Source organism: Caminibacter profundus (genome assembly GCF_054657155.1).
Map to the genome: position 1 here is coordinate 230,686 of NZ_BAAHXC010000001.1, position 115,343 is coordinate 346,028.

Annotated in this window: 115 protein-coding genes and 1 pseudogene (2 of these 116 only partly in view); 91 read left to right on the plus strand and 25 right to left on the minus strand. The window is 27.0% G+C overall.

Annotation, left to right across the window (positions count from 1 at the left end; translation table 11 throughout):
• The 10 genes in view from ACYQ1U_RS01225 to ACYQ1U_RS01270 are tightly spaced (at most 42 nt apart) and all read left to right on the plus strand, a layout consistent with a single transcriptional unit that may run on beyond the window.
• Positions 1-946 carry the 3' portion of a prepilin-type N-terminal cleavage/methylation domain-containing protein gene (locus ACYQ1U_RS01225; RefSeq protein ID WP_459883403.1) on the plus strand. Its footprint begins 77 nt before the window's first position, so the window shows 946 of its 1,023 coding nt (coding positions 78-1,023); its start codon lies beyond the left edge, outside the window; the stop codon is at positions 944-946.
• On the plus strand, positions 943-1,347 hold the full coding sequence (locus tag ACYQ1U_RS01230) for a hypothetical protein (RefSeq protein WP_459883405.1): 405 nt from the start codon (positions 943-945) through the stop codon (positions 1,345-1,347). The genes ACYQ1U_RS01225 and ACYQ1U_RS01230 overlap by 4 nt, the downstream gene beginning before the upstream one ends.
• A gap of 42 nt (positions 1,348-1,389) precedes the next feature.
• The gene (gene hpf, locus ACYQ1U_RS01235) at positions 1,390-1,890 is read left to right on the plus strand and encodes a ribosome hibernation-promoting factor, HPF/YfiA family (protein ID WP_459883407.1); all 501 of its coding nucleotides are present in this window, start codon (positions 1,390-1,392) and stop codon (positions 1,888-1,890) included.
• Positions 1,891-1,932: 42 nt separating this feature from the next.
• Positions 1,933-2,067 carry a 50S ribosomal protein L34 gene (gene rpmH, locus ACYQ1U_RS01240; protein ID WP_007472994.1) on the plus strand — a complete coding sequence of 45 codons (135 nt, stop codon included), beginning with the start codon at positions 1,933-1,935 and terminating at the stop codon, positions 2,065-2,067.
• Positions 2,068-2,108: 41 nt separating this feature from the next.
• A complete protein-coding gene (rnpA, locus tag ACYQ1U_RS01245; RefSeq protein ID WP_459886354.1) occupies positions 2,109-2,363 on the plus strand; it encodes a ribonuclease P protein component in 255 nt (84 codons plus the stop codon).
• Positions 2,320-2,640, plus strand: coding sequence for a membrane protein insertion efficiency factor YidD (yidD, locus tag ACYQ1U_RS01250; protein ID WP_459883410.1), 321 nt, complete (start codon positions 2,320-2,322; stop codon positions 2,638-2,640). The genes rnpA and yidD overlap by 44 nt, the downstream gene beginning before the upstream one ends.
• Positions 2,624-4,144 (plus strand): membrane protein insertase YidC, encoded by a 1,521-nt coding sequence (yidC, locus tag ACYQ1U_RS01255; RefSeq protein ID WP_459883412.1) that lies wholly within the window; start codon positions 2,624-2,626, stop codon positions 4,142-4,144. The genes yidD and yidC overlap by 17 nt, the downstream gene beginning before the upstream one ends.
• A complete protein-coding gene (locus ACYQ1U_RS01260) occupies positions 4,141-4,791 on the plus strand; it encodes a Jag N-terminal domain-containing protein (RefSeq protein WP_459883414.1) in 651 nt (216 codons plus the stop codon). Before yidC ends, ACYQ1U_RS01260 begins: the two co-directional genes overlap by 4 nt.
• A complete protein-coding gene (gene mnmE / locus ACYQ1U_RS01265) occupies positions 4,760-6,088 on the plus strand; it encodes a tRNA uridine-5-carboxymethylaminomethyl(34) synthesis GTPase MnmE (RefSeq protein ID WP_459883416.1) in 1,329 nt (442 codons plus the stop codon). The genes ACYQ1U_RS01260 and mnmE overlap by 32 nt, the downstream gene beginning before the upstream one ends.
• Positions 6,089-6,108: 20 nt before the next feature.
• On the plus strand, positions 6,109-6,501 hold the full coding sequence (locus ACYQ1U_RS01270; RefSeq protein ID WP_459883418.1) for a GatB/YqeY domain-containing protein: 393 nt from the start codon (positions 6,109-6,111) through the stop codon (positions 6,499-6,501).
• Here the strand turns inward: ACYQ1U_RS01270 and ACYQ1U_RS01275 are convergent.
• The 4 genes from ACYQ1U_RS01275 to ACYQ1U_RS01290 form a co-directional block, all read right to left on the minus strand.
• Positions 6,493-9,324, minus strand: a complete 2,832-nt coding sequence (locus tag ACYQ1U_RS01275) for an NAD-glutamate dehydrogenase domain-containing protein (protein ID WP_459883420.1) — start codon at positions 9,322-9,324, stop codon at positions 6,493-6,495. The two genes, ACYQ1U_RS01270 and ACYQ1U_RS01275, sit on opposite strands and share 9 nt — an antisense overlap.
• Before the next feature lie 135 nt (positions 9,325-9,459).
• A complete protein-coding gene (gene amrB / locus ACYQ1U_RS01280) occupies positions 9,460-10,251 on the minus strand; it encodes an AmmeMemoRadiSam system protein B (protein WP_459883422.1) in 792 nt (263 codons plus the stop codon).
• A 169-nt stretch (positions 10,252-10,420) separates the two neighbouring features.
• On the minus strand, positions 10,421-11,422 hold the full coding sequence (amrS, locus tag ACYQ1U_RS01285) for an AmmeMemoRadiSam system radical SAM enzyme (protein WP_459883424.1): 1,002 nt from the start codon (positions 11,420-11,422) through the stop codon (positions 10,421-10,423).
• An 87-nt stretch (positions 11,423-11,509) separates the two neighbouring features.
• Positions 11,510-12,496 (minus strand): amidohydrolase family protein, encoded by a 987-nt coding sequence (locus ACYQ1U_RS01290; RefSeq protein WP_459883426.1) that lies wholly within the window; start codon positions 12,494-12,496, stop codon positions 11,510-11,512.
• Between the two features lie 44 nt (positions 12,497-12,540).
• On the opposite strand from ACYQ1U_RS01290, the gene ACYQ1U_RS01295 reads away from it, so the two are divergent.
• The 12 genes from ACYQ1U_RS01295 to murC all read left to right on the plus strand — a co-directional run bounded on the left by ACYQ1U_RS01295 (position 12,541) and on the right by murC (position 24,428).
• On the plus strand, positions 12,541-12,720 hold the full coding sequence (locus tag ACYQ1U_RS01295) for a hypothetical protein (protein ID WP_459883428.1): 180 nt from the start codon (positions 12,541-12,543) through the stop codon (positions 12,718-12,720).
• Positions 12,720-13,208, plus strand: coding sequence for a DUF2628 domain-containing protein (locus ACYQ1U_RS01300; RefSeq protein ID WP_459883430.1), 489 nt, complete (start codon positions 12,720-12,722; stop codon positions 13,206-13,208). Before ACYQ1U_RS01295 ends, ACYQ1U_RS01300 begins: the two co-directional genes overlap by 1 nt.
• Before the next feature lie 211 nt (positions 13,209-13,419).
• A complete protein-coding gene (purD, locus tag ACYQ1U_RS01305) occupies positions 13,420-14,673 on the plus strand; it encodes a phosphoribosylamine--glycine ligase (protein WP_459883432.1) in 1,254 nt (417 codons plus the stop codon).
• 79 nt (positions 14,674-14,752) lie between these two features.
• Positions 14,753-15,202, plus strand: coding sequence for an RDD family protein (locus tag ACYQ1U_RS01310; RefSeq protein ID WP_459883434.1), 450 nt, complete (start codon positions 14,753-14,755; stop codon positions 15,200-15,202).
• Positions 15,186-17,165: an LPS-assembly protein LptD gene (locus ACYQ1U_RS01315; protein ID WP_459883436.1), complete on the plus strand. Its 1,980-nt coding sequence runs from the start codon at positions 15,186-15,188 to the stop codon at positions 17,163-17,165. Before ACYQ1U_RS01310 ends, ACYQ1U_RS01315 begins: the two co-directional genes overlap by 17 nt.
• Positions 17,166-17,174: 9 nt before the next feature.
• On the plus strand, positions 17,175-18,566 hold the full coding sequence (locus ACYQ1U_RS01320) for an MlaD family protein (protein WP_459883438.1): 1,392 nt from the start codon (positions 17,175-17,177) through the stop codon (positions 18,564-18,566).
• Positions 18,567-18,598: 32 nt separating this feature from the next.
• Complete coding sequence (locus ACYQ1U_RS01325) at positions 18,599-18,817, plus strand: molecular chaperone DnaJ (protein ID WP_459886357.1); 219 nt, start codon at positions 18,599-18,601, stop codon at positions 18,815-18,817.
• Position 18,818: 1 nt separating this feature from the next.
• Positions 18,819-19,412 carry a phosphoribosyltransferase gene (locus ACYQ1U_RS01330; protein ID WP_459883440.1) on the plus strand — a complete coding sequence of 198 codons (594 nt, stop codon included), beginning with the start codon at positions 18,819-18,821 and terminating at the stop codon, positions 19,410-19,412.
• The gene (locus ACYQ1U_RS01335) at positions 19,409-21,574 is read left to right on the plus strand and encodes a polyribonucleotide nucleotidyltransferase (RefSeq protein WP_459883442.1); all 2,166 of its coding nucleotides are present in this window, start codon (positions 19,409-19,411) and stop codon (positions 21,572-21,574) included. The genes ACYQ1U_RS01330 and ACYQ1U_RS01335 overlap by 4 nt, the downstream gene beginning before the upstream one ends.
• 1 nt (position 21,575) lies before the next feature.
• The gene (locus ACYQ1U_RS01340; RefSeq protein WP_459883444.1) at positions 21,576-22,670 is read left to right on the plus strand and encodes a succinyldiaminopimelate transaminase; all 1,095 of its coding nucleotides are present in this window, start codon (positions 21,576-21,578) and stop codon (positions 22,668-22,670) included.
• Positions 22,664-23,128: a hypothetical protein gene (locus tag ACYQ1U_RS01345; RefSeq protein WP_459883446.1), complete on the plus strand. Its 465-nt coding sequence runs from the start codon at positions 22,664-22,666 to the stop codon at positions 23,126-23,128. Before ACYQ1U_RS01340 ends, ACYQ1U_RS01345 begins: the two co-directional genes overlap by 7 nt.
• On the plus strand, positions 23,121-24,428 hold the full coding sequence (murC, locus tag ACYQ1U_RS01350) for a UDP-N-acetylmuramate--L-alanine ligase (protein WP_459883448.1): 1,308 nt from the start codon (positions 23,121-23,123) through the stop codon (positions 24,426-24,428). Before ACYQ1U_RS01345 ends, murC begins: the two co-directional genes overlap by 8 nt.
• Before the next feature lie 473 nt (positions 24,429-24,901).
• On the opposite strand, the gene recG is transcribed toward murC, so the two are convergent.
• From recG to ACYQ1U_RS01365, 3 genes are all read right to left on the minus strand, one after another.
• Positions 24,902-26,674 carry an ATP-dependent DNA helicase RecG gene (gene recG / locus ACYQ1U_RS01355; protein WP_459883450.1) on the minus strand — a complete coding sequence of 591 codons (1,773 nt, stop codon included), beginning with the start codon at positions 26,672-26,674 and terminating at the stop codon, positions 24,902-24,904.
• A gap of 148 nt (positions 26,675-26,822) precedes the next feature.
• Complete coding sequence (locus ACYQ1U_RS01360) at positions 26,823-27,971, minus strand: M16 family metallopeptidase (RefSeq protein ID WP_459883452.1); 1,149 nt, start codon at positions 27,969-27,971, stop codon at positions 26,823-26,825.
• 9 nt (positions 27,972-27,980) lie between these two features.
• On the minus strand, positions 27,981-28,541 hold the full coding sequence (locus tag ACYQ1U_RS01365) for a class II aldolase/adducin family protein (protein ID WP_459883454.1): 561 nt from the start codon (positions 28,539-28,541) through the stop codon (positions 27,981-27,983).
• 61 nt (positions 28,542-28,602) lie between these two features.
• On the opposite strand from ACYQ1U_RS01365, the gene rsmH reads away from it, so the two are divergent.
• The 8 genes from rsmH (at position 28,603) to ACYQ1U_RS01405 (ending at position 38,810) form a co-directional block, all read left to right on the plus strand.
• Positions 28,603-29,523: a 16S rRNA (cytosine(1402)-N(4))-methyltransferase RsmH gene (gene rsmH, locus ACYQ1U_RS01370; RefSeq protein ID WP_459883456.1), complete on the plus strand. Its 921-nt coding sequence runs from the start codon at positions 28,603-28,605 to the stop codon at positions 29,521-29,523.
• 3 nt (positions 29,524-29,526) lie between these two features.
• A complete protein-coding gene (locus tag ACYQ1U_RS01375; protein WP_459883458.1) occupies positions 29,527-29,802 on the plus strand; it encodes a hypothetical protein in 276 nt (91 codons plus the stop codon).
• A 17-nt stretch (positions 29,803-29,819) separates the two neighbouring features.
• A complete protein-coding gene (locus ACYQ1U_RS01380) occupies positions 29,820-32,927 on the plus strand; it encodes an efflux RND transporter permease subunit (RefSeq protein WP_459883460.1) in 3,108 nt (1,035 codons plus the stop codon).
• Complete coding sequence (gene mtaB, locus ACYQ1U_RS01385; protein WP_459883462.1) at positions 32,928-34,142, plus strand: tRNA (N(6)-L-threonylcarbamoyladenosine(37)-C(2))-methylthiotransferase MtaB; 1,215 nt, start codon at positions 32,928-32,930, stop codon at positions 34,140-34,142.
• Complete coding sequence (locus ACYQ1U_RS01390; protein ID WP_459883464.1) at positions 34,129-35,610, plus strand: AAA family ATPase; 1,482 nt, start codon at positions 34,129-34,131, stop codon at positions 35,608-35,610. The genes mtaB and ACYQ1U_RS01390 overlap by 14 nt, the downstream gene beginning before the upstream one ends.
• Positions 35,597-36,121 (plus strand): pimelyl-ACP methyl ester esterase BioV, encoded by a 525-nt coding sequence (bioV, locus tag ACYQ1U_RS01395; RefSeq protein WP_459883466.1) that lies wholly within the window; start codon positions 35,597-35,599, stop codon positions 36,119-36,121. Before ACYQ1U_RS01390 ends, bioV begins: the two co-directional genes overlap by 14 nt.
• Position 36,122: 1 nt before the next feature.
• Positions 36,123-37,247 carry a calcium:cation antiporter gene (locus tag ACYQ1U_RS01400; RefSeq protein WP_459883468.1) on the plus strand — a complete coding sequence of 375 codons (1,125 nt, stop codon included), beginning with the start codon at positions 36,123-36,125 and terminating at the stop codon, positions 37,245-37,247.
• Between the two features lie 489 nt (positions 37,248-37,736).
• Positions 37,737-38,810 carry a TRAP transporter substrate-binding protein gene (locus ACYQ1U_RS01405; protein WP_459883470.1) on the plus strand — a complete coding sequence of 358 codons (1,074 nt, stop codon included), beginning with the start codon at positions 37,737-37,739 and terminating at the stop codon, positions 38,808-38,810.
• A gap of 229 nt (positions 38,811-39,039) precedes the next feature.
• Here ACYQ1U_RS01405 and ACYQ1U_RS01410 read toward each other — a convergent pair whose 3' ends face one another.
• From ACYQ1U_RS01410 to surE, 3 genes are read right to left on the minus strand one after another with little or no spacing between them, the layout of a single operon-like run.
• On the minus strand, positions 39,040-39,666 hold the full coding sequence (locus tag ACYQ1U_RS01410) for a ThiF family adenylyltransferase (RefSeq protein ID WP_459883472.1): 627 nt from the start codon (positions 39,664-39,666) through the stop codon (positions 39,040-39,042).
• Positions 39,663-40,865, minus strand: coding sequence for a YcaO-like family protein (locus ACYQ1U_RS01415; RefSeq protein WP_459883474.1), 1,203 nt, complete (start codon positions 40,863-40,865; stop codon positions 39,663-39,665). The genes ACYQ1U_RS01410 and ACYQ1U_RS01415 overlap by 4 nt, the downstream gene beginning before the upstream one ends.
• On the minus strand, positions 40,858-41,643 hold the full coding sequence (gene surE, locus ACYQ1U_RS01420) for a 5'/3'-nucleotidase SurE (protein WP_459883475.1): 786 nt from the start codon (positions 41,641-41,643) through the stop codon (positions 40,858-40,860). The genes ACYQ1U_RS01415 and surE overlap by 8 nt, the downstream gene beginning before the upstream one ends.
• Positions 41,644-41,681: 38 nt before the next feature.
• Between surE and ACYQ1U_RS01425 the strand changes: the two genes are divergently transcribed.
• Positions 41,682-42,194, plus strand: a complete 513-nt coding sequence (locus ACYQ1U_RS01425; protein WP_459883476.1) for a stationary phase survival protein SurE — start codon at positions 41,682-41,684, stop codon at positions 42,192-42,194.
• Positions 42,195-42,213: 19 nt separating this feature from the next.
• Positions 42,214-42,903, plus strand: coding sequence for a 2,3-diphosphoglycerate-dependent phosphoglycerate mutase (gpmA, locus tag ACYQ1U_RS01430; protein ID WP_459883478.1), 690 nt, complete (start codon positions 42,214-42,216; stop codon positions 42,901-42,903).
• On the opposite strand, the gene ACYQ1U_RS01435 is transcribed toward gpmA, so the two are convergent.
• From ACYQ1U_RS01435 to ACYQ1U_RS01455, 5 genes are all read right to left on the minus strand, one after another.
• On the minus strand, positions 42,895-43,632 hold the full coding sequence (locus ACYQ1U_RS01435; protein WP_459883479.1) for an ABC transporter permease: 738 nt from the start codon (positions 43,630-43,632) through the stop codon (positions 42,895-42,897). The two genes, gpmA and ACYQ1U_RS01435, sit on opposite strands and share 9 nt — an antisense overlap.
• Positions 43,633-43,775: 143 nt before the next feature.
• Complete coding sequence (locus ACYQ1U_RS01440) at positions 43,776-44,537, minus strand: thrombospondin type 3 repeat-containing protein (RefSeq protein WP_459883480.1); 762 nt, start codon at positions 44,535-44,537, stop codon at positions 43,776-43,778.
• An 18-nt stretch (positions 44,538-44,555) separates the two neighbouring features.
• Positions 44,556-45,035 (minus strand): hypothetical protein, encoded by a 480-nt coding sequence (locus ACYQ1U_RS01445; RefSeq protein WP_459883481.1) that lies wholly within the window; start codon positions 45,033-45,035, stop codon positions 44,556-44,558.
• 72 nt (positions 45,036-45,107) lie between these two features.
• Positions 45,108-46,148, minus strand: a complete 1,041-nt coding sequence (locus ACYQ1U_RS01450) for a sensor histidine kinase (RefSeq protein WP_459883482.1) — start codon at positions 46,146-46,148, stop codon at positions 45,108-45,110.
• On the minus strand, positions 46,138-46,764 hold the full coding sequence (locus ACYQ1U_RS01455; protein ID WP_459883483.1) for a response regulator transcription factor: 627 nt from the start codon (positions 46,762-46,764) through the stop codon (positions 46,138-46,140). The genes ACYQ1U_RS01450 and ACYQ1U_RS01455 overlap by 11 nt, the downstream gene beginning before the upstream one ends.
• Positions 46,765-46,825: 61 nt before the next feature.
• On the opposite strand from ACYQ1U_RS01455, the gene hisD reads away from it, so the two are divergent.
• Entirely contained in the window at positions 46,826-48,115 is a 1,290-nt protein-coding gene (gene hisD, locus ACYQ1U_RS01460; protein WP_459883484.1) for a histidinol dehydrogenase, read from the plus strand.
• A complete protein-coding gene (locus tag ACYQ1U_RS01465) occupies positions 48,112-48,531 on the plus strand; it encodes a hypothetical protein (protein ID WP_459883485.1) in 420 nt (139 codons plus the stop codon). The genes hisD and ACYQ1U_RS01465 overlap by 4 nt, the downstream gene beginning before the upstream one ends.
• Positions 48,532-48,628: 97 nt before the next feature.
• Here the strand turns inward: ACYQ1U_RS01465 and rpsO are convergent, their stop codons facing one another.
• Positions 48,629-48,904: a 30S ribosomal protein S15 gene (gene rpsO, locus ACYQ1U_RS01470; protein ID WP_459883486.1), complete on the minus strand. Its 276-nt coding sequence runs from the start codon at positions 48,902-48,904 to the stop codon at positions 48,629-48,631.
• A 103-nt stretch (positions 48,905-49,007) separates the two neighbouring features.
• Between rpsO and ACYQ1U_RS01475 the strand changes: the two genes are divergently transcribed.
• From ACYQ1U_RS01475 to flhA, 3 genes are read left to right on the plus strand one after another with little or no spacing between them, the layout of a single operon-like run.
• Positions 49,008-50,798 (plus strand): hypothetical protein, encoded by a 1,791-nt coding sequence (locus tag ACYQ1U_RS01475; RefSeq protein ID WP_459883487.1) that lies wholly within the window; start codon positions 49,008-49,010, stop codon positions 50,796-50,798.
• Between the two features lie 42 nt (positions 50,799-50,840).
• A complete protein-coding gene (locus tag ACYQ1U_RS01480) occupies positions 50,841-51,257 on the plus strand; it encodes an RrF2 family transcriptional regulator (RefSeq protein ID WP_459883489.1) in 417 nt (138 codons plus the stop codon).
• Positions 51,247-53,433 (plus strand): flagellar biosynthesis protein FlhA, encoded by a 2,187-nt coding sequence (gene flhA / locus ACYQ1U_RS01485; RefSeq protein WP_459886359.1) that lies wholly within the window; start codon positions 51,247-51,249, stop codon positions 53,431-53,433. Before ACYQ1U_RS01480 ends, flhA begins: the two co-directional genes overlap by 11 nt.
• Position 53,434: 1 nt before the next feature.
• On the opposite strand, the gene cmoA is transcribed toward flhA, so the two are convergent.
• A complete protein-coding gene (cmoA, locus tag ACYQ1U_RS01490) occupies positions 53,435-54,145 on the minus strand; it encodes a carboxy-S-adenosyl-L-methionine synthase CmoA (protein WP_459883490.1) in 711 nt (236 codons plus the stop codon).
• A 54-nt stretch (positions 54,146-54,199) separates the two neighbouring features.
• On the opposite strand from cmoA, the gene ACYQ1U_RS01495 reads away from it, so the two are divergent.
• Genes ACYQ1U_RS01495 through ACYQ1U_RS01515 form a run of 5 tightly spaced genes read left to right on the plus strand, consistent with a single transcriptional unit; the run spans position 54,200 to position 59,730 of the window.
• Positions 54,200-55,462, plus strand: coding sequence for an O-acetylhomoserine aminocarboxypropyltransferase/cysteine synthase family protein (locus ACYQ1U_RS01495; RefSeq protein WP_459883491.1), 1,263 nt, complete (start codon positions 54,200-54,202; stop codon positions 55,460-55,462).
• Positions 55,446-57,680, plus strand: coding sequence for an EAL domain-containing protein (locus ACYQ1U_RS01500; protein ID WP_459883492.1), 2,235 nt, complete (start codon positions 55,446-55,448; stop codon positions 57,678-57,680). The genes ACYQ1U_RS01495 and ACYQ1U_RS01500 overlap by 17 nt, the downstream gene beginning before the upstream one ends.
• Before the next feature lies 1 nt (position 57,681).
• Positions 57,682-58,800 carry a homoserine O-acetyltransferase MetX gene (gene metX, locus ACYQ1U_RS01505; RefSeq protein ID WP_459883493.1) on the plus strand — a complete coding sequence of 373 codons (1,119 nt, stop codon included), beginning with the start codon at positions 57,682-57,684 and terminating at the stop codon, positions 58,798-58,800.
• Positions 58,787-58,960: an exodeoxyribonuclease VII small subunit gene (gene xseB / locus ACYQ1U_RS01510; RefSeq protein ID WP_459883494.1), complete on the plus strand. Its 174-nt coding sequence runs from the start codon at positions 58,787-58,789 to the stop codon at positions 58,958-58,960. Before metX ends, xseB begins: the two co-directional genes overlap by 14 nt.
• Complete coding sequence (locus tag ACYQ1U_RS01515; RefSeq protein ID WP_459883495.1) at positions 58,957-59,730, plus strand: carbon-nitrogen hydrolase family protein; 774 nt, start codon at positions 58,957-58,959, stop codon at positions 59,728-59,730. Before xseB ends, ACYQ1U_RS01515 begins: the two co-directional genes overlap by 4 nt.
• Positions 59,731-59,909: 179 nt before the next feature.
• Here the strand turns inward: ACYQ1U_RS01515 and ACYQ1U_RS01520 are convergent, their stop codons facing one another.
• The gene (locus tag ACYQ1U_RS01520) at positions 59,910-60,956 is read right to left on the minus strand and encodes a dehypoxanthine futalosine cyclase (protein WP_459883496.1); all 1,047 of its coding nucleotides are present in this window, start codon (positions 60,954-60,956) and stop codon (positions 59,910-59,912) included.
• 66 nt (positions 60,957-61,022) lie between these two features.
• Between ACYQ1U_RS01520 and ACYQ1U_RS01525 the strand changes: the two genes are divergently transcribed.
• From ACYQ1U_RS01525 to ACYQ1U_RS01565, 9 genes are all read left to right on the plus strand, one after another.
• Positions 61,023-61,904 (plus strand): GGDEF domain-containing protein, encoded by an 882-nt coding sequence (locus ACYQ1U_RS01525; protein WP_459883497.1) that lies wholly within the window; start codon positions 61,023-61,025, stop codon positions 61,902-61,904.
• Between the two features lie 12 nt (positions 61,905-61,916).
• On the plus strand, positions 61,917-62,441 hold the full coding sequence (locus tag ACYQ1U_RS01530; protein ID WP_459883498.1) for a CvpA family protein: 525 nt from the start codon (positions 61,917-61,919) through the stop codon (positions 62,439-62,441).
• Between the two features lie 15 nt (positions 62,442-62,456).
• Positions 62,457-63,965 (plus strand): lysine--tRNA ligase, encoded by a 1,509-nt coding sequence (gene lysS / locus ACYQ1U_RS01535; protein WP_459883499.1) that lies wholly within the window; start codon positions 62,457-62,459, stop codon positions 63,963-63,965.
• A gap of 15 nt (positions 63,966-63,980) precedes the next feature.
• Complete coding sequence (locus ACYQ1U_RS01540; RefSeq protein WP_459883500.1) at positions 63,981-65,231, plus strand: serine hydroxymethyltransferase; 1,251 nt, start codon at positions 63,981-63,983, stop codon at positions 65,229-65,231.
• Positions 65,232-65,273: 42 nt separating this feature from the next.
• Positions 65,274-65,822 carry a DUF1882 domain-containing protein gene (locus ACYQ1U_RS01545; protein ID WP_459883501.1) on the plus strand — a complete coding sequence of 183 codons (549 nt, stop codon included), beginning with the start codon at positions 65,274-65,276 and terminating at the stop codon, positions 65,820-65,822.
• Between the two features lie 9 nt (positions 65,823-65,831).
• Positions 65,832-66,479, plus strand: coding sequence for an SPOR domain-containing protein (locus tag ACYQ1U_RS01550; RefSeq protein WP_459883503.1), 648 nt, complete (start codon positions 65,832-65,834; stop codon positions 66,477-66,479).
• Positions 66,479-67,888, plus strand: coding sequence for an anthranilate synthase component I family protein (locus ACYQ1U_RS01555; RefSeq protein WP_459883504.1), 1,410 nt, complete (start codon positions 66,479-66,481; stop codon positions 67,886-67,888). Before ACYQ1U_RS01550 ends, ACYQ1U_RS01555 begins: the two co-directional genes overlap by 1 nt.
• A complete protein-coding gene (locus ACYQ1U_RS01560; protein ID WP_459883505.1) occupies positions 67,875-69,251 on the plus strand; it encodes a chemotaxis protein CheX in 1,377 nt (458 codons plus the stop codon). The genes ACYQ1U_RS01555 and ACYQ1U_RS01560 overlap by 14 nt, the downstream gene beginning before the upstream one ends.
• Positions 69,252-69,378: 127 nt before the next feature.
• Positions 69,379-70,146 (plus strand): shikimate dehydrogenase, encoded by a 768-nt coding sequence (locus ACYQ1U_RS01565; RefSeq protein WP_459883506.1) that lies wholly within the window; start codon positions 69,379-69,381, stop codon positions 70,144-70,146.
• Here ACYQ1U_RS01565 and murA read toward each other — a convergent pair.
• The 3 genes from murA to ACYQ1U_RS01580 all read right to left on the minus strand — a co-directional run bounded on the left by murA (position 70,138) and on the right by ACYQ1U_RS01580 (position 72,713).
• Complete coding sequence (murA, locus tag ACYQ1U_RS01570) at positions 70,138-71,403, minus strand: UDP-N-acetylglucosamine 1-carboxyvinyltransferase (RefSeq protein ID WP_459883507.1); 1,266 nt, start codon at positions 71,401-71,403, stop codon at positions 70,138-70,140. The two genes, ACYQ1U_RS01565 and murA, sit on opposite strands and share 9 nt — an antisense overlap.
• A 36-nt stretch (positions 71,404-71,439) precedes the next feature.
• On the minus strand, positions 71,440-72,294 hold the full coding sequence (nfo, locus tag ACYQ1U_RS01575; RefSeq protein ID WP_459883508.1) for a deoxyribonuclease IV: 855 nt from the start codon (positions 72,292-72,294) through the stop codon (positions 71,440-71,442).
• Between the two features lie 83 nt (positions 72,295-72,377).
• Positions 72,378-72,713, minus strand: coding sequence for a histidine triad nucleotide-binding protein (locus tag ACYQ1U_RS01580; RefSeq protein WP_459883509.1), 336 nt, complete (start codon positions 72,711-72,713; stop codon positions 72,378-72,380).
• Positions 72,714-72,762: 49 nt separating this feature from the next.
• Between ACYQ1U_RS01580 and pheS the strand changes: the two genes are divergently transcribed.
• The 10 genes from pheS (at position 72,763) to trpB (ending at position 83,782) form a co-directional block, all read left to right on the plus strand.
• Positions 72,763-73,749, plus strand: a complete 987-nt coding sequence (gene pheS / locus ACYQ1U_RS01585; protein ID WP_459883510.1) for a phenylalanine--tRNA ligase subunit alpha — start codon at positions 72,763-72,765, stop codon at positions 73,747-73,749.
• On the plus strand, positions 73,746-75,992 hold the full coding sequence (gene ytpR / locus ACYQ1U_RS01590) for a YtpR family tRNA-binding protein (protein ID WP_459883511.1): 2,247 nt from the start codon (positions 73,746-73,748) through the stop codon (positions 75,990-75,992). The genes pheS and ytpR overlap by 4 nt, the downstream gene beginning before the upstream one ends.
• Complete coding sequence (gene aroA, locus ACYQ1U_RS01595) at positions 75,989-77,284, plus strand: 3-phosphoshikimate 1-carboxyvinyltransferase (RefSeq protein WP_459883512.1); 1,296 nt, start codon at positions 75,989-75,991, stop codon at positions 77,282-77,284. The genes ytpR and aroA overlap by 4 nt, the downstream gene beginning before the upstream one ends.
• Positions 77,274-78,104, plus strand: a complete 831-nt coding sequence (locus ACYQ1U_RS01600; RefSeq protein ID WP_459883513.1) for a 4-hydroxy-3-methylbut-2-enyl diphosphate reductase — start codon at positions 77,274-77,276, stop codon at positions 78,102-78,104. The genes aroA and ACYQ1U_RS01600 overlap by 11 nt, the downstream gene beginning before the upstream one ends.
• Positions 78,101-79,261 carry a S1 RNA-binding domain-containing protein gene (locus tag ACYQ1U_RS01605; RefSeq protein WP_459883514.1) on the plus strand — a complete coding sequence of 387 codons (1,161 nt, stop codon included), beginning with the start codon at positions 78,101-78,103 and terminating at the stop codon, positions 79,259-79,261. The genes ACYQ1U_RS01600 and ACYQ1U_RS01605 overlap by 4 nt, the downstream gene beginning before the upstream one ends.
• Positions 79,258-79,692 (plus strand): hypothetical protein, encoded by a 435-nt coding sequence (locus tag ACYQ1U_RS01610; protein ID WP_459883515.1) that lies wholly within the window; start codon positions 79,258-79,260, stop codon positions 79,690-79,692. Before ACYQ1U_RS01605 ends, ACYQ1U_RS01610 begins: the two co-directional genes overlap by 4 nt.
• A complete protein-coding gene (gene serA / locus ACYQ1U_RS01615; RefSeq protein WP_459883516.1) occupies positions 79,693-81,261 on the plus strand; it encodes a phosphoglycerate dehydrogenase in 1,569 nt (522 codons plus the stop codon).
• A 97-nt stretch (positions 81,262-81,358) separates the two neighbouring features.
• Positions 81,359-81,922, plus strand: coding sequence for an elongation factor P (efp, locus tag ACYQ1U_RS01620; RefSeq protein ID WP_459883518.1), 564 nt, complete (start codon positions 81,359-81,361; stop codon positions 81,920-81,922).
• Between the two features lie 55 nt (positions 81,923-81,977).
• A complete protein-coding gene (locus ACYQ1U_RS01625; RefSeq protein ID WP_459883519.1) occupies positions 81,978-82,505 on the plus strand; it encodes an adenine phosphoribosyltransferase in 528 nt (175 codons plus the stop codon).
• Positions 82,506-82,588: 83 nt separating this feature from the next.
• On the plus strand, positions 82,589-83,782 hold the full coding sequence (trpB, locus tag ACYQ1U_RS01630) for a tryptophan synthase subunit beta (RefSeq protein ID WP_459883522.1): 1,194 nt from the start codon (positions 82,589-82,591) through the stop codon (positions 83,780-83,782).
• Between the two features lie 194 nt (positions 83,783-83,976).
• On the opposite strand, the gene ACYQ1U_RS01635 is transcribed toward trpB, so the two are convergent.
• Positions 83,977-84,252 (minus strand): hypothetical protein, encoded by a 276-nt coding sequence (locus tag ACYQ1U_RS01635; protein ID WP_459883524.1) that lies wholly within the window; start codon positions 84,250-84,252, stop codon positions 83,977-83,979.
• 236 nt (positions 84,253-84,488) lie between these two features.
• Here ACYQ1U_RS01635 and ACYQ1U_RS01640 point away from each other — a divergent pair, with 236 nt between their 5' ends.
• From ACYQ1U_RS01640 to ACYQ1U_RS01725, 18 genes are all read left to right on the plus strand, one after another.
• On the plus strand, positions 84,489-84,731 hold the full coding sequence (locus tag ACYQ1U_RS01640; RefSeq protein ID WP_459883526.1) for a hypothetical protein: 243 nt from the start codon (positions 84,489-84,491) through the stop codon (positions 84,729-84,731).
• A complete protein-coding gene (locus ACYQ1U_RS01645; protein ID WP_459883528.1) occupies positions 84,719-85,348 on the plus strand; it encodes a nucleotidyl transferase AbiEii/AbiGii toxin family protein in 630 nt (209 codons plus the stop codon). Before ACYQ1U_RS01640 ends, ACYQ1U_RS01645 begins: the two co-directional genes overlap by 13 nt.
• Entirely contained in the window at positions 85,345-85,983 is a 639-nt protein-coding gene (locus ACYQ1U_RS01650) for a DedA family protein (RefSeq protein WP_459883530.1), read from the plus strand. Before ACYQ1U_RS01645 ends, ACYQ1U_RS01650 begins: the two co-directional genes overlap by 4 nt.
• Entirely contained in the window at positions 85,984-87,354 is a 1,371-nt protein-coding gene (locus ACYQ1U_RS01655; protein WP_459883532.1) for a leucyl aminopeptidase, read from the plus strand.
• Positions 87,355-87,717: 363 nt separating this feature from the next.
• Positions 87,718-88,716, plus strand: coding sequence for an IS630 family transposase (locus ACYQ1U_RS01660; protein WP_459883535.1), 999 nt, complete (start codon positions 87,718-87,720; stop codon positions 88,714-88,716).
• A 13-nt stretch (positions 88,717-88,729) separates the two neighbouring features.
• A complete protein-coding gene (locus ACYQ1U_RS01665; RefSeq protein ID WP_459883538.1) occupies positions 88,730-89,446 on the plus strand; it encodes a PD-(D/E)XK nuclease family protein in 717 nt (238 codons plus the stop codon).
• Positions 89,439-92,375: a UvrD-helicase domain-containing protein gene (locus ACYQ1U_RS01670; RefSeq protein WP_459883541.1), complete on the plus strand. Its 2,937-nt coding sequence runs from the start codon at positions 89,439-89,441 to the stop codon at positions 92,373-92,375. The genes ACYQ1U_RS01665 and ACYQ1U_RS01670 overlap by 8 nt, the downstream gene beginning before the upstream one ends.
• A gap of 10 nt (positions 92,376-92,385) precedes the next feature.
• Entirely contained in the window at positions 92,386-95,079 is a 2,694-nt protein-coding gene (locus ACYQ1U_RS01675) for a DNA methyltransferase (RefSeq protein WP_459883544.1), read from the plus strand.
• A gap of 2 nt (positions 95,080-95,081) precedes the next feature.
• Positions 95,082-96,398, plus strand: coding sequence for a DEAD/DEAH box helicase family protein (locus ACYQ1U_RS01680; RefSeq protein ID WP_459883546.1), 1,317 nt, complete (start codon positions 95,082-95,084; stop codon positions 96,396-96,398).
• 67 nt (positions 96,399-96,465) lie between these two features.
• Positions 96,466-97,872: a hypothetical protein gene (locus ACYQ1U_RS01685; RefSeq protein ID WP_459883549.1), complete on the plus strand. Its 1,407-nt coding sequence runs from the start codon at positions 96,466-96,468 to the stop codon at positions 97,870-97,872.
• A 74-nt stretch (positions 97,873-97,946) separates the two neighbouring features.
• Positions 97,947-98,252: a hypothetical protein gene (locus tag ACYQ1U_RS01690; RefSeq protein WP_459883552.1), complete on the plus strand. Its 306-nt coding sequence runs from the start codon at positions 97,947-97,949 to the stop codon at positions 98,250-98,252.
• A 60-nt stretch (positions 98,253-98,312) separates the two neighbouring features.
• Complete coding sequence (locus tag ACYQ1U_RS01695) at positions 98,313-99,821, plus strand: AAA family ATPase (RefSeq protein WP_459883555.1); 1,509 nt, start codon at positions 98,313-98,315, stop codon at positions 99,819-99,821.
• A gap of 312 nt (positions 99,822-100,133) precedes the next feature.
• A complete protein-coding gene (locus ACYQ1U_RS01700; RefSeq protein ID WP_459883557.1) occupies positions 100,134-100,973 on the plus strand; it encodes a 5-methylcytosine restriction system specificity protein McrC in 840 nt (279 codons plus the stop codon).
• Between the two features lie 35 nt (positions 100,974-101,008).
• The gene (locus tag ACYQ1U_RS01705; RefSeq protein ID WP_459886361.1) at positions 101,009-101,467 is read left to right on the plus strand and encodes a 5-methylcytosine restriction system specificity protein McrC; all 459 of its coding nucleotides are present in this window, start codon (positions 101,009-101,011) and stop codon (positions 101,465-101,467) included.
• Positions 101,468-102,086: 619 nt separating this feature from the next.
• Positions 102,087-103,181: a redox-regulated ATPase YchF gene (ychF, locus tag ACYQ1U_RS01710; RefSeq protein ID WP_459883560.1), complete on the plus strand. Its 1,095-nt coding sequence runs from the start codon at positions 102,087-102,089 to the stop codon at positions 103,179-103,181.
• An 8-nt stretch (positions 103,182-103,189) separates the two neighbouring features.
• Positions 103,190-103,414: a ribbon-helix-helix domain-containing protein gene (locus ACYQ1U_RS01715; protein WP_459883562.1), complete on the plus strand. Its 225-nt coding sequence runs from the start codon at positions 103,190-103,192 to the stop codon at positions 103,412-103,414.
• Entirely contained in the window at positions 103,407-103,658 is a 252-nt protein-coding gene (locus ACYQ1U_RS01720; RefSeq protein WP_459883565.1) for a type II toxin-antitoxin system RelE family toxin, read from the plus strand. The genes ACYQ1U_RS01715 and ACYQ1U_RS01720 overlap by 8 nt, the downstream gene beginning before the upstream one ends.
• Positions 103,658-105,328 carry a molybdopterin-dependent oxidoreductase gene (locus ACYQ1U_RS01725; protein ID WP_459883567.1) on the plus strand — a complete coding sequence of 557 codons (1,671 nt, stop codon included), beginning with the start codon at positions 103,658-103,660 and terminating at the stop codon, positions 105,326-105,328. Before ACYQ1U_RS01720 ends, ACYQ1U_RS01725 begins: the two co-directional genes overlap by 1 nt.
• A gap of 59 nt (positions 105,329-105,387) precedes the next feature.
• Here the strand turns inward: ACYQ1U_RS01725 and ACYQ1U_RS01730 are convergent, their stop codons facing one another.
• A complete protein-coding gene (locus tag ACYQ1U_RS01730; protein WP_459883569.1) occupies positions 105,388-105,738 on the minus strand; it encodes a hypothetical protein in 351 nt (116 codons plus the stop codon).
• Between the two features lie 308 nt (positions 105,739-106,046).
• On the opposite strand from ACYQ1U_RS01730, the gene ACYQ1U_RS01735 reads away from it, so the two are divergent.
• The 3 genes from ACYQ1U_RS01735 to ACYQ1U_RS01745 are packed head-to-tail and all read left to right on the plus strand — an operon-like array spanning position 106,047 to position 107,333.
• Positions 106,047-106,250 (plus strand): hypothetical protein, encoded by a 204-nt coding sequence (locus tag ACYQ1U_RS01735; RefSeq protein WP_459883571.1) that lies wholly within the window; start codon positions 106,047-106,049, stop codon positions 106,248-106,250.
• Positions 106,250-106,906, plus strand: a complete 657-nt coding sequence (locus ACYQ1U_RS01740; RefSeq protein ID WP_459883574.1) for a prolyl hydroxylase family protein — start codon at positions 106,250-106,252, stop codon at positions 106,904-106,906. Before ACYQ1U_RS01735 ends, ACYQ1U_RS01740 begins: the two co-directional genes overlap by 1 nt.
• A 25-nt stretch (positions 106,907-106,931) precedes the next feature.
• Entirely contained in the window at positions 106,932-107,333 is a 402-nt protein-coding gene (locus ACYQ1U_RS01745; RefSeq protein ID WP_459883576.1) for a YchJ family protein, read from the plus strand.
• Here ACYQ1U_RS01745 and recR read toward each other — a convergent pair.
• The gene (gene recR, locus ACYQ1U_RS01750) at positions 107,317-107,886 is read right to left on the minus strand and encodes a recombination mediator RecR (protein WP_459883578.1); all 570 of its coding nucleotides are present in this window, start codon (positions 107,884-107,886) and stop codon (positions 107,317-107,319) included. The two genes, ACYQ1U_RS01745 and recR, sit on opposite strands and share 17 nt — an antisense overlap.
• 65 nt (positions 107,887-107,951) lie before the next feature.
• On the opposite strand from recR, the gene msrB reads away from it, so the two are divergent.
• Positions 107,952-108,323: a peptide-methionine (R)-S-oxide reductase MsrB gene (gene msrB, locus ACYQ1U_RS01755; RefSeq protein WP_459883580.1), complete on the plus strand. Its 372-nt coding sequence runs from the start codon at positions 107,952-107,954 to the stop codon at positions 108,321-108,323.
• 417 nt (positions 108,324-108,740) lie between these two features.
• Here msrB and ACYQ1U_RS01760 read toward each other — a convergent pair whose 3' ends face one another.
• Positions 108,741-110,057, minus strand: a complete 1,317-nt coding sequence (locus tag ACYQ1U_RS01760; protein ID WP_459883582.1) for a malic enzyme-like NAD(P)-binding protein — start codon at positions 110,055-110,057, stop codon at positions 108,741-108,743.
• Between the two features lie 176 nt (positions 110,058-110,233).
• On the opposite strand from ACYQ1U_RS01760, the gene ACYQ1U_RS01765 reads away from it, so the two are divergent.
• The 8 genes and pseudogenes from ACYQ1U_RS01765 to yihA all read left to right on the plus strand — a co-directional run.
• Positions 110,234-110,983 carry a TatD family hydrolase gene (locus ACYQ1U_RS01765; protein ID WP_459883584.1) on the plus strand — a complete coding sequence of 250 codons (750 nt, stop codon included), beginning with the start codon at positions 110,234-110,236 and terminating at the stop codon, positions 110,981-110,983.
• A pseudogene (locus tag ACYQ1U_RS09195) lies at positions 110,980-111,981 on the plus strand (lytic transglycosylase domain-containing protein); the annotation flags it as partial. The gene ACYQ1U_RS01765 and the pseudogene ACYQ1U_RS09195, both read left to right, overlap by 4 nt.
• A gap of 355 nt (positions 111,982-112,336) precedes the next feature.
• The gene (locus tag ACYQ1U_RS01775; protein WP_459883586.1) at positions 112,337-113,029 is read left to right on the plus strand and encodes a septal ring lytic transglycosylase RlpA family protein; all 693 of its coding nucleotides are present in this window, start codon (positions 112,337-112,339) and stop codon (positions 113,027-113,029) included.
• A complete protein-coding gene (gene hisB, locus ACYQ1U_RS01780) occupies positions 113,030-113,599 on the plus strand; it encodes an imidazoleglycerol-phosphate dehydratase HisB (protein WP_459883588.1) in 570 nt (189 codons plus the stop codon).
• Between the two features lie 159 nt (positions 113,600-113,758).
• Entirely contained in the window at positions 113,759-114,259 is a 501-nt protein-coding gene (locus ACYQ1U_RS01785; RefSeq protein ID WP_459883590.1) for a KdsC family phosphatase, read from the plus strand.
• A 29-nt stretch (positions 114,260-114,288) separates the two neighbouring features.
• On the plus strand, positions 114,289-114,738 hold the full coding sequence (locus ACYQ1U_RS01790) for a hypothetical protein (protein WP_459883593.1): 450 nt from the start codon (positions 114,289-114,291) through the stop codon (positions 114,736-114,738).
• The gene (gene lptA / locus ACYQ1U_RS01795) at positions 114,738-115,184 is read left to right on the plus strand and encodes a lipopolysaccharide transport periplasmic protein LptA (protein ID WP_459883595.1); all 447 of its coding nucleotides are present in this window, start codon (positions 114,738-114,740) and stop codon (positions 115,182-115,184) included. Before ACYQ1U_RS01790 ends, lptA begins: the two co-directional genes overlap by 1 nt.
• On the plus strand, positions 115,184-115,343 hold the beginning of the coding sequence (gene yihA / locus ACYQ1U_RS01800; RefSeq protein WP_459883597.1) for a ribosome biogenesis GTP-binding protein YihA/YsxC. It continues 425 nt past the right edge of the window; 160 of the gene's 585 nt are visible here — the first part of the coding sequence; its start codon is at positions 115,184-115,186; the stop codon falls past the right edge of the window. Before lptA ends, yihA begins: the two co-directional genes overlap by 1 nt.

The following is a 115,343-nucleotide window of genomic DNA, read 5'->3' on the forward strand; positions in this document are numbered from 1 at the left end:
GATAATAATAAAAATTTATGAAAATTATTACTATACAAAAGAATTTAATAAACTATCTTTTGAGACAGAGACTGTTTTGAATAAAATAGCTGCAAAATTATCTTTAAGAGTAGCAAATTCATTAATTGCGGTTGAATGTAATATCTCAAGTAATGCTTGTAAAGATGCAAATATAACAAGTTTTAATTTATTATCAGCAATACCTGAAGATGAAATTGACAAATATAAGGTAATTGAGTGGCTAGGAATTGATATATATTCAAAAAGAGGAATGTGGGATAAAAATTTAAATAGAGTTGTCCCAGGCTTTTCAGGATTTGTAGACTTAAAAGATACTGAAGTTTTAGGAGAAGATAAATATAATATTACTACTCCTTATAGTAATTTTAATTATGTAAAACAAATAGATGGTAACTGGACATTAAGCTTTGGAATAAGTGGAGATGTTTTTGCTAATAGATATGAAGTATTAATATTTTCTGGTCCTGATGATAGAGGTGATTTTTTAGATGTTAATCATTCTTACGGATATTATAGAAATAAGTTTTTAACAAACAGTGCTACAAGAGTATTTGAAATAAACGAAAAAGAGAGTAGCTTTAAAGACTCCACTCAAAAAACTATTTTAAATATTAAAGCTATTGATGAATCAAACTCAACTACCGTTTATGAAAAATATTATCTAGTCAATACTGCTTACGCAATTGTTCCTGTATGTAATGATAATGAGTGTAATGATTTTAATTTGACATTAAAATTTAATTATTATCCTTGGAATGGAGATGATTATAGTGATGGTAATAGTTCTTTAATAGCGTCTCATGTTACTCAATTTAAATTTAGAGAAGTAAATGGAATTTTGAGAATTTTTATCTGTATGTCAGCTCCTAAAATAAAAATTGGTAATGAACCTTTAACAGTTTGTAAAGAAAAGGTAGTATTTTGAAAAATGGATTTTCTTATTTTTATACTATAATTTTTTTAATAGTTATGGCACTAATTGGTATTATGATAATGCAAGTTAGTGCCACTTCTACTAAACATACGGCAAGAAGTTTTTTAGATACTAAAGCAGAGCTTATTTTACGTTCAGCCACTGAATATGCAATAATGGCAATTCAAGCACATGATTATACAAAAGGTAGAATTAATGAAATCAATATGACTTACCCAGGGTTTAATGTAAATACAAAATTTCATTATTTTTCTACAAGTTGTAGTGATAATGGATGTTCTAAAATAAATACAGCAGACACTAATATGAGTGTGTTGATATATGTAACTGTGGCTTCTAAAAATCCTTCATTTAGAGTAAGAAAAGTAAAAGTGACGCTACAAAATCCTTAGATTTAGTTATAATTAAGATGAATGTTTATTGAAAGGAGCATCATGAATGTAACAATAGTTGGAAGAGGTGTTAGTTTAACTGAGCCTATGAAAGATCACATTAAAAAAGTAGTAGAAGAAGTAGAAAAATATAATTTAGGAATTATGCATGCAGTTGTAACAATAGATAAAGATAAAAGAGATTTCTTCACAGTTGAAATAATTATGAATATTCCTGAAAAAGGTACAGCAGTAGTTCATTATAAAGATAAAGATATGTATAGTGCGCTTGATAAGTCAAAAGATAAACTAGAAAAACTTCTAAGACGTTATCATGATAAAAAAATAAATCATAGAAAAAAAGATAGAATTGAAGAATTAATAGTAGAAACTGAGGAGAATGAAATAGTTGAAATGCCTCTTGATGTAGAAAAACCATTAAGTATTGAAGAAGCAGTTGAGGAGTATAAAAACTCTGGCCTTTATTTTATGGTATTTAAAGATACAAGTGGTGAAAAAAGAGTAATTTATAGAAGAAAAGATGGTAAGCTTGGATTATATTAGTTTTTTTAGTAAAATTCCACACAAAATTTTAAAGGAGTGTTAATGAAAAGAACTTATCAACCAAGCAAAATTAGAAGAAAAAGAACACACGGATTTAGAGCAAGATTAAAAACTAAAAATGGAAGAAAAGTTCTAAAAAGAAGAAGAGCTAAAGGTAGAAAAAGATTAGCGGTTTAAGTTCAGCTGAAATAAAAAATCTTTATAAGAAAGGAAGGAGAATATATACCAGATATTTTACGGTATATTTTCTCTCTTCTGAAAATTTTAAAGTATCGCCAGTAGTCTCAAAAAAAATATCAAAAAAAGCCGTAGTAAGGAATAAAATAAAAAGAAGAATAAGACATCTTGTAAAGATGAATTTTAATAAAGGTTTGTTTGTAATAGTCGCAAAAATGGATGTATCAGAAATTAAGTTTGAAATGCTAAAAAATGATTTTAAAAAAATTGGCGATCAGATTTATAAAACTGTATAAATATTTTAGCCCCTTATTTGGTAATAAGTGCAGATACTATCCTACATGCAGCACTTATGCTATTTGGGAATTTGAAAACGACAATTTTTTTAAAGCTTTATTTAAAGTTACTTTAAGAATTCTTAAATGTAATCAGCTATTTAAAGGTGGAATAGATTATCCAGTTGTTACTAAAAAAATAGAGCCCGTTTATAAACAAAAGAAAGTTATTTACTGGTATGTTCCTATAAAAAAAAACAAATTTATAGTTATAAAGGCAGATGATGGAAAGAGATAATTTAAGAAGAATTATACTTGCTACTGTAATATCATTTATATTTTTCTTTGTTTATGATTATTTTGTATTACAACCAAGTATGAAACAAAATACACAAAAAGAAGTTACAAAAAAAGAGATTAAAAAACCTGTTAACTCAGAAGACTTAATTAAAACTGAAACATTAGTAAAAGTTGAAGCAAAAGATTATGAAATAAGAGTAGACTCTCTTGGTCGAATTTCATCTTTTACATTAAAACAAAATAAATTTAATACCCAAAAAGGTAAACACTTAGAATTAATTCCACCAAAACTTCCAAAACCACTTGAAATTAGGTTTGAAGATGAAAACTTAAATAAAAAAGCTTTTTCTACTAAGGTAACGGTAGATAAAAATTATATAAAATTAGATAATAAACCTAAAAAATTAACTATTACTCAAAATTTAGGAGAATTAGTAGTTAAGAAAATTATTACATTTTATCCAAATGGAAGATATGATGTAATAGTCAAACTCTCAAAAAATGCTAAGTACTTTATAACTCCAGGACTTAGACCAGAAGTAGCAATAGATCAATTAACAATTCATGGAGCATTAATAAAAAAAGCTGATAATACTTTAGAAATTATTGAAGATGGAGACGCTGAACTAAAAACAATAAATAATGCATTAGTAGTTTCTGGATTTGATAGATATTATACAACTCTTTTATTTTCTAAAAAACCTGTAGCAGTAGAAGTTGTTGCTGATAAAGAAAAAAATCCTTTAATTTTTATTAAAAATGATAAAGATTTAAATTTAATAGGTTATATTGGACCGAAGTATGTAGATACACTAAGAAGTATTGATCCAAATTTAGTTGAGGTAGTTCAATATGGAGTTGGTACATTTTTTGCAAGAAATCTTTTCTTAGTGCTGGATTTTCTATATAAAATTTCAGCAAATTGGGGTGTTGCAATTATTTTATTAGTAATTTTGGTAAGACTAGTGCTATTCCCTCTTACATTTAAGGGAATGGTAAGTATGTACAAACTTAAAGAACTTGCTCCTAAAATGAAAGAAATTCAAGAAAGATATAAAAAAGATCCTCAAAAACTTCAAATGCATATGATGAAACTTTATAAAGAACATGGTGCAAATCCTCTTGGAGGGTGTTTACCACTTCTTTTACAAATTCCAATTTTTTATGGAATATATAAGCTTTTATTATATTCAATTGAACTAAAAGGTGCACACTTTCTATGGATTAAAGACTTAAGTGTTATGGATCCATTCTTTATTTTACCAGTGTTGATGGGTGTGACTATGTATTTACATCAAAAACTAACACCTACAAACTTTCAAGATCCAATGCAAGAGAAAATTTTTAAATTCCTACCGGTTATTTTTACAATTATGATGGCAACATTTCCAGCAGGTTTAGTGCTTTATTGGACAATAAATAATATTTTATCTATTTTACAGCAAGTAATTATCAATAAAGTAATGGAAAGTAAAAAGCTTTTAAAAAAGGCTAAAAAGTGAGAATAGAAGCTAAAACACTCGATGAAGCGTATCTTGAAGCAGCAAAAAGACTTAATTGTTCAGTTGCTGAATTACAAGTAAAAGTAATTCAATATCCTAGTAAGGGTATTTTTGGTCTTTTTTCTAAACCTGCAATTATCGAAGTTGAAGAAAATATTGAGAGGGATATAGAAGATATAATTCCTGAAATAAAAGATGGATTAGATAGACTTTTTAAGAAAAGCTGTTTTGATGTAGAAGTTAAAGAAGTTAAAAAATATGATGAAGAAACAGTTTTTATAAAAATTGATGGAGCTGATGCTGCTCTTTTAATTGGAAAAGAAGGCTATAGATATAATGCTCTAAATTATATGATGTATAACTATGTAAATCAAAAGTTTGGATATAAAGTGAGACTTGAAATTGCTGAATTTTTGAAAAATCAAGAAGAGATGTTAAGAAATTTCTTAGCTCCATTTATTGAAAAAGTTAAGATTAAAGGATATGGTAAGACTAAGCCTTTTGATGGAATTTTAGCGTTTTTAGCACTTGAGATTTTAAGAGAAGCTTTTCCAGATAAATATGTAGCTTTAAGAGGAGAAGACGAAGAGAAATATGTTGTAATTGGAGATAAGCATGGAGACAATAGCAGCAATAGCAACGCCTAATGGCGTTGGTGCGATTTCAATTGTAAGAGTCTCTGGAAATAAAGCTCTTGAAATAGCAAAAAAACTTACAAAAAAAGATAACTTTTCTCCAAGAGTTGCAAAGCTTTGCAAGGTTTATGATTCTAATGATGACCTTATTGATATGGCATTAGTTATTTACTTTAAAGCCCCAAACTCTTTTACAGGAGAAGATATCGTAGAATTCCAGTGTCATGGTGGAATTACTGTTAGCCGTATGATACTTGAAGAAATATTAAAACACGATGTTAGACTTGCTCTTCCTGGGGAATTTAGTAAACGAGCTTTTTTAAATGGAAAAATTGATGCATCTCAGGCTGAAGCTATTGCAAAACTGATTGAAACTAGATCACGTGAAGGTGCTAAGCTTCTTAGCCGTCAACTTGAAGGGGATTTAGCAAAATTTGTAGAAGACATTAGAAATAAACTTATTGAAATAATGGCTTATAGTGAAGTATTTATTGACTATGCGGAAGAAGATTTGCCAGAAACTCTTGGTGAGGATATTAAAAATATGTTAAATCATATTGAAGAGACTTTAACTCATACTCTTGAAGTTTCAAAAAGACGAGAGGGAATGCTTAGTGGATATAAAGTAGCAATAGTTGGTAAACCAAATGTAGGGAAAAGTTCTATTTTAAACGCTTTACTTAATAAAGAGAGGGCAATTATTAGTGATATTGCAGGAACTACTAGAGATACAATAGAAGAAGACATTCAAATAGGAAGTCATTTAATTAGAATTATTGATACAGCTGGTATAAGAGCTGCGAAAGATGAAATAGAAAAAATTGGTATTGAGAGAAGTAAAAAAGCAATAAAAGAAGCTGATATTGTTTTGTGCGTGTTTAGCGCAAATGAGTTTAATGAAGAAGATGAAGAGATTTTTAATTTAATAGACAACGAAAAAGATGTAATTGTAGTTATAAATAAAATTGATAAAGGTATTAAAATAGACCTTGAAAAATTTAAAAAGTTTAAAATTGTTAAAATCTCAGCAAAAGAGGATATTAAACCATTAACTCTTGCATTACAAAGCCTTCTTGATAGCTTTTCAGGTGAAGATGAACATATTTTAATTTCAACTCGTCAAATAAGTGTAGTTGAAAAAGCTTTAAATTCTATTAATGAGTCAAAAGAGTTTTTAACTACAGGAGAGCTTGAGCTATTTAGTTATCAAATTCAAGATGCAATAAAAGCAATTAGTGAAATTACTAAGCCATTTGAATATGATGAAATGCTTGATAAGATGTTTAGTAGTTTTTGTGTTGGAAAATAAATAATACAAAAGGAGCGAAAATGACAATAATTGAACTTAAAAAAATGATGATGAAAGCAAAAAAAGAAGACAAAGTAAAAGCAAATGCTTTAATGATGCTAGTAGACAATGCACAAAAAATAGCTAAAGAAAAAGGTGAAGAAGTAAATGAAAAACATATAATTGAGTCAGCTAAAAGACTTGCAAAAATGGCAAAAGAATCAATTGATGCAGGGATTGAAGAAGCAGCTAAGGAACTTGCAATTTATGAAGAGTTTTTACCAAAAATGTTAAGTGAAGAAGAAACTAAAAAAGTTATAGAGAACATTATTGATGAAATTGGTGGTAAAAATATTGGTGAGATAATGAAAAGACTTAAAGCAAGAGGAGATATTGATTTAGGAATGGCAAATAAAATTATTAAATCACTTTAATGTAAGAATAAGAGAGTTTGATATATGAACTAAATCTAAAATATCTTTTTTGCTTTTTTTTATTTCATTTATTATATCTTTAAATTTTTCTTTTGTTTTCAAAAAGTCATTTACTGACTTTTTAATGTTGTTTTTGTCAAAACTTTTGGAGATAATTATTTCTTTTGCTAAACTAATTACAAAGTGTTCAATCATTTCTTCACTTTCTTCTTTTAAGTTTTTTTGTATTTTGGTTTTAGGAGAAAATTCATTAATTTCTTTAAGAAGTTTATTTATTTTAAATTTTGAAATAATTGCTTCAAATAGTTTTATTATTACATTTAAATCATTACCTTCATATCTGAAGTAAAGTATTACAGGTAAAAATTTTATAAGAGTTTTTTGTTTTTGAAAAGTAGATAAGTTAATTTCAAATAATTCGTCTTTGAATGTTAAAAGGATAAAAGGGTTAAAGTTTGTATTTTGAGTGTCACTTAACCATTTATTTGCAAATTTTACAGTTTTTTGAATATCAATTAATATTTCATATTGTTTATGAGTGTCATTAATGTTTTTTGCTTCTTTAAATAATTTATCAACCTCATATAATTTTATTAAAACCAGATAAGAAAAAATTTTTGATTTAAATGAATTTTTATTAAAATCACTTAAAAAGTCGATACCAAATTTATTAAGGATTTCATTTGTAATTTCAGTTGCAATAATTTCTTTTTTCAATGGATGGGAGCTTTTATATTGAAAACTTTTAGGAAAATAGTTAATAAAAAATTCTTCAAATTGGTCTAAATCTAAGTTTTTTAATATATATCTTTTTAAAAATATTTTTGAATACAATAAAAGTAAGCTTGTTATTGGTCTTATTAATTCATTTTTGTAGTAAATACTTTCAATTTCACTATTTTTTGCAATATCATAATATTCTCTTTTAAACTCAGTATGATTTTCCAAAATTTCTAGAATTTTAATTAGTTTTTCTTTATAAATTGTTTTAGTGTCAAGTGTAATTATTAAAGAGTGATTTTCATTGTTGTTTAAAACTTTTTCAATAACTTCATCAGTAAGTTCTTTTAAAATTGAAACTTTTTTATCTTCAGTTATAACTTTCTTATTAATTAATTCATTTAAAATAATTTTTAAATTTACTTCATAGTCACTTATATTAACTCCAGCAGAGTTATCAATCGCATCCATATTAATTTTTCCACCATTTAAAGCATATTCATATCTAGCTTTTTGAGTTAAAGCTAAGTTTGCACCTTCGACAATGCAAAAGGCATTTAACTCATTAGCATTTACTCTTATATTTTCATTTTGTTTGTCACTTATGTGTATATTCAATTCATCGCTAGCTTTAACATATGTTCCAATTCCTCCAAAATATAGCATATCAACTTTAAGTTTTAGAATTTCTTTAACAAGTTCTTCGCCTGATAAATATTCTGCTTTTGAATTTAAAAGTTTTTTTATTTCAGGAGATAATTTTATTTTTTTATTATCTCTTTTGAAAACTCCTCCGCCTTTGCTTATTTTACTTTTATCATAATTACTCCAACTAAGTTCATTTTCAAAAAGTCTTTTTCTCTCTTTAAAAGCTATTTCAGGGTTAGGATTAGGGTCAATAAATATTTCACTGTGACTAATCGCAGCGATTAGCAAGAAGTTTTTGTTAAGAAGCATTCCATTTCCAAAAACATCTCCTCTCATACTTCCAATACCAACTACACTTATTTTATCTTTATATATGTTTTTTCCTATTTCAATAAAATATCTACTAGCACTTTTTATAGCACCTTTTGCTGTAATTCCAAGTTCTTTATGATTATATCCTGTGCTTCCTCCACTAGCAAAAGCATCTTTTAAAAAATAATTTCTTTTAATTGCTATTTCATTTGCTATATCACTCATATATGAAGTGCCCTTATCAGCTGCAACTACAAAATAAAAATCTTCCTTATCATATTTAATTATGTTTAAATTTGGTAAATCAATTAAATCTAAAAGAGCATCAATAAAAAGAGAATAAATTTTTTTTAAGTCAACTTTTTTGTTGTATATAAAAAAGCCACCTTTTGCACCATCTGGAATAATAAATGCATTTTTTATCATTTGAGTTTTAACTAAATCTCTTACTTCTTCTCTAAAATCTTCTCTACTTGAATATCTAATCCCACCTCTACTAATTTTACTGATTCTCAAGTGGATGCCGCTAAAGTCTTTATGATAAACAAACATTTCAATATTAGGTTGAATTCCAAAAAGCATATTTTTAAAATTTTGAGTATAAATTTTAAAGGAGATAGTTTCTTTATATAAAAAATAATTTGTCCTTACTATATTTTTAACTATTACATAAAAAAATTCAAATATTTTATGATGATTTGAGTTTGTAATATCTTTTAATTTTTCTTCAATTAATTTTTCTTTTGAAAGATCCTTTTTTAATAATTTATCTTTAAAATACTCAATAATTAAAGTTGTAAGGGAAGGATAGGTTATTAGTGTTTTTATAATTAATGTTTCTTCAAACTCAAAAAGAAGTTGCTTTTGATATTTTGCAATTGCACGTGTTAAGTTTATATCTTTTAAAGTAAGATTAAAATTTGCCAAAAGATATAGTTTACATTCAATAGGAAGTTTATTTAAAAGTATATTTTTTATTATTTTTAATGATTCTTTATTTAATTCTTTATCTAGAAAAAAGATATAGTTTTCGTTTTTTTCAATATCAATTATTTCTACATTAAAATTTTTTAATATAGTAGATATAAGAGAAATTGAGTATTCTAAAGGTAGAATTAGTTTTTTATCATTATATTTTATCATTTTTAAACTTTAAAGAAGAAGAGAAAAATTATTTTGAGTATAAAACTCTTCTTCTTTTTCTCTTTAATCTAAATTTTCCTCTTGCCATGGCAACCTCCCATTGTTGGAGTTATGGAATTATAACATAAATGTTACTCATATAAAAATTGCACTCATATATCCTACTACATTAGACTCATCTCCACTCAAATCAGCACTTGTACGGTAATCTACAATAAATGGTGTAAGTCCAAGTTCAGTAGCTGCTATTATCATTGCAATAACTCCAATTTTTCCACATGCTTCACATTTATTTATTTTTTCTAAATCAAGCTCAGTAACTGCTTCTAGGCAGTTATAATCAAGTGTATTTGCTGTGTTTAAATCGTAATAATGACTTAAATCTGTTGAAATTACTACTAAAGAATTATCTTCAATAGAATATTCTATAATATTTTTAAGTTTTAATGGATCATAATCTCCATAAACTAACTCTACTACTGGTAAATTTTTAAAATAGTGATAAATAAAAGGCATTTGAACTTCTGTAGAATGTTCTTGATGAATCATTTCAAGGTTTTGAACTTCAAACTTTTCAATAAGTTCTTTTGCAAAATTTGTATCAATTTGTAAATTTCCGCAAGGAGTTTCATAAAATGAATGCAAAGTTGTTGAAATGTCTTTAAGGGGAAATTTATGACTTGGTCCTATTACTACCGCTCTTTTATAATTTACATTACTTGCTATTCTATAAGCAAAATTTGCAGTAAATCCACTATACATCCATCCTGCATGAGGTACAATTATTGCTTTTGGTTTTAGTGAAAAAACTTCTTTAGCTTTATCTTTATCTACATTTTGATCTATTATATTATTAAAATGCTCTATATAATGTTCAACAGCTTCACAATCCCCTCCATACCATTCTTTTACTACTGCTTTTCTCATAGTTACTCCTTATTATATGTTTTAGAAGTTGTAGAGGTATTAGGGGTATTAAAGGTTAGGGGTATTAGAGGTATTAGGGGGTATTATAACCTTTACTAACCTTTACTAACCCCTACTAACTTCTACAACTTTTACTAACCTCTACAACCTCTACTAACATTTGACTGCTTTATTTCCATACTCCCTCAATAATAGTGTTACATTTTGGACAATGTCCAGTTCCTTTTTCATCAATTTTTAAGATATTTTTTTCTACATTATAAATTGTTCTGACAATAAGCTCTTCATTGCAATTAGGGCAATATGTAATGACAGGCATTGCAATATTTCCAAGATATACATATTTAAGTCCTGCTTTTTTACCAATTTCGTAGGCTCTTAATATGGTTTCTATTGGAGTTGGGTTTTTATCAGTTACTTTAAAATCAGGATGAAATCTTGTAATGTGCCAAGGAATATTAGTATCAACACTTGCTATAAATTCAGCGATTTTAGTTAATTCATAAACACTATCGTTGTCTCCTGGGACTACAAGAGTTGTAATTTCTTGCCAAATATGAGCTTCTTTTAACCTTTTAATAGTATCTAATACATCTTCAAGGTTTCCTTTTAAGACTTTTTTATAATATTCAGGATTGAAGCTTTTTAAATCAACGTTACAAGCATCAACCCAGTTTTTCATATCTTCAATTTCTTCTATACTTTCAAATCCGTTTGTAACAAATACATTTTTAAAACCTTTTTCTTTTGCTTCTAAACCTACATCTCTTGCATAAAGATAAAAAATACTTGGTTCGTTATAAGTGTAAGCAATTGAGAAACAGTTATATTTTAAAGCTAAGTTTACTAACTCTTTTGGGGATACATACATAGATGTGTTTACATTGTTAGTATGAGCAATTTGCCAATTTTGACAAAATGGACATTTAAAGTTACATCCAACTGTACCAAAAGATAATACATTAGTATCTGGCATAAAATGAAAGAGAGGTTTTTTTTCAATTGGATCTACATTTATACTTGATGGATAACCGTATGTTAAATTTATAAGTTCTCCATTTCTATTCATATTAATACCACAAAAACCAACTTGATTAGCCTTAAGTTCGCAGTGATGACGACAAAGAAGGCATTTGATTTTTTCATTTTCTAGTGTTTTGTAATATTTCATAAATTTCCCCTCGTTAACTTTTAGTTAATTATACCACAAAAAGAGAAAAAATAAATAAAATATTATAAATAAGTTGACATAAGAAGACTAAACAATTCTTGCTTTAAGAGTAGTATAAGGACAGTTTTTGCCTTTACTTGCAAAATTTTGGATATTTACTTCAAATTCACCAAATTCTATTTCAATAAATTCATTAATTTCTATATTAAAGAGTTTTGCCGGATTAGTAGAAATTAATTTAGTAATTATTTGAGGGTCGACTTCAAGAGAGTAAGCCAGCTGAGTAAATATATCTAGTTTACTAATTCCAAACTCAGCATCTTCAAATGGAACATCTTTTTGACTAGTTGCAATATGATTTGAAGAAATAAAATCTATTTCTTCATTTTTAACAGCTTCAAGTAATGCAAATCTGTCTTCTTTGCTTCTAAGAGGAGGAAATGTTTTAAAGAGGGTATTAAAATTTTGAAGATTTTCATCAGTAAAATATAAATTATCTATACAAACATCTACGTATGTATGAGGTGGTCTGTTTTTTAAAATTCTAAGAGATTCTTTTGAAGTAATACTTTGAAAAACTACTTTTGCTTTGAAGTTAGAGGCAAGTTCTAATATTTTAGCGACTTCAATACTTTCAGCAAAACTTGCAATACCACTAACGCCCATTGAATAAGCTATTTCACTATCGTTCATTACTCCGGTACTTAAAGATTTATTATTACAATTTACAAAAATTGGAATATCTAAAAATTCAGCATACTCAAATACTCTTTTAATTAAATTCATATCTTCATCAGAATTTATATATATTGCACTAGCTCCCTTTTCTTTTAGGATAGATATTTCTGATAATTTACCTTCATGAATTCCTTCAATAGCTACAAGTAGGTTAAATTTTTCTTCATTTGCCCTTTTTAAATTATATGCAAGGTGAAGTTTGTCAAAAATTGGTTTATGTTTAGGTATCATGAGTACTGCTGCCACTGCAGAATTTTTAGCGGCTTTAGCAATTCTTCCAACACTCTCACTATTTTTTACATTTAAATCAAAACTTTTCGGCACTTTTATGCTCATACTAAGCCTTTTTTAATTATAATTTTAACTAAAAAAGGAAATAAATGGGTTTAATGCTTTTAATAAATCTTATAATTCTCTCAAGTGTTGTAGCATATTTTGCATATAGGCTTGGACACAATACTTGGGTGTTTTTTATAATATCTATTTTACTCTCTCCCATTATTGGTGGACTTACTTTGGCTATATGGGATTATTATAAAACATATATAAAGGCAAGATGATGAAAAATAAATTTTTGGATATTTTAGAAAAGAGTTACTATAAATTAACTGAAAAAGATAAGAAAATTTTTGAAGAAATTATGCAAGATGATGGGCTTGGTAAATGTAAACCAAAATTTAATCTATTTTCATTTCTATTTGGTTGGTTTTATCTTTTGTATAGAAGAATGGCAATTGAATCTATGGCAGTTTTAGTTGTTTCACTGATGGTAGGATATATGATGGCTTACGCAAAACTTCATCCAGTATTGATATTAATATCAATTGTTTTAACAAATTCATTTCTTAGCGGTTTTTGTTATTATTTTCTTTATTTGAATAAATTTAGCAGAGATATTGATTATTGTGGAGAGTTTAATATAGATTTGGAATGTATGAAAAAACGCTCAATTCCAAAAATTACATATGTAGTTATTGCCATTTTAGTTATTTTAATTTTAATCTGGCCTTGGATTTATGCTTTAATTACTGGAACAAAGCTTCATTAAATAGTGGAAAGAGTAGGTGGTAGTAAGGTTAGTAAAGGTTATAGAAGTTAATAGAGGTTAATAGAGGTTAGTAAGGGTTGTAAAAGTTAGTAGGGATTGTAGAGGTTAGTATATAGTAATAAAACCTCTAATACCTTTAAAACCTTTAATACCCCTAATACCTCAAACCTAAAAATTGAATTTGATATAATTTCATAAAAAAAGGCTTAAAATGAAAAGAGTTTTGATTGTTGGAAGTGGAGGTAGAGAGTATTCAATAGGATATTTTTTAAAAGATGAGGCTGAAGTTTTTTATGCGCCGGGAAATGGGGCAACAGAAGAATTTGCTACAAATATTGATATAAAAGATTACGAAGAATTAGCAAAATGGGCAAAAGAGAATAAAATTGACTTAACAATTATTGGACCTGAAGCCCCGCTTGTAAAAGGGATAGTGGACATTTTTAAAGCTCATGGACTTACAATTTTTGGACCAAGTAAAGCTGCTGCAAGGTTAGAAGGTAGTAAAGTTTATATGAAAAATTTTCTAAAAAAATATAATATTCCTACTGCTAAATATATTGAAACATCTGATAAGGAAAAAGCATTTGAGTTTATTGATAATATGCAAAAACTTCCAATTGTTGTAAAAGCTGATGGGCTTTGTGCTGGAAAAGGGGTTATAATAGCACAAAGTAAAGAAGAAGCTAAAAAAACAGTAGAAGAAATGCTAAGTGGCCGTGCATTTGGTGAGGCTGGTAAAAAAGTGATTGTAGAAGAGTTTTTAGATGGATATGAACTTAGTATGTTTGCAATTTGTGATGGAGAAGACTTTGTATTACTTCCAGCTGCGCAAGATCATAAAAGACTTCTTGATGGAGATAAAGGTCCAAATACGGGTGGAATGGGTGCATATGCTCCAACACCTCTTGCTACTCCTGAAATTTATGAAAAAGTAAAAGAAAAAATAATAAAACCAACACTAAAAGGAATGCGTGAAGCTGGTGCTCCTTATGAGGGAGTTTTATTTATTGGACTTATGGTAGTTGATAATGAGCCATATGTACTTGAGTATAATGTAAGATTTGGTGATCCTGAATGTGAAGAGCTTATGGCATTAATTGATAGTAGCGTTTATGATATGTTAAAAAATGCTGCAACTAAACAGCTTGATAAAATAGATGTAAAAATAAAAGATAAAGTAGCTGTAGGGGTTGTGTGTGCTAGTAAAAACTATCCTTATTCAAGTAGTGAACCAGCTGAGATTAAAGTAGATGACTTAAGTGATTGTAATGGATATATTGCGTATGCTGGAGTTCAAAAAATAGATGGCAAATTAATGGCTACTGGTGGAAGAGTTCTTGTGTGTGTAGGGTTTGGAAAGGATGTTAAAGAAGCAAGAGATGAAGCATATAAAATAGTAGATAGAGTTCATTTTGATGGTAAAAAATATAGGAAAGATATAGCTTATCAAGCAATTAAATAATATAGGGTTTATAATTTAGGTTTTAGGTTTTTTCACTCTAAATCATAAATTCTTGTATCAAGTATTTTGAAAGGTAAAAATGCAAGATTTAATTGATAAAATTGATAGAGAAGGATTAAAGCTAGCAAGTATTACAAAAAGAATTATTGCAATGACTATAGATGATTTACTAATTTCTTTAATTATTGTTTTAGCATTTGCTTCTAGTTTTGCAAATGCTAAAACTTATGAACAAATTTTAGTTTTAACAAACGAACTATTTGGATTTATATTTATTGCTTATACACTCTATCATTGGATTTTTATAACAATTTATGGTAAAACTATTGGAAAAATGATTGTTAAGATTAAAGTGATTGATGTACAAACTTTTGATAATCCTTCATGGGGTAAGTCTTTAATCAGAAGTGTTACTAGAAATTTTGATGAAATGTTTTTTTATCTTGGGATGTTATATGCATTAGTTGATCCACTAAATAGAACAATTCACGATATAGCAGGGAACTCAGTTGTTGTTGAAGATAATTAGTTTTTTTTTACTTTTTTTCTCTTTTTTATTTGCAGAAATTAAAATTTATGCAAATGAAGCAAATGAAGTTAATAATACAATATATCTAAAAAAGCCTCTTATTATTTATAAAGATTTTTTTGTTCAAGCAAATAAAGGTATTATAAAAAATAAAAAAATAAGACTTGAAGGGAGTGTGGTAGTTTTTTATCAAAATACTTCTTATCTTGCAACTAGTGCTGATATTATCACAAAGGATAATATAGTAGTTAGAGATATTTTTTTAATAGATAGATCTATAGATATTTGGATAAAAGCAAAATTATCAAAAATAAAAAAAGATAAAATTTCTCTAAATAATGTAATTTTTTCAAGCTGTTGTATAGAAAAACCAGATTGGTTTTTATATTCAAGTAAAGGTGCATATAATAAAAAGACAAAATATTTAAGACTGTATAATATTAGGCTGTATGTTCATAATGTACCTGTATTTTATTTTCCTTTCTTTTTTAATTCTTTAGATAAAAAAAGAAGAAGTGGGTTATTAAGGCCTTATATTGGATATAGCGCAAAAGAAGGTTTTTTATATTCTCAACCAATATATTTAGTTTTAGGAGAAAGGTCTGATTTTGAAATAACTCCAACTATCAGGACTATTAGAGGAAGAGGAGTGTATAATACTTTTAGATTCGTAACATCTCCTTATTCTTATGGTGAAATAAAATTCGGTGAGTTTGTTGATTTTGATAAATATTATAAAAAATATAATCTTGCTAATAAAAAACACTATGGATATCAAATTTATTATAAAGTAGATAAAATATCAAAAAATGATAAACTTTATATGAATTTAAAATATGCAAATGATGTAGATTATTTTTATTTAAATCCATATAACTATACATTTAATACAAAATATTTAGTTGATAAATTAATTACTTCAAAGTTAAATTATATAAAAAACTTCAAAACAAACTATTTTTTTGGAATGTATGCTAAATATTTTATAGATACTACTAAAGTGTCAAATGACGATACTATTCAGATTTTGCCAGAGCTGAATATTCATAAATTTGAAACAAAAAACTTTTTATTAAATTCATTTGATTTAAATATTTATAATTTTACTTCTAAATCTTTAAAATATTATCAATTAGATTTTAATATGCCTTTGAGTATTAACTGGAAATTATTTGATGATTATTTAAATATTAAACTTAGTGAAAATTTTGACTATATTACTGCTAATAATTATAATTCTAAAAAAAAACCAGAGTATTTTTATCAAGTATATTCTAGTTTAAAACTTTATTCATCTTTAACAAAAAAAAGAGATTATATTCATATTGTAAACCCTTCTATAACATTTAATATAAAACAAATCAGTAAATCTTCAGAAGAAAATAATTTATTAAATTATACTACTATCAATAATAGTATAAGTCTATCAATATTTCAAATATATGAAAAATCAGACTTTTATATTGACCATGATTTAAAACAAAATATTGCATTAAATTTAAAAAATAACGGAAGTTTAGAAAACATTATTAACATAAAAAAATCTGTTTTTTCTTTTAGTGATATTAATAAGTATGATTGGGATATAAATAGAGTCTCTTATAATAGTGCAACGTTTCATTTTCCTATAAAGGCATATAAATTTAAATTATCTCATATTTATAGTTATCCAAAAGATTCTGGTATTTCGCAAGCGTATACAATAAGAGTAGAAAAACTTTTAAATAAATATAAAAAAATATATTTTGAGTATAATTATGATATAGAAAACAAATATATGAAATATTTATTAATTGGTGCAAAACTTAATAAAAGATGTTGGCAATATGATTTTAACATAAAAAAAGATAGATTACCTGTTCTTAAAGATGATGGTATTTCTTATTATAATAATTATATGCTTACATTTAATATAAACTTTTATCCAATAGGTGGGGTAAAACAGACTATTCAATTAAAATAAAGGATTTTTATGAAAACCGAAGTAAAAGTAGGGCTTTTTATTTTACTTGGGCTAGCATCATTACTATTTTTGACTTTTCAAATTAAAACGTTAGAAAATTTAAAAGAAAAAGGTTATGTATTATATGCTTATATTGGTGATGCTAGTGGACTTAATAATAAATCAAGGGTAAAACTTAGAGGTGTAAAAATAGGTGTAGTTGATTCTATGAAGCTTGAAACCAAAAGAGTTAAGCTTAAACTTTTAATAAGAAAAGATGTAAAAATTCCAATTGGTTCTAAAGTAACTATTGCACAGGATAATGTATTAGGAGGTAAATATTTAAAAATAATTCCTTCAAATTCTGATGAGTATTATAAAGAAAAAGATACTATTAAATCTTTTGTTGAAATTGCTTCAATGGAAAATGTATTAAATAACCTTAATACTGCAATAAAAGAGGCAAAAGTTTTAATAAAAAAATTAAATACTACATTAGATGATAAAGCAATTAATAATATTCAAACAACTATTAGTAATGTAAAGATTGCGAGTGAAAAGCTTAATTCTATTTTAAATACTACAAATCAAAAATTACCAGTATTGCTTGATAATTCAAATAGATTAGTATTAACTTATAAAAAAAGTGGAGAAATATTAAATAAGAAATTGCCTTTAATTTTAAATAAAGTTGATAGTCTAGCTTCAAATACAAATGAATTAGTTACTGTGTTGAAAGTTAAAATATCCAAATTAGCAGATGAGTATATAAAAGTAGGTAAAAATGTAAATAATGTGTTAAAAGATAATAATGAAACTCTTAAACAAACAATTGTTTCTGCAGAAGAGTTTTTCCAAAGTGGAAGTAATAGTTTTAAAAAAATTGATGATTTCTTAGGTAGTGTAAATAATTCTCAAATTGTTGTAGATATTTCAAATTCTTATATGTTTAAGGATTCAAGTTTCTTAACAACAGCAAATATTGCATACTTACCAAATCCTACTAAATATTATATATTTGGACTTACTTCTAGAAAAAACTATACTGCATTAAATTCAGTTGATAAATCAAAAATATTCATAAATGCTGAGATTGGAAAAAGATATGAAAATGTGCTTTTAAGAGGAGGTATAATTGAAAGTACAGGAGGGGTAGGAATAGATTATTTTACTATGAAAGATAAATTAAAATTTAGTAGTGAAATATATGATTTTAATAGTGAAAATGATATAAGAGGCAATAATCCTCATTTAAATTTTAAAACTACTTATTTATATTTAAAACATATAGAGTTTATGGCAGGAATTGATAATGTGTTAAATGATAAGGCAAGAACATTTTTCTTAGGACTTGGGATTAAGTTCAAAGATAATGACTTGAAACCATTAATAAGTGGAGGTGCTACATCATTTCTAAAATAGATGAGATAAAAAAGGCTTGTAAAATTTTAGATATTTCGCCTCTTAGTACAATAAATGACATAAACAAAAAATATAAAAGTCTTGCGAAAAAAGTGCATAGTGACATAGGAGGAGATGAAGATAAAATGAAAGAGATAAATTGGGCTTATAGAGTTTTAAAAGAGTATGTAGAAAATTATAGGTTTACATTTAGTGAAGATGAAATTTTAAGACAATATCCAGAAGAGTTTCTAAAAAAATTTAAGGTGTGAAATGCTATTTAAAAATAAAGAAGAAGCACTAAATAAGCTTTTAAATGTAATTGATAAAAAAATAATTCAAGATTCAGTTGTTTTAGCTATTAATAAAAGAGCAATTTATTATGCAAAAGAAATTGCCCTTAGAAATGGTATGCTTGAAGGAGACTTTTTATTTATAGAGGAAGTAAAATCTCCTATTAATAAAGACACTTCTCTTGCAAGTGTAAGTGAGACTAAAGATTACATTTTAATTAATGAATTAATAGAAAGTTTTGAAATTACTGATGATTATCTTTTTAATGAAATAGAAAGGGTTTATGAAGAAAAAATTTTAGAAGATATACATAAATTAAGAGCAGGAGAGGGTATAATTACATTGGAAAATAAAAATGTTTTATTAGTTGATGAAGGAGCAAGTACAGGACTAACTTTACTTTGTGCTATAAAGAGTTGTATTAATAAGAAAGTAAATAGTATAAATGTAGCTATTCCAGTAATTGCAAAAGAAACTGCTGAAATGGTAGAAAAGATTGTAGATAATGTATTTTTTGCAAAGGTTGTTGAAGATTATATAGATACGAGATTTTATTTTAAGGAGTATGAATGAGTTGTGAAGTTGATATTAAAATAAATGAAAAGTTTCAAAAGCTAATAGTTCAAAAAGTTGCAAAGCAAGCGGATAGCAGTATTTGGTGGCAAGAGGGCAATACTGTGATGCTTGCTACTCTTACATATAATCCTGATGAGGTTATTGAGGAAGATTTTGTTCCGCTTGTTGTTCAATATGTAGAAAGAGCATATGCAGTCGGAAAAATTCCGGCAGGATTTGTAAAAAGAGAACAAAAACCAGGTGATTTTGAAACTTTAACTGCTAGAATTGTAGATAGAAGCTTAAGACCATTATTTCCTAGAAATTATGGGTATGATACTATAATTACGATTATGGCTTTGAGTGCTGATGAAGATAGTGATTTACAAGTTGCTGCAATGAATGCAGCTTCAGCTGTTATGTATATGAGCTCTCTTCCTTTTGCAAAAATGGTACATGGGGTTAGAGTTACTAGAATTAACGGAGAAATTATTTTTAATCCAACCCTATCTCAGCTTGAAAAAGGTGATTTTAATCTGTTTGTAACTGGAACAAAAGATGAACTTTTAATGATAGAATATGCATCTCAAGGGCAGGAAGAGGTAGAGATTATTCCAGTAGAAGATGTAATGTTAGATGGAATGCCTATTGAAAATACTATACTTAAGTATAAAACTAATGAGATAAGTGAAGATGAGCTTATTGATATTTTAAGTAAAGCACAAGAAAAAATCAAAGAAGGTGCAAAAATTTATGAAGAAGCTCTAAAGAGTTTTGTAAAAGAAAAAATAGATTTTGTTGAGAGAAAAGAAGTTGATTTGACTGATTATATTAAGCTTATAAAAGAAAAATACGCTGATGAACTTAGAGATATTATTAAGCATTTGAGTAAAAGTGAGAGAGATTATCTTTTAAAACAGTTTGCAAGAAAAATTACTTTAGCGTTAGATGAAGAAGAAAATTTTGAAGCAATACTAAAAGCTGTAAAAGAAGTAAAAAGAGAAATAGTAAGAAGTATGATTCTTTTTGAAGGAATTAGAGCTGATGGAAGAAAGCTTGATGAAATCAGACCAATTGATATTGAAACAAATTTACTTCCAAGAGCTCATGGAAGTTGTTTATTTACAAGAGGTCAAACTCAAGCACTTGCAGTTGCGACTCGTGGCGGTGATATGGATGCTCAAGTTTATGCAAATCTAACAGATAAAGAAGAAAAGCTTGAAAAATTTATGCTTCATTATAATTTCCCAGCTTTTGCAGTAGGTGAGGCTGTTAGACTTGGACCTCCTAGTAGAAGGGAACTCGGTCATGGAAACTTGGCTAAAAGAGCAATTGAACCATTACTTGATCCTGAGTTTGATGAGACTGTTAGGGTTGTTAGTGAAATACTTGAGAGTAATGGAAGTAGTTCAATGGCAACTGTTTGTGCAAGTAGTTTAGCACTTAAAGCTGCAAAAGTACCACTACTTAAAATGGTAGCAGGGATTGCAATGGGGCTTGTAAGTGAAGGTGAAAAGTATGCAATTTTAACTGATATTATGGGGCTTGAAGATCACGATGGTGATATGGATTTTAAAGTAGCGGGAACATTTGATGGAATTACTGCAATGCAAATGGATATAAAACTTGGAGGAATTAGTCTTGAAATATTAAAAGAGGCTTTATATCAAGCAAGAGTTGCTAGAGCGTTTATTTTAGAAAAAATGGAAAATGCAGCTGAGAATATCAAGTATAATGAAGATGTTCTTCCAAAAAGTATAAGTTTTAAGGTAGAACCAGATAAAATTATTGATATTATTGGTACTGCTGGTAAGACAGTAAAAGAGATTATTGCTAAATTTGGTATTACTATTGACCTTGATAGAGAGACTGGAAAAGTTAAAATTTATGGTGAAAATTATGATGATATGCATGCAGCAAAAGATTATATTTTAAATGTGATTTGTAAAGAAACACCTAAAATTCCTGAGTATGAAATAGGTAGCATTCTTGAAGGAGTGATAAAAAGAAAAGTACCTTTTGGAATGTTTGTAGAATTAGACCCAGAAATTGAAGGGCTTTTACATATTAGCAAGTTAAACGGGCACTCTTTAGATGAGTTTACTGAGGGAGATAAAGTGAGGGTAAAAGTATTGTCTCAAAGTGGATTTAAAATAGAACTTGCTTTAGTGGAAGAGTAAGATGTTTGAGAAGTATCCTTTTGAAAAACTAAATGAATTACTTGAAAACATTCCTCATCCAGAGGAAGTTATTACTCTTACTATTGGTGAGCCTCAATTTGAAACACCAAAGTTTATTAAAGACAGTTTATGTGAAAATAGTAAACTCTTAAATAAATACCCAAAAACTGCAGGTGAAAAAATTTTAAAAGAAGCTATAATTGGTTTTGTAAAAAGAAGATACGGTATTGAACTTAATGAGAATAACCTTTTACCGACTTTTGGTACAAGAGAGCTTTTATTTAATTTTCCACTTTTTCTGAGACCCAAAAAAATGGCTTTTGTTAATCCTTTTTATCAAATATATGAAGGTGCCGCAATTGTAGCAGGAGCTAAAATAAAATATTTGCCTCTAACAAAAGAAAATAGTTTTAAACCTAAATTATCAGAGCTTAGCGGAGATGAAGATTTTATCATTTTAAATTCACCTAATAATCCAACAGCAAGTGTGATGGATTTGGAAGAACTTTGTGAGTGGGTAGAGTATGCTTTGAGGAAAGATATTGTAATATTGAATGATGAGTGTTATAGTGAAGTTTATTTTGATAAAAAACCGTGTAGCATACTTGAAGCGTCTATTAAAGTAGGAAATAAAGATTTTAAAAACATATTAGCTATTAATTCTATATCAAAAAGAAGCTCAGCGCCAGGACTTAGAAGTGGATATATAGCAGGAGATAGTGAGATTTTAAAAAAATATCTTCAATTTAGAACATATGTTGGATGTGCAAGTCCACTTCCTTTGCAATATGCAGCAGCTAAGGCTTGGAGTGATGATAGTCATGTGGAAATTTTTAGAGAAAAATATAAAAGAAATTTTGAAATAGCAAAAGAAATTTTGGGTGTTGATATTCCAGAAGCCACTTTTTATATATGGCTTGAAGTAGAAGATGATATAGAGTTTACAAAAAAAGCTTTTAAAAAAGGTGTAAAAGTAATGCCTGGAAGGTTTATGGGAAGAAACGGAGCAGGAATTGGATATGTAAGAATTGCCTTAGTTTGTGATGAGGAAAAAACTAAAAAAGCATTAAAAATTTTAAAGGAGCTCTTATGTTAGTTAGTAAATATAATGAACTTGATAGATTAATACATCAAAATCAAGAAGACCAAATCAATGAAGTTTTTAGAGAAATCTTAAAAGAGACATTTGAATTAATTAATAACAAAATTGAAAAAAACACTACTCTTGATATAGAAAATGAAGAAGAAAAAGCAGCGACTAGAGCAATGTTTGAATATATGTTAGAGCTTTGGGATGAAGGAGCGATAGAAGAAGCAAAAGAGGTTGGATATGATATGGTTTATTTAGTTGATGATAAGAAAATAAAAGAGATGTTTTCTATGTTTGTAATAGGAATGTTAGCGGGACTTAGTTTAGATAAGTTTTTTGAAAAATATGTTGATAGCGAAAAAGTTTATAAAGATGTTTTTTTTACTGAATTTAATGATGAAATTGATGAGTTAGTTATAAAATATCAAGATAGATTCAAAAAAGAATTTAGTAAAGATGCATAAGATCCATTTTATTGGAATAGGTGGGATTGGCCTTAGTGCCATTGCAAGATATTTGCACAAAAAAGGGTTTAAAGTAAGTGGTAGTGATATTGCAAATACTACTTTGACTAAGGCTTTAGAAAAAGAAGGTATAAAAGTTTTTGTTCCTCAAGTGGCTGAAAATATAAAAGATTATGATGTAGTTGTATATACTGCTGTAGTAAAAAATGACAATCCTGAACTTATAGAAGCCAAAAAAAAGGGCATAAATACGTATTCTAGAAGAGAGTTTTTACCATTTATTGTCAGAGATAAAAAAGTAATTTCAGTATGTGGTGCTCATGGAAAAAGTACAACTACAGCAATTTTAGCATCTATTTTAAATAATGCAAATGCTCTAATTGGTGCTGAGAGTAAAGAATTTAAAAGCAATGCAAGAGTAGAAAAGAGTAAACTTTTGGTGTTTGAAGCGGATGAGAGTGATGGTAGTTTTGTTGATTCAAATCCTTATATTGCAGTTGTAACTAATACTGAACCAGAACATATGGAATTTTATAACCATGATTTGAATAAATTTTATGCTCATTATGAGAAGTTTTTGAAAAGTGCTAAAGTTAGAGTAGTTAATGGAGATGATGAGTTTATAAAAAAACTTAATTTTCCTATGAAAAAAGTTTTTTTAAAGGATGCAAAACATATAAGATTTGAGTTAAGAGAAAATCAACCAAAAACTGTTTTTGAATATAAAAATTTAGAATTTGAAGTATATGGGTTTGGTGAGCATTTAGTTCTTGATGCTTTACTTGCGATTGAAGCAGCAAGTGAGTTTATCTCTTTAGATGAAATTGCTAAAAATATAAAAAATTATATAGGTATTAAAAAAAGATTTGATATTTTAAAACAAACACAAAGTTTTATACTTATCGATGACTATGGTCACCATCCAACAGAAATAAAAGCCACTTTAGTTTCTACAAGAGAGTTTGCTTTATTAAATGGAATTGATAAAGTTACAGCAATTTGGCAACCACACAAATATAGCAGAACTGTTGATAATTTAGAAGGATTTATTAATTGTTTTGAGGGTGTGGATGAACTTATAATATTACCTGTATGGGCTGCTGGAGAAGAAGAAATTTTTATAGATTTTAAAAAACACTTTGCAAGATATAATCCTATTTTTGCAAAAAAAGTAAAAGTTGATGGAAATAATATTATGTTAATTGATGAAAATGGAAAAATTATTAAAAGCATAAAAAAAGGTCTTGTAATCGGTTTTGGAGCAGGGGATATTACTTATCAGTTGAGAGGAAAAATTTAAGTTAAGAATTGATGTCATGCATATTATAATTAACATTACTAAACTTTAAATTTAGGAACTGACTAAATAAATTCAACAAAAAGGCAAATTTTTTAACGCTCCATAAAGGCTAAAAAGCATTAACTCGCTTCGCTCAAACAGAATGCTTTTTTAAACGCCTTTATTTCGCTAAAATTTGCAATAGTTTTACTTATTTAGTCAATGTCAAAATTTACAATATTTATACAATAGCTGCGGAACATCAGTTATACCAATTCTAATATAGTCATAGTTTTTAAATAGAAGTATATGCTTTAATTGGTTGTATTTGATTAACTAAGTTTTATTATACTGAAGTGTCTAAACATCTTGGAATTGGTATTACTTTAAAAATGTTTAAAACTGCCATTATTTCAATACTTTTCATCATTTTCCATTGTCCATTTTCCATTGTCAATTGGTATAAGAATTAAAAATTAATAGGATTAGTGTTTTTAAGATTTGTTTAAAGACTCTAAATGTTTTTTTACATTTTCTAAAATATCTAAATCTTTACTCTCATCAAAATATTTAAAAGTATCTCCGCTTTGGATTTTACCCTCAATTATATCTCCAGCTTTTCTAAATCTTAAATCAAGCTCTGCTATTTTAAAACCATCAAGAGTTTTTGAAAATTCTATAAGTCTTTTATTATTTTTATCGTGTGTGTATAAAAAACAATATCCTTTATCACCGTATCTTCCAACCCGACCTCTTAGCTGATGAAGAGTAGCAAGACCAAGTCTTTCAGCTCCAACAATAACGATAGTAGTTAAGCGAGGCAGAGAAATTCCAACTTCAATTACTATAGTTGTGATTAAAATATTTCCTTCTTCTCTAAATTTGACCAAGATTTCTTCTTTATTTTTGTCTTTTCCATGTGTTACGTATACCTTGTCGAAATACTTTAGCCAAAAATGTTTTCCTTCTTCTATGCTTTGATATTCAAAGTTTTGAGACTCTTCTACTAAAGGATAGACAATTACTATTTGATGGTTGTTATTTATTTCATTTTGGATATGTGCTATTAGGTCTTTAAAGTCTTCTTTAGAAATTATTTTTGTGTCAATATCTTTTTTAAAAGGGAGGTCTTTTATTAAAGTTACATTTACAAAACTACTCAAAATAAGAGCTTGAGTTCTTGGAATTGGAGTTGCACTAAACTGAAAATAGTGAGGATGGATATTTTGTTTATTTACTAATTTTTCAAGTAATGCTCTTTGGTTTGTTCCAAATCTATGTTGTTCATCTATCATAATTACTTTGACTGCTGGCAAGTTTTGATAAAGTAAAGCATGAGTACCTATAAGTAAATTTGAGGTTTTTAAATCATCTTGTGTATATTTACTTTTTTGAGTAACAAGAGTTATTTTAAAGTTAAAACTACCTAAAAATTTTTTAGCTTCTTCATATATTTGATTAGCAAGTATTGAAGTAGGGCACATAATTATAGATTTTTCGCTCATATAAGCTGTTGCTAACATTACTATTGTTTTGCCACTACCTACATCACCTACTATTACTCTTCTTGATTGAATGGGATTTGAGATGTCATGATGTATTTCATTTATAGCTTTTAATTGGTCATTAGTTAATTTGAATGGTAAACTTTTTATAAATTTATCAGGAGATTTGTTGATTTGAAATGAAGGATAAGTTTTTTTCTTGTGTTGTAGTTTATATAAATAATTAAATACTTCAGCCCATTTTAAAGCATAATTTATTTTTTTTTCATCAATATCTTCAAAACTTCTTGGAAAATGCATATAATAAAGGTTAGTAGCTATTGTTTCAGGTAATATAGAAAGAGCTTTAAGTGTTAGAAATCTTTTAAGAAGAGTTTTAAAACTTCTTTGATTGATTGAAGTTTTGTAAATTGGTGTAATTTCTCCAACTTTATTTATAGGTTTTGGCTGTATTATTTGATTATTTCTAACTTCTCCTCTAATATATAACTTTTTTCCAACATAAAAAGTTGCTTCATGCCATTTTTTAAATACAAAAAATACTCCCCACATTATTGTTTGAATATTTTTAAGATAAAACTTTACCCTTGTAATTTTTGTTGATTTTTGAATATCTAGAACCTCAGCTTCAAAAGCCTGAGGTTTGCCTGTAATATATGTATATAAGTTATTATCTTCCCATTCTTTTGGGCGCATTAAAGCTAACTCTATAACATTTGTTATACCTATTTTGTTTAGTTTTTCATCTACAATTTTAAGCAATTCTCAATCCCTGTGTATTGGTTTATTGGTGTATTTGTGTATTGGTTAGTAGAGGCATTAAAGGTATTAGAGGTATTAGGGGTTTATTATTACTATGTACTAACATTTTTAACTTTTATTAACCTCTATTAACCTCTAATACTTCTACTCACTTCGTGACAATTGAAAAACTTAAATTATTAATTTCACTATGTTTTTTTATAAATTCATTAACCTCATCTAAGGTCACTTTTTCAATAAGTTTTAGCTCTTTTTCATAATAATTAGCGCCTAGTCCTAGATAGTATTCATTGAATTTTCTAAGTAGCCTTTGTGAAAGTGTTTCATTTCTAAGAGGTTCACTTCCAATTAAAAATTTTTTAGCACTATCTAGTTCTTCTTTTGTAATTCCTTTTTCAGTAAACTCATTTATCATTTCTTTTACTAGATTGATTGCATCATTTGTATTTTCAAGTTTTGTTTGAAGATATCCTCTTAATATTTTATAACTTTTTTTAAATTCATTATTAGCATAAGCAGAATATGCATATCCCCTTTTAACTCTTATCTCTTCCATCATTCTACTACCAAATCCACCAGCTCCTAAAATAAATGTTGCTATTTTTGCTAGATGAAAGTTTTCTTTTTTTACGTTAAAAGGGCTTGCAAAATAGATATAACTTTGTTCTACTTCTTTTTTTTCAATTATTTCTCCTGTTTTTGGTTTAAAAAACATATCTTTTTTAATTTCTTTATCTGACAAAACTTCCAAAAACGGTTCAATTTCAATTCTTTTTCCTCCATTAATAAAAACTGCTGTGCTTTTAGAGTAGTATTCATAATGATTTTTAATGTCTTCTAAAGTTATATCATCTAAATTTTCTCCAATTGTTTCTTTTTCAAGAGGAGTGTCTTTAAAAAGGATTTTAAAAAGATTTGCAGCAGCAATATAGTCGTTATTGTTTTTTATGTTTTCTTTTTTAGCTTTTATCTCTTCTTTAGTTTTATTAAAAGCAACTTGTGTCAAGTTTGGACTTTGAAGAAGACTTAAAATATGTTTAATAGCAATATGAGTTTTTTCATTTAAAAAAGTTACTGAAATTGTTGAAAATTCTTTATTTGTAGTTACTTGTAAATTTATAGCTTTTTCTTCAATTTTTGAATAAAATTTTTCTTTTTCTGTAAGTGTCCCTTTTGTATTTAGCATATGTGCAAGAAGGTTAGCAACTCCATCTTTTGCATAAATGCTTCCTGTATTTTTAAAAACAATTTCAAAAATAGTTCTACCAAGAGTGTCTTTTTCATAAATCAAATACATTTTTGTCCTTTAATTAGAATTTAACAAAATATAAGCACTGTTTTCTATAATAGTTGAAAGTTTTATAATTTCTCTAAGATCTCTAGCTTTTATAAAAACTCCAAAGCCTTTGATAATTAAAATATCATTATCTTTTAAATTTTTTGCAATTATAAATTCATTATTTTCTTCCCATTCTTGTACACTTCCTATTTCAATTATTGGAATTTTTGTAAAATTTTTTTTGCCTAAAAAATCGATTGGGTCTAAAGAAAAGTAGTTTTTTTCAGCAAAAGTCATTACATTTTTTGGGAAAATATGGGCTATTGCTTTTATGTTTGAGTTTTGTTTATAGATTTCTGAATGAATCTTTACATCTTCACTTGCTTCTTTCCATGCCATATTTTCTCTTAAAATATAAACTTTTTTTACAAAGTCTTCTTCAATATAGTGTTTATTTTTTTTGTTTATTAACATTTGATCAGTTTTTAACTTAAGAGATAAACTTCCAATACCGATATTTAAGTAGTTTTTATCAAATAACTCTTTTGCAACTAAAAAATATTCATCGATTAATGTTTTAGTGACCAAAAAAACGCCTTTTTTGATACAATTATAACAAAATAATAGACTAAGAATGGAGAGTTGAGAATTGAGAATTGAAAATAAGATACCGCATATTCCTGTATTACTGAATGAAACTATAAATCTTTTTAAAGGTAATTTGCAGGATAATGGATATTTTATAGATTGTACATTAGGCTTTGGTGGTCATAGTGAAGCTATTTTGGAGAGTTTCTCAAATATTAAGTTAATAGGAATTGACCAAGATAAAGATGCTATAGAGTTTGCTAAAAAAAGGTTATCAAAATATGCAAATAGAGTAGAATTTATAAATAAAAGAGCTAGTTTTGCTTTAAAAGAGTTAAATGGGTTTAATATATCAGGAATTTTAGCTGATATTGGGGTTAGTAGCTATCAATTAGATAATCGTGAGAGGGGATTTACTTTTGATAGCGATTGTCTTGATATGAGAATGAATAAGGATCAAAGTTTTAGTGCAAAAGATGTAGTTAATTTTTATGATAAAGCTAGTCTTGAGAGAATTTTTAAAAATTATGCAGAGGAGAGAAGATATAAAAAAATAGCTGATTTTATAATCAAAAATAGACCTATAAATTCTAATAAAGAATTAAGCGAGGTTTTATTAAAAGCGGGTATTAAAAATAAAAAAGACTTAGCTCCTATTTTTCAGGCGATAAGAATTGAAGTAAATAATGAATTAGATGAACTTGAAAGTATTTTAAATGGGGTAGAATTAGTAGCTCAAAATGAAACAGTTTTAGGAATTATTACTTTTCATTCATTAGAAGATAGGATTGTAAAAAATAAATTTAAAGAGTGGGCAAAAAGATGTATATGTCCTCCTTTAGTTTTAAGATGTGAATGTGGAAACAATAATCAAAAAGGAATTATATTAACTAAAAAACCAATAACTGCAAGTAAAGACGAAATTAAATTAAACCCAAGGAGTAGAAGCGCAAAACTTAGGGGATTTAAATTTAAAGGCTAGAAAATGAATGAGAAAGAGGTTCTTTTAGAGAATATAGATGGGGTGATTGAAGAGAGTAAAATTTCTATTGCTATTATAAGAAATATAGTTATTGTTTCGATTTTTGTATTAGTGTTATTAATACCAAAAATTTATATAGCCAATTATATTTATTTTGATTCAATAAAAATCAATAAACTTTTGAATGAATATTACTCTTTACAAGCTGAAAATTTAGTTTTAAAGTCAAAAATAGAAAAACTTAAGTTTAAAAACAGACTAAATTCTTTAGATTTTTAATATTTGAAAGAGGGATGATGAAAAAAATAATAGAATTTTTTATAAAAAAGCCAGCATTTACTCACACATTATTTTTTATTGTTATAATTTCGGCTATTCTTGCATATAGAAATGTTGCTAAAGAGTTATTTCCTCCTGCAACTTTAGATAAAATATTAATTCAAGGAGCCTATTCAGGAGCAAGTCCACAGACTCTAAATAAAATGGCAGTTATTCCTATTGAAGATGAGCTAAAAACTTATCAAGAAGTAGCTTCAATTGAGAGTGTAATAAGCAATGGAAATTTTGTAATTACTGCAAATTTAAAATCTGGTGTTAATAAATTAGAACTTTTGAGTGAATTTAAAACCATTACTGCAAATGTTAAAAAAGATCTTCCAAGTGATATGAATGAGCCTACAGTTACAATTGCTAAAAAAGCATTTCCTTTGATGTTTATTTCAGTGGCAAGTAATACTTTAAATAAAGATGAATTAAAGAAAGTTGCAAATGAAATTAAGAAAAATCTTACTGCTCTTAAAGATTTAACACAAGTAGATATAAGAGGGGATAGCGATAAAAATATCTATTTTATTTTAGATAATCAAAAAATTGAAAGTTTGGGCCTAGATAAAAACCTTCTAATAAATACCCTCTCAGGCATTAATACAATATTTCCTATAGGAAAAATGGAAGAAAATAAACACTATTTTGTTTCTATGTTTCCTCAAGGAATTAAAGACTTTGAAGAAACAATTTTAAAGGTTGGAGATAAAATTGTAAGACTTAAAGATATAGCAAAAATTGTAAAAGAATATGAAAGGCCCACTCAAATTGGAAAATATAATGGTATTCCAAATTTAACAATTGATGTAAGAAAAGGTGAGAGTGGTGATGCTATTGTTTTAAGTAAAAAAATAAGAGAAATTTTAAAAGAGTACCATAAATCTCATCCTGAAGTTACTTTTGGTATATCAACTGATACTAGTAAATGGGTTAGAAATCGTTTTAACACAGTTGTAAGTAATATAATTTTTGGACTTATTTTAGTGTTTTTTGTAATGTGGATTTTTTTAAACTGGAGAATTTCATTAGTGGTTACTATTGGAATTCCAACTTCATTTGCAATTGCTATTATTGCACTTGATTATCTTGATTTTTCACTTAATTTACTTTCAATGCTTGGGGCTCTTATAGCCTTAGGTATGATTGTTGATGAAGCGATAGTAGTAGGTGAGAATATATATCGTCATATGGAAATGGGAAAAAGTAAACTTCAAGCTGCAGTTGATGGTACTATTGAAGTATTTTGGCCAGTAGTGGTAGCAGCTACCACTACAGTTTTGGCTTTTTTGCCTATGCTTCTTATTAAAGGTGAAATAGGAGTATTTATAAAAATCTTGCCTGTTATGATTACTGTTTTAATTTTAAGTTCGCTTTTAGAAGCGTTTGTATTTTTACCACTTCATTCAAAAGAGATATTAAAAATTTTGCCAAGTAAAAAAGAAATTTTTTGGGAGAAGTTTCAATTAATTTATATGAAAATGTTGAGGTTATTTTTTAAGTATAGATTTATATCTCTTGCATTTTTTTTAATTTTTTTGCCTATTTTACTTGGACTTGGATTTAAACATTCGAAGTTTCAGCTTTTTCCTGATTTTGATGCTAGTCAAATATATGTAAATGGGAGTTTAGATAGTAATTATACAATAACACAAACTTCAAAAGCTATAGAGCCTATTGAGAAAGTATTAAGAAAATATTTAGGAGATGATGTTGAAGGATTTACGACAGTTGTTGGTATGAAAATGAATAATAGAGGAGAGGCTAATACAGGTGAGAATTATTTTCATATTTTTGTAGACTTGAATGATAAAAAGCCAACAGATTTTTATAATAAATATATTGCACCTATATTTCAACCAATAAAGGTAGAAACTCAAACAAGAGTACATTCTTCTTGGGAACTTGCTAAACTTATAAAAAAAGACCTAAATTATACAAAAATACAAGGTTTGAAAGAATTAAATGTAATTATTCCACAAGCAGGTGTAGTTAAAAGTGATGTTGTTATAAGTATAGCTGGCAATTCTCAAGAAAAAATATTAAAAGCAATAAAAACACTTGAGAGTAAAATAAAAAATATAAATGGTGTGTATAATATTTATGATGATGCAGAACTTGGTGCATATGAAATTAAAATAAAAGTAAATGAATATGGAGAGAAACTCGGTTTTAATGAAGTTAATATTTATTCAATGCTTAGAGGTTTTTTTGGTGAAAGTGAAGTAGCAAAAACATTTAATAAAGATGGAATAGTTAAAATAATTATAAAAGACAAAAACAAAGATTCATTTAATCAGTTAGTACATTTTAGGTTGAACATTCCAGGAACTAATCAAATGATAGAACTTAATAAAGTTGCAAACTTTGAAATAAAAAGAGAATTTAAAAAAATCCATAAATATGATGGTATTGCAGCAAAAAGTGTGTATGCAAGTTTAGATAAAAAAATTATAACAACTGCTGAGTTTTACAAAAAAATTGCGCCAGTTCTTGAACAAATTAAAAAAGAAGATTTAAAAATTATAATAGGTGGTGCGGCAAAAACTAGTAAAGAGTTTATAAAAGATTTAAAAACGGCTTTAGTTATAGCACTTTTACTTATTTTCTTGATATTAGTATTAATGTTTAATTCAATATTACTACCATTTGTAATAATTTCAGTTATACCATTATCATTTTTAGGAGTGATTATAGGAAATATGATAATGGGAATGAATATGACTATGCTTGGAATGATAGGAATAGTCGGACTAGCAGGAGTTGTTGTGAATGATGGTATTGTAATGATTGATTTTATTAAGAGGGCAAAAAATTTAGATGAACTTTTAAAACTTGCATCATATAGGCTTCGTCCTATACTTCTTACATCTATTACAACATTTTTCGGATTAGCTACTCTTATGTTTTTCCCATATGGTCAAAGTGCTATTCTTCAACCTCTTGCTATTGCACTAGGTTTTGGTATTATGTGGGGAACAGTTCTTAATCTATTTTATTTGCCATTATTTTATTATATACTTAATAAAAGTAAATTATTAAATAAAGAAAGCTTATTTAAAAAAATATTAAAAAGGAGTTAGGTGAAAGTTTTTTTTAAAACATTTGGATGTAGAAGTAATATTTACGATACTGAGCTTATGAAAAATTTAATAGATGCAGAAATTGTAAAAAATGAAAATGAAGCAGATGTAATTGTCATAAACTCGTGTACTGTTACTAATTTTGCTGATAGAGACCTTAGACAGTATATTAATAAATGGCAAGAGAAAAAAATTTTTCTTACTGGTTGTGCTGTTTATACACAAGGAGAAAAATTATTTAAGGAAAATAAAGTTGATGTAGTATTTGGGCATAAATATAAAGAGCAAATAAATAATTTTTTAGATAAAAATAGATATATTGAACTTGGAGATTTTAATTTTATAAATCAAAATAGGCTAAATTACTATGACAAAACAAAAGCATTTATCAAAATTCAAGAAGGATGTGATTTTGAATGTGCTTATTGCATTATTCCAACAGTTCGTGGTCATTCAAGAAGTATGGACGAAAAACTTATTTTAGATGAGATAAAAGCTTTAAAAGATTTAGGAATTAGTGAGTTTGTATTAACTGGTATAAATATGGGTAGTTTCGGAAAAGATACTGGTACAAGTTTAGCAGAGCTTATCGAAAACATTAGTAAAATTAGAGGAGTTAAAAGAATTAGACTAGGAAGTCTTGAACCTAGTCAAATAACAGATGAACTAATAGAACTTACTCAAAATGGTATACTTGAAAAGCATTTACACATTGCACTTCAACATACAAGTGATAAAATGCTTAGAATTATGAAAAGAAGAAATAGGGTATCTAATACTTTATCTCTATTTGAAAAATTAGCAGACAAAGGACTAGCTTTAGGAACTGACTTTATAGTAGGACATCCAGGTGAAAGTGAAGAGATTTGGGAAGAGGGGCTTGAAAATTTTAAAAAGTACCCTTTAACTCATATTCATGTTTTTCGCTATTCTCCAAGAAATGGTACTATTAGTGCTACTATGAAACAAGATGTACTAGGAGATATAGCGAAAAAAAGAGCGAAAATATTAGAAGAAATTGTAAGAAAAAATAATTATAATTTTAGAAAAAGAAAAAAGGAATTACTAGTTCATATTGAAGAGTTTAAAGATGGTTACTCAATAGGATATGATGAGTACTATAATAAAATGAAAATAAAAAAAGAAATTCCAAAAGGAGAGTGGGTGAGAGTAAGTGATTACCAGGTAAAGGAAGATATCAATGTCAAAGAATAACAAAAATATTTTAATAACAGGTGCAGTAGTTACTATTTTAATAGGACTATTGATTGCTGCTGGCATTAAGTCAGGTAATTTAAATTTTGGAGTATTGTTTTCACAAATTTTAGGAGTTATTATAGTTTTTGCATTTTTTATCTTTTTTATACTTTTAATTAAAAAAATGGCACCCGAGCCTCAATCTCCAGGGCGAGTTCAAGTTGAGATGAATACAGGAATTGAAAAAGACTTTTTAATAAAGCCAATTACCTCAAACGTTACTTTTAAAGAAGTAGCAGGTATTAATGAAGTAAAAGAAGAACTTGTAGAAATTGTAGATTTTTTAAAAAATCCTGAGAAATATAGAAATTTTGGCATAAATCTTCCAAAAGGGGTGCTTTTAGTAGGACCTCCTGGTGTTGGTAAAACTTTAATAGCAAAAGCACTAGCAGGGGAGGCAGGAGTTCCTTTTTTTTATCAAAGTGGTAGTAGTTTTGTTCAAATGTACGTAGGAGTTGGAGCAAAGAGAGTAAGAGACCTTTTCTCTCGTGCAAAAGCAATGGCTCCAAGTATTATATTTATTGATGAGATAGATGCAATAGGAAAAGCTAGAGGTAATCTTAGAAATGATGAGAGAGAAGCTACATTAAATCAGCTTTTAACAGAAATGGATGGATTTGAAGGAAGTGAGGGAGTTATTGTAATTGGTGCAACAAATAAGGTAGAACTACTAGATGAAGCATTGCTTAGACCCGGTAGGTTTGATAGAAGAATTTTTGTAGAACTTCCAGGACTGAAAGATAGAATGGAAATTCTTAAAGTTCATTTAAAAAATAAACCTTTTAAAGGAGATTTAGAAAAAATTGCAAAAATGACAGTAGGTTTTTCTGGAGCAGCTCTTGCTAGTTTAGTTAATGAAGCGAGTATTTATGCTTTAAAACAGGGTAAACCTTTTATAGAAGAGAGTGATTTTTATGCAGTAAAAGATAAAGTGTTGATGGGGAAAAAGCGTCTAAATACCTACTCACCAAAAGAGAAAGAGATATTAAGTTATTATCAGGCAAGTAAAGCTGTAATTGCTGATTGGCTAGGAGTTGATTTTGAGAGAATAACTCTAATGAAAGATGATTTTAAAGAGGAAGATAAAGAGATTATATCAAAAACAGAAATCATGAGTAAAATTGAAACATTACTAGTTGGAAGAATTGCAGTAGAAGAAAAATTTAATGAAAAATATTCAAATGCTTATAAAGATATTAAAAAAGCACGTGAGCTTGCTGTTAAAATGATTAAAGATTATGGAATGGGTGAAAGCGTTGTTGGTGATGATAGCGAAATTGCTAAAGTTTTAGATGAAGCATATAAAGAAGCAAAGTTGTTATATGAAAGTAATCTTCCTATAATAGAAAAAGTTTATGAAAAAATTTTAAAAGATGAGATAATTCACAAAGAAGACATAAGAAAAATTAGAGATGAAATATTTTAGTGGGTTTTGTTTATGCGAAGAGAGAGAATTATTTAAATATTATTTAGAAAATAAAGACTTTGTAGTTGCAGGATTTAGTAAAGGTGCGCAGGATGCAGTGAAATATGTCTTAAACACTACTTATAGAATAAATAAGCTACAACTTATATCTCCTGCTTTTTTTGATTATGATGAAAAAATTATTAATTTAAATATTGCTGCTTTTAAAAAAGATAAAAATAGTTATATTAAAAATTTTCTTACAAAAGCAGGAGTTAGTGAATGGAGAATTGAAAATGGAAAATTGAGAATGGAGAATAAAGAATTTAAAATTTGTGATTGTAGTGTTGAAGATCTAGAGAAATTATTAAGATTTGATTGGAGAGAAATAGAGAAAATTAAAAGTATAAAAATAGAAGTTTTTTTAGGGGAGAATGATAAAATTATTAATGTAAAAAAAGCATATGAATTTTTTACAAAATTTGCCGATGTCTATTTTATAAAAAAAGCAAATCATTTTTTAAGGAGTTAGTTTGCACCCCAAAGAGAATAAATATATAGAAGTTTTTAAAGATTATTGGGATATAATTGTAGGATTTTTCAGCTTGCCATTTGCAATTATTTTTCATATACAAGGAATGAGTGTTTTAGCTACTATTTTTGCAGCTATAGGAATAGGTAGTTTAGCAGTTACTATTTCTGAAATTGCTGAAATTTTAGCCGAAAGATTTGGTGAACCATTTGGTAGTATGATATTAACTTTTAGTGCCGTATTAGTTGAGATTTTAATTTTATTTATGGTTGTTTTAGAGGCTAGAGAGCATCCAGAGGTTCTTGAGACTGTAAAAAATGGTATAATAGCTACTGTTATAGTTGATTTGAATGCACTCTTAGGACTTGCTGTATTTGTAGGTGGACTTAGTTTTAAAGAACAAGTTCATAACGAAGATACTTCAGCTAGCTATACAACAGTACTTTTTGTAGCAGCTGCAATGTTACTTGTGCCTACTACTATTTCTCTTCATTCAAGTGAAGATGCACTTTTTAAAGCAAGTTTAATTATATCATTACTTTTAGCAGTATTTTACTTTTTTATTTTTAGGTTTCAAACAGAAACACATGTTCACTTTTTTAAATTCAAAAAAAGAAGTAGAGTTAAAAAATATTTAAAAAATGAAGAAAACGATGATTACTATTTTGATAGAAAAAGTAATTTATTTAATATTTTCTTTTTAGTCTTTTTATTGGTTTTGATAGGATTTCTTTCAGAAATTTTTGCAAATGATGGTGTAGTTGTTTTTGATAATTTTGGCTTGACTGTAGGATTTGTTGGGATTTTAATTGCATTTGTAACAGTTGCACCAGAACTTTTTACAGCAATTAGAGCTGCTAAGAATGATGAAATGCAAAGAGTAATTAATATTGCTATGGGAGCTAGTACTGTTTCAATTCTTTTAACTGTGCCTGCGCTTATTTTCTTATCAATGCTTGCTGGGATAAAGCTCACTTTAGATTTTACACCACTTCAGGTAGGTGCTTTGCTTCTTACAATTTTACTTGTTTGGAAAACAACAGAAAATGGAGAAACAAATTATCTAGAAGGACTTTCTCATTTAATGATTTTTTTAAGTTATGCAGTAATAGCAATATTTTATTAGTTAATTAAAGAGATAAATATAAATGCATAAAGTAAATATTGAATTGTTTTTAATATTTTGTAATCTTCAATATTAAAAATATAATTAGTAATTTTTTTCATTAAGGTTTCCTTTTTTTGAAAAGGAAGCAAAATTTATTCCAAAAATTATTTATAAATAGTTTATTGTAATAATGTATTTTAGTTGATCAAAAAGTCAACTATTTTTTTTATTTTAGTTTAGTCTAATTCTACTGCTAAAAATATTTTTTTTGAAAAAGTCACATTAACTTTTTGTAGTTTAATTTAAGTGGAGAATATTAAATAGAATATTTTTTATAAGTAATATAAAAGTTTTGATTTTTAGTAGTCTTTTTAATTTACTGTTGTTAACATATTTATTTCTTCTGGTGATAGATTTTCTTTTTGAGACAATATAAACTTTTTTTTTTATTAACTATTTGGTATTATTTATTGGTAAATTTAATTATTTTTTAATAAAGGAGAGAAAATGGATAGAAGAAAATTTTTAAAAACTGCAGGAGTTGGAGCAGTAGTAAGTGCAGCTTTTACTACAAATCTTTATGCAAAAACTAGAAAAACATTAAAAGTGTGCTTATCTTGGCCAAAAACACTTCCAATTATGGGAGAGGGTATTTTTTATTTTGCAAAAAGAGTAAAAGAGTTAACTGACGGAGCTTTAAAAATTAAAATTTATGGTGCAAATGAACTGGTACCTGCTCTTGGTGTTTTTGATGCTTGTAGTAAAGGTTTAATAGATGGATTCCACTCAGGTCCATATTATTGGAAAGGTAAAAATCCAGCATTTTCTTTATTTACTGCTTATCCATTTGGTATGGTGGCTGATGAGATGAATGCTTGGCTTGATTTTAGTGGAGGAATGGATATTTGGAGAAAATTGTATGCTAGATATAATCTAATTCCATTTAAAGGTGGAAACACTGGAAATCAAATGGGTGGATGGTTTAGAAAACCAATAAAATCGCTTAATGATCTTAAAGGTCTAAAAATGAGAATCCCAGGACTTGGTGGAGAAGTTATGGCGGCTCTAGGGGTGAAACCTACAAATATTCCTGCAGGAGAACTTTATACTGCTCTTGAGAGAGGTGTAATTGATGCTACTGAATGGGTAGGGCCTGCACTTGATCTTAAAATGGGATTCTATAAAGTAGCAAAATATTATTATTCAGGATGGCATGAACCAGGAACAAACCTTGAGCTTACATTTAATAAGAAAAAATTTGAGCGCCTTCCAAAAGAATTTCAAGCTGCTATTGAAGTTGCTTCGAATGATATGAATGCAAGAATGCTTGCACAGTTCCAATATGAAAATGGAGTTGCTCTAAAACAAATTATGAATGGTAAATATGGAGTACATTTAGGAAAATTCCCTGATGATGTAAATGAAGCTGCTAAGAGGGCAATTAAAAAAATCTTAGAAGAAAATGCAAATAAATCAAAAGACTTTAGAGAAGTTTATGAAAATATTATGAGTTTCTTTGAAACTACAAGAAAATGGACTGATGTTGGAATGAAAGCATATCTTGATATGAGGGATAATTAATTTTCCCTTATATTTTATACTAATATTAATATCAATTGAGAATGGAGAGTTAAAGTGTCATTGGTGTATTTGTTATTGGTTGATTAGTTTTTATATACTAATTACCAATACACAAATATACAAATAACAAACTAAAAATGAAAAGTTGAGAGGGAATATACAATTTACTCAACATATTAAGAAAATATTAAAAAACTCAAGGTTCTAAATTAATCATTATAAATTTGTATTACGCATACTTTTTAAGTATTTCACTACAAATAGCATAACCAAAAGATCCTGTAACTCCAATAAAACTTCCCATATCACATTTTATTGGCTTTTCTGTTGAATAGACTACTTTAAAGTCTTCTAAGAAGTTTTCTTTTTTTAATTTGTCTCTAATTTTTTTAGCAAATGGGTCAGTATGTGTTTTCCAAATACTATCAACTTTAATTTTTGTTGGGTCTATTCTTTTTGCAGCACCCATAGATGAGATAATTTTAGGATAAGCTTTTTTAATTAAAGATATTTTTGCATTTAAATCATCTATTGCATCTATGATAATATCAAACTTTTCAAAGTCTAAATTTTGAATACTTTCAGGTGTTAATTTTATATCAATTGGTTTAATTCCTGGATATAGTCTTGCTAAAACTTCAACTTTTTTTTCTCCTACAAACTCGCTTCCAATTTGGCGGTTTTGATTTGTAATATCAAAAACATCATAATCAATTATAGTTATGTTGCTAACTCCACTGCGATATAGACAATTTAGAACATGTCCACCAACTCCACCAACTCCACAAATTAAGACATTTAATTTTTGTAATTCATTAAATTTACTAAATAACTTTTTGCATCTATCAAATCTCAACTTAATTCCTTTGCAAGATTTTGTATATTTTCAAATGTTTTTGAAATATTATATCCTTCGTATAATTCATCGATCATTTCGATTGTATAAGGTTTGTCAAAAATAACTCCAATAAAATCACCAATATTCCAAACACCATATTCATAAAGCTTATCAATTATTTTATTTTTATTTGAGCGACTTAATATATCTTTTCTTAAAAACTTGCCTCTGTTTATATTGTTGTAGGCCAAATCTTCTATAGGATATACTTCACTAATACTAGGAATTATTAAATGCAAAGCTATATAATTTTTATATCTATAAATTCTAATAAATTCATCTTCTTTAAATACATCAAGACTTTCAAAATTCCATTCAGTTGTATTAAAATATGGTTTTTTAAAAAAGTTTGAGTGAACATCACCGCTTAAGTCTATGAAATGTTGGGTTAGATTAAGAGGACTTTTAATATACTCAATATCATCTAAAATCTTACCTCTTTTTTTAAGTTCTGTTTGTAAAAGTTCTGAATAAGCTTTTTTTATAGCTATTTCTCTATCTAAATCACATCCAAATGCTAAAATAATCTCATCATTTTCTATAAAACTTGCAGCCATTACTGGATATTTTTCATCAAGAGTTGCATCATAAATTTGGAAGTAATCATTATTAAGAGGATGTGAGACCTTTGGAAGGGGAAGTCCATATTTAATAACCTGAAACTTTACAAATCTCTCAATTACTTCACATTTTGCATTATAATAAGCTTTTTTTAGTGTAGTATGAAAAGCCATTCCGTTGCTTGCATAGAGGTTATGAATAATATTTATTGGAAAATAAACAATTTCACCAGTTTTTACATTGCTAAAAGGAATTGAGAGGATATCAAAAATATCAGAGTTAAAGTCAAATAAATCTTCTTTTTCAAGGTTTTGTATTTCATAAAAGTCATATAGCTGTGTATTTAGGAAATTATTTGTAATTATTGCATCAGAATAGAGCCCATTTATATAGTACTCTTCTAAAAAATTTCTAGTTATTATTCTTTCACACATTTCACCATATGCACTATTTAATGCTTCAGTTTCACTAAACCCTTTACCAAAACTTGAAAATGGAAAGTTTGTAGAATGCAAATCTACTTTGTATACTCCATTTGTAGTAGTTTTGTGATGGAGTGTTGTTTGTATATTTAGTTTTTTTAATAAACTATTCATCAATTTCCCATTGTTCATTTTCTTTTTTTAATTTTTCAAGAGCTTCATATCCCGTCATATCAAGTTTTATTGGTGTAATTGATACGTATCCATTTTTTATTGCATCAAAGTCAGTTCCTTTTTCTTCTTTGAATGCTAAAGGATGAAGCCCTATCCAGTAATACTCTTCGCCTCTTGGGTTTAAATGCTTATGCGCATCATTTCCATAAAGTCTATATGCAAGTTTTGTAGCTTTGTAGCCTTTTATTTTTTTTGTATTTGGAATATTAATGTTTAAAATATGACGATGAGGTATTGTGATTTTTCCATAAAGTACTTTTTTTGTAATGTCACGGGCAATTTTTTTTGCAACTTCCCAATCTACTTCTGTTTTTGGTGAATCAAAGCTTTTTAGAACTTGTGAAAACGCAATTGAGGGAATTCCATGGACTGCACCTTCCATTGCACCACCAGCAGTTCCTGAATATGTAACATCTTCTCCTAAATTTGCTCCATGATTTATTCCACTGAGTATCAAATCAGGCTTTTCTCCATTAAAAAACTCTGGAAAAGAGAGATAAATACAATCTGCAGGTGTTCCATCATCAAGCTTATAAAAATTTTCATCTACTTTTATAAATCTAAGAGGCTTTGTAATTGTTAGAGAATGGCTACATGCACTTTTTGGGAAAGCTGGGGCTGCTATGTAAACCTCTCCCAAATCTTTTACAGCTTCAATTAATGTTTGAAGACCTTTTGCTTCAAAAGAATCATCATTTGTTATTAAAATTTTTTTCATTTATTTCCTTTAGTATAATTTCATCAAAAAGGTTTTATATGGATTATAAACAATACCTAAGGGATGATATAGGTTTTAAAATTTTATCAAATTACCCATTTTATTTAGCTGATATTGAGGAAAATTTTGAAAAGTTTAAAAATAGATTAAGTGAATATGATGTGGGAGTATGGATAAAAAATGAAAAATGTAAAATGAAAAGTGAAAAATTAAAGATGGATGATTTGAGGGTTTTTAATGCATTAGGGGAGGAGCTTAGTTGGGAGGATATAGTTTTAAATTACATGAAATCTCTTAACAGCTTTATTAGAGAACAAATTGGAGTTTGTATAAATAAGTCTATTCCTAGGGTTATTGATAATGAATTGACTTATTTAATAATTCAGAGAAAAGATTATAAAGACTTTAATGAAAATTTTTTTATTGCAATTGATGGAGAAGTTATTTTTCCAATGATTACAAAAGAGTTTGATATAAACCTTGCAATTATTAAGCTTGTTGAGTGGAAAAATAGGGCTAGTATTAAAAATTTGGTAAAATTTCAAAATTAATTTTTCATAAAGGGTGAATATGGCTAAACTTGTATTAGTTAGACACGGAAAAAGTGAGTGGAATAAACAAAATAGGTTTACTGGATGGGTAGATGTTGATTTAGCTCCTGAGGGGATTGAAGAAGCAAAAAGAGCTGGGCAAAGACTAAAAGAAGCTGGGTTTAGTTTTGATGTATGTTTTTCTTCATATCTAAAAAGAGCTATTAAAACAGGAATTATTATTTTAGAAGAGTTAGATTTATTATGGATTGATCATATTAAAGACTGGAGATTTAATGAAAGACATTATGGCGCATTAACTGGACTTAACAAAGATGAGATAAAAGCTGAAGTAGGAGAAGAAAAATTTTTACTTTATAGAAGAAGCTATGATGTGCCACCTCCACCACTAAGTGTTGATGATGAAAGACATCCTAGATTTGATCCAAAATACAAAAACTTTCCAGCTGAACTTCTTCCAAGCACTGAAAGCCTCAAAGATAATCAAAAAAGAGCAATGGCGGCATTTCATGAAAGAGTAGCCCCACTTTTAGTAGATGGTAAAGATGTGCTTATTACTGCTCATGGTAATACTATTAGAGGTATGGTAAAAGAGCTTGACGGAATAAGTGATGAGGATATTCCAAAATTTGAAATAGCAACAGGAGTACCAAGAGTATATGAATTTGATGAAGCACTTCATATTAAAAATGTTTATAATTTAGATTAATTCGTCAAAAAATCTTTTGATTTTTTGACGGATAAAAAACAGACTTCCAAATAGTGCACTAAATAAATTTATACTTACTAGCATATAAGTGATTACTATTTGATAAGTTATAGCTTGAAAAGGACTGGCTCCTGCAAGAAGCATACCGGTAGTAATACCAGGTATTGCAACAACTCCAATAGTTTGAAGTGTATTATTAACAGGAATTAAAGCAGCCTTTATTGCTTCACGCTGCATTATTTTAAGAGCATCAGTATATTTTGCTCCAATTGCCACAAAAGCTTCAATTAGTTCTTTTTGAAGAGTGATTTCTCTTTTTAATCTTTCAATTGTTAATGTATAAGTATTTAGTGAATTTCCTATAATCATTCCAGCAATTGGAATAAATTCATTTGGCTTTAGAGAAATTATGTTAAATACTATTAAAATTGAAAGAATTATAATTGAAGATAAACTAAGACTTAAAAAGGCAGCTTTATAAGAATAATTTGTACGTTTTTGAGCTATATATGATGAGTATAAGAGCATAAAAGTTACTACAGGTATATAAAAAAAGGGATTTTTAATTTTAAATAAAAAACCAAGAACAAATCCAAGTGCAGTTAATTGAAGTAATGCTCTTATAGAGTTTTTTAAAATCTCTTTTTCTATACCTATTTTTAATTTGTAAGTAATTATACATGGTATTATAATTAAAATAAAACTTAAAATTATTAAAGAAAAGTTCATTAATTGCCTTTTTATGCATAATTTTATCACAAAAAATGAAAATATTGTTTATAGTAAAAATATTATGTTAAATAAAATAACAAAAATTATACTTTGAATATATAAAACTTAAGGTTCCAAAAAAAAGAAGGAAGCTTGAATTCTTAGAAACTATATCCTAAGCTTCCAGTAAGAGTATAATTTTGTGATTCTTCCATATCAAAAGATGAATCAATAGTTATTCCTATCTTGTTTGTAATAGGATAAAATAGAGTTAGTCCTGCATATTTATACCACTTAGAAGAGTTATATGCTGAATTTTCAGTATATACATATGGAGATACATAAAGTTTTTTATAAAAAGTCCCAATATTTAGAGTAATAGTATCTTTTGGATTTGTACCAGTTTCTCCATAAATTTTGTGTTTCTCACTTAAACTAATATTAAACTTTTTAAAGTAATAAGAACCTTTTATTACAAATGCATAATCTGTTTTTTTATTATAATTAGTTGGTAAATACATTTTTACACCTGCTTTAATTGATGTATTTTTAGTTGAAGAGTTATAATAATAAATAGACCATATTAAGTCATTTGATTTATACCCATTACTATCATCTTTTATAGAATAGAATATACTTGTTTTTATATTGTTTTTTTTAGCAGATATGGAAGTAAAAATTATTTTTGAATCATTATAAGATTTGTACTTATCATATTCATATCCAATATTTAGATTAAATTTTATGTTTTTTTTCTTTAATTTTTTTAGTTGAGTTGTTGAGCATCCATATTTATTTACTGTTTCTAAGAAAGGGGTATTAGGACATTTATCTAAATTATCAGGTACCCCATCTAAGTCACTATCTTTTACTGCACCAAAACATATAAGGGCAGCAGCCCCTAATAAAAGTATTTGCTTCATGTGCTTCCTTTATCAATATTAGTCAATTTCGTTATGTTCAATTTCGTTATGTTCAATTTCGTTATGTTCAATTTCGTTGTGTTCAATTTCGTTGTGTTCAATTTCGTTGTGTTCAATTTCGTTGTGTTCAATTTCGTTGTGTTCAATTTCGTTGTGTTCAATTTCGTTGTGTTCAGCTTCATTATTTTCAATTTCATTATTTTCAACTTCATCTTTTTCTAGTTCTTTATTATTTTTATAAGTTTCTTTTTCTATGTTATTAGTATTTTTTTCATGCTCTATATTATGCTTTTCTGCTAAAGCTTTTATAATTTCAGCTCTCTCTTGTTCTTTTAGTTGTTTTATTTCATTTTTTAATTCGTTCATTTTCTCAATTCTTTGTTCAAGAGGTAACTTTTCTATATTTTGAATTTCTTTTTCTATTTCTTGTGCTGTAAGTGCGAATGATTGAGTAGCAAGTAATCCTAATGTAATTAATGATAACGTTATTTTTTTCATTTTTCACTCCTTAGTAATTTTTTTCTTAATAAAAGTATAAATAAAAAGTGTAAACGTTTTGTTAATGTTTTGTTAGCAATATCTTTTTAAATCAAGTATAACAGTTGTACCTTTTTCTTTTTGAGACTCTATTTTTATATCTATTTTGAGTTCATCACATAATTTTTTTACAATATTCATTCCTATACCTGTGCCTCTTTGAGACTCTTTATAAAATCTGTTAAATATTTTTTTGGGGTTTTTAATTCCAATTCCACTATCTTTTATAAATAGTTTTTTATCTTTTAAAAAAATTTCGATACTTCCGTTTTTTTTGTTATATTTAAATGCATTGCTAATAATATTTTCTAAAATTGAATTAAAAGCATTTTTATTGATAGTTATTTTATAGTCTGCTGTATTTGAATATTTTATATTAGGATAATTGGCTGAGTAAAATTTTAATTTTTCATCAATTAATTCTTTAATATTGAAAGTTTCTATTTGATTAGGATTATTTGACAAAAAGATTTGTAGATTTTGTTGATATTTCAGAATTGTTTTTATGGTTTGTTCTATTTTGTTTATTCTGTCGTGTTCACCAAACTCTTTTTTTAATAAAAATAAATTTAATTTAAGTGTAGTAAGAGGAGTATTTAAATCATGTAAAATGTCTTTTATAAAAGTTTCATTAATTTTATATGCTTCTTTTAATGGGATTAATAAAATATATACAAATATTATTGTAATTAATAAAATGGCTAGAAACTCTATAAAAAACTGTTTTAAAATTTTATTTTTTACTTTTTTTAATTTTTTGTTATATAAATCTTTAGAGATTGATAATTTTAGAAAGTGTTTTTTTAACTGGGGTAACTCAAATAACATATAAAAGGTTTTTTCATTTTTTTCAAGTGTAAAAGGTGTTAAGTTATTAGCTTTTTTTTCAAAGCTTACTTTAATATTTTTACAGTTTAGTTTATAAGAACAAATTTTTAAGCTTTTTTTGATATTATCTATTAAAAAATGCTTTTCTTTTTTATATTCGTTATAGTTTATTATACTAATTAATATTAAAAGTAAACTAAATATAATTAAAAAGCTATAAATTAAAAACTTTTTTTCAAATTTCAATTGTATATCCTTCTCCTCGTATGTTTTTTATATCAATTCCAAGTTTGTTTTTTAATTTTGCGATATTTACTCTAAGGGTTACATCACTTTGAGAATTTGTTAAATTTAAAAGTTTTTCTTTTGGAACAATTTTATTTGTATTTGTGATTAGTTCATGAAAAATATCTTTTAATACGTATCCAAGAGATATTATTTTACCTCTTTTTTTTATTTCTTTATTTATTGGGTCATACTCTATATCTTTTATCTTAATTATTTTTTTATTTTTTAATTTTGCATTTATTCTTATTAGTAATTCTTCTGGTTCAAAAGGTTTTTTTATATAATCTTCAGTACCCACATCAAATGCTTTTGACATAGTATTTAGATCAGTTAGAGCAGTTATACAAATAGTTGAAGTTGAGTCATTTGCTTCTCTTAAATTTTTTAAAACTTCAATTCCATTTTCATCTGGTAAATTAATGTCAAATATATATAAATCATAATTATTATAGAATGTTTTTTCATATGCTTCAGAAGCATTTGAAGCTATATCTACATCATAATTTTCAAGTGATAGAATTTCTTTTAATGTTTGGGCTAGATTAAAATCATCTTCTAATAGTAAAATTTTCATTAACAACCTTTTTATTTAATTATAACATTTTTGATACAATTACTTAAAAAAAAGGCAAGTTATGAAAATACTTGATATAAATAACTCTGAATTTAGAAAAGAGTTTGAGGTAATTTTATCTAGAGGTAAAATGGATATAGCAAATGTAGAAGAGATTGTAAAAAATATAATAAATGAAGTTAAAACAGAAGGAAATCAAGCGCTTTTTAGACATATTGCAAAGTTTGATAAATGGGAACCAAAAACTAACAGTGACTTAGAAATTAGTGATAAAGAAATGAAAAAAGCATATGAAAATCTTAATGATGAATTAAAAAAAGCACTTCATTTAGCATATGAAAGAATAAAAGCATATCACGAAAAACAACTTCCAAAATCTTGGCTTGATTTTGAAGAAAACGGTACAATACTTGGGCAAAAAGTAACACCTGTAGATAGGGCAGGGGTATATGTTCCAGGTGGAAAAGCTTTTTATCCAAGTAGCTTGCTTATGAATGTAGTACCAGCTATTGTAGCAGGTGTAAAAGAGATAGTAGTAACTACTCCTGTTATAGAAAATAAACCAAATGAGTTATTGCTAGGAGCTTTATATATTTGCGGATGTCCTAGGACTTTTAAAGTAGGGGGTGCTAGTGCTGTTGCGTCTTTAGCTTATGGAACGGAAACTATACCTAAAGTTGATGTAATTACAGGACCTGGAAATATTTTTGTAGCAACTGCAAAAAAACTTGTATATGGAGATGTAAACATTGATATGATAGCAGGACCTAGTGAAATTGGAATTATTGCAGATAGTAGTGCAAAACCAAATTATTTAGCTATTGATTTACTCTCTCAAGCAGAACATGATGAGATGGCAAGTAGTATTTTAATAACAAACAGTAAAGAAGTTGCTAAGAGTACAGCAATTGAGGTTGAAAAATTTTTAAAAGAGCTTGAAAGAGAAGAGATCGCTAGAAAGTCAATTGAAGAGAGAGGAGTTATTATTGTTACAAATACAATTGATGAAGCAATTACTCTTATGAATGAAATAGCTCCAGAACATCTTGAAATAATGACAAAAAATCCATTTGAGTTACTTCCAAAAATTAAGCATGCAGGAGCAATTTTCTTAGGTGAATATACTCCAGAACCAATAGGAGATTATATAGCTGGACCAAATCACACTCTTCCAACTGGCGGTACGGCTAAATTTTATTCGCCTTTGAATGTTGAAATTTTTATGAAAAAAAGTTCAATTATTTCGTTTAGTAAACATGCTATTGAAGAGATGGGAAAAGAGTGTGCAATTTTAGCTAATACTGAGGGACTTACAGCACATGAAAAATCAGTACTTGAGAGACTTAAGTGATAGAAAAAATTAGTAACTTTTTTATTTCATTTATTCCTAAAAGTCCTCTTTTTTTTCTTTTGTATCTTTTTTTATTTGTTATAGCTTCGGTTTTGTTTATAATATTATTATCAAAGCCAAAAAAAAATAAGAAACAAGAAAAAGAAAATAAAAAACTTACGATTGAAGATCTATTAAAGATAGCTAAAAATCCAAAATCAACTACTGATGATTTATTAAGAGTTTTTATTCTTTTTAATGAAAATTTTAAAATTGAGGAAAATGAAGATAAAGCATTTGAATTATTTGAGAAAGCTTTAAATCATAAAAGTAGGAATAAAGCACTGTTTGATTTTTTTCATGGGATATTGTTACCAAAAAATATAAAATACAAAGATAAATTAGATGAAATTGAAAGAAAAGCGTTAAATAAATAATAAAAAATTTTTAACTAATAGCAACATATCAGTTTATAAATTGCTGTTTTATAAAAGTGGCAGGCTCTATAAATTAAAAAACAAAAAAGAGAAGAGATTAAACTCTGTCTCTAAGGTTAAGAGCTGTAATAACTTCAAGATACTTGTCGTGGTCTTTTTTCTTTAGATATCTCATAAGTCTTTTTCTTTGACCAACTAGTTTAAGTAAACCTAATCTACTTGAATGGTCATGTTTGTGCTTTTGTAAATGTTCATTAATTTGATTGATTCTTTCAGTCAAAAGTGCAATTTGAACTGCTGGACTTCCAGTATCATTTTCGTTGTTTCCGAATTTAGCGATAATTTCTCTTTTTTTCGCCGAATCCAAAGCCATTTTAGCCTCCTGATTGGTAAATTTCATTTTCATGAAATGAAAGTATATCTGTTTTTTAATAAAAAAGCAAATATTTGATAAAATTGCATAAAAAAGGAAATAATTGAGAGCATTAATTTTTTTAGTTTTTTTTATGATAAATCTTAATGCTTATAAAAATGTATTAATATTAAACTCATATTCAATTAAATTTGCTTGGACTAAAACTGAACTTGAAGGTATTTTAAATCAAATTAATGATAGGAAAGATTTAAAAATATATATTGAGTTTATGGATACTAAAGTATTTAGACCAACAGTTATTAGACTAGCAAATTTTTATGATTATTTAAAAAATAAATATCAAAATAAAAAATTTGATATTGTAATAACAACTGATGATAATGCATTAAATTTTATACGAAAATATAAAGAGACTTATCTTTTTAATAAGTCAAAAATATTTTTTGCAGGAGTTAACAATTTAGAGCTTGCTAAAGTTTTGGATAAAAAAGTGTTTGCAGGGGTTTTTGAAAAAAAAGAACCTCTTGTTAATTTAAAATTTATAAAAAAAATTGATCCTAAGATTGATACAATTTATGTTATAGCTGATAATTCAAATTCAGCAAAATCTGTAATGAAAGAATATAAAAATGCTTATAAAAATATTAAAAATATAAAATTTATTTATATTAATGAGAAAAACTTAGATAATGTTTTAGAACAAATAAAACTTTATTCAAAACACAGTGCTATGATGCTTTTAACTCCTTTTAGTTTTTGTCTTAATAGTAGGCATATAAACTATAAATATTCAATTGTACTAATTTCTCAATACTTTAACAAACCAATAGTAATTCATACAGACTTATTAGCTAATATTGAAAAAACAAATATTGTAGGAGGTAAAGTAACTGATGCTTTCTCTCAAGGTAGAGAGGTTGCAAAAAAAGTAATTGATTACCTAAATGGTAAAGATATGAAAAGCATAGGGTTTACATTTGAAAAAGCTAATAAAATGTATTTAAATGTAAAAAACCTTAATAAATTTGGAGTGAATGCGTATAAGTTAAATTTTGATAATGTTGTTTATGTAAATAAACCAAATAGTTTTTTTGAAATTTATAAAGAGTGGATAATAAGTTTTGGTGTTTTGTTTTTTACTATTGTTGTAATTGTAATTATTCTTTTTATAAAAAATGTTCAGTTAAAAAAATATAATAGTAAAATTAAAAATATGAATAAAACTTTAGAAGATAAAATCCAAGCTGCTATTGATGAGATAAAAAAAAGAGATAAAGAGATTAGTTTGTATAAAGAAGAAGCGTTTAGAAGAATTATTAATGGCATTATTTTTCAGCTTAAATATCCAATAAAAAAATTAGAAACATTGGATATAAATAATGAAGCAAAAGAAATGGTCGAATTTCTTTCAAATAAAATTGATGAATTTGAAAAAATATTTGTAAATGATGAAAAAGTAAATTTTTCAGTAAAAAATTCTATAGAATACATTGTGTCTTTAGTTAAGCCTTATTTTGATTCTTATAATATAAAAATAAAAATTATAGGAGATGATTTTTATATAAATGCCAATAGAGTTATGTTTGAACAGATGTTTATTAATTTTTTAAAGGGAACTAAAATATTTTTTGAAGAAAATGGTATAGAAAGTCCTGAAATTAATATTATTTTAGATTCAAAAACAAAAACGATTAAAATAGAAGAAACAATTTTTGGACTTAAAAGAGAGTTTTTTGAAAAGATTATGGATTCGACTATGGTAAAACAAATAAGTAAACCTCACTCTTTTGGAGTTTATTTTTCAAAAATAGTACTCGAAAATTTTTTAAATGGAACAATTAGTTTAGAAAACTATAAAAATAATGTTATTTTTAAAATAACACTCTTATAAAAAGGATAGTTTTTGTATAATTTTAAAAAAAAAGGGTTTTTAATGTTATTTACAAAGTCAACTGCGTATGCTTTACAAGCACTAATTGAACTTTCAAAATTTGATAAACCTGTAGATGTAAATAAAATCTCAGAATTAACTGATCTTCCAAAACCTTTTTTAGCAAAACTTTTACAAAACCTTTCAAAAAAAGGCTTTGTACGTTCATTTAAAGGAATACATGGGGGATTTATTTTAGCAAAAAAACCTGAAGAGATAAAAATAGCTGACGTATTTAGAGTATTAGAAGATAAAGAATCATTTATATTTTATTGTTCTTCAAATAAAAAAGACTGTACAAGAGATAGAAGTCATGTTTGTTCACTTTGGCCTTTTTTTGCTAAAGTAGAAAAAGAAGTTTCTAAAATTTTAGAAGAATATACATTAGCTGACGTAATAAGGATGAGAACTGTTAAATAGACTTAAAAAAACTTTACGTTTATTTAGTGAAGTTACGGATTTAGGGGTAGTAGCATTTGTTTTTGCTATTTTATTAATTATTATTGTTCCACTCCCAAGTGGAATACTTGATTTTTTTCTTACTATTTCTTTATCTGTAGCAGTTTTGATTTTAATGCTTTCTTTATATATTCCAAGACCTACTGATTTTACAACTTTTCCTACTATAATTTTGATAGTTACTTTATATAGATTATCACTAAATGTGGCTACTACTCGTATGATTTTATCTAAAGGATATGAAGGACCTGATGCAGTTAGTAATATAATTACTGCATTTGGAGAGTTTGTTATAGGAGGAAATTATGTAATTGGAATTATTATATTTATTATTTTAGTTGTTATAAATTTTATGGTTGTAACTCAAGGGTCAACAAGAGTTGCTGAAGTTGCAGCAAGATTTACACTAGATGCAATGCCTGGTAAACAAATGGCAATTGATGCTGATTTGAATGCTGGTCTTATTGATGAAAATGAGGCAAAAAGAAGAAGAGAAGAATTAATTAAAGAAGCAAATTTTTATGGTGCAATGGATGGGGCTAGTAAATTTGTAAAAGGTGATGCAATTGCAGGTATTATTATTACAATTGTTAATATTATTGCTGGTTTTTTAATTGGAGTTTTTCAGCATGGACTTGACTTAGCTCAGGCAGCTGAGACTTATACTATTTTAACTGTTGGAGATGGATTAGTTGGTCAAATACCGGCTCTTATGGTGTCTACGGCAACTGGTATAATAATTACTCGTGCTACAAAAGATGAAAGTAATTTTGCAGAAGGTGTTATAAAGCAGCTAGTTAGAGACTTTAAAGTTGTTTTGATTGTTGGGATAATTGTGATATTTATGGCATTTATTCCAGGATTTCCAACTGGTAGTATGCTTTTTGTAGGAAGTGTATTTTTAATTGCTGGATATTTGATGATGGAAACTCAAAGAGGAGTAGATCCAATAAGTGAAATTTTAAATAAATTTAGAAAAAAACCAAAAAAACAGCCTCAAAAATTATCTGATAAAGATAAAAAAGAAAGTGCTAAAGAGACTAAAGAAACTAAAAAATCTCCAGAAGAACTTGCAAAAGAAGAAGAAAAAGTCCTCGAAGATATTTTAAAAGTTGAACTTCTTGAACTTGATATAGGATATCAGTTAATAAAAATAGCTGATCTAAATCAAGGAGGGGATTTACTTGACAGAATTAAAGCAATGCGTAAAAAAATTGCTGCAGATTTTGGTTTTTTAGTTCCTCAAATTAGGATTAAGGATAATTTAAATATTGGACCGAATGAATATCAAGTGCTTTTAAAAGGAGTAGAAGTAGCAAAAGGTGAAATATATCCTGATAAATTTTTAGCAATGTCTACTCCAATGGTGATAGAAGAGGTTGAAGGTATAAAAGTAAAAGAGCCAGCTTTTGGAATAGATGCTTTATGGATAGATGCTGATAAAAAAGAAGAAGCACTTATGAATGGTTATACTGTAGTTGATCCATCAACTGTAATTGTCACTCATATAAGTGAAGTAATTAAAAAGTATGCAGAAGAACTTTTAACTCGTCAAGATGTTCAAGCACTTCTTGATAGAGTTAAAAAAGATTATCCAGCAATTGTGGAAGATGCCTTAAAAGTTGCAAATATTGGATTAATTCAGAGAGTTTTAAAATCACTCCTTCATGAAAAAATTCCAATTAAAGATATGATAACTATACTTGAGACAATTGCTGATATTGCAGAGTATACTAAAAATATTGATACTATAGTAGAACATGTACGAAGCGGACTAAGTCGTGTAATTACAAGACTTTATGAAAGTGAAGATGGTACTCTTAAATTAGTTACTTTTGATGCGCCAACTGAGCAGTATTTACTATCAAAGTTAAAACAACAAGGAGAGAATAAGCAATTTATGTTAACAGTTGCTGAAATGAATAAATTAGTTGAAGAAGTTAGTAATGCTGCTAATGAAATTGTTAATAAAGGTATAGCACCAGTTGTATTGATAGTAGACCCACTTATTCGAAAACCTTTAGCAGAAATACTTGAGAGATTTGGAGTTGATGTAGTAGTATTATCACATGCTGAAATAGACCCAAATGCAAAGTTTGAAGTACTTGGAAGTATAAGCATAAATTTTAATAGTTAAGTTAATTTTTAAATGCGATAAATGTAGCAAAATTATTCCACCTAAAAATCACTTCAATTTCTTTAAATCCTGCTTCTTTTAACATTTGGATATTTTCATTCATTGAGTATGGAATAAGGACGTTTTCAAGAGCTTCTCTCTTTTGGGCTATTTCAAATTCAGAGTATCCCATTTTCTTTTTGTATTCATAATAGATATCAATCATAATCTTATTTAGTTTTTTATGTTCAGTTATGAGTTTTTCACTCATTAAAAAAATACCATTATCCTTTAAAGAGTTAAAAATTTTTTTTATTAATTTTTCTCTTTTTAGAGGTCTTATAAATTGAATAGTATAATTAGCAATTATAGCTTTTGAATTAGTTAAATCATAATCCAAAAAATCTGCTTCAATAAATTTAACATCTACTCCAAATGCTTTTGCTTTATTTTTTGCTCTTTCAATCATAGCTAGTGAATTGTCAATTCCTATTAAGTTTAATTTTTTTTCACTTTTTTTAGCAAGATTGATAAGAAATGTTCCAGTTGAGCTTCCAAGGTCATAAACTTTATCATTATCTTTTAGAAAATTTTTTAAGATATCAATTTGTAGATTTAAATTTTCTTTATAAAAGGGTACACTTCTATTTAACATATCATCAAATACACTTGCTACTTCTTCATCAAATTCAAACTGTTTTTCTATAGGTTTTGCAAAAACTTTATCTTTCAATTTAATCCTTTATGGTATAATTTTTATAAAAATTTTACTAAAAAAGGTGTTTTTATGAAAGACTCAACAATAGCATTACATTTAGGTTATGAAAAAGACACACAAAAATCTATGCAAGTACCAATTTATATGACTACCGCATATGAATATAATGATACAGACCATGCAGCAAGACTTTTTAATTTAGAAGAAGAGGGAAATATTTATACTCGTATAGGAAACCCAACAACCAGAGTATTTGAAAAAAGAATTGCCGCACTTGAGAGAGGTATAGATGCTTTAGCTACTGCTAGTGGAATGGCTGCTTTATTTTATTCTATTGCAAATTTAGTAAATTCTGGAGACAATATTATTGTTTCAAATAAACTTTATGGAGGGACTATTACTTTATCTAATCATACTATAAAACAGTTTGATATAAAAGCTAAATATTTTGATGTAAAAAGTCCTGAATTGCTTGAAGAATTGATTGATGAAAAAACTAAAGCTATTATTTTTGAAAGTGTTGCAAATCCTGCTTTGACAGTGGCTGATTTTGAAAAAATAGTAGAAATTGCAAACAAAAAAGGAGTAATTACAATTTGTGATAATACAATGGCTACTCCTTATGGAGTAAAACCAATAAATCTTGGAGTTGATATAGTAGTTCATAGTGCTAGTAAATATATTGTTGGTAATGGAAGCGCAATTGCTGGATGTATTATTGAAGCTCCTTTTGCAAAAGAAAAATTAAAAACTGATATATATTTACATTTTAATACTCCAGATGAAAGTTACCATGGGTTAGTATATAATGAAAAGTTTGATAATCCATTTATAGCAAGAGCAAGGCTTTCTTTACTTAGAGATTATGGTGCTGTTTTATCACCGTTTAACTCATGGCTACTTTTATTAGGTCTTGAAACACTTCATTTAAGAATTGAAAGACACTCAAACAGTGCACTTGAAATTGCAAAGTTTTTAGAGTCTCATCCAAAAGTAAAAAAGGTTAGTTATCCATTTTTAGAAAATGATGAAAATTATGATTTAGCAAAAAAATATTTAAAATATGGAGGAGGAATTTTAAGTTTCGAACTAGAAAGCTATAATCATGCAAAAGAGTTTATAAAAAATCTTAATATTTTTTCTCTTGTTACAAATATTGCTGACTCTAGGTCACTTGCAACTCATCCAGCAAGTACTACTCATCAACAATTAAGTAAAGAAGAATTAAAAGCAGCTGGAATTCCTGAAGGACTTGTAAGGCTTAGTATTGGCCTTGAAAATGTTGAAGATTTAATTGATGATTTAAGAGGGGCATTTGAAAAGATTAGTTGATCAAATATTTATTATTCCTATTTTGTTTTTATTTTTTGGGATGTTGTCTTTTGGTGTCTTTTATGCTTTTTTTATAAATGAAATTACAAAAAAAGAGTTTGAAAAAGCAAAAAAAGCAATAATTGGAAATGAAAAAGATATTTTAAAAACTAAATTAAAAAGTACGATATCTGGTGTAGACAGTATAAGAAGTATAGGGTTTAATATAACAGAGAGGATTTTAAAAAATATACTGGAGATGGGATATAAAAACTATTTAAGTTCTTATCACGGAGCAAAAGAATTTTTTCATAATCACACTACTACAGAGTTGTTTTTTTATATAATTTCAAAGGATATGGTTTATCCAAAAATTACTCAAACTTTTATCAAAGTTGGAGAGAAAAAAAGATTAATAGTAATTTATAATGAAAAAAAATATCTAGGAGTTGAGGAAAAAATAGGCAATAAAATTATAGGAGTTGCTTTTAGCTTAGATAGTTTGAATCAAATTATAAAACATGAAATAAAAGAGTTTATTAACAAATTGAATAAATATGAGCCTTTAAATTATATAGCTATCGGAGAGGTAACTAATTGGTTTGCAAAAAGTGGAGTATTTGGAAAAATATTTTATCATCCTATTTCCTCTTTAATTGGAAAACAACTTTCAATGGATAAACCTGATATAAAAGGATATCATTATAGAAGGGAGTATTTTAACTGTTTAAAAATAAAAGATGAATGTTTTTTAGAGTATTATTTTAAAAATCCTCAAACTGGAAAGAATGAAAAGAAAATTTCTTATTTTTCTGTTTATAGACCATATAATATGATTTTTACTAAGGGGATTTATATTTCTCAAATTTCAAAAGATATAAATGCAGTTACTAGAGAAATAATAAAAGAAACAAAAAAGCTTTTTATTTCTACGATGCTTCTTTTAATTTTATTTTCTATTGTTAGTTTTATAATGGCTTATTTTATTTCTAGAAAAATTATGAATAAAGTATTAGAAGATTATGAGAGACTTAACAAAAGTTATGAAAAGTCAAAAAAACTTTTAAATGAAAAAATTTATTTTGATAAAGTTACAAAACTTCCAAATCAAGTAAAATTATTAGAAGATATCAATGAATTTGATTCTTTAATTATTTTAGATATTGATGATTTTGCAAGTATTAATAATTTATATGGATTTGAAGTGGGAGATAAAATTTTATTATGTATAGCAAAATTTTTAAAATCAAAATTTAAAAATGTTTATAAAGTAGGAAGTGATGAGTTTGCTGTTCCTTTAAAAGTAAAAGTAGGAGATAAAACACTTAAAAAAATTTCAAAATGGGATATAGAGTGTGGAGATATTATGATTGTTTTTAAAATAGGGGCAAGTAATATAAAAAATAATTTGTTTATAACTGCAGAAAATGCATTAAAGATAGCTCAGAAAAAAAATATAAAATATTTGATTTATGATGAAAATTTAAAAAATTTGCAACAGCAAAAATTTGAAACATTAAAAAAATTAAGAAAAATATTAAAAAATGAAGATATAATGCCTTACTATCAATGTATTATAGATAATAATGGAAATATTTTAAAATATGAAGCTCTTATGAGGCTTAAGTTTAAAAATGAGATCTTATCACCTTTTATGTTTATGGATATAATAAAAGAAGCTAAACTATATCATGAATTTTCTAGAATTATGATAAAAAAAGTTTTTAAAGAAGTTAAGATTTTTGATTTGAAAGAAGTTTCTATTAATCTCTCTTTTGTTGATATTGTAGAACATGAAACAAGAAAACTTATAATAGATTTACTAGAAAAATTTTCTATTGGAGATAGAATTACTTTTGAGATATTAGAGAGTGAAAGTATTCAAAATTTTGAAGAAGTTAAAAAATTCATAAATGAAGTTAAATATTATGGGAGTAAAATAGCAATTGATGATTTTGGCAGTGGATATTCAAATTTAATAAATATTCTGTCATTAGAACCTGATTTTATAAAAATTGATGGCAGTTTAATTCAAAATATTGAAAATAAAGAGTATTTTGAAATAATAAAGTTAATTACTGAGTTTAGTAAACAATTTAATATAAAGGTTATAGCTGAATTTGTTGAAAATAAGGAAGTTTTTGAAAAATTAAAAAATATAGGTGTAGATTATTTTCAAGGATATAATTTTTGCAAACCTGTATCAATTGAAGATATAATTTCATTAAAAAAAGGTTAATATGAAAATACAAACAAAAATTGCTAAATTTACAAAGCCTTTGTATCTTGAGAGTGGAAGATTGCTTGAGCCTTGGCAAATTATATATGAAACTTATGGTGAGCTTAATGAAAAAAAAGATAATGTAATATTAATAACTCATGCCTTGTCAGGTTCTCATCATGCAGCTGGATGGTATGATGGCGATAGAAAGCCTGGATGGTGGGATGCTTTAATAGGTGATGGTAAAGCTATTGATACTACTAAATATTTTGTAATTGCAACAAATGTAATAGGAAGCTGTTTTGGCTCAACTTCTCCAATGAGTCCAATATATCCAGGAAGCAATGAGAGATATAGACTTAAGTTTCCAGTAATTACGATAAAAGACATGGTAAAAGCTCAAAAGATTTTGCTTGATTCCCTTGGAATTAAAAAATTAAAAGCAGTAATTGGTGGAAGTATGGGAGGAATGCAAGCTTTAAGACTTGCAGTAGATTTTCCTGGATTTGCTGAATATATTATTCCAATAGCAACTACTTTCCAAACTAGGCCTTATGTTATTGCGATTAATAAAGCTATGATAGAAGCAGTTAGGGCGGATAGTGAATTTAAAAATGGAAATTATGATCCTGAAATTATAAAAGAAAAAGGGTTAAAAGGTTTAGCTGCTGCTAGAATGATTGGTTTTTTAAATTATATTTCACCTAAAACATTTGAAAAAAAATTTGGGAGAGAATATGTAAAAACTGATGGTATGTTTGAACTTTTTGGTAGATTTCAGGTTGAGAGTTATCTTGATTATAATGCAGCTTTATTTCCTAAATGGTTTGATGCTTTAAGTTATATTTATTTATTAAAAGCAATTTCTCTATTTGATATAAGTAGAGGGTTTAATTCACTAGATGATGCATTTAGTCAAATTAAAGATAAAATGTTTTTAATTGGATTTAGTGGAGATACTCTATTTTTCCCTGAAGAAATGAGAGACATAAAAAAATATATGGATAAAGTAGGGGGGAGATGTCAATATTATGAAATTGATAGTGATTATGGTCATGATAGTTTTTTGGTAGAAATAGATAAATTTGATTTTTTAATTAGTGATATTTTAAAAGGAGCTCTTGATGCAAGATTTTGAAAAAAAACTTGAAGAAGCTAAAAAACTTCTTGATAAATTAAATGACCCTGAAATTACTCTTTTTGAAGCTATGGAGTATTATAAAAAAGGAGTAAAGCTTCTTGAAGAAGCTACAAAAATGATAGAAGAAGCAAAACTTGAATTTCAAGAAATAAAATGAAAATAGCTTTTTTACAATCTGATTCACTTCCACTTGATAAAGCAAAATTAAACTATTATTTAGCTTGTGCTAAAAGAGAAAATGCTAAGCTTTTTTTGTTGCCAGAATATCTTTTAAATAGATTTTTTAAAGAAATAGAAAAAATGCCTCTTTCTTTTATAAAGAATCAATCAAATCATCAAATAAAACTACTAAAAAGACTTAGTCTCTCTTATAATATAACAATACTTGCTCCAATTGTTTTAATAAAAAGTGATAAAAAGTACAAAGCAATTGGAAAATTTTTTAATGGAAAAGTTAGATATTATTACAGCCAAGTTTTAATGCCATATTCTCATTGGAATGAAGAAAAATTTTTTGATAAAAAAGAAAATAGGCCCTTAATTTTTAATATAGGTAAATATAGAGTAGCAGCACTTTTTGGATTTGAATCTCATTTTGATGAATTTTGGAAATACTTTAGAGAAAAAAAAGCTGATATTGTAGCAGTTTTAAGTGTAGGTACATTTAACTCTCATCAAAGATGGTTTGAGATGCTAAAGACAAGGGCCTTCTTAAATAATATGTATGTAATTAGAGTAAATAGAGTAGGAAACTATTTAGATTGGGAGTTTTATGGTAAAAGTTTTGTTATTGATCCTGACGGAGAGAGTGTTTTAGAACTTAGCAATAAAGAAGAACTTGGAATTGTAACTGTTTCAAAAGAATTAGTAAAAGAAGCTAGAAATGGGTGGAAATTTAATTTACTATCAAAAAATTTAAAGTTTTGAGAATTGGTATATTGGTAATTGGTATATTTGTATATTAGTTATTGGTTATTTGAGTTTGTAGTGCGTAGGTAATAGAGGTATTAGGGGTATTACCTACAACCTATACAACCTCTAATACTTCTACTCACCTTTACTCACTTCGTTCGCATTTTCCATTATCTATTTTCCATTGTCCATTGTTATTGGTATATTTCAAGTATTTCATAGGCTGTATTTCTCTTTGCTGGAATTTCTCCTACATCTTTAATTAGTCTTATCATTTCCTCTTGATTCATTCTATTTTGAGCTCCAGCACTTCTTACTACATTTTCTTCCATCATAGTAGAACCTAAATCATTTGCTCCATAAAGTAAAGCCATTTGACCAATGTAACTTCCTTGTGTTACCCATGAACTTTGTAAGTTTTTGAAATTATCAAGGAAAAGTCTAGCTACAGCTAGGTACCTTAAATATCTATTTGATGAAGTTTTATGTGTTACAATTTCTTCTTTTCTTAGTGCTGTGTTATAAGGCTGAAATGACCACATAATAAATGCTCTAAATCCACCAGTTTCATCTTGGAGTTTTCTTAGTTTATCCCAGTGTTCTACTACTTCTTCTATTGTTTCCACTGTGCCAAACATCATTGTGGCTGTTGTCTTCATACCAATTTCATGAGCAGTTTTATGAATTTCTAACCATCTGTTTGAACTTATTTTTTTAGGAGCTATAATATCCCTTACTCTATCACTTAAAATTTCAGCTCCAGCTCCAGGAATTGAGCTAAGACCTTTTTCTTTAAGTCTTATTAAAACTTCTTTTATAGGAATTTTACTAACTTTACTAATATAATCAATTTCAGGTGCAGAAAATCCATGAATTGTAATTTCTGGGTATTTTTTGTGTATATGTTCTACTAAATTTTCATAATAGTCTATTTTTAAATTAGGGTGTACTCCTCCTTGAAATAGAATTTGAGTGCCTCCTATTTCAATTAGTTCATCAATTTTTTTGTCAATTTCTTCAAAACTTAATATATATGCCTCTTTGTCTTTTTTATGTCTATAAAATGCACAAAATTTACAATCTATAAAGCAGATATTAGTATAATTTATATTTCTATCCACTATAAAAGTAGTTATTTTTTTAGGATGAAGCTCTCTTTTTTTATTTAGAGCCATTTGGCCTAAAGTAATTAAATCTTCATTTTTTATTAAATTTATAGCATCTTGTTTACTTAACCTCAATTTTTCTCCTTAATATCCGATTAATTTAGTATAATTTAGATAGATATTATCAAAAAAGGTTAAGATATGGAAGAAATTATATATGAAATTTCTCAAAAAACATTAGATGAATTAAAAAAAGCAGGAAAGTTGCCTTTTCCTTTTTATTACAAAGAAGTGTTTGTAAATATTGCATATGATAAAGGAATATTAAATAATTTAAACCCTAAAATTTTATGTTTAGAACCTCAAGTACAGGAAGAGTTGTTTCAAAAAACTCATGAAACTTTATTTCACATTACTAAAACTTCAAAAGATATAAAAGATTCTTCAAAAGAAATTATAGAAGAAATAGAGAGTACTGATTCAGAAGAAATAAAAGAAACTATTTTAAAATTTGGTGTTGACTTAATCAATAAAATTAATAAGATGGAAGAGAAAATTCAAGAACTTGAAGCAGAACTTGATAAAGCATATAAAGAACTTTTGATTGATCCACTTACAAAAGTATATAATAGAAAAGCATTTGAGAAAGATTTAAATAAAATTTTAACTCATGGAAAAAATAAAGATTTAGATTTAATTTTAACAATAATAGATGCAGATAATTTTAAAACTATTAATGATACTTATGGACATTTAGTTGGCGATTTTGTTTTAATAAAATTAGCTCAATTTATGAAAAGTTTAATAAGAAAAACCGATAAAGTGTATAGAATAGGAGGAGATGAATTTATTATAGTATTTAACCGTTCGACTCTTCAAAATGCTCAAAAAATCATTGAAAGAATTATAAATAAAATATCAAGGACTTCTTTAAAATATAAAGATCATATAATTAAAGTTACTATTTCTGTTGGAATTGCGGCTCATAAAAAAGGAGATACAATAGAAAGTTTATTAAAACGAGCAGATAAAGCTCTTTATAGAGTGAAAAGTAGTAATAAAAATGGATATAATACGTATTAAAAAAGGAGATTTGTGAGTTTATTTGATGCAATTATTATAGGTGTAACTCTTATTCTGGGAATAAAAGGTTTTTTTGATGGACTTATTAAAGAAATTGCAGGACTTGTAGGAATTATTGGAGGACTAATTCTTGCTTCAAAATTTTATCATGAAGCTGGAGTTTATATAAACTCTCATATTTTTTATATACCAAACAAATCAGCCATTGATTTAGTGGGATTTATTTCTGTATTTATTGGGTTTTGGATTTTTACAGTTTTTATAGGGTTTTTAGTTGGAAAAATACTCAAAATAAGTGCCCTTGGAGTATTTGATAGAATTTTAGGTTTTATTTTCTCAAGTGCTAAATTTTTTATACTTGTAGCAGTAGTTATTACACTTTTATATCAGGTTGCATTTATAAGGGAAAATATTCAAAAATATACAAAAAATAGTATTGTGTTTCCATATATGTTAAAGGTAGGGGAGATAATTATTAATATATCTCCTAAAAACTTAGAAAATACAATTAAAAATGTTAAAATTCCAATTAAATAGTCCTAAAGGAGATTAATGTTTTCAAATGAATATGTAAAACAAAGAATGGCAAAAGCTGAGAAATTAAAAGAAGCAGGATTTAATCCATATGACCATTTTTCTAAAAGAGATACAAAAATAAAAGACTTCTTAGAAAAAAACAATGATGTTTTTGAACTTGAAAATAGAAGAGATGAAACAAGAAAATTTACAGTAGCTGGACGCATTAAATTTCTTAGACTTATGGGAAAAGCTGCATTTTTTAAGATTGAAGATGAAAGTGGAATTCTTCAAGTTTATATGAGCAAAAATGACTTAGGCGATAAGTTTAATTTACTTAAAAAGACACTTGAAGTAGGTGATATTGTAGAAGTAAATGGTTATCCTTTTGTAACAAAAACAGGAGAACTTTCTATTCATGCAGATGATGTAAGAATTCTTACAAAAGCTATACATCCACTTCCAGAGAAATTTCATGGTCTAACAGATATTGAAACTAAGTATCGTCAAAGATATCTTGATATGATTATGAACAAAGACACTCGTGATAGATTTAAGCTTAGAAGTCAAATTGTAAGTTTAGTTAGAGAATTTTTCTTGAGACATGGATTTTTAGAAGTTGAAACTCCAATGCTTCATACAGTAGTAGGTGGTGCAAATGCAAGACCATTTATGACGCATCATAATGCTCTTGATATCGAAATGAATTTAAGAATTGCTCCGGAATTATTCTTAAAAAGACTTATTGTTGGAGGATTTGAGGCTGTATTTGAACTTAATAGAAACTTTAGAAATGAAGGGATTGACCATACTCATAATCCTGAATTTACTATGATTGAATTTTACTGGGCATATCATACTATGGAAGATTTAATGAAATTAACAAAAGAACTTTTTGACTTTTTATTTGAAAAACTAAATCTTCCTAAAAAACTTGAGTATGGTGATATGGTAATTGATTTTGATAGATGGAGTACAATTACGTATAAAGAAGCTCTAATTCAGATTGGAAAAATTCCAGAAGAGATACTTGAAGATGTTGTAGCTTTAAAAAAATATTTAAAAGATGCGGGAGTAGAAGTAGAGGAGCATATTGATTCAAAAGGTAAACTTTGGGCGGAACTTTTTGATGAGTTTGTAGAAAGTAAACTTATCAATCCAACGTTTGTAACAGAGTTTCCTATTGAAATTTCACCACTTGCAAGAAGAAATGATGAAAATCCTGAATTTGCTGAGAGGTTCGAACTGTTTATAGCAGGACGCGAAATTGCTAATGGATTTAATGAATTAAATGACCCAGTAGACCAGTATGAAAGATTTAAAGCACAGCTTGAGGCGAAAGCTAAAGGTGATGATGAAGTAATGGATATGGATTATGACTATATTAGGGCACTTCAATATGGAATGCCTCCAACAGCAGGTGAAGGTATAGGAATTGATAGACTTGTGATGTTATTAACTAATTCTCATTCAATTAAAGATGTGATTTTATTCCCAACAATGAAACCAAAAAAAGAAATTTTTGATAAAGACGATGTTAAATAAAAGAAAGGAGATATAATGAGTTTACTTAAAAATTATGATGCAGATGTTTATTTAATTCTAGAAAAAGAATTAAAAAGGCAAACAGACCATCTTGAGATGATAGCGAGTGAGAACTTTACACTTCCAGAAGTTATGGAAGCAATGGGAAGTGTTTTTACAAATAAATATGCAGAAGGTTATCCTGGAAAAAGATATTATGGAGGATGTGAATTTGCAGATATGGTAGAACAACTAGCAATTGATAGAGCAAAAGCTCTTTTTGGATGTGAGTATGCAAATGTACAGCCTCATTCAGGTAGCCAAGCAAATGGAGCAGTTTATGTAGCACTTTTAAAACCATATGATAAATTACTTGGAATGGATTTAAGTAATGGTGGACATTTAACACATGGTGCAAAAGTTAACTTTTCAGGAAAATATTTTCATAGTTTTTCATATGGAATTGATGAAAAAACTGGAAGAATTGATTATGATATGGTAAGAGATATTGCAAAAATAGTTAAACCTAAAATGATAGTTTGTGGCGCTAGTGCATATCCAAGAGAGATTGACTTTGCAAAATTTAAAGAAATTGCAGATGAGGTTGGTGCAATTTTAATGGCTGATATTGCTCATATTGCAGGCCTTGTAGTAGCAGGTGAACACCCAAATCCTTTCCCTCATTGTGATGTAGTAACTACTACTACGCATAAAACACTTAGAGGTCCAAGAGGAGGGCTTATTCTTACAAATAATGAAGAATATGCTAAAAAAATCAATAGTGCTATTTTCCCAGGAATTCAAGGAGGGCCACTAGTACACGTAATTGCGGCAAAAGCAGTTGGTTTCAAAATGAACCTTGATGAGAGTTGGAGAGACTATGCAAGACAGGTAAAAGCAAATGCTAAAGTTTTAGCAGAAGTTTTAATTGAGAGAGGTTATGATTTAGTAAGTGGGGGTACTGATAACCATTTAGTATTAGTAAGCTTCTTATATAAAGAATTTAGCGGAAAAGAAGCAGAAGAAGCGCTAGGTAGAGCAGGAATTACTGTAAATAAAAATACAGTACCAGGTGAGAAGAGAAGTCCATTTGTTACAAGTGGAATTAGAATTGGAAGTCCAGCTCTTACAGCAAGAGGAATGAAAGAAGAAGAATTTAGATTTATTGCAGAAAAAATAGCTGATGTTCTTGATGATATTTATAATCTTGAACTTCAAGAAAAAGTTGCAAAAGAATTAAAAGAACTTGCAAGTAAGTTTGTGATTTACGACAGACCTACTTACTAATTGTAATTTTCCCGCTTTTGCGGGTATTTTAAAGGAGAATAAGTGACATATACAGTGGATATTTCTATGATTAAATTAAATAGAAACTATTATTTTGAAAAAAAGGATAAAATTGTACAAAAGATTGTTTATAAAGGTAGAACATTTTTTGATAAATATGAAAAGATTGATAAAACTTTGACTCTTCAAGTTATGAATGAGCATATAGAAGGTAAAAAAATAATAGCTCATGATTTAATAAATAGACAAAGAAATATAGTTGAAAATATTGTTTTTGATTATAATGGAATTGATCCTGAGAGATTTTGGAATAGGGCTAGTTTACTTTTAAGAGAAGAAGGTTTTTTGAATTTCACAGCTTATCATTCAAAGACAAAAGGACATTTACATTTATATATTCATAAAGGACATACTACACTTAGTGAGGCAATCCAGATTGGAAAAGCTCTTTCATTAAAGCTTGCTAGTAAACTTCCTAAGCAATGGAGAGTTTTTCCAACTGATGAATTGCCACCGGAGTTTAATATTTTAAACTTGCCATATGGACTTTATAAAAAAGAAAGAGGGGCTTCTTGGGCTAAACATATGTAAGGAGAGAAAATGAAAGAAGATTTATTAAATACAGAACCGAAAAAGGATTTAAAAAAGCCTTTAGTATATGGAGCAATAGGCTTTTTAATATTTATAATAATTGTAATAGCTATAGCAATTTTTCAAAACACTACTTCAAAAAATGAAAATAATGAAATAATTCCTCCAGTTGAAAAACCAAAGACTACTCTAGATGCACCAGAGTTTAAACCTCTAAAAGTGGAAGAAAATCAAGAGAACAATATAGATACGCAAAAATTAATTGAAGAAAAACCAAAAGAAGAGCAAACTCCAAAAGAAGAAAAGATAAAAGAAGAAAAAATAAATCCACAAATAAATGAAACTCCAAAAGAAGAACCAAAAAAAGAGGAGAAACCAAAAAAAGAAGCTCCTAAAAAAGCTACACAAGGTAATTATTATATTCAAGTAGCAGCATTATTAAAAAATGCAAAACCAAATAAAAAATTTTTATCTTTAATTAAAAAAGAAGGTTTTAATTATAAAACATATCATACATATATTGTAAAAAATGGAGAAAAAATTAAAGTTACAAAAATATTAATAGGACCTTTTGAAACTAAAAAAGAAGCAAAGAAAGCTTTAAAAAAAGTAAAAGCTTCAATTTCACAAACAGCATTTATTTTTAAGGTTAAATAATGGTTTATGATAAATTTTTAGTAGATGAATTTAGTGTAATTGCAATTTATAATCAAGTAAAATCTCTTTTTAGGGGAGAGAGACTATTTTTGCTTGAAAGTGTTATAAATAACAATGATGGAAATTATTCATTTATTTTTGTTGGTGAAAAGGAAAGAGTTGTTTATAAGGATAAGAAGACTGAGTATTTTGATGGAAAAAAAGAAGAAGTTATAAAAGCTAATCCTTTTTCTTTTTTTAAAGAGTATTATTCTAAAATTGATAAAAATAAATTTAAGAGACTTGCAAAAGAGTTAAAGATTGGATTTGTTGATGGATTTGTAGGATATATTGGTTATGATATGGTAAAAGTATTTGAGCCAGTTTTAAAAGAAAGTATGGATAGTTTAAATGATGAAACTAATATTCCTGATTTGTATATGATAAGACCAAAAATTGTAATTGGTTTTTCTCACAAATTTTCAGAACTAACTATAATTATAAATGATAAAAAATATGAAAAATATCTTTATATCTTAAAAGATTTAATTAATTCTACCTATAAACATCAGCCTCTTAAAAAAGCTAAAATTTTAACCGAACCTAAATATGTGTTTAGTAAAGAAAAGTTTTTTGAAATGGTTGAAAAAGCTAAGGAGAATATAAAAGCTGGAGATATTTTTCAGATAGTTTTATCAAATAGATTAAAACTAAAAGCCCAAATTGATAGATTATCTTTTTATAGAAAACTAAGAAGTAAAAATCCTTCCCCTTATCTTTATTACCTTGATATTGATGATTTTGCGATAATAGGTAGTTCACCAGAAGTAATGGTAAGACTTACAGATGATGTAATACTTCTAAGACCTATAGCTGGAACTAGAAAAAGAGGAGAAACTCTCAAAAAAGATATAGCTCTTGAAGAGGAGATGATAAACGATCCAAAAGAAGTAGCAGAGCATATTATGCTAGTAGATCTTGGCAGAAATGATGTAGGAAGAGTGGCTCGTGCAGGGAGCGTAAAAGTTGAAGAATTAATGAGTGTTGAGAGGTATTCCCATGTTATGCATATGGTAAGTGATGTAGTAGGTGAGATTGATAATAAGTATGATATGTTTGATTTATTTAAAGCGACTTTCACCGCAGGAACTATGACAGGTGCACCAAAAATTAAAGCAATGGAATTAATTGCAAAATATGAAGGAATAAAGAGAGGATATTATGCTGGAAGCATAGGATATTTTGGCTTTGATGGAAATATGGATAGTGCTATTACAATAAGAACAGCTCTTATAAAAGGAGATGATGTTATTTTCCAAGCTGGGGCTGGTGTTGTTGCAGATAGTAAGCCTGAGCTTGAATATAAAGAGGTAAACAATAAACTTCAAGCACTTGTTGCAACATTAAAGGATTTAGATGGGGGTAATTAAAGTTTTTAAAGGTAATAAGGTTTATTTTAAACCCCAAGGCTTTTTAGATGCTAAAATTGTATCTGAAATTATTATGCCAGTAGATATTAGCTTGATGGAAAAAAAAGGTATAAAGTGTGTAATTGTTGATTTTAGTAAAATTATTAGTGCCAATATGAATGCGATTAGATTTTTAAATGATGTTTTTGAAATGTTATATAAAAAAAATATTGATTGTACGATTTTTAATGCAAATAATAATGTTTTAAATATTTTAAACAATCTTGATAGTTATTTTTTTAATTATTATGAATCAGAAGAGATTATGAAACTTTTTTGTGATGAAGACTACACTCCAAATAAGCCTATATTTTTATGTTGTATTAAAGATGATCAAAATAAAAATATGTTGATTTTTAATCTCGTCAAAAAAGGTTTTACTCCTATAGTTGTTGATTCGATGGATGATATAGGTAGTGTAGATGCAATAATTATTAAAAAATCTTTTATTTCAAGAATTGCAAATAGAGTTAGTGCTATTATGAAAAATGGGATAATATATTTTTATTTTAATGATTTTTTAGATACAAATATTTCAAATATGTTTGATTTAGAGTATTATAGAAGAAACCTCTTGATTGGTTTTAAAGTGTTTATATTTGATATGAATGGTGTTAAAGGTATGAATGTTCATGCTGTAAGATTTCTTTCAAAACTTGGAGTAGAAGCAGCAGAATATGGAGCACTTCTTGCTATTATAGGATTATCTAAAAAATATATTCAACCAAAACTTATTCAAGACTTAGAAGCAGTTGGCTTTGTGTTTTTTAAAGATGAAAATGAGTTTTTGAATTCAGAGGATTATAAAGACGCAATAAATAATAGTAGTGTAATTTATAAAAAAAGTAGAAAAATTACGAAAGATTTTGTAAAAGTATTGCCATTTTTTGTAAATGCTACAATTTCTACTATTGAAATGATGACAGGAGTTAAAGCTACAAAAGAGTCACCAAATATAAAAGAAGTTAATATAGACACAAGTAGAAAAGATTTAGTTGCAAGTTCAATTGGATTTTATGGTGATTTAGATGGGACATTAATACTTATTTTTACTGAAAAACTCTCTCGGGCTATTAGTAAAATATTAGTAGGAGAAGAGTTTACTGATCACACAGAAATGGTAGATATGATAGGAGAGTTTGCAAATATTATTGTAGGTAATGTAAAACTTGAACTTGAAAGACATGATTTAGATATAAATTTAACTCTTCCAAAAGTTTTTGATAAACTTGAAGAACTTCAAAATATAGTTGTTAATAAGCAGGGGATTGAAGTTAAGTTTTATTTTGATGGCGAAGAGTTTTATTTTTATTTAACGAGATAATATCTTATATGTGTAAAGAATTAAGAATTGAGAATGTAAAATTAAAATTTAACAAAGATGATAAAAGTTAATTCCCAATTCTTAATTCTTAATATATTTTAAAATAATATATATAGTAGGGGATAGTATGTATATAATATTTGGAAATCCTGTAAGTCATTCTAAATCGCCTCTTATGCATAATTATTTTTTTAAAAAAATGAATATTAATGAATGTTATGGAAGATTTTATTTAGAAAATGGAGAAGAAATTATAGATAAATTTAGAGCTTTAAAAATAAAAGGTGCAAATGTAACTGTGCCTCATAAAGAGTGGGCATATAAGCTTTGTGATGAAGTAAGAGGAATTGCAAAAGAAATAGGAGCTGTAAATACTCTTGTATTAGAAAATGATAAAGTAGTGGGATATAATACTGATGCACCTGGTTTTTTAGAAGCTATTAAAGAGTTTGAATACAAAAAAGTTCTAATAATTGGAGCGGGTGGAACAGCAAAAGCTTTAAGCTCAGTACTCCCTAACGCAGATATTTTAAATCGTTCTTCAAATAGGCTTAATTTTTTTAAAGAAAAAGGTAAAAAAACTTTTACTTGGGATAGTATTGATGAGTTTGATTATGATTTAGTTATTAATACAACTTCAGCAGGACTTAGTGATAATAATTTACCAGCTAAGAAAGAAATAATTTATAAACTTTTTGAAAATGCAAAATATGCTGTAGATGTAATTTATACAAAAGTGACACCATTTTTAAAAGAAGCAAAAAAATATAATCTTAAAACTAAAAGCGGTCTTGATATGCTGGTATATCAAGGCGTACTTGCAATGGAGATTTTTTTGGGTAAAGAATTAGACAGAGAAGAAGTTGCAAAAATTTATTTTGAAATTTTAAGGTAGAGGCTCAACTCCTAGTTTCATTTTTGCACCAAGAGCAGTAAATTTTTCAAGCAAGTTTTCATAACCTCTAAATAAGTGATAAATTCTATGAACTTTTGTCTCATCTTTTGCGATAAGTCCTGCTAATACTAATGCACTACTAGCTCTTAAATCAGTTGCCATTACATCAGCACCTATTAAAGGAGTTGGTCCATATACTGTAGCAGTTTTGCCTTGGATTTTTATGGTTGCCCCAAGTCTATTAAGTTCAGGTACATGCATAAATCTGTTTTCAAATAACCTCTCTTCAATTAAACTAACCCCATTTGCTTGAGTAGCTATTGCCATAAACTGGGCTTGCATATCAGTTGGAAAACCTGGATATTCGGTGGTAGAAATATTTACGGGTTTTATTTCTTTTGCTGGAAGCAGTGTTATTGTATTTTTGTCTGTTTCTATACAAAATCCCATTTCGCTAAGTTTTATTAAAATTATTTCAAGGTGAGTTGCGTCGACATTTTTAAGTGTAATTTTAGAATTAGTAATTGCTCCAGCTGCTAGATATGTTCCTGCTTCTATTCTATCTGGAATAATTTGTGCAGTTTTAAAATTTAAAAGTTCTCCATCAGTACCTATAATTTCAATTTCTTCTGTGCCAATTCCTTTTATATCAACTCCGGCATCTTTTAAAACTTTGCATAAATTTACAACTTCAGGTTCTTTTGCTGCATTTATAATTTTTGTTTTTCCACGAGCTAGAGTTGCTGCCATTATGATATTTTCAGTTCCTGTTACTGTTACTTTATCAAAATATATATTTGCACCTTTAAGTTTTCCCTTTGCATTTATATAACCACCTTCAATATTAATTTCAGCTCCCATTTGGGTTAAAGCTTTTAAATGCAAATCAACTGGTCTTGCCCCTATTGCACATCCTCCTGGTAAGCTAACTTTACAATGGTGAAATCTTGCAAGAAGGGGACCTAAAACTAAAATACTTGCCCTCATTGTTTTTACAATTTCATAAATTGCTGTTGTATTATTAATACTATTTGTGTTTATTTTTAGAGTATTTTTAAACTCAAATTCGCTTCCTAAATTCTTAAGAAGTTTAAGTAATGTATGGACATCTGTAACTTTAGGAACATTTTCTATAATAAAATCATTCTTAGCTAAAATACTTGAAGCAATAATAGGCAAAGCGGCATTTTTTGCGCCACTAATTGTGACGCTACCACTAAGCTTTGGAGATTCATAAATATGAAGATATTTATACATCAAAAGCCTTTTTAATTTAGTATATATGTATATTTATTAATCATCTTTTGTTTTTATAAAACTTCTTAAAAGTTTTATCTCTTCAGCCCAAATGTCAGGTTCGATTGTCTCAAGAATTAAAGGAATATTATTAATTCTTTTATCTTGCATGATAAACTTAAATGCATCAAGACCTATTTCACCTTTTCCCAGGCTGTGATGTCTATCAACACGACTTGCAAGTTTTGCTTTTGAATCATTGATATGCATACCTTTAAGGTATTTAAAGCCAATAATTTCATCAAATTTTTTCATAGTTTCTTCATAAGCTTCTTTTGTGCGAATATCATATCCAGCAGCAAAAATATGGGCAGTATCAATACATACGCCAATTCTTGATTTATCTTCGATTTTATCTATAATATATGCTAAATGTTCAAATTTATATCCTAAATTACTTCCTTGTCCTGCAGTGGTTTCAAGGACAAATATACAGCTTTCAGTTTCTTTAATAGCAAAATTAACACTTTCACTTATTAAATCAAGACACTCTTCTTCGCTTATTTTTTTTAAATGACTTCCTGGATGAAAGTTTAGATATTTAAGACCTAAAGCTTCTACTCTTTTTGCCTCATCAATAAAGGCATTTAGGGATCTAATTCTATTTTCTTCAACTGGATGTCCTAAGTTTATTAGATAACTATCATGAGGTAATATAGCATCGGGACTAAAATTATGAACTTCTAGATATTCTTTAAACTTTTTTATATTCCTATCACTTAATGGTTTTGCAACCCATTGTCTTTGGTTTTTTGTAAATAGAGCAAAACCATCAGCTCCAATACTAACTGCATTTTTTATTGAGTTTTCAACACCACCAGCTGCACTTACATGAGCTCCTACATATTTCAAGATGTCTCCTTATAAGTTAATAGTGAAAAGTTAAAAGTATAAAGTTAAAGTATTAATTTAATTTTTCACTTTTCATTGTTCATTTATACTAGTTTTGGCCATTTTAATTTACCGTCAGGATTTGCTACCATGTGGATATGTAAATGAAATACTTCTTGTCCAGCAGCTTTACCATTGTTTGTAATTAGTCTATAATCAGTGATATTTAATTCTTTTGCAACATTTTTAATAAATTCTGCCATTTCGTTAAATATTTCATTTGGAGTATCACTAAATTTTTCAGTATGTTCTTTTGGTATTATTAATACATGTATTGGTGCAACAGGATTTATATCATAAAAAGCTAAAAACTTGTCATTTTCTAAAACTTTTTTAGAAGGTATTTCCCCTTTTACTATTTTACAAAAGATACATTCCATTGAAAGGCTCCTTTTTTTTTGGTATTATATCCAAAAATTTTAAGGAGTTTTGGTGGATTTAAGCGAAATTAAAAATGCTCTTAATTTAGATGAGCTTGAAAAGATTAGAGTAAAACTTCTTGGAAGAAATGGTGTTATTACTCAAAAATTTAAAGAACTTAAAAATTTAGCTCCTGAAGAAAAGAAAAAAGTCGCAAAAGAGCTAAATGAATTAAAAGAAAAAGCTACAAAGCTTATAGCTGAAAAAAAAGTAGAATTAGAAGAAAAACTTCTTGAAGAAAAATTAAAACTTGAAAGAATTGATGTAACACTCTTTAATCCAAAACCAACTGGTGCTATTCATCCTATAACTGATACAATGAATAAAATTATAGACTTTTTCACGAAAATGAACTTTTCTGTTGAAACTGGTCCTCTTGTAGAGGATGATTTTCATAATTTTGAAGCACTAAACCTTCCAAAATATCATCCTGCGCGTGATATGCAAGATACTTTTTATTTCAAAGATGGAACATTACTTAGAACTCATACATCTCCAGTTCAAATTAGAACAATGATGAAACAAAAACCTCCTATTCGTATGATAAGTCCAGGAGCTGTTTTCAGAAGAGATTATGACTTAACTCACACTCCTATGTTTCATCAAGTAGAAGGACTTGTTGTAGATAGCAAAGGAAAAGTTAGTTTTGCAAATTTAAAATTTATACTTGAAAGTTTCTTAATACATATGTTCGGAGATGTTGAAGTTAGATTTAGACCAAGTTTCTTTCCATTTACAGAGCCAAGTGCTGAGGTTGATATTAGTTGTATTTTTTGCGGTGGAAAAGGATGTAGAGTGTGTTCACATACAGGATGGCTTGAAGTTCTTGGATGTGGAGTAGTTGATTCTAATGTATTTAAAGCTGTGGGATTTAAGGATGTTAGTGGGTATGCATTTGGTCTTGGTGTTGAAAGATTTGCAATGCTTTTAAATAGCATAGGGGATCTTAGAAGTATGTATGAAGGAGATATTAGACTTATGGAGCAGTTCAAATGATAGTGACAAGAAGATGGCTTGAAGAATTTATTGACTTAGATGGAGTTTCTACAGAGGAAATAATTAATACTTTAAATAGAATTGGTCAAGAAGTTGAAGGATATAAAAAAATAGAAGTTCCTCAAAACGTAGTAATTGGGGAAGTAATTGAATGTGTAAAACATCCAAATGCTGATAAACTTAATGTATGTAAAGTAAATGTAGGAGATGAAGAACTTCAAATAGTTTGCGGTGCAAGTAATGTAGCAGCTGGTCAGTTTGTACCAGTAGCAAAAATAGGTGCTCTGCTTCCAGGGGAGTTTAAAATTAAAAAAGCAAAACTAAGAGGTGTTGAGAGTTTTGGTATGATATGTGCAGCTCGCGAGATTGGGCTTCCTGATTTTCATGATGGAATTTTAGTAATGGATGATAGTTTGGGAGAGCTTAAAATTGGGGAGTATGCAGGTAAATACTTAAATGATGAAGTAATTGAACTTGGAGTCACTGCAAATAGGGGAGATTGTTTTAGTATAAGAGGTATTGCAAGAGAACTTAGTGCAGGACTTAATAGAGATTTAAAGACTCCTGAGTTTGAAATAGAAGAACTTCAAGAAGGTATTGGTAGAGTTGTAAAAGTAGAAAAAAACGAAGCTAAAAAATCTTCTCATTTGATTAGAGCATTTGAAGGAAAAATTAATAGAAAACTAAAAATTGATTATAGACTAGCTTTAATAGAAGTTGAATCAAAAAATATAGTTGATTCATATGTAAAATATGCAATGCATGCTACAGGAGTTTTATTAGTTGCAGGAAATATTGGAGAGTGTGAGTTAACACATGAAGATGGTATAGATATTTTTAAATGTTATGGTAAATATTATGTTGGTATTAATAATGAAATAAATGTAGAAGAGAATGGTAAATATATAATAAATGCAAATTACATAGACCCTAAATATGTAAGTGAAATTGTGTTTTTAAAAAGTTTAAAAACTGATGAGTACTTTTTTAGAGCAAGTAGAGGTAGTGAAACTGATTTAGAGTTTGGAATAAATTATTTCTTAGAAGAAATAAATTTACCAGTATTTAGCGGTGATATAGATATGTCAAATGAAATTCCTCAAAGAATTATTGATGTAAATGTGAAAGAAATCCAAAATATAATTGGATATGAAATTGATGAAAAATCAATTGTTGAAATTCTTAAAAAACTTAGATTTGAAATCACAAGTATAAATGAAGATAGTGTAAAAGTAAAAGTCCCTAGCTTTAGAAGCGATATTGAAAATATTCAAGACATTGCAGAAGAGATTTTGAGAATTTATGGTATTGATAAAATTCCAAGTAAATCTCTTGAATTTGTTGAAGCTAATAGAACAAATAATGTAATAGATAAAATAAACTTTTTAAATGAGATAAAGTTAAAAGCAGTTGCTAATGGTTTTTATGAGACTATACATTTTGTTTTTGATGATAAAAGTAGACTTAAAAAATATGGATTTGAAGTAGTTGATGATCATCTTGATTTAATAAACCCTATTGCAAAAGAATTAGATACATTACGTTCAACTCTTGTTTTACAGCTTTTAGAAGATATTACAAAAAATAGAGCAAATGGGTACAAAAGAATTTATTTATTTAGTAGTGGAAGTGTTTATAATAAAGATAGAAAAGAGGTACAAAAAATTGCATTTGTTATAAATGGTCTAGCTGATTATGAGAATGTTAGTAATCATGGAAAACCAAACAAAGTTGACTTTAAATTTATTGTAGATAAACTATCTCAAATTTTTGGAGAGATAACTTTAAGAGAAAATGATTTTCATCCAATAGCCCATCCATATCAAAATGCTAAAATTATTAAAGATGGAGTAGAAATAGGAGTTGTTGCGAAGCTTCATCCAAAAATTGCAAAAGATTTTGATATAGATGATACTTATTTTGCTGAAATTGATTTAGATAAATTAAAAAAAGTCTCTATTAAAGCAAAAGAAATTAATAAATTTCAAAAAGTTACAAGAGACCTTAGTTTAGTAGTTAACAAAGAAATGACATATAAAGAAATTTTTGAGAAAATTCATTCGCTTAAAATTAAAGAGTTGGTTGATTTTTATCCTATTGACATTTATGATTTAGGTGATAGTAACTCTATTACGATTAGATTTATTCTTCAGGCAAATAAAACTTTACAAGAAGATGAGATAAATGCTATAATGGAACAAATTTTAGCATCTTTAGAAGAGAAAGGGATTAGTCTTAGATGAGAATAGAGGTTTTAGGTGGTAAACGGTTTAGTGAAGAGTTTGTGGTTGATGCGGATAAGTCAATTTCGCATAGATGTGCAATTTTTTCTCTTTTAACAGAAGGAGAAAATGAAATAAAAAATTATTTAAGAGCAGAAGATACGCTAAATTCTCTTGAGATTGCAAAAGCTCTAGGAGCAGAAGTAATTGACGATGGTGATATTATTAAAATAAAAGCTCCTGAAAATTTAAAAGAAGCAAGTGATGTTTTGTATTGTGGAAATTCAGGTACTACTATTAGAATTTATATGGGACTTTTAGCGGGTACTCAAGGATTTTTTGTACTAACAGGAGATAAATATCTAAGACGCCGTCCTATGGCTAGAGTATCAGAGCCTCTTAAAGCAATAGGAGCTAAAATTGATGGAAGAGATAAAGGAAATTTAGCTCCACTTGCAATTAGAGGAGGTAAACTTAAATCATTTAATTTTAAAAGTAAAATTGCTTCAGCCCAAGTAAAATCAGCATTAATATTAGCAGGACTAAATGGTGATGGAATTTCTTTTTATGAGGAACCGTTTTTAAGTCGCGATCATACTGAGAGAATGCTTAAAGGGATGGGAGCAGATCTTAAATGTGAAATGGAAAATGGAAAGTGGAAAGTTGAAATAAATCCTTTAAAAAAAAGACTTAATCCTTTAAAATTTGAAGTACCAAATGACCCAAGTTCTGCCTTTTTCTTTGCAGTAGCAGCAGCTATAACAAATTCAACAGCAATTATAAAAAATGTCACGCTTAACCCTACAAGAATTGAAGCTTATAAAGTGTTAGAAAAAATGGGAGCTAATGTCGAATATATTTTAAAAGAAGACAAATATGAGCCAGTTGGAGATATTATTGTAAAAGGAAAAGAGTTAAAAGGAATTAAAGTTAGTGATAATATTCCTTGGCTTATTGATGAAATACCAGCCCTTGCAATGGCTATGGCAGTTGCAAATGGAAAAAGTATTGTACAAAATGCAAAAGAACTTAGAGTAAAAGAGTCAGATAGAATAAAAGCAGTAGTAGAAAATTTAAAAAAATGTGGAATTGTGTCAAAAGAATTAGAAGATGGATTTGAAATAATAGGTGGTACTCCTAAAAAAGCGAATATTGATTCTTTTGGAGATCATAGAATTGCTATGAGTTTTGCGGTACTTGGAATGTTGTGTGGAATGGAAGTAAATGAAGCTCAGAGTATTTATACATCATTTCCGCGTTTTTTTGAGCTTTTTAAGAAAATATCAGAATTTAGGATAATAGATGCTAATTAAAAAAGCAAAAAGTTATGGTTTTTGTTTTGGTGTAAAAAGAGCAGTTGAGATAGCAGAAAATTCCAAAAACGCTGTAACTCTTGGCCCTCTTATTCATAATCCTCTTGAAATAGAGAGACTTGCAAAAAATTATAATGTTAAATATATAAATTCAATTGATGAAATTGATGACAACATAAAAAGAGTAATTGTTAGAACTCACGGAATTCCAAAAGATAAATTAGAAAAATTAAAACAAAAAAATGTAGAAGTTATTGACGCAACATGTCCTTTTGTAAAAAAACCTCAAGAAATTGTAGAAGAGATGAGTAAAGAGGGATATGATGTAGTGATTTATGGAGATAAATCACATCCTGAAATACAAGGTGTTATGAGTTATTCAGTTCATGATAGAGTATTTGTTGTTTTGTCAGTAGAAGAGCTTAAAAATATTAAATTAAAAGATAAAATAATTACTATTGCTCAAACTACAAGAAAAATTCAAGACTATTTAAATATTGTAAACTTTCTTATAAAAAACTACAAAGAAGTAAGAGTGTTTAATACTATATGTAATGCAACTTTTGAAAATCAAGATGCAGTAAAAGAACTAAGTATGGAAGTGGATATTATGATAATCATTGGGGGTAAAAACTCTTCTAATACAAAACAACTTTATAATATAGCAAAAGAGTATGCAGAAAGTTATTTAATCGAAAATGAAAATGAAATAGACCCAAAATGGTTTATAAATAAAAAGACTTGTGGTGTAAGTGCAGGGGCTTCAACGCCTGAATGGCTTGTAGAAAAAATAATCTCAAAGATAAAGGATGTAACATGAATAATTTAAATATTGGTGATGTAGTTGAATTTCAAATTGAAAAAATTATAAAAGGTGGATTTGTAGGCAAAAAGCAAGGAGTTGAGTTTTTTCTTCCAAAAAGTTTAAGTGGTTTAAAAGAAGATGAAAGTGTTATTGGTAAAAATATTAAAGCCAAAGTAAAAGAATTTAAACAAAATTCTGTTGTAGTTGATAGAAAAGCTTATTTAAATGAAGTTAAAGAAAAAATTGAGAAACTTAAAGATAAAGAAGTTTCTTCAAAAGTTATAAAAGTAAAACCAAGTGGGCTTGTAATAGATGTTGATGGTATTAGTGGATTTGTTCCAAAAGATGAGATTTTTTATAAAAAAATTGATCATAAAAAATATTTTGATGAAGGTGATGAAATAAAAGTTATTTTGATTGATCCTGATAGAAGAGTTTTTTCAATAAAAAAAGCTCTTCCAAATCCATGGGATGAAGTAAAAAACTTAAACCCGGGTGATAGAGTAAAGGTAACTGTTTCTCATATAACAGATTATGGTGCATTTGTTGATTTAGGTAATGGAGTTGAAGGGTTTTTACATATTAGTGAAATAAATTGGGATGGAATTAATGATTTGACTTTAGGTCAAGAAATTGAAGTAGAAATAGTAGAAATTAATCCTGAAGAAGAAAAGCTTAGAGTTACAAGAAAAAATCTTTTAACAAAACCCGCTACTATTTTTGCAGAGAAATATAAAGTTGGAGATATAGTTGAAGGAGTTATTACTAAGTTTATAAATGTTGGGGCATTTGTAGAAGTAGATGGGATAAGTGTATTGATGCCAAATAAATTTGCTTCATTTAAAAAGGGGGAAAAAGCTAATGAAATTTTTAATATCGGTGATAAATTAAAATTTAAAGTAATTACTATTTCACCAGATGAAAATAAAGTTATAGTATCAAGAAAAGATGCAATTCCAAATCCTTATGAAGCATTTACTAAAAGTCATAATATTGGAGATGATGTAAAAGGAAAAGTTAAATATATTACAGATTTTGGTATGTTTATAGATTTAGGAGATATTGAAGCTCTTGTAAGAAAAGAGGATTATCAAAAAGATTATAATATAGGAGATGAGTTTGTAGGTAAAATTATTGAAATGAATGGTGATAGAATTAAACTTGCAGAATGAAAATTTTTATTTGGATATTAACTTTTTTAGTGGTTGTAATTTTAGGGATTGTTTATGTTAAAATTTCAACTCCAAATAAATTTACTATTAAAGGAACTGAAGAAAAACTAAGAGAAATAAAAAAGCCGGAAATAAAAACACCTGTTGTTTATAATTTTCCGGCAAGAGTAATGTATATGAGAGTTGATTTTAGAAATTTTAAAAATATTATTCTTTATAGAGTTATTTTAAAAGTTAAAGATAGATTTGAACTTTTTAACTTAAAAGCATTGCTTAATAATAATGATTTAGTCTATTCTATGATAGAAGAAAAAAAAGGAATAAAAGTTTATATTCTTTTTAAAAGTTTAACTGAAGCAGAAAGTGTTTTAAATTTATTTAAAGAGTATAATTTTAATGTAGAAATTCAAAAAATTAAAAAAAGGATTTAGATGAAAGTAGTTGTATGTGATCCAATTCATGAAGCTGGAATGAAAATACTACAAAGTGCTAAAGATATTGAGCTTGTTGATGCAAGTAAAACTCCAAAAGATGAATTACTTAATATTATAGAAGATGCAGATGGTGTAATTACAAGAAGTCCAACTCCAATAAATAGCAAATTTTTAGCTCATGCAAAAAAATTAAAAGCAATAGTAAGAGCTGGTGTTGGTGTAGATAATGTTGATATTGAAGGTTGTTCTAAGAGAGGAATAATTGTAATGAATGTACCTACTGCTAACACTTTAGCAGCAGTTGAACTTACTATGGCTCATTTATTTGCAGCAGCTAGAAGTTTTACAAATGCTGTATGGAACTTAAAAAAAGAGCATGAGTGGAATAGAGAAAAATGGCTTGGTATTGAACTAGCCGGTAAAAAGCTTGGAATTATTGGTTTTGGTAATATCGGTAGTCGTGTAGGGATTAGAGCAAAAGCACTTGAAATGGATGTAATTGCTTATGACCCGTATATTGACCCAAGCAAAGCAACTGATCTTGGTTGTAAATATACAACTGATTTTGACGAAATTCTTAAGTGCGATTTTATTACAATTCATACTCCTAAAACGCCAGAAACTATTAATATGATTACAAAAAAAGAGATTGAAAAAATGAAAGATGGTGTTGTGCTTATTAACTGTGCAAGAGGTGGTCTATACAATGAAAAAGATGTATATGAGGGGTTAAAGTCTGGAAAAATTGCTTGGCTTGGTATTGATGTTTTTGATAAAGAACCAGCAACTGACCATCCATTTTTTGAACTAGAAAATACTTCAGTAACACCTCATATTGGGGCTAATACTCGTGAATCACAAGAAAGAATAGCAGTACAAGCTGCTGAAGCTATAATTGAGGCATTGAGAGGGTCTAGTTATCCAAATGCACTTAATCTTCCAATAAATACTGCAAATACTCCTGAGTGGGTTATAAAATATTTAGAATTGTCTCAAAAAATGGGATATATTATAAGCCAAATTATAAATAAGCCAATCAAAAAAGTAAAAGTAGCTTTAAGTGGTGATATTTCAAAAGAAGAAAAGTCAGTTTTGACTTTTACACTTGTGGGACTTCTTAAAAATATTACAGATAATGTAAACTATGTAAATGCAGAGTTTTTAGCTAATGAAAAAGGAATTGAGACTGAAATTAAGTCAATCAAAAATGATACGTATAAAAACCTTATAAATATAAAAGTGATTACCGATGATGGAGAGTACTCAATTAGTGGTACTATGCTTGAAAAGCATCCAAGAGTAATAGAGTTTAAAGGATTTGATTTAGAGTTTGAACCAAAAGGTAAAATGATTTTCTTTAAAAATACTGATGTACCTGGAGTTATCGGAGAAGTTGGTATGACTTTAGCAAAACATAATATTAATATTGCAGATTTTAGGCTTGGTAGAAACAAAGAAAATCAAGCAATGGCAGTAATTATAGTAGATAATGATGTAAACAATGAAGTGTTAACTGAACTTAAAAATCTAAAAGCAGCACTTAGTGTAGGGTATGCGGAAATATAAGTGAAAAGTGAAAAATTAAAAGGGAAAATTTAAAAAATAAAAATCCTATACTTTTCACTTTATACTTTTAACTTTTAATTTAATTAAAGGAGATGAAATGTCATATAGTATGAGTGATTTGAAGAAATATCTAAATATTGAGTTAGATGGAATTCCATATAAAATAATTGAATATCATCATATAAAACCTGGAAAAGGTGCAGCATTTGTTAGAACTAAACTTAAAAATTTAATTGATGGTAGAGTAATAGAGAGAACGTTCCATGCAGGTGATAAAGCAGATGAGCCAAACCTTGAGAGAAGAAAATATCAATATTCATATAATGAAGGGGATATTTACTATTTTATGGATAATGAAACATTTGAGATGTTACCTGTTGATGTAAAAGTTTTTGAAGAATCTAAAGGATTTTTACTTGAAGGTATGGAAGTTGATATATTATTTCACAATGGTAAAGTAATAGGGGTTGAACTTCCTATGCAAGTTGAATTAGAAGTAGTTGAAACTCAACCGGTAAGTAATAGAGATAGAAGTGGTGCTTGTAGAAAGCCTGCGAAACTTGAAACTGGGGCAGTAGTAACTGTGCCTTGTCATATAGTTGAAGGAGATAAAATTAAAGTAGATACAAGAAGCGGCGAATATCTTGAGAAAGTAAAGTAAATTGAGAAAGGAGAATTAAAAACTTCAATTCTCCTCCTCTTTAAAAGGAGCTAAAATGTTAGCTGATAAAGTAAAAACAGCTATAAGGGATATACCAGATTATCCTAAAAAAGGTATAGTTTTTAAAGATATTACAACTGTTTTAAACAAGGGAGAGCTTTTTATTGAAATAATTGACTACTTTAGTGAAAAATATAAAGATGTGGATTTCATATGCGGAATTGAATCTAGAGGTTTTATTTTTGGAGCGGCAATAGCAGCTAAAATAAAAAAAGGGTTTGTGCCAATTAGAAAAAAAGGAAAACTTCCATATACTACTGTAGCTGAAAAGTACTCTCTTGAATATGGATTTGATGAGATTGAAATTCATATTGATGCATTTAAAGATATCAAAAATCCAAAAGTTTTAATAGTTGATGATTTAATTGCAACTGGTGGGACAGCTGAAGCTGCTATTAAACTTGTTAGAAAACTTGGAGTAGAAGTAAAATCAGCAGTATTTTTAATTGAACTAACTTTCCTTGATGGAGCTAATAAAATTAGAGAGTTAGGTGTTGAGGTAGATAGTTTAGTTAAATATTGATTAAGTAGTAGGCAGCATTTAGTAGCTTTAAATTTACTTTGCTATTCGATACCTACTACTCACTACATACTAAAAGGATAAATATGTATATACCAAAGCCTATCTTTGATCCTGATGAGAATGGACATTTTGGAAAATTTGGGGGAAGGTTTGTTCCTGAAACTTTAATGCCAGTACTGCTTGAGCTTGAAGAATTTTATAAAAATGTTCGTTTTGATAAAGAGTTTTGGAAAGAAATGGATTATTATTATAAAGAATATATAGGAAGACCTACAGGACTTTATTTTGCACCAAATTTGAGTGAAGAACTTAATGCAAAAATTTATTTAAAAAGAGAAGACTTAAATCATACAGGAGCTCATAAAGTAAATAATACAATTGGACAGGTGCTTTTAGCTAAAAAAATGGGTAAAAAAAGAGTAATTGCAGAAACAGGTGCAGGCCAACATGGGGTTGCAACTGCTACTGCGGCAGCTTTACTTGGGCTAGAGTGTGAAATATTTATGGGTGAGAAAGATGTAAAGCGGCAAGAACTTAATGTATTTAGAATGAAACTTTTAGGTGCAAAAGTTCATTCGGTAAAAAGCGGTAGCAGAACGCTTAAAGATGCAATGAATGAAGCTATAAGATATTGGGTGAGTAATGCTAGAGATACTTTTTATGTAATAGGAACAGTTGCAGGACCGCATCCTTATCCTATGCTTGTGAGAGACTTTCAAGCAATTATCGGATATGAAGCAAAAGCACAAATTTTAGCTAAAGAAGGAAGGCTTCCAGACTTTGTTATAGCTTGTATTGGTGGTGGAAGTAATGCAATGGGAATTTTTTCTCATTTTTTAGAAGAAGAGGGAGTACAGTGTATTGGAATTGAAGCAGGAGGACTTGGGATTGAGAGCGGAAAACACGGAGCAAGTCTAAATGCCGGTAGTCCTGGAGTATTACATGGACAGATGAGTTATTTACTTCAAGATGAAGATGGTCAAATTCTTGAAGCTCATTCAATCTCAGCAGGACTTGATTATCCAGGAATTGGACCAGAACATGCTTATCATTTTGAAAACGAAAGAGTTAAATATGATTATATTACTGATAAAGAAGCTCTTGATGCTTTTGTATGGTTAAGTCAGAGAGAAGGTATTATTCCCGCATTTGAAAGTTCTCACGCTGTTGCATATCTTAAAAAATTAGACACAAAAAATAAACTAATAATAGTAAACCTTTCAGGTAGAGGTGATAAGGATATGATGCAGGCAAAAAATCTTTTACATTTTGATTAGAAATAGCTAAATGCTATTTTACATAAATTTATTTTTGCATATCTTATTTTTACAATTGTTTCATATAAATCTAATATTAAATTTTGGCCGCCTTCTAATAAAATAATATGGTATATTTATTGGACAATATTTTTGCTTATGGTAAGTTTTGATTTTTTAATGATATTTAAAAATTTTCTCACTAGTCGTCATTTTTAAAAAATTCTTTCTAAATCTTTGAGATTAGGGGAAGTATTGGTCAGTTTTGATATAAAGAAGTCAAAAACAATTTTGATTTTTTTAGCATTAAAATAAAAATCAGAAAATAGTTGACTTAAAAACTCTAACCCAAACATAAAATAACTTTTTTCTTTGTATCCGTGTTTTAATGTCTTAATATGTTTAATTTTTGCTTTTTCTATCCCAATATGATAACACCCTACAAATGCAAGTGATATTATTCCAAAAAGAAGAGTTAATACCAATTCCAAGATGTTTAGACACTTCAGTATAATAAAATTTAGTTAATCAAATACAACCAATTAAAGCATATACTTCTATTTAAAAACTATGACTATATTAGAATTGGTATAACTTGCTTCGCTCAAACAAAATGCTTTTTTAAACGCCTTTATTTCTAAAAAAAGCAGTTGTATCACTTTATTTAGTCAGTGCCTTTTAAGTAGTTTTTCAAAATATGCTACAATTCCACTAAAAAAGGCTTGGTTTGGAACATCTTTTTTGGAATGATTATAAGGAAAAAGATAAAAAGACTTTGTTTTTTAAAATTTTGCAATATGAAAAAGATTATTATAAAAAGTTAAAACAAAATTTCAGCGATGAAGAGATAAAAAAATATTTGAATGAATATAGGCCTTTTAATAAATATCATGAAAAAAGATATTTAATTTTAAGAAATTTGTTTTTTAATGAACAGCCTGATATCAAGGAGCTTAGTTGGATTATGTAAAATTATATGAATTACAAGATATGGTTTTATATGAAGTATTTAAAACAACAAAATCATTTTATTTAACAGGTGGAACTGCACTTCACAGGTTTTATTATGACATTAGATATTCGGATGATTTAGATTTTTTTTGTATTGATGAATTTTTTGCATATGAAATCAGAGAAATTATAAACAGTTTAAAAGAAAAATTTAATATCAAATTAGAAGTAGATGCTCAATTTTTTAAACTTTTATATATAAATGGTTTAAAAGTTGATTTTGTAGATACTCATTCTGAGCCACATTTTGGAGATTTTTTAAAAAAAGATGGTTTTGTTATTGATTCTAAAGAAAATATTTTTGTAAATAAAATTACTGCAATTATGGGAAGAGACGAGGAAAAAGATATTGCTGATTTTTATTTTTTGAAAACAAGAGAAAATTATAATTTAAAAGAGTATTTAGAAAAAGCAAAAGTGAAGCTAATTTTTGAAACGGAGGATTTTTTATTTAGATTAAATACATTCCCTTTAGAAAAAATTAATAATGTAAATTTTAAAAAAAGAGAATATTTAGATGAAATATTAAATAATTATAAAAAGTTTGTAAATGATATACAAAAAGAGGTATTATGAAAAATTGGTTAATTTTATTTATTGTATTTGCTACTTTTTTATATAGTTTTGACTTACATTCAATTAAAGACTTTTTTTCAGAAGAAAATTTAATAAATTTATTAAAAGAGTATGGATATGTTATTCTTTTTATTTGGTCAATAATGGAGGGAGAAACCGGTCTTGTAATGGCTGGTATTTTATCTCATACTGGTGATATGAATGTAGGTTTATCTATACTTGTCGCAGCACTTGGTGGGTTTATAGGCGATCAGATTTACTTTTATCTCGGAAGATTTAATAAAAAGTGGGTTTTAGAAGAGTTAAAAGCTCATAGAAGAAAGTTTGCAAAAGCAAGGTTATTACTTAGAAAATATGGTGCATGGGTTATTTTTATTCAAAGATTTATTTATGGAATGAGAACTATTATTCCAATGGCTATTGGAGTTAGCGGATATGATCCAAAAAAATATGCTATTATTAATTTAATTAGTGCTTTTATCTGGGCTAGTATTACAATAATTCCATCTTACTATTTTGGAGAAGAACTTTTAAATATTCTTAAATGGTTTAAAGAACATTGGTATTTTGGGGTTTTATTTGTTGCAATGCTTTGGGGTATTTTATGGTATATAAATAAAAAAGAGGAGGGTTAAATGGAATTTATTAAAGGAAAAGGTCAAATTAAAGCTGAAATAGTTGTAAATGGCAAGAAAAAGTTTGAAGAGTATGGATTTGAAGGAAAAGATGGGGAAGTATTAGTTTTACCTGAAAAAAAAAGAATTTATGTAGGAATTGATAAAATAGACTCAGAAAATTTAAAAATTGCTACTGCAAGTATTATTAAAGCACTTAAAAAGTATAAATTTGAAAGTGTTGAGGTTACACCACCAAATACTAAAAATAAAGATTTACTTATAAGTTTTTTTGAAGGGTTTATACTAGGTGACTATGAGTTTGATAAATATAAAACAACTAAAGCTAAACATCCTATAAAAGTGATTGCTATAAATTCAAAAAGAGATTTTGATAAGATAATTCAAGAAGCCAAAGTTAGAGCAAATGCTATCAATTTTGTAAGAGATATTATAAACTCAATACCAGATGAAATCACTCCTAAGAGATTAGCTTCAATAGCTGAGGAAGTTGCAAAAGAAAATAAACTTAAATGCAAAGTATATGATGAAAAATATCTTTATAAGAATGGATATCATGCTTTTTATAGTGTAGGTAAAGCTAGTAATAATCCTCCAAGGCTCATTCATCTTACATACAAACCTAAAAAACCAAAAAGAAAAATTGTATTAGTAGGTAAAGGGCTTTGTTATGATTCTGGAGGGCTTAGCCTTAAACCTAGTGAATTTATGGTTACTATGAAGAGTGATAAATCAGGTGCCGTAACAGTCCTTGGGATAATAAAAGCAATCAGTGAATTAGGACTTGATATTGAAGTTCATGCAATTTTAGGTGCAGCTGAAAACATGATAGGTGGTAATGCATATAAACCAGATGATGTACTAAAAGCTAAAAATGGGAAAACAATAGAAGTAAGAAATACAGATGCAGAAGGTAGACTAGTATTAGCTGATTGTTTATGTTATGCACAGGAAAATATAAAAGATTTTGATTATATAATGGATTTTGCAACTTTAACTGGTGCTTGTGTAGTAGGACTTGGAGAATACACAGCAGGTATTATGGGATTTAATACAGATACAATTCAAAAAGTAATAGAAGTTGGAGAAAAAAGAGGTGAACATTTTGCGTACTTACCATTTAACAAATATTTGCCAAAGCTTTTAAAAAGTAATGTTGCAGATATTTGTAATATTTCTTCTACAAGATATGGGGGTGCTTTAACGGCGGGGCTCTTTTTAAGTGAGTTTATTGAAAAAGAAAATAAAGATAAGTGGACTCATTTTGATATAGCAGGTCCTGCATTTGTTGAGAAAGAGTGGGGATGTAATCCATATGGGGCTAGTGGATTTGGTGTTGATACAATTGTAACACTTCTTAAATCTCTTTAGCCTCTTTTTGGCTATAATTTCATAAAAAAGGAAATTTATGAAAGTTGGTATTGTTGGAGAACCAACTTATAAAAATAATGTTACTTTTTGTAAAAACTATAAAGTTTAAAAAACTTCACAAAATTCCCTAAAAGTCGCTATTCTTTCTTATTTTTGTAATCCTTTTAACTTTTTTAGTAAACTTGTAACTTTCTGAAACTTTTCGTATAATGTGTAAGCTAAAGTGTAAGCTATTTTTTTGTTTTAAAAAGGTTGTAGAAAATGATAAATGAGTCAAAAATTTTGACAGAATATAAAAAGTTCAAAAAAGAAGATTCTAATACCAATTCCAAAATACCTAAGAACTTATGATATAATAACTTTATGAGAGTAGTAAAATATAAAGAATTAATAAAAGAGAGTGTAGAAGAGTTGGAGGAGTTGTTAAGAAAAGAGAAAGATGAGAGAATTTACAAAAGAATAAAAGTTATTTATCTATTAAAGAAAACCCCAAATATTCAATTAAAAGATGTAAGTGAGAAGTTGGATATAAGCATACAATCAGTAAAGAAATATTGGGGATTATACAGAAGAGGAGGAATAGAGAATTTAAAACTTAATTATAAAGGGAGAATACCAAGATTAAATAAAGAAGAGTTTGAGAAATTCAAAGAAAAAGCAAAAGAAGGGTTTGATAGTCTAAAATCAATGCAAGAATGGATAAAGAAGGAATATAACAAAGAATTATCAATAAAAACAATAAGTTATTGGTGCAAGAAATTAGGTATTAAAAAAAAGGGCAGACCTTCAAATATTAATAAAGATGAGAATAAAGTAAAAGAGTTTAAAGAGAGAAGAATTAAAGAAATAGTAGAGAATAATCCAAATGCAAGAATAATGTTTTATGATGAGAGTAGATTTGGGTTGATAACAGATGTAGGAAGGAAATGGACAGCAAAAGGAATAAAGCCAATAATATCATATCAACAGAAATATGAATATTTTTATTTATATCAAGCAACAGATATAAAAAGTGGAGAAGATTTTTCAATGTATATGTTACATTTAGATAGTATTTGTTTTAATGAATATTTAAAAAACTTAAGTGAAAAATTTAGAAATGATAATATAGTTTTAATAATGGATAATGCGAATTTTCATAAATCTAAAAAACTTGATATTCCAAAAAATATAAAAGTTGAATATCTTCCTCCATATTCGCCAGAGTTAAATCCACAAGAGAGAAGATTTGAAGATATAAAGAAATTTTTAAAAAATATAATATTTAAAACAATAGAAGAATTAGAAAAAAAGTTGAAGAAATTTTACTTTCATATACAAGTGAGCAAATTAAATCTTTGGTTTCTTATAAATATATTATAAAGGTTATGAATATATGAGAATTGGTATTCCCACAGATAAAGGCACAATTATGCATAAAGCATTTGAGCTTATTGTAAAAGATTATCCAAATTTAAAAGATATAGACTATTATAAACAAAAAGCTCTAGAAGAGATAGAATTAAATGAGACTATTTTTAAAAAATTATATGAAGTTGAACTTATTGATTTAATTGAAAAATTTATAGAATATTTAAAAGAAGAAGATATTAAAAATTCACTAACTGAGGTTGAGTTTTATTTAGATGAAGATTTAAATATAGCAAATGAAGATAATTATTTTCTAAAAGGTTATATCGATAGAATAGATATAAATGAAGAAGTTGAAATTATTGATTATAAAAGTTCTAAAAAAGAAAATTTAGACTATAAAAAAATAGAAGAAATTCAAAATCTAAAAGATTTACAGCTTGGAATATATGCTATTTATGCAAAACAAAAATACAAAAAACCAGTAACTGCTTCTCTTCTTACATTTAAACCAGAAAAGCTTAAATTTGCTACTCTAAAAGAGTGTGATAAGCCAGAAATAAAAAGAAAAAAGCCTCAATATGCTTGCTATAATCCTGAATATGAAAAAAAATTAAAATCAAAAGTAAAAGAGATAAAAGAAAAAATTTCTCAAGGTTATTTTATTTATGATAATAGTGATGAGGAAGTTTGTGAGTGGTGCGAATTTAAATTGATATGTAAAAGGTATGAAAATGAGTAACTTTTCTATTCAAAACTCTTTTGCAATAAGTGCTGGGGCTGGTAGTGGTAAAACTTATACACTTAGTAGAAGATATATTAATGCTTATTTAGGATTTGATTTTTTTGAAGATGCTAAGGGAAGTGATAAATTAAAAGAAGCTGATATTAATAAAATAGTAACTATTACATTTACAGAAGCTGCAAGTTTAGAGATGAAAGAAAGAATCTTTAATTTAATGCAAAAAATAGTTGAATTTGATAATTTAGATAAAAATGATAGTGATTATAACTCAATTAAAAGCTCTTTTTCTAATTTAGATGAATCCACAAAACAATATGTCAAAGAAAGATTAAAACAAGCACTAAGTAAAATAGATGAAGCAATAATTACTACAATTCACGGATTTTGTTTTGATATTGTTAAAAGATATGGGGATTTTATAGGTTTTAACTCTTCATTGAAAGTTGCAAATGATTTAGAAAGAGAGGCTTTTTTTGAAGAAGCGATGTATGAAGTATTAAATGATAGTAAGTTTGAGAGTGATATTTTAGATGTTTCTAAATATTTATCACTTTTTAAAACAAAAGAGTTTATTAAAAAGTATGTATTTAGCAAAAAATTTAGAGACTATTTTGATAGAGTTATTATTGATTTAGATGAGTTAAAAAAGATTATTAAAATTTTATTTAGTATAGATGATAAACTTATAGACAATGCAAATGAGGAAATAGAAGGATTAAGAGAATATTTTGATAAATTATATAGTTTTGAAGATGTTTTAGAATTTAATCTATTTATAGAAGAGAAAATTGGAGAAAAATTAGATTATAGAAAAAATACTCACAAAGAAAAATATGCTAATTTAAGAATATTAAAAGATAATTTTGATTTTGATAAGTTTGCTTTTGATAAAGAAAAAGAAGAACTTTTTATATCAATACTAAATTCTTATAAAAAAATTTTAGAAGAAGTATATAAGAAGTATCTTTCTAAATTAGAAGAAAACTTAATGATAGATTTTGATTTAATTATCCACAAAGCTGATGAAATATTAGATAAGATAGATTTAGATTACAAATATGTAATGGTAGATGAATTTCAAGATACAAATGAAACTCAATTTAATATAGTTAAAAAAATAGCAAAAAACAATCTATTTATAGTAGGAGATGAAAAACAATCAATTTATGCATTTCAAGGTGGAGAGATAGAAGTATTTAAAAAGGCTTGCAAAAAGCTACAAGTAAAAACAATGAGTGATAATTATAGAAGTGATAGAGAAATAATTAATTTTGTAAATAAAATATTTGCAAAAATCTTCACAAATGATTACAAAATTGATACTAACTTTTGTGCTACATATACTCCTCTTAATTCAAAATCAAATGAAGATGGAAGTATTGGATTTTTAGTTACAAAAGATGAAGAGAGTGAAGCTGAAAATGTTGCAAAATATATAAAAGAGATAATTGAAGGCAAAAGAGATAATAAAATAAAAGAGTATATCGATAAAAATCAAAAAGCAATAGGAATTTTGTTTGATTCAAAAACAAAAATGAATGAATTTAAAGAAGCTCTAAATAGATATGGTATCGAGTGTAAGGTAAATGGTGGTAATGGCTTTTGGCAAAAAGATGAAATTAAAGATATATTTTTTTGCTTAAAAGCATATACCCTAAAAGGTAAACTTAATACTACTCAAAATATATACTACCTTACAGGTGCTATGAAAAGCAATATCTTACATTTCAAAGAAGAAGAAATAAAGAAGTATTTTGAAAATTTAGGAAAAAAAATTGAATTTAACTTTTTAGATAAGTATAAAAAAGAAAATATTCATAAAACTATAAGAGAACTTTTTAATAAAAGTGGAGCATATTTAACTTATGAAAACTATGAATTAGCATTAGCAAATATTGAAGAACTTATAAGAGAAGTTATATTGCTTGAAAATGAGTGGGGGAATGATTTAGAAAAAATTGTCTCAATATTAGAAGAAAATATCTTAAATGCAAACAAAGAAGAGGCTTATTATGAAAGTAAAACTGCAAATTCAATAGAACTCTCTTCTATTCATTACACAAAAGGGCTTGATTATCCTATGGTAATTTTAGTAAATAGTGATAAAAGTTTATTAAAACAATCAACATCAGAAATGATAAAATATGAAAAATTTAGCATTAATAGTGATGAAAAATTTTTAGTTGGATTTAAACTTGATGATTATAGTCCACTTGCTTATAGAGTTGTATCTGAAATCTCAAAACTAAAACATATAGAAGAGAAAAAAAGACTTCTTTATGTAGCATTAACAAGACCTAAACATAAAATTTTGATATCTTCATATAATATAAAAAATAATAAAATTCCAAAAAATAGCTATATAGAGATGATTCTAAATGGATTAGGAGTAACTAATTTTGAGAGAATAAAAGATTATGAAGTAGTATATAGCGAAAATTTAGAAGCAAAATCAGAAGATATAAAAAAAAAGTTTGAAATTATAGAAAATTCTATTTTTCAAATGAAAACAGAAAAAAAAGATTTCTCTTCAAAAAATGAAAATTCAATATTAGGTGAAGCAATTCACGAAATAATTGAATATTTTTATGATGATTTAAGTGATAAGAATATAGAAAAAATCATTTTTAAATATGCATTGTTTGATAAATTAGACATAATAAAAGAAAAAATCAATAACTTTAAAAACTCTCAAACTTACAAAGAATTGAAAAAAGCAGATGATGTAATTTTTGAGATGCCTTATGTTTATAATAATGAAGAAAAAAGAGTAGATTTAATTTATAAATACGATAATAAATGGATTTTAGTCGATTTTAAAACAGGAAAAGAGAGTGAAAAATATCAAGACCAAATCAATACCTACAAAGATGAACTTAACAAATTAGGTATAGCAATAGATGAAGTTAGATTAGAATTTTTATGAAAGGATAAATATGAAACAGAAATTTTTTGGATTATTAGAGGATTTATTTATAGGTGCAAGAGTAAAAGGTGATAGTGGGATTAGTAATCTTTTAGATTTGAAATCGCAATATTTCAATAAGTTTAAAGAAGAATTAGAAGAGAAAATGGATAATTTAGGTGAGGCAGTTTATGATAGATTATATACCTTTTTTAAGAGCTATTTTAATGAAAGCGGAAGTTTATTTTTTGCAAATACTCCAAAATGGCAAAAGAGATATGCAAGGATTTCAAATAAAGATGTAGAGTTATTTTATAAAACAAGAGATTTATATTATATAAAATCACAAAAAGTTTATGAAAATTTAGAGATTGAAGTAGATGATGTTAAATTTTATTTTGATGCTACAATGCTAGGGAGTAGATTTGGAAATGAAAAAAAAGAGATTGAATTTTTATTTAGTGATTATAGTGAAAAAGATAATAAATTTACATTTTTAGTTAGATATAAAACTAATCAAAAGTATGATGAACTAAAAATAATAACTGGTGAAAATGATGTCAAAAAAGCAAGAATTGAAATATTAAATAATTTTGATAAATATAAAAATATTAAAATCACTGAAAACTTTGTATTCAAGAATATAAAAAAATTTAAAAGCAAAGGAAAAATATCAGATAAATTTGAAATGATTATCAAATCAGAGTCAAACAATACACTACTAAAAGAGTTAGAAATAATTCTAACTCTTAAAAATTATAATGATATTGAAAAATTAGTTGATATTGATGAAGAAATATTAAACAAAGCCTTCAAAACCTACAATAAACAAATCCAAGTTGATTATTTCATTCATAAAGATGCAAGAAATTTTTTAAAAGAGCAGTTTGATTTGTGGATTTATGATTATTTAGCTAATGATATTGAAACAATTTTTAATCAAAATAGATTAGATGAAATAAGAGAAATAAAAAAAATAGCTTATGAATTAATTGATAAAATTGCTGACTTTGAAGATGAATTAAAATCTATATGGCTAAAACCAAGATTTGCCCTTAATTCAAACTATGTAATTACAAAAGATAGATTAGAAAAATATGGTGTTTTAGATAAATTCCTTTCACATGAAGGGATAAAAAATCAAATTGAAGAATGGAAAGAATTAAAATTAGTTGATGAGGATTTTGATATTTCTAAAATCAATGATGAAAAATATAAGTTTTTGCCTTTTGATACAAAGTATTTCAAAGATATTGAAATTAATTTACTTGAAAAAATTGATAATCTTGATAATGAACTTGATGGAAGATTAATAAAAAGTGAAAATTTTCAAGCATTAAACACATTACTTCCTAAATTTAAAAATCAAATTGACTTAATCTATATTGACCCACCATATAATGCACCGTCTAGCGAAATAATTTATATTAATAATTTTAAACATTCTACTTGGCTCACTTTAATGGAAAATAGAATATCTATTGCTAAAGAGTTTTTGAAAAAAGATGGTTTTAACTTAGTAGCTATTGACGATTTTGAAATCAGATATTTAATAAAATTAATAGATGATATATTTGACATAAATAATTATGTTACAACTTTTACAATAGAAGCAAATCCACAAGGTAGAGTATCAGATAAAATTTCTAAAACTAATGAATTTACTATTTTTCATATAAGAGACAAACAAAAAGTAAATAAAATTTTTATGAAAAAATTAAGAAATTCTACTCCATCTCCTCTAAAAAGAACAGGAACTAATTCGAGAAGAGAAGAACGTCCAAATAGATTTTTTCCCATTTTATTAAAAGATAATAGAATATATATGATTAAAAAAGAAGAATATAAGTTGATTTATAATAAAAAGAATAATAAATTTGATGATGAGTTTTTAGAAAAATTAAAACAAAAATATGAAGAAAAAGGCTATAGCTTTGTTTTACCTTTATCAAACACAGGAGAAAAACTTGTATGGCAAAGAACATTCGACAGGATAAAAGAAGAAAAGGATAGTTATATAATAAAAAATGGAAATATTTATACTCCAGTATTTGATGTTGAAATTCCAAAAACTTTATTGAAAGATAACAAATATGCTAATCCTGAATATGGTAGCGAATATTTAAAAAATCTATTAAATGGGAAATTATTTGAAACACCAAAAAGTTTTTACACTATAATGCAATTTTTAAGTATGAAAGAAAAAAACATTTTTGTATTAGACTTTTTTGCAGGTAGCGGAACAACGGCTGATGCTGTTATTAGACTTAATAAAGATGATAAGGGTAGCAGGAAATTTTTACTAATTGAGATGGGAGAACATTTTTATAATGTGATTTTACCAAGAATTAAAAAATTATGTGTTTCATTAAATTATAAACAAGGAATGCCACAAGATAGAGATGGTAATTCATTGTTTTTCAAATATTACGAACTCGAACAATTTGAAGATATTCTAAAAAAAGCAAAATATAAAGATAATTTAGATATATCTCCTAAAATGAGCTATGCTACGGATATTGATTTTGAGAATGAAAAACTTTTTTATGCCTTTGAAAAATTATATCCAAATATAGATATTGCTGAGACTATCTCTAATTTAATAGGAGAGAAAATTATAAAAATAACAAAAAATAAAATTGTTTTAGAAAATAGAGAAATTGATTTGAATGATTTAACTTTTGAAAACTATCCTGAGTTAAAATCATTGATTTATTGGAGTTAGAGATGCTTGAAAGAATTATAAATGAAAATTTAATAGATATTGATTTGAAAATAGATGATAGTTTTTCACATAATATAAAACTATTTGATTATCAATTAAAAGCTCTTGAAAATGTAAGTAAATTTTTGAATTTAGCTTATGAAAATAAAGAGTTTAACAAAGAAAAAATTTACAATCTCTATAAAGAGTATAATATAAATGATGATAATCTAAAACTAAATGATATAGAAATAGGAGATAGTAATTTAAGTGAATTGTTATTAAATAAAAAACAAAAAGAAATTGAGTTTAAAGAATTAGTAAATAGATGTAGTTTTTGGATGGCAACAGGAAGTGGAAAAAGTTTAGTAATGATAAAACTAATAGAAATTTTACATCTTCTTATGCAAAAAAATAAAATAGCAAAAAATAATATCTTAATTCTCGCTCCTACTGAGGATATATTAAATCAACTAAAAAATCATATAAATACTTATAATTCTTATCATACATTTTTACCTATTGAGTTGAGAGAGTTAAGAGATTTTGATGGAAAAATTTCAAATAATAAAAACAGAATTATTGTTTATTATTATCGTTCAAACAACATCGTAGATAGCGATACAAAAGAAAAAGAATTAAATTTTATGGAGTTTTATAATGAAGGTAAGTGGTATTTGATTTTGGATGAAGCTCACAAAGGAGAAACATCTAAAAATTTATCAAAAAGAAAAGCATTATTTACTATAATTGCTAAAAATGGAGTGATTTTTAATTTTAGTGCTACTTTCTCTGATGAATTAGATAAAGTAACTACAATTTTTGATTTTAAGTTAGATAAATTTTTACAAGCTGGATATGGTAAAAAGTTAATGCTTATGGATTCTAGTGTAAGCACTAAAAATGACAATCAATTAGAAAGTATTGCAAAAAGTTTAATTTTATTAGCTCAAATTAGAAAAGATTATGAACAAATAAAACAACACGGTAATTATTACCACTCTCCTTTGATGATGACTATCGCAAACAAAGTAAATACTGAAAATGCAGATTTAAAAATATTTTTTGAACAATTATCTTTAATTGCTGAGGGAGATTTTGATTTTAATAAATTAAAAAATGAATTAAATAGCGAAATAAATAAAGATTATCTATTTGGTCTTGGAAATTTAAACAGAAAAATTACTATCACAAAAGAAGAATTTTATAAATATGTATTTAACGCTCCTAACCCTTCAAAACTTGAATATGCTTATTCAAAAAATAAAAACGAATTAGTCTTTAAGTCAAAAAACTCAGAAGAATATTTTATGCATAATTTATGCAGGAGATATTATTAAATGGAGTGATGAGTTTTTAAAAGATTATGATTCACTTCAAACTATTGATGATAACTTTTTTAAAGAATTGGATAAAAAAGAAAATATTTCTATCTTGCTTGGTAGTAGAATGTTTATTGAAGGATGGGATACAAATAGAGTAAATATTGTTAATTTTGTAGAACTTGGAAAAAGTGATGCAGAAAAATTAATTTTACAAGCAATAGGAAGAGGCGTTAGAATTGAGCCTATTAAAAATAAAAGAAAAAGAATTTTAGAACTAGATGATAATGATAAAAAAACAATTAAAAATTTTAACACAATAGTAAAACTAAAAGATTTTATAGAAAGTTTGTTTGTTTTTCCTTCAAAAAAAGAGTATCTTGAAAAAGTATTAAATGGTCTTGAAAAAGTGAGTAATAAGAATGAATGTAAAAATTTTAGATGGTATGATAATAATATTTCAATTAATGAAGATTTTGTGTGTGTGCCTGTATGGAAAGAGAGTAATAAGTTTAATGATAAACCATTTTATCTTAATAGAGTTTCTAAAAAAGAGCTTAAAAATTATTTAGATAATTACGACGAATCCACTTTTATACTAAAACATAATATTAAAACAAGAACTTTAAAAAATATAAAAAATGATAATTTTGTAAATTCAAGTAAAAATATAAGTTTGGATAAATTGATAGAAGTATTAGATTCTTATTGGAATGAAAAAGTTTTAGAGTTTGATGGTATTAAACTATTAACAAATGAAATTATTCATTATCAAAAAATGTGTGCTTTATTAAGTGATGAAGAAATAAAGGAATTAGAAAGTGATTTAAAAAAAATAAAAGAACTTAAAAAATGTCCTGATAATAAAACTCGAAAAGAAAAATTAATAAATGCACTCGAAACTAATAAAGAGCTCGGTATAGATACATCTAAAATTGAAGAAGAATTAAAAAAAATCAATACTTCAAAATTTATTCCAGATTTAATAGATTGTAAAATAATAAAAGAACATTTCTATATTCCATTATTACATATACCAGAAAATAATATTGATAAAAAAGAGATAACTCAAAAATTTATGCATCTAATAAAACAAAAAAGTGAAATAGAATTTATAAAAGAATTAATAAAATATCTAAAAAAAGACAATAATCAATTAAAACTTTATGATAAGTGGATGTTTAGCAAAATAGAAGAAAAAATTGATAATATTAAAATACCTTATTTTGATACTAAGCAATCTTGTTATAGAGATTTTTATCCAGATTTTATATTTTGGCTTAAAAAAGATGAAAAAAAATATATAATATTCATTGACCCAAAAGGGGTAGAACACACAAAAAATGCAAGTGATAAAATAAGAGGATTTTTAGAATTAAAAAGCAAACTTAAAGATATTGAATTAAGACTCTTTTTTTATAATCAAGACATACCAGATAGTGAATTTAAAGAGTTTTGGTGTAATGATTTTGATAAAATATTTCAACCTTAAAATAAATAAACTTCTCTTTGGCTTATATTGTCTCTTTTATTTTATATACTTTCATAAATCACAAAGGAATTTTTATGGAAAAAGGTTGTTGGATAAAAGGTAAGATAGAGAGTATGAATGTTTATTATGAACTTAATCCTAAATTTTGTGACTATTTTACAAAGGAAGAGCTTGAAATTGTTGTAAATAATTGCACTTTTTTATCTGAGGATGTGATTTTGTTTTCAAATGATGATTATTTTATTGAATTATCTGCTGATATTAAAGCTGAATTAGATATATTTGTAGAAAATAAAAATATCAATGAAGTAGTTAATCTTTCAAAAGAAGAATTGATGGAAATATTTATAAAAGAAGGAGAAGATGAGAAAATACAATAATTTACAAAAAAAAATTAGAACTTTAAATTTAGAAGAAAAAAAAGAGTAAAAAGGTAGATAATGGCAAAATCAGCATTAGAGATATTTAATATATTTAAAGAAATATTTTTAGAAAACAAAAAGTCTATTTTTAGAGAAAAAGATGATGATGAAATATTAAATGAAGAAAATATTGATTTTTTAATTGAAAATTTTATTGAGAATGGAAAAGATGGTCCAGAAAGTTTTATAGAAAAAATTGAAAGTCAACTAATACATAACGATAATAAAAACACAATCCAACAAAACGCTATTGAAATTTTAGCTCATTGTATATTTTTGTGGAGATTAGTCCCAGCAAACAGTAGTAAACAAGGAACAATAAATTCAATAAAAGAGATTTTAAATTTAGATGATAGTCTTAAAGAAATAGATGTAGAAAACAATCAATATATCAATGACTATGATTATAAAGGAATTGCAGCAGTTGGCACTTATTATAACACAAATAAGCCTTTTGAAATTGCGTTTATAATAAAATTCTTAGATAACTATTTAAAAAATAAAAATAGTGACATTATCGATATTTTAACCAATACAACTAATTGTGAAGATGGTGAAGGATGTATAACTATTAAAATTAATAATAAAGAAACAACAAAACGAGCTTCAATATTCAATGCATTATTATATTTTTTAGCCCCAGACAAATATGAACCAATAGTAAGTTATTCTCATAAAAATGATATTGTTGAAGCATTTGAAGAATATATTAAAAATGAGTGCGAAGAAAATTTTAGACCGGAAATAGATTGTAAAATATATCATATAAAACAAGCCTTAAAAGAAGAATATGATTTTGAGAATTTTTATGATAAAAAAATTTCTAAATATTGGAAAACAACCGAAATAAACTTATTTAGAAATATCATTTATCACGGAGCGCCAGGGACAGGAAAAACTTATGAAGCTAAAAAAGAAATAGAAGAGTATATAGAAAAAGAAGAGCATTATAAATTTATCCAATTTCATGGAGCATATACTTATGAAGATTTTATAGGAGGGTTAAAACCTGATATTTCTGATGAAAACTCTAATGGTATAAAATTAATATATAAAAATGGTATTTTTAAAGAATTATGCAAAGAAGCAGCAAAGTATGAAATAGCTTATTATAAAGAAGCTGAAAAAGATAAGAGTCTTCCTCAAAAATTAGATGAAAACACAAAATTAAAAAAAGATTTAGAACTTTTAATAGATGAAAAAGAAATATTTATAATAAAAAAGAATATTCCTGTATTGTCTCAATTTCCTCCTTTTTTTATACTGATTGATGAAATAAATAGAGCTGATTTATCAAGAGTTTTTGGAGAATTATTGTTTGCAATTGAAGATGATTATAGAGGCTTTGAAAATAAAATTCAACTCTCATCTGCTTCAATGGAGACAAAAGAGAGTGCTGTTTATTGGAAAGATAAAAAAGCATATTTTTTTGTGCCTAAAAATCTATATATAAGAGCTACAATGAATGATATAGATAAAAGTATTGATAGTATTGATTTGCATTTAGAAGAAGATTTAAATGGATAGAAAAAAAATATGATGAAACAATTTTAGAATCTATTTTAGAAGAAAATGGATATGAAGATTTAGATAAATATATAAAATCTTGCAATAAATTAAATAAAAGTATAGTCAATGAAATTTCAATAGCTAATGAATCATTTGAAATAGGTCATGCAATTTTTGCTAATATCAGAAAATACACAAAAAGTAAAAAAATTACTAAAAACAGTAAAATATCTCTTTTTGATAATCATATAGAACCAATTATTTATAACTATCTAAAAATGGATTATGGAAATGATAAAGAGGTGAAACACTTTAAAGAGGTTTTTGTAAATGAGACATCAAACAATTCATCTAAATGAAAATAGTAAACATGACTTAGATAATAAAAAGTTTAAAAAACTTAAAAAACTTTTAGAAGAATTTCATGGAGTATTAACATTAAATAATTTACAAGGAGTAGAATATTATCCTCAATCTAAAACAGATAAAGATAATGAAAACATATTAACACTCAAATATGAAAATGGAAAAGAATATATTTATACACATAATATGGTAGGAGAAATTTATTATAAAGATGAATTGAAAATCTCAATAGGTCTTAGATTTGAAAATGAATATTCCGTTTTAGAATATTTATTAGATGTAGCAGATAGTTTTTATTTAAATGAGAGTATCTTAAACTACAACCCTAAATCAACAATAAAAAAAACAAATACACTATCTGAATTTATACTTTTTAAAATGTTTATCAATTCTTTAAAACAAGCAGTTATATTTGGATTTCCTTTTAGCTATTCTACGTATCAAGAAAAAGATTATAATATCAAAGGAAGTATAGATATAAAAAAACTCTATTCGCAAGAAATACCTTTTAAAGGAAAAACACCCTATATTAAAAATGAAAGAATAATTGTTACATCAATAGCTTTAGTTTTGCTAAATGTAATTAATTACATTATATTAAACAAAAATTATAAAGACCCTACACTAAGTAAAATAAAAAATGACTTAATGCAATATAATTTAAATATACCGTTAAATAAAAGGATTATTCAAAAGGCTTTAAATCACAATATTTTAAACAATCCTTTATATAGTGAATATAAACAGACTCTTTATTTAGCAAAATTAATATTAGAAATAACAGTACTAATTTCAAAAAATTAAATCAAAAAAATACTTTTTATGGGTATTTAGTAAATATATCTAAAATATGGGAAAATTTTATTGCTAACATATTAACTAATATTAACGATGAATGGGAACTAAAAAAAGAGGAATCATTAAAATTGTTTAAAAAAATGCCATTTTTTAATGATAAAAATAAAAATGAAATGAGACCAGATATTGTATTGTATCATAAGTCTAAAAATAAAGTAATTATATTTGATGCAAAATTTAAAAGAAGTGTATGGTTTAATAGAGAAGATTTTTACAAAACAGCAACTTACATATCATACTATCAAAATAAAGGTTACGATGTTGTTTTAGCAGGTCAAATATATCCAGATAAAGAATTAAATAAAATAAATGAAAATATTGGATTTTTAGATAGTGATATAGATTTTAGATTTTTTGGAATTAATTTAAATGATATAACTCAAATTCGAGATGAAATTAACAACTTTATTGAAATAGTAAAGAAAAAAATGTATGAATAAAATTTTTTCAAGACCATTTTTAATAACGCTATTTTTTAAACAAAACAAACACCATAAACACGGAGTATTTATACATACTCTGTGCATTAAAAAACAAAGATTATAAGCTACTTCCAGTAGCATTACTTGTGTAAACTATAAACTTATTCAAAACATTAAAGGTATTTTTCTAAAATATATTGGAAAAATATCACAAAAGAGCTACTATTTATAAAAATGTTGACCCAGAAGGAAATTTAAGAGAATATGGAAAAAAAGTTTTAGATATAAGAAATTAGATTCTTTTGAATTTTTTTTAATTTTTTTATTAGAACCGATATTTTGCACCAAAAAAATTATTTTTTATAAATCAAAAAAAAATTTAGAAATTGAATATAATGAAGAAAAAGAGCTTTTAAAAATTGTATTTTTTGTAAGTTTTTTTTCAAAGTAGAAAATCTATTGATTAGTTTTGATAAAAAAATATTGTGCTGAACACAAAAGAATTATTGATAATTTTAAGTTATAATTTCATTTAATTATAAGAAGCTTTTACACTTTCGTAATTAATTCGTAGAAAGTGTAAGCTAAAAGGTGTAAGCTAAAACTCAAAAATACCGAAAATAAGGAGAAAAGATAAATGAAAGTTGGAATTGTTGGACTTCCAAATGTTGGAAAATCTACTACATTTAATGCTCTTACAAAGACTCAAAATGCTGAAGCTCAGAATTATCCATTTTGTACTATTGAGCCAAATAAAGCAATAGTTCCTGTTCCAGATGAAAGAATTGAAGAACTTGCAAAAATAGTAAACCCTGATAGAATTCAATACTCAACCATTGAGTTTGTTGATATTGCAGGTTTAGTTAAAGGTGCTAGTAAAGGTGAAGGGCTTGGAAATCAGTTTTTAGCAAATATCCGTGAGACAGATATTATTTTGCATATGGTTAGATGTTTTGATGATCCTAATGTAATTCATGTAGAAAATAGTGTAGATCCAATTAGAGATGTTGAAATTATAGAACAAGAATTACTTTATGCAGATATGCAAACTCTAGAAAAAAGAATTAATAAATTAACTAAACAAGCAAAAGGAAGTAAAGATGCAAAAGCTCAGCTTGAGCTTGCAAATGAACTTATGGAGTGGATTAGTGAAGGAAATCCAGTAAAAACATTTCCTAAAAAAGATGAAGAAAGCTTTAAAGTACTTGAGAAGGAGCTTAATTTTTTAACTAATAAAGAAATTTTTTATGGAGCAAATGTTGATGAAGAAGGTTTAGCTGAAGATAATGAATATGTAAAAGCTCTAAGAGAATATGCAAACAAGCATAATAGAGAAGTAATAAAATTATGTGCAAAGCTTGAAGAAGAGATGGTTGATATGAGTGATGAAGAAAGAAAAGAATTTTTAGAGAGCCTTGGAGCAAAAGAGAGTGGACTTGACCAAATAATTAGAAAAGCATATGAAAAACTTGATTTGATTAGTTATTTTACGGCTGGAAAAATAGAAGTTAGAAGCTGGACTATTAAAAAAGGTACAAAAGCACCTCAGGCTGCAGGAGTGATTCATACTGATTTTGAGAAAGGGTTTATTAGAGCTGAGGTTATTAGTTATGATGATTTTATCAAATATGGCGGCGAACAAGGCGCAAAAGAAGCAGGTGCTATGAGGCTTGAAGGAAAAGATTACGTAGTCCAAGATGGTGATGTAATGCATTTTAGATTTAATGTATAAGGAAGAAAATGAAAATTTGTATAAATTTAGATGATGTTTTAGCAAAAGAACTTGAAAGTGCAGCAAAAGAGCTAAATATTAAAACTTCAAAATTAATTGAAGAGGCGGTTAGTTATTATTTTGACAAACTTGATGAAAAAATAGCTGATAAAAGGCTTGATGATTTAAAAAATGGAAAAAGTTCGGTAGTAGAACTTGAAGAAGTTTTAAAAAAAGCAGGTATAGATGTATGAAGTTGTTTTAGAAAAGAGAGCAGAAAAAGAATTTTTGAGTTTAGATAAAGAAGCTCAAAAAATTGTTGCTAAAAAATTATTAGAACTAAAAAAAGGTAATTTTTTTAATAATAAAGCTTTAAAGGGAAAATATAAAGGTAAGTTTAGAAAAAGAGCAGGTGATTATAGGATTATTTATGTAAAAGAAAACAACATTATTACTATCACAGTTGTTAGAATTGCACATAGAAGAGAGGTTTATTAATGTTTTGTCCTCTTGATTGTTGGGATGCATGTAAATGTGAAATAAAGGTTCCAAGTTCCAGGTTCCAAGTTCCAAGAATAAAAGGGGAGGGATTTACTCCTTATCTTTGCTATAAATTAAATAATTACTTCAAATTCCCAAGAGTTACTACTGCTAAAATTGATGGTAAAAATATTATGTTAAGTAGAGCGTTAGAAAAATTTGTTGAAATTTTAAAAAATACAGAACCAAAAAAAGTGCTTTTTGTAAAAGGCTCTGGTAATATGGGCCTTATGCAAAATGTAACAAAACTTTTTTTTGAAAAATATGGAGCTACTTTTGCTGTTGGAAGTACTTGTGATGGTATGGGGGAAGATGGCATAAATAAAGGTCGTGGAAAGTCTTTAATTCTTCCAACTTGGATAATCAAAAATGCAAAAAATGTAATAATTTGGGGGAGAAACCCGGTAGTTAGCAATATTCATCTTTTGCCTCTTTTAAAAAGTAAATTTACTATTACAATTGATGTAATAAATACAAAAACTGCTAAAAATTCAGATATTTTTATTCAAGTAAAACCTAATAGTGACTTTTATTTAGCAATTTTGTTATCTCAGATGGTTATAGAGAATGATTTAATAAAAAGAAATGATGGAGTTGATTTTGAAAAGTTTAGAAAAATAGTATTTTCTTATAGGAAAGATGAACTAATTAAAAAATGTGGAATAAATAATGAAAATTTAATGAAACTTTTTGAAGTTATTAAAGAGGGAGCAGTTGTATTAACCGGACTTGGTATTGCTAAATGTAAAGAGTGTTATAAAACCACTTGGGCTATTGATAGTTTGTTTTTTATGCTGGATTATTTTGGTAAAAGTGATAGAGGTGTTGCTTTTCTTGGTAGTAGTGGTTATGGTATTAATGACCCTTTTAAAATAAATCATAAAAATAAAGTAGCTCTTTTTGATGTAAACTTAAGAGATTACGATGCTGTTTTTATTCAAGGGGCAAATCCACTTGTTAGTTTTGTAAATAGAGATAAATGGAAAAAGCTTAAAAATAAAAATACAATTGTTTTTGGAAAATATTATGATGAAACGGCTAAGATTTCTACTCTTTTTATTCCTACAAAAGATTTTTATGAGAAAAAAGATATAAGGGGGAGTTATTTTCACGAATATATATTAAAAAGTAGCAAAGTTCTAAGTTCCAAGTTCGAGGTATTAAGTGAATATGAATTGACAAAGTTTTTATTTGAGGCTTTTGAGTTTGATGGGTTAAAAAGTGAGGATGAGTATTTAGAAGAGATAAGTAAAAATGTAGAGTGGATTGATGAAGAGTTTGGAGTTAATCCTGCAGTTAATAAAATTCCTTATGAAAGTGGCTTTTTGACTAAAGATAAAAAGTTTCATTTTTTAAGTGAAGATTTTGAATATAAAGAAAAAGACTTTGAAATAGTAACGGCAAAACATTCAAAAGCTCTTAATTCTCAGTTTGAGAGGGATGAAAATATTTACATAAATCCAAAGAGTAAAAATATTATGTTAAGATGGGTTAAAGAAAATATTGGAATGGATAAAATAGTATTTGATGAAAATATTCCTGAAAATATTGTATTTGCAAAAGGAGGTGCTATAATAAATAAATTTTTAAAATCAAAAGGAGAGAATGCTTATTATGAGTATCTATAATTTATAGTTTAGGATGATTTAAACACTTTTTTATACATTCTTTATTTTGATATATTTTTTTAAATTAATTCATCATTAGGAAATAAAATATTCCAGACTATTAGTCCAAGCAAAATACCGATAAGTATTCCTACTATATATTGAAATATATTTTGTTTTGATGGAGTAGTTAGTTTTTCTTGAACTTCTTTTAAGTTATAAATGTATTCGTAATATGTACAAAAATGTTTAACTGAGCCTTTGTATTTTTTGCCGTCATATTTGTATTGTTTAAAAAAAGCATTATATTCATTAGGAACGGTATCAAATTTTTCTTTTAGAATTTTATGAATTTTTTTTATATCCCAGTTCATTTTTTGTCTAATATTTTCAATTCTATCTCTACATTTTAATAATTCCGATTTTTCCACTTTTTTCCTTTAGATTTCCATTGTATTTCCATTGAGGTTTTTAATAAAATAATAGCAAAAAAAGGAAACGGATGGAATTTAGGAGTGAATTAGAGCTTCTTATAAAAGCAAAGACAAATGTTATTGAGATTGTTATACCAATTCTAATATAGTCATAGTTTTTAAATAGAAGTATATGCTTTAATTGGTTGTATTTGATTAACTAAATTTTATTATACTGAAGTGTCTAAACATCTTGGAATTGGTATTAGATGATGAAGTTAAAATTACAGGTTATCCAAGTGATGAATTTATTAAAGGAGTTGAAAATGCAGGAATTTAAAATTGAAATAGAAATAGATGAAAACGGAAATTTAAAGGCTGAAACAAAAGGTATTGAAGGGGAGATTTGCGTTAGCGAGCTGGAAGGAATTTTAAAAGGAATTGAAGGAGAGATGAGTTATAAAAATAAACCAGAGTTTTATAAAAAAAGTAAAGTTTCTAATAGATTAAAAGTAAAAAAGGAGCGTTAATGATTTTTATTTCTCAAAAAATCTATGTCCTAAAAGAAATTTGGAATATGGATTTTGAGAAATATCCATTAGCTTCTTTTTATAATAAGTATCCTTTTTTAGTTTTTGAGAATGTTTTGAGTAAAAATGAGTGTAAAAAAATAATAGATTCTTTAAAAAAAGATGAAGATTATAAAGCAGAGCTAGTGGCTAAAGGTCTTGATGAAGATATTAGAAAAACTATACTTCATAAACCCACAAATGAGATTAGAGAAATTTTTAATAAAGTTATTAATGAAAAAAAAGAGACAATAGAAAAATTTTTTGGAGTTTCACTTCTTAGTGGAACGGATATTCAGGTTTTAGAGTATAGAAACGGGGGTTTTTATAAAAGGCATGCTGATAATTCAAGTGAGATTTATAAAAATGAAAAATTAGTTGGTTATAAACTTGTTAAGAGTGATAGAAAAATTACAACACTTTTATTTTTAAATGATGATTTTGAAGGAGGTGAGATAGAGTTTTCTCATTTAAGATATAATGATGGAAAAAAAGTAATTTTTAAACCAAAAGCAGGGCAGATGATAGTCTTTCCATCTCATGGGCTTTTTGCGCATGAGGTAAAAGAAGTTTTAGGAAGGCGCTTTGCTATTGTAAAATGGTGGAATGTTATTTAGAAAAATTAAAATTAGAAGGCAAGAAATGAAAATATCTAAAAACTCAAAATGTCCATGTGGAAGTGGAAAAAAATATAAAGAGTGTTGTTATAGATTTCATAAAGGAAGTAATCCAAAAAATGCACTTGAACTTATGAAAAGTAGATATTCAGCATATGCAGCTCAAAATGCAAATTATATAATAAAAACTACTCATAAAAACTCACCTCATTTTGAAAAAAATAAAGATGAATGGATAAAGTCTATTAAAGAATTTAGTAAGAGTGAATTTAAAAAGCTTGAGATTATTGAATTTGTTGATGGTGAAAATGAGGCATTTGTGGAGTTTAAGGCTTTTATTGATGATTATGTAATGAGAGAAAAAAGTAGGTTTATAAAAGAAGATAAATGGTACTATGTTGATGGAGAGTTTAAGAATTCATTTTAAACCTAAGTTTAATAGCCTTTGCAAGTGAATTAACATCAATATTTTCAAAATGAACGCCGGTTGGGACTCCTTGGGCAATTTGAGAAAACTCAATATTTAAATCTTTTAATTTATCTTCAAGAAAGAGACACCTAGCCTCACTTTCTACTGATGGAGGGAAAGCAAATATAATTTCTTTTATATTTTTTTCTTTAATTAAGTTTCTTATTTTTTGAATATTTTCATCATCTAAATGGCTTAGTACAAAATAGTACCCAAAGTAACTACCACTTTCTTCAATAATCATTATATCTTTTGGAGATTCTACAATTGCTAAAGTTTTGTCTCGGTTTGGGTTATCACAAATATTACATATTTCATGCTCACTGAAATTTCCACAAATTTCACACTCTTTAATGTTAGTTATGACTTCTTCTATAGCATTAATAAGTTTTAGTGCTTTAAATTTGTCTTTTGCAAGACTAAGTGCTAAGCGAGTAGCAGATTTTTTGCCAAGACTTGGCAACTCTTCAAAAGCTTCTATTAGATTATTTAGCGAATTTAAATCTTTCATTTTACTCCCATTTTAGATAAAATTTATCTTAAAGTAAGTAAATGAAATTATATCAAAGGATGGATATGTGTGATTGCAAAAATAAATTAAGTGAATTTGAAAAGTATGTAATATGTGAAAAAGGAACAGAACCAGCATTTAATAATGAATACTGGGATAACAAAAAGCCAGGAGTGTATAAGTGTAAATGCTGTGAAGAAGTACTTTTTAGTAGCGAGCATAAATTTGATAGTGGCACTGGATGGCCAAGTTTTTATATGCCAATTGGCAAGGTTTTAGAAGCACCTGATTTTAGTGGAGGTCTAATGAGAATAGAGGTTATGTGTGCAAAATGTGGAGCACATTTAGGACATCTTTTTGGTGATGGACCAATGCTAACAGGACTGAGATACTGTATAAATTCTATAAGTTTAAAATTTGAACCAAAATATTTATAGAGTAAAATTATTATGTTAATTTTATTTTAAATTTTTTATATTTATATCAATCGTAAGCTACCCGCCCTAAAGGGTGATGGTTTCGGCAGTGGTTGTTAAAATAAATCCTTAATTTTGAGATTGTAATTTTTTCGCATAAAAAACTTCGAAAATAAAGAAGTTTTAGATAAATTTAATATTAGAAAAATTGTGGTTTATATAATTTTGGTTTGCATTGAATCTTTTATTTTTATAAAACATCAATTTTTAAGAGTTTTTTCAACCTTCAAATAGTATTAATGATTTTAAAACTTCACATCTAGTTTTTTCTTTACTTTGTGTTTATCTTTGCTGTATGTATATTACTTAAATTTTCTTTAACAAAAATCAATTTTTATCTTAAGTTTTTAAAAGAGGCCCAAAAGGGCATATAGGGGATTATTCTGCGTAGTAATCAATTCCTTCTTTTTCTTTTAGCATTTTAATTAAGTGCTCTTTATAACCTTCTATCCATTTGTCTACATCATCAACTTTAATTCTTGCAACACCACTTTCAATTGCTGCTCTTGCAACTGCAACTGATTCATCAACAAATACTCTTCTGTCAAATGGTTTTGGAAGGATGTAGTCTTTTCCAAATTTTAAATCAGCTCCACCATAAGCTTCTTTTACATATTTTGGAACTGGTTTTTTAGCTAGATCTGCTAATGCATAACAAGCTGCTATTTTCATTTCCATATTTACAGCTTTTGCGTGAGTATCAAGTGCACCTCTAAAGATGAATGGGAATCCTAATACGTTGTTTACTTGGTTTGGATAGTCACTTCTACCTGTTCCAATATATACATCTGGTCTAACTTCAAGAGCAAGTTCTGGTTTAATTTCTGGATCTGGATTTGCAAGAGTTAGAAGTAATGCATTTGGATTTAAAGTTTTTACCATGTCTTGAGTAATGCAGTTTGCAACAGAGTTACCAACGATTACATCAGCACCTTTCATTGCATCTGCAAGAGTCTCAAGATTCTCATCAACCGCCCAAGGTTGTTTGTATTTATTTAAATCACCTCTTTTTGTAGTAATAGGACCTCTACTATCAGTTAGAACCATATTTTTAATTCCAAGAGCTTTATACATTTCTGCTGCTGCAATACCAGCTGCACCTGCACCGATTACTACAACTCTAATTTCATCAAGTGTTTTACCTGTTAATTCACACCAGTTAATAATTGCTGCTGAAGAGATAATAGCAGTACCATGTTGGTCATCGTGGAAAATCGGAATATCACATCTAGCTTGAAGGTCTTTTTCAATATCAAAACATTTTGGTGCTTTAATGTCTTCAAGGTTTACTCCACCAAATGTTGGAGAAATTGCTTCTACAATTTCAACAATTTTTTCAGGGTCTCTCTCTTTTAGCATAATATCGTATGCATCAATGTGAGCAAATTTTTTAAATAGAACAGCTTTTCCTTCCATAACTGGTTTACCTGCTACTGGTTTTAAAGTTCCAAGCCCTAAAACTGCAGTTGAATCAGATACAACAGCTACAAGGTTTGCTTTGTTTGTGTAAGTGTAAGCTAAATCTTCGTCTTTATCAATTTCAATACACGGAATTGCAACACCTGGAGAATATGCAATTGATAGGTCTCTTGAATCTCTTACAGGTTTAGTTACTTCAATTGCGATTTTACCAGGGACTGGTTTTGCATGATATTCTAACGCTTCTTCATTTGTAAATGTTGGTCTATTTGCCATTACAGCTCCTTTTTTTGTACAATTATATTTAAAAGTTACAATTCTTTACAAATTAATGAATTTTATTTTATATTTCTGTTACGAAAAGAAACGAATTTATTTAAGTGAAAAGTTAAAAAGCCTGCCCGACCATTATAAAATGGTCTGGGTGAAAAATTAAAAGTTAAAGGTTATAAATGATTATAGATACACATACTCATTTAGATAATGTAAAATTCAAAGAAGATGTTGATGAAGTTATAAAAAGAGCAATAGAAAATGGAGTAAAAAAATTTATCATACCAGCAGCTGATCCAAAAGATTTACCTAGAGCAATTAAGCTTGCCGATAAATATGATGAAATTTATTTTGCAGTAGGAGTTCATCCGGTTGATATAGATAAATATGATGATAAATTATTAATAGACTATATTGAACATCCGAAATGTGTAGCAGTTGGTGAAATTGGTCTTGATTATCATTGGGTAAAAGAACTACAAAAGAGACAGAAACAGATTGAGTATTTCCACAAGCAAATTGAAATTGCAAAAGAATATAATAAGCCAATAATTGTTCATATTAGAGATGCGACAGAAGATAGTATTAAAGTGATAGAGTCTCATCCTGAAATAAAAGGAGTATTTCATTGCTTTAATGCAGCAGAGCAACTTCTTAAGTTTTCAGATAGGTTTTATTATGGGATAGGTGGAGTAATTACTTTTAAAAATGCAAGAAAACTTATTAACGTATTTCCAAAAATACCAAAGACAAGAGTAGTTATTGAAACTGATGCTCCTTATCTTACACCTCATCCTTTTAGAGGTAAAAGAAACGAACCAGCATATACTACATATGTAAGAGATAAAATTACAAGTCTTTGGGAAGTAGATGCAAAAGAAGTAGAAAATATTACAACTGACAATACAAAAAGGCTTTTTAATATATGAAAAAATTAATTATTTTCTTTTTTATTTTATTGAATGCTGAGGTAATTACTAATAATAACGCAAAAGTGCTTAGGTCTTTAAATATTGATGAGAGTTTTTTGTTAAACTCAAAATTACATATTAAATATAAAGAATATTACAAAAGAAAAAAGCACTATTTTTTTAATATACTTGAGAATGGGTTTAATTTATTGCCTGTAATAAAACAAGAGATATTGAGTTCTAATATTCCTAATGAGCTTGTATCAGTTGCTATGGCTGAGAGCTATTTTGCTTTAAATGCAAAATCTCATAAAAAAGCAATTGGGCTTTGGCAATTTATGCCGGCAACCGCTAAGAGATTTGGACTTAGAATTGATTACTATGTAGATGAAAGAAAAGATCCTGTAAAATCAACTAAAGCGGCAATTGAATATTTAAAATATCTTTATAACTTTTTTGGCAAGTGGTATTTGGCTATTATGGCATATAATGCAGGAGAAGCAAGAGTTGTTGAGGGAGTAGTTAGAGCAAAAGTAGATAAGCTATGTATTATGAAAGGAAAAGATTGTAAAAAAGATACTAAAATCAAACAATATAGAAAAATTATAAAAGAATATCAAAGAAAAGGAAAGAGAGCTTTTGGTAAACTTTATAAAATATATAAAGAATTAAAATATATAGATATAACACTTAATGATTTGTTAAGGTTTCAAAAAGGACTTAAAAGACAATATATTCCAAAAGAGACAAGAGAATATATATTAAAAGTAATAGCTTTGAGTTTTCTTTTAAATAATGATGAATTTATAAAATATTCAAACACATATGTATTAAATAGCGGTGTAACACCTTTTTTTAATAGAGTAACAGTTCCTCCTGGGACTTCATTATATTATTTATCAAAGTTTTTAGATATAGATTATAAAAGTCTAAGAGCTCACAATATGCATCTAAAATATCCTTTCACTCCTCCATATAAATATTATGTATATATTCCTTATCAAAAATTAGCTTATTTTAAGAGTAATTTTAGAGGGAAAGGAAGATATATATATGTGTATAGAGTAAAAAAAGGAGATACTTTATTTAAAATTGCTAAACGTTTTGGAATAAAAGTAAAAGTAATTAAGGATTTTAATAGACTTGGAAAATTTTTAAGAGTAAATCAAAAATTAATAATTCCTCTAAATGAAAAGTTTGTACAATATAAAGTAAAACCTGGAGACACTTTAAGTAATATTGCTAAGAAGTTTGGTGTATCTTATAAAAAAATTCAAAAAATTAATAATATAAAAGGAAGTTTTATTAGAGTTGGTCAAGTTTTAAAAATCCCTCAAAGACTTTGAAAAATAGATTATAAAGTAGGGAGAGATGAGGTTTATAAGAAAACATATTAAAAAAGTTTTTAGTTTAGTAATAACATTATTTTTAGGATGTGCTAGTAGAAGTTATAATACAACTGTAAATACATCCGGTTTGCATCCAACTAAAAAGCCATATGTGATTAATGGAAAGGTTTATTATCCTCTAAATAAAGTGCCTATAGGCTGGACTCAGCGCGGAATTGCGAGTTGGTATGGGCCGAATTTCCATGGAAGATATACTAGTAACGGTGAAATTTATAATATGTATGCTTTTACAGCAGCTCATAAAACTCTTCCTATGAATACTATAGTAAAAGTTCAAAATCTTAATAATGGAAAAAGTGTTATTGTTAGAATAAATGATAGAGGACCTTTTGTGAAAGGTAGAATAATTGATTTAAGTTATGTTGCAGGAAAAAAAATTGGACTTGATGTTGTAGGTACTGCTCCTGTAAAACTTACTGTTTTAGGTTTCAAAGGAAAAAATTATGTTAGTGGATATAAAGTTCAAGTAGGTGCTTTTATAAATGAAAAAGGAGCTAAGAAACTATCTAAAAAATACCAAAAATTAGGATATAATACTGTTGTCATAAAAAGCTTTAATTTTTATAAAGTATATATTACAGGATTTAAGAGTTATAAAGAAGCTAAGAGGTTTATGATAAAAAATAAAATAAGTGGATTTGTAATAGGAGATTAAATGAGAGAGATAAAAAGAGAGACAAAAGAAACAAAAATAGTAGTAAAAGTTGATATAAATGGAAGTGGAAAAGCAAATATCTCAACAGGAGTAGGTTTTTTTGACCATATGCTAGAAACCCTTGCAAAACATAGTGGTATTGATATTGAAGTATTTTGCGAGGGTGATATTTATGTGGATTATCATCATACTGTTGAGGATGTGGGAATTGTTTTAGGAGAAGCTTTAAATCAGGAAGTTTTTCCTGTTAAAAATATTGAGAGATTTTCAAATGCTATATGTATACTTGATGAAGCAGCAGTTGAGGTTAGTTTAGATATCGGAGGAAGACCTTATTTAGTATATGAAATGCCAAGGGACGGAGCAATTAGAGATTTTGATTTGGAGCTTATTGAAGAGTTTTTTAAATCACTTGTATTTAATTTTAAAATAGCAGCTCATATAATTTATAAAAGAGGTACAAATAAACATCACATAGTTGAAAGTGCATTTAAATCATTTGCGGTTGCATTAAGAAGAGCATTGTCTTATAGAGAGAGTGGAGTGCCTTCTACAAAGGGAGTTATATGAGGCTGGTAAAGGGTTAGTAAAGGTTAATAAAGGTTATAAAGGCTGTAAAGGTTAGTAGAGGTTGGAAGGGTTAGTAGGGGTTATCCCCTAAAACCTCTAATATCTTTATTACCTCTATTACCCCTACAACCTCTAAAACTTACTTATAAAAGGTTTGAAATGATAGAACTTATTGTAATAGATGTTGATGGAACGTTAACTGATGGTAAGATTTATTATGCAAATAGTGGTGAAGAGATTAAGGCTTTTAATATAAAAGATGGGCTTATGATCAAATCATGGAATAATCTTGGTAAAAAAAGTGCTATTATTACAGGAAGAACTTCTAACATAGTAGAAAAAAGAGCAAAAGAATTAGATATTCAATTTGTAAGACAAGGTATAAGAAATAAGGCTTATGAGCTTAAACAAATAGTAAATGAACTTGGTATTAGCTTAAATGAAGTTGCTGTAATTGGGGATGATATGAATGATTTGTCAATGATGAAACTTGTTAAAAAAAGTTTTGCACCTTCTAATTCAAATCCTTATATTTATAATTATGTTTCACATCCTCTTAAAAATAAAGGTGGGGAAGGTGCAGTAGCAGAGATGATAGAAATTTTATTAAGAGAAGAAAACTTATTTGAGAAATTTTTGGAATTATGGGAAAAAAATTAATTTTTTTTATAATTTTTATGATTATTGTTATGATTTATCCAATATATGAAAGCAACCAACCAAAAATAAAAGCTTTTGTAGATAAAAATATTACTCCAACAGTTATAGACAATGGAGAGTATTTTGTATATGATACAAACCTTATAAAGAGAGGAAGCTTTAAAAAACTTGAAGTTTTAGGAAAGGAACTAAGAGCGTTTGATTTTTATCTTTTTGACTTTGTAAAAAAAGAATTGATAAAAGCAAAGCTCATTAATTATCAAAAACCTATCTTAAGTGGAGTAGATGTTTTTTATAAAACATGGGAATATAATATTTTTACTAAAAATGCTACATATAATAGGCAAACTTGTGTGTTAAAAGGAGGCAGGTTTAAGATTGTATCAGAATCTTATATAGGTTTTGGGGATAGTTTTTTAGTAGATAAAGAAAAAAATGTTTATGCAAAGAATATTGATTATTTTTTAAAGGTTAAATAATGAAAAAATATATATTGATTTTTATTACGGTTTTTTTAATGGCTCAAGATTTGAGAGTTAGAAGTCAAAATTTTATATATGATTCAAAAAAAATGGTTAGTATTTTTAGTGGAGATGTAAATGCAACAAGAGGACAAGATAATATTTTAGCAGATAAAATGTATGTGTACTTTAATGAACAAAAAAAGCCTATAAAATTTGAAGCTTTGCAAAATGTAAAATTTATTTTGAGTTTAGACAAAAATTCAACCTATAAAGGTAAATGTAATAAACTGACATATTTAATAAAAAGTGGGGATATTATTTTAAAAGGAAATGCATTTATTAAAAGAATAGAGACAAATGAAAGCATAAGCGGTGATTTAATTAAAATAAATCGCTATACAAAAGATATAAAGGTAAGTGGAAATAAAAAACCAGTAAATATTATAATAAAGGTAGACTAATGAAAGTAAAATTTTTAAAATCAGCGCCTAGTATTAAAGAAGCGATAGAACCGAATTTTACAGAAGTTGCATTACTTGGTAGAAGTAATGTAGGAAAAAGTAGTTTTTTAAACTCTTTTACAAATCAAAAAATTGCAAAAGTATCTCAAACTCCTGGAA

Coding starts and splice junctions, on each gene's coding strand:
- ACYQ1U_RS01695 (WP_459883555.1), top strand. CDS start 98,313: ATGGCAAAATCAGCATTAGAGATATTTAATATATTTAAAGAAATATTT.
- ACYQ1U_RS01670 (WP_459883541.1), top strand. CDS start 89,439: ATGAGTAACTTTTCTATTCAAAACTCTTTTGCAATAAGTGCTGGGGCT.
- ACYQ1U_RS01735 (WP_459883571.1), top strand. CDS start 106,047: ATGCAGGAATTTAAAATTGAAATAGAAATAGATGAAAACGGAAATTTA.
- ACYQ1U_RS01335 (WP_459883442.1), top strand. CDS start 19,409: ATGAGTTGTGAAGTTGATATTAAAATAAATGAAAAGTTTCAAAAGCTA.
- ACYQ1U_RS01680 (WP_459883546.1), top strand. CDS start 95,082: ATGCTTGAAAGAATTATAAATGAAAATTTAATAGATATTGATTTGAAA.
- ACYQ1U_RS01310 (WP_459883434.1), top strand. CDS start 14,753: ATGCAAGATTTAATTGATAAAATTGATAGAGAAGGATTAAAGCTAGCA.
- hpf (WP_459883407.1), top strand. CDS start 1,390: ATGAATGTAACAATAGTTGGAAGAGGTGTTAGTTTAACTGAGCCTATG.
- ACYQ1U_RS01380 (WP_459883460.1), top strand. CDS start 29,820: ATGAAAAAAATAATAGAATTTTTTATAAAAAAGCCAGCATTTACTCAC.
- yidC (WP_459883412.1), top strand. CDS start 2,624: ATGATGGAAAGAGATAATTTAAGAAGAATTATACTTGCTACTGTAATA.
- ACYQ1U_RS01295 (WP_459883428.1), top strand. CDS start 12,541: ATGGGTTTAATGCTTTTAATAAATCTTATAATTCTCTCAAGTGTTGTA.
- ACYQ1U_RS01650 (WP_459883530.1), top strand. CDS start 85,345: ATGAAAAATTGGTTAATTTTATTTATTGTATTTGCTACTTTTTTATAT.
- ACYQ1U_RS01605 (WP_459883514.1), top strand. CDS start 78,101: ATGAATAATTTAAATATTGGTGATGTAGTTGAATTTCAAATTGAAAAA.
- ACYQ1U_RS01785 (WP_459883590.1), top strand. CDS start 113,759: ATGATAGAACTTATTGTAATAGATGTTGATGGAACGTTAACTGATGGT.
- ACYQ1U_RS01480 (WP_459883489.1), top strand. CDS start 50,841: ATGTTATTTACAAAGTCAACTGCGTATGCTTTACAAGCACTAATTGAA.
- recR (WP_459883578.1), bottom strand. CDS start 107,886: ATGAAAGATTTAAATTCGCTAAATAATCTAATAGAAGCTTTTGAAGAG.
- ACYQ1U_RS01740 (WP_459883574.1), top strand. CDS start 106,250: ATGATTTTTATTTCTCAAAAAATCTATGTCCTAAAAGAAATTTGGAAT.
- ACYQ1U_RS01665 (WP_459883538.1), top strand. CDS start 88,730: ATGAGAATTGGTATTCCCACAGATAAAGGCACAATTATGCATAAAGCA.
- murA (WP_459883507.1), bottom strand. CDS start 71,403: ATGTATAAATATCTTCATATTTATGAATCTCCAAAGCTTAGTGGTAGC.
- lysS (WP_459883499.1), top strand. CDS start 62,457: ATGTTTTCAAATGAATATGTAAAACAAAGAATGGCAAAAGCTGAGAAA.
- rpmH (WP_007472994.1), top strand. CDS start 1,933: ATGAAAAGAACTTATCAACCAAGCAAAATTAGAAGAAAAAGAACACAC.
- ACYQ1U_RS01550 (WP_459883503.1), top strand. CDS start 65,832: ATGAAAGAAGATTTATTAAATACAGAACCGAAAAAGGATTTAAAAAAG.
- mnmE (WP_459883416.1), top strand. CDS start 4,760: ATGGAGACAATAGCAGCAATAGCAACGCCTAATGGCGTTGGTGCGATT.
- ACYQ1U_RS01655 (WP_459883532.1), top strand. CDS start 85,984: ATGGAATTTATTAAAGGAAAAGGTCAAATTAAAGCTGAAATAGTTGTA.
- ACYQ1U_RS01600 (WP_459883513.1), top strand. CDS start 77,274: ATGCTAATTAAAAAAGCAAAAAGTTATGGTTTTTGTTTTGGTGTAAAA.
- ychF (WP_459883560.1), top strand. CDS start 102,087: ATGAAAGTTGGAATTGTTGGACTTCCAAATGTTGGAAAATCTACTACA.
- yidD (WP_459883410.1), top strand. CDS start 2,320: ATGATTTTAAAAAAATTGGCGATCAGATTTATAAAACTGTATAAATAT.
- ACYQ1U_RS01725 (WP_459883567.1), top strand. CDS start 103,658: ATGTTTTGTCCTCTTGATTGTTGGGATGCATGTAAATGTGAAATAAAG.
- ACYQ1U_RS01275 (WP_459883420.1), bottom strand. CDS start 9,324: ATGATAAAATATAATGATAAAAAACTAATTCTACCTTTAGAATACTCA.
- ACYQ1U_RS01790 (WP_459883593.1), top strand. CDS start 114,289: ATGATTTATCCAATATATGAAAGCAACCAACCAAAAATAAAAGCTTTT.
- hisD (WP_459883484.1), top strand. CDS start 46,826: ATGAAAATACTTGATATAAATAACTCTGAATTTAGAAAAGAGTTTGAG.
- ACYQ1U_RS01375 (WP_459883458.1), top strand. CDS start 29,527: ATGAATGAGAAAGAGGTTCTTTTAGAGAATATAGATGGGGTGATTGAA.
- amrS (WP_459883424.1), bottom strand. CDS start 11,422: ATGAAATATTACAAAACACTAGAAAATGAAAAAATCAAATGCCTTCTT.
- ACYQ1U_RS01455 (WP_459883483.1), bottom strand. CDS start 46,764: ATGAAAATTTTACTATTAGAAGATGATTTTAATCTAGCCCAAACATTA.
- purD (WP_459883432.1), top strand. CDS start 13,420: ATGAAAAGAGTTTTGATTGTTGGAAGTGGAGGTAGAGAGTATTCAATA.
- ACYQ1U_RS01555 (WP_459883504.1), top strand. CDS start 66,479: ATGGTTTATGATAAATTTTTAGTAGATGAATTTAGTGTAATTGCAATT.
- ACYQ1U_RS01775 (WP_459883586.1), top strand. CDS start 112,337: ATGAGGTTTATAAGAAAACATATTAAAAAAGTTTTTAGTTTAGTAATA.
- murC (WP_459883448.1), top strand. CDS start 23,121: ATGCATAAGATCCATTTTATTGGAATAGGTGGGATTGGCCTTAGTGCC.
- ACYQ1U_RS01525 (WP_459883497.1), top strand. CDS start 61,023: ATGGAAGAAATTATATATGAAATTTCTCAAAAAACATTAGATGAATTA.
- ACYQ1U_RS01360 (WP_459883452.1), bottom strand. CDS start 27,971: ATGTATTTGATTTATGAAAAAGACACTCTTGGTAGAACTATTTTTGAA.
- ACYQ1U_RS01610 (WP_459883515.1), top strand. CDS start 79,258: ATGAAAATTTTTATTTGGATATTAACTTTTTTAGTGGTTGTAATTTTA.
- ACYQ1U_RS01435 (WP_459883479.1), bottom strand. CDS start 43,632: ATGAACTTTTCTTTAATAATTTTAAGTTTTATTTTAATTATAATACCA.
- ACYQ1U_RS01290 (WP_459883426.1), bottom strand. CDS start 12,496: ATGAGCATAAAAGTGCCGAAAAGTTTTGATTTAAATGTAAAAAATAGT.
- ACYQ1U_RS01675 (WP_459883544.1), top strand. CDS start 92,386: ATGAAACAGAAATTTTTTGGATTATTAGAGGATTTATTTATAGGTGCA.
- aroA (WP_459883512.1), top strand. CDS start 75,989: ATGAGAATAGAGGTTTTAGGTGGTAAACGGTTTAGTGAAGAGTTTGTG.
- ACYQ1U_RS01660 (WP_459883535.1), top strand. CDS start 87,718: ATGAGAGTAGTAAAATATAAAGAATTAATAAAAGAGAGTGTAGAAGAG.
- trpB (WP_459883522.1), top strand. CDS start 82,589: ATGTATATACCAAAGCCTATCTTTGATCCTGATGAGAATGGACATTTT.
- hisB (WP_459883588.1), top strand. CDS start 113,030: ATGAGAGAGATAAAAAGAGAGACAAAAGAAACAAAAATAGTAGTAAAA.
- ACYQ1U_RS01320 (WP_459883438.1), top strand. CDS start 17,175: ATGAAAACCGAAGTAAAAGTAGGGCTTTTTATTTTACTTGGGCTAGCA.
- rpsO (WP_459883486.1), bottom strand. CDS start 48,904: ATGGCTTTGGATTCGGCGAAAAAAAGAGAAATTATCGCTAAATTCGGA.
- serA (WP_459883516.1), top strand. CDS start 79,693: ATGAAAGTAGTTGTATGTGATCCAATTCATGAAGCTGGAATGAAAATA.
- ACYQ1U_RS01700 (WP_459883557.1), top strand. CDS start 100,134: ATGAGACATCAAACAATTCATCTAAATGAAAATAGTAAACATGACTTA.
- msrB (WP_459883580.1), top strand. CDS start 107,952: ATGTGTGATTGCAAAAATAAATTAAGTGAATTTGAAAAGTATGTAATA.
- ACYQ1U_RS01425 (WP_459883476.1), top strand. CDS start 41,682: ATGGATTATAAACAATACCTAAGGGATGATATAGGTTTTAAAATTTTA.
- gpmA (WP_459883478.1), top strand. CDS start 42,214: ATGGCTAAACTTGTATTAGTTAGACACGGAAAAAGTGAGTGGAATAAA.
- efp (WP_459883518.1), top strand. CDS start 81,359: ATGTCATATAGTATGAGTGATTTGAAGAAATATCTAAATATTGAGTTA.
- ACYQ1U_RS01300 (WP_459883430.1), top strand. CDS start 12,720: ATGAAAAATAAATTTTTGGATATTTTAGAAAAGAGTTACTATAAATTA.
- lptA (WP_459883595.1), top strand. CDS start 114,738: ATGAAAAAATATATATTGATTTTTATTACGGTTTTTTTAATGGCTCAA.
- ytpR (WP_459883511.1), top strand. CDS start 73,746: ATGATAGTGACAAGAAGATGGCTTGAAGAATTTATTGACTTAGATGGA.
- surE (WP_459883475.1), bottom strand. CDS start 41,643: ATGAAAAAAATTTTAATAACAAATGATGATTCTTTTGAAGCAAAAGGT.
- amrB (WP_459883422.1), bottom strand. CDS start 10,251: ATGAGAAAAGCAGTAGTAAAAGAATGGTATGGAGGGGATTGTGAAGCT.
- metX (WP_459883493.1), top strand. CDS start 57,682: ATGAAAATACAAACAAAAATTGCTAAATTTACAAAGCCTTTGTATCTT.
- ACYQ1U_RS01340 (WP_459883444.1), top strand. CDS start 21,576: ATGTTTGAGAAGTATCCTTTTGAAAAACTAAATGAATTACTTGAAAAC.
- ACYQ1U_RS01560 (WP_459883505.1), top strand. CDS start 67,875: ATGGGGGTAATTAAAGTTTTTAAAGGTAATAAGGTTTATTTTAAACCC.
- ACYQ1U_RS01515 (WP_459883495.1), top strand. CDS start 58,957: ATGAAAATAGCTTTTTTACAATCTGATTCACTTCCACTTGATAAAGCA.
- ACYQ1U_RS01495 (WP_459883491.1), top strand. CDS start 54,200: ATGAAAGACTCAACAATAGCATTACATTTAGGTTATGAAAAAGACACA.
- ACYQ1U_RS01345 (WP_459883446.1), top strand. CDS start 22,664: ATGTTAGTTAGTAAATATAATGAACTTGATAGATTAATACATCAAAAT.
- ACYQ1U_RS01445 (WP_459883481.1), bottom strand. CDS start 45,035: ATGAAAAAAATAACGTTATCATTAATTACATTAGGATTACTTGCTACT.
- bioV (WP_459883466.1), top strand. CDS start 35,597: ATGAAATATTTTAGTGGGTTTTGTTTATGCGAAGAGAGAGAATTATTT.
- ACYQ1U_RS01690 (WP_459883552.1), top strand. CDS start 97,947: ATGGAAAAAGGTTGTTGGATAAAAGGTAAGATAGAGAGTATGAATGTT.
- ACYQ1U_RS01745 (WP_459883576.1), top strand. CDS start 106,932: ATGAAAATATCTAAAAACTCAAAATGTCCATGTGGAAGTGGAAAAAAA.
- ACYQ1U_RS01580 (WP_459883509.1), bottom strand. CDS start 72,713: ATGGAATGTATCTTTTGTAAAATAGTAAAAGGGGAAATACCTTCTAAA.
- ACYQ1U_RS01715 (WP_459883562.1), top strand. CDS start 103,190: ATGAAAATTTGTATAAATTTAGATGATGTTTTAGCAAAAGAACTTGAA.
- ACYQ1U_RS01440 (WP_459883480.1), bottom strand. CDS start 44,537: ATGAAGCAAATACTTTTATTAGGGGCTGCTGCCCTTATATGTTTTGGT.
- ACYQ1U_RS01625 (WP_459883519.1), top strand. CDS start 81,978: ATGTTAGCTGATAAAGTAAAAACAGCTATAAGGGATATACCAGATTAT.
- ACYQ1U_RS01720 (WP_459883565.1), top strand. CDS start 103,407: ATGTATGAAGTTGTTTTAGAAAAGAGAGCAGAAAAAGAATTTTTGAGT.
- xseB (WP_459883494.1), top strand. CDS start 58,787: ATGCAAGATTTTGAAAAAAAACTTGAAGAAGCTAAAAAACTTCTTGAT.
- ACYQ1U_RS01270 (WP_459883418.1), top strand. CDS start 6,109: ATGACAATAATTGAACTTAAAAAAATGATGATGAAAGCAAAAAAAGAA.
- ACYQ1U_RS01565 (WP_459883506.1), top strand. CDS start 69,379: ATGTATATAATATTTGGAAATCCTGTAAGTCATTCTAAATCGCCTCTT.
- ACYQ1U_RS01415 (WP_459883474.1), bottom strand. CDS start 40,865: ATGAATAGTTTATTAAAAAAACTAAATATACAAACAACACTCCATCAC.
- ACYQ1U_RS01760 (WP_459883582.1), bottom strand. CDS start 110,057: ATGGCAAATAGACCAACATTTACAAATGAAGAAGCGTTAGAATATCAT.
- ACYQ1U_RS01540 (WP_459883500.1), top strand. CDS start 63,981: ATGAGTTTACTTAAAAATTATGATGCAGATGTTTATTTAATTCTAGAA.
- ACYQ1U_RS01405 (WP_459883470.1), top strand. CDS start 37,737: ATGGATAGAAGAAAATTTTTAAAAACTGCAGGAGTTGGAGCAGTAGTA.
- ACYQ1U_RS01390 (WP_459883464.1), top strand. CDS start 34,129: ATGTCAAAGAATAACAAAAATATTTTAATAACAGGTGCAGTAGTTACT.
- ACYQ1U_RS01330 (WP_459883440.1), top strand. CDS start 18,819: ATGCTATTTAAAAATAAAGAAGAAGCACTAAATAAGCTTTTAAATGTA.
- ACYQ1U_RS01765 (WP_459883584.1), top strand. CDS start 110,234: ATGATTATAGATACACATACTCATTTAGATAATGTAAAATTCAAAGAA.